The 111559-nt window shown below is 74.4% G+C and carries 103 protein-coding genes, 8 pseudogenes and 1 riboswitch (1 of these 112 cut by a window edge); of the genes and pseudogenes, 51 read left to right on the plus strand and 60 right to left on the minus strand.

The window, feature by feature from the left end; all coding sequences use genetic code 11:
• The first annotated feature begins 180 nt into the window (after nucleotides 1-180).
• Nucleotides 181-1653: a M1 family metallopeptidase gene (locus AB0M03_RS17470; protein WP_363492511.1), complete on the plus strand. Its 1473-nt coding sequence runs from the start codon at nucleotides 181-183 to the stop codon at nucleotides 1651-1653.
• 106 nt (nucleotides 1654-1759) lie between these two features.
• On the opposite strand, the gene AB0M03_RS17475 is transcribed toward AB0M03_RS17470, so the two are convergent.
• Nucleotides 1760-3349 carry a phospholipase D-like domain-containing protein gene (locus tag AB0M03_RS17475; protein ID WP_363492410.1) on the minus strand — a complete coding sequence of 530 codons (1590 nt, stop codon included), beginning with the start codon at nucleotides 3347-3349 and terminating at the stop codon, nucleotides 1760-1762.
• 174 nt (nucleotides 3350-3523) lie between these two features.
• On the minus strand, nucleotides 3524-6625 hold the full coding sequence (locus AB0M03_RS17480) for an EAL domain-containing protein (protein WP_363492411.1): 3102 nt from the start codon (nucleotides 6623-6625) through the stop codon (nucleotides 3524-3526).
• Nucleotides 6626-6834: 209 nt separating this feature from the next.
• Here AB0M03_RS17480 and AB0M03_RS17485 point away from each other — a divergent pair.
• The 3 genes and pseudogenes from AB0M03_RS17485 to AB0M03_RS17495 form a co-directional block, all read left to right on the plus strand.
• A pseudogene (locus tag AB0M03_RS17485) lies at nucleotides 6835-6987 on the plus strand (MbtH family NRPS accessory protein); the annotation flags it as partial.
• Between the two features lie 63 nt (nucleotides 6988-7050).
• A complete protein-coding gene (locus AB0M03_RS17490; protein ID WP_363492512.1) occupies nucleotides 7051-10041 on the plus strand; it encodes an amino acid adenylation domain-containing protein in 2991 nt (996 codons plus the stop codon).
• Complete coding sequence (locus AB0M03_RS17495) at nucleotides 10038-10808, plus strand: leucyl/phenylalanyl-tRNA--protein transferase (RefSeq protein WP_363492412.1); 771 nt, start codon at nucleotides 10038-10040, stop codon at nucleotides 10806-10808. Before AB0M03_RS17490 ends, AB0M03_RS17495 begins: the two co-directional genes overlap by 4 nt.
• Before the next feature lie 83 nt (nucleotides 10809-10891).
• Here AB0M03_RS17495 and AB0M03_RS17500 read toward each other — a convergent pair whose 3' ends face one another.
• Together AB0M03_RS17500 and AB0M03_RS17505 are read right to left on the minus strand one after the other, a co-directional pair.
• Nucleotides 10892-12235 (minus strand): MFS transporter, encoded by a 1344-nt coding sequence (locus AB0M03_RS17500; protein WP_363492413.1) that lies wholly within the window; start codon nucleotides 12233-12235, stop codon nucleotides 10892-10894.
• A 101-nt stretch (nucleotides 12236-12336) separates the two neighbouring features.
• On the minus strand, nucleotides 12337-13596 hold the full coding sequence (locus tag AB0M03_RS17505) for a metallophosphoesterase (protein WP_363492414.1): 1260 nt from the start codon (nucleotides 13594-13596) through the stop codon (nucleotides 12337-12339).
• A gap of 380 nt (nucleotides 13597-13976) precedes the next feature.
• Between AB0M03_RS17505 and AB0M03_RS17510 the strand changes: the two are divergent.
• From AB0M03_RS17510 to AB0M03_RS17525, 4 genes and pseudogenes are all read left to right on the plus strand, one after another.
• Nucleotides 13977-14066 (plus strand): annotated as a pseudogene (locus AB0M03_RS17510) (hypothetical protein); the annotation flags it as partial.
• Between the two features lie 25 nt (nucleotides 14067-14091).
• Nucleotides 14092-14523 (plus strand): annotated as a pseudogene (locus tag AB0M03_RS17515) (pectate lyase); the annotation flags it as partial.
• Nucleotides 14524-15066: 543 nt separating this feature from the next.
• Complete coding sequence (locus AB0M03_RS17520; RefSeq protein WP_363492415.1) at nucleotides 15067-15807, plus strand: lytic transglycosylase domain-containing protein; 741 nt, start codon at nucleotides 15067-15069, stop codon at nucleotides 15805-15807.
• Between the two features lie 274 nt (nucleotides 15808-16081).
• Nucleotides 16082-17071: a glycosyltransferase family 2 protein gene (locus AB0M03_RS17525; protein WP_363492416.1), complete on the plus strand. Its 990-nt coding sequence runs from the start codon at nucleotides 16082-16084 to the stop codon at nucleotides 17069-17071.
• A 63-nt stretch (nucleotides 17072-17134) separates the two neighbouring features.
• Here the strand turns inward: AB0M03_RS17525 and AB0M03_RS17530 are convergent, their stop codons facing one another.
• Nucleotides 17135-17740, minus strand: coding sequence for a hypothetical protein (locus AB0M03_RS17530; protein ID WP_363492417.1), 606 nt, complete (start codon nucleotides 17738-17740; stop codon nucleotides 17135-17137).
• Between the two features lie 92 nt (nucleotides 17741-17832).
• Here AB0M03_RS17530 and AB0M03_RS17535 point away from each other — a divergent pair, with 92 nt between their 5' ends.
• From AB0M03_RS17535 to AB0M03_RS17545, 3 genes are all read left to right on the plus strand, one after another.
• Entirely contained in the window at nucleotides 17833-20727 is a 2895-nt protein-coding gene (locus tag AB0M03_RS17535; protein WP_363492418.1) for an FAD-binding and (Fe-S)-binding domain-containing protein, read from the plus strand.
• A 36-nt stretch (nucleotides 20728-20763) separates the two neighbouring features.
• Entirely contained in the window at nucleotides 20764-21177 is a 414-nt protein-coding gene (locus tag AB0M03_RS17540) for a PaaI family thioesterase (protein WP_363492419.1), read from the plus strand.
• Between the two features lie 89 nt (nucleotides 21178-21266).
• Nucleotides 21267-22160, plus strand: coding sequence for an SGNH/GDSL hydrolase family protein (locus AB0M03_RS17545; RefSeq protein ID WP_363492420.1), 894 nt, complete (start codon nucleotides 21267-21269; stop codon nucleotides 22158-22160).
• A 96-nt stretch (nucleotides 22161-22256) separates the two neighbouring features.
• Here the strand turns inward: AB0M03_RS17545 and AB0M03_RS17550 are convergent, their stop codons facing one another.
• Nucleotides 22257-22679: a CBS domain-containing protein gene (locus tag AB0M03_RS17550; RefSeq protein ID WP_363492422.1), complete on the minus strand. Its 423-nt coding sequence runs from the start codon at nucleotides 22677-22679 to the stop codon at nucleotides 22257-22259.
• A 21-nt stretch (nucleotides 22680-22700) separates the two neighbouring features.
• Nucleotides 22701-23636, minus strand: a complete 936-nt coding sequence (locus AB0M03_RS17555; RefSeq protein WP_363492423.1) for an SPFH domain-containing protein — start codon at nucleotides 23634-23636, stop codon at nucleotides 22701-22703.
• A gap of 68 nt (nucleotides 23637-23704) precedes the next feature.
• Between AB0M03_RS17555 and AB0M03_RS17560 the strand changes: the two genes are divergently transcribed.
• Entirely contained in the window at nucleotides 23705-24481 is a 777-nt protein-coding gene (locus AB0M03_RS17560; protein WP_363492424.1) for a uracil-DNA glycosylase, read from the plus strand.
• 66 nt (nucleotides 24482-24547) lie between these two features.
• Here AB0M03_RS17560 and AB0M03_RS17565 read toward each other — a convergent pair whose 3' ends face one another.
• Nucleotides 24548-25411 (minus strand): CHAD domain-containing protein, encoded by an 864-nt coding sequence (locus tag AB0M03_RS17565; protein WP_363492425.1) that lies wholly within the window; start codon nucleotides 25409-25411, stop codon nucleotides 24548-24550.
• 132 nt (nucleotides 25412-25543) lie between these two features.
• Here AB0M03_RS17565 and AB0M03_RS17570 point away from each other — a divergent pair, with 132 nt between their 5' ends.
• The 3 genes from AB0M03_RS17570 to AB0M03_RS17580 all read left to right on the plus strand — a co-directional run bounded on the left by AB0M03_RS17570 (nucleotide 25544) and on the right by AB0M03_RS17580 (nucleotide 27746).
• On the plus strand, nucleotides 25544-26197 hold the full coding sequence (locus tag AB0M03_RS17570; RefSeq protein WP_363492426.1) for a hypothetical protein: 654 nt from the start codon (nucleotides 25544-25546) through the stop codon (nucleotides 26195-26197).
• 117 nt (nucleotides 26198-26314) lie between these two features.
• Entirely contained in the window at nucleotides 26315-27151 is an 837-nt protein-coding gene (locus AB0M03_RS17575; RefSeq protein WP_363492427.1) for a thioredoxin domain-containing protein, read from the plus strand.
• A 1-nt stretch (nucleotide 27152) separates the two neighbouring features.
• The gene (locus AB0M03_RS17580; RefSeq protein ID WP_363492428.1) at nucleotides 27153-27746 is read left to right on the plus strand and encodes a vitamin K epoxide reductase family protein; all 594 of its coding nucleotides are present in this window, start codon (nucleotides 27153-27155) and stop codon (nucleotides 27744-27746) included.
• Between the two features lie 200 nt (nucleotides 27747-27946).
• Here the strand turns inward: AB0M03_RS17580 and AB0M03_RS17585 are convergent.
• From AB0M03_RS17585 to AB0M03_RS17595, 3 genes and pseudogenes are all read right to left on the minus strand, one after another.
• Nucleotides 27947-28221 (minus strand): annotated as a pseudogene (locus tag AB0M03_RS17585) (GntR family transcriptional regulator); the annotation flags it as partial.
• A 43-nt stretch (nucleotides 28222-28264) separates the two neighbouring features.
• Entirely contained in the window at nucleotides 28265-28936 is a 672-nt protein-coding gene (locus AB0M03_RS17590) for an ABC transporter ATP-binding protein (RefSeq protein ID WP_363492429.1), read from the minus strand.
• A gap of 652 nt (nucleotides 28937-29588) precedes the next feature.
• Nucleotides 29589-30095, minus strand: a complete 507-nt coding sequence (locus AB0M03_RS17595; protein ID WP_363492430.1) for a hypothetical protein — start codon at nucleotides 30093-30095, stop codon at nucleotides 29589-29591.
• A 49-nt stretch (nucleotides 30096-30144) separates the two neighbouring features.
• Between AB0M03_RS17595 and AB0M03_RS17600 the strand changes: the two are divergent.
• Together AB0M03_RS17600 and AB0M03_RS17605 are read left to right on the plus strand one after the other, a co-directional pair.
• Nucleotides 30145-30552: pseudogene (locus AB0M03_RS17600) on the plus strand (RICIN domain-containing protein); the annotation flags it as partial.
• Between the two features lie 247 nt (nucleotides 30553-30799).
• Nucleotides 30800-33523, plus strand: coding sequence for a beta-L-arabinofuranosidase domain-containing protein (locus tag AB0M03_RS17605; protein WP_363492431.1), 2724 nt, complete (start codon nucleotides 30800-30802; stop codon nucleotides 33521-33523).
• A gap of 83 nt (nucleotides 33524-33606) precedes the next feature.
• On the opposite strand, the gene AB0M03_RS17610 is transcribed toward AB0M03_RS17605, so the two are convergent.
• The 6 genes from AB0M03_RS17610 to AB0M03_RS17635 form a co-directional block, all read right to left on the minus strand.
• Nucleotides 33607-33729, minus strand: a complete 123-nt coding sequence (locus AB0M03_RS17610) for a hypothetical protein (RefSeq protein ID WP_363492432.1) — start codon at nucleotides 33727-33729, stop codon at nucleotides 33607-33609.
• 82 nt (nucleotides 33730-33811) lie between these two features.
• Nucleotides 33812-34012, minus strand: coding sequence for a hypothetical protein (locus tag AB0M03_RS17615; RefSeq protein WP_363492433.1), 201 nt, complete (start codon nucleotides 34010-34012; stop codon nucleotides 33812-33814).
• Nucleotides 34013-34586: 574 nt separating this feature from the next.
• On the minus strand, nucleotides 34587-35093 hold the full coding sequence (locus AB0M03_RS17620; RefSeq protein WP_363492434.1) for a S26 family signal peptidase: 507 nt from the start codon (nucleotides 35091-35093) through the stop codon (nucleotides 34587-34589).
• The gene (locus AB0M03_RS17625) at nucleotides 35090-36931 is read right to left on the minus strand and encodes an ABC transporter ATP-binding protein (RefSeq protein WP_363492435.1); all 1842 of its coding nucleotides are present in this window, start codon (nucleotides 36929-36931) and stop codon (nucleotides 35090-35092) included. Before AB0M03_RS17625 ends, AB0M03_RS17620 begins: the two co-directional genes overlap by 4 nt.
• A complete protein-coding gene (locus AB0M03_RS17630) occupies nucleotides 36928-37461 on the minus strand; it encodes a hypothetical protein (RefSeq protein ID WP_363492436.1) in 534 nt (177 codons plus the stop codon). The genes AB0M03_RS17625 and AB0M03_RS17630 overlap by 4 nt, the downstream gene beginning before the upstream one ends.
• 10 nt (nucleotides 37462-37471) lie before the next feature.
• Entirely contained in the window at nucleotides 37472-38002 is a 531-nt protein-coding gene (locus AB0M03_RS17635; protein WP_363492437.1) for a MauE/DoxX family redox-associated membrane protein, read from the minus strand.
• Between the two features lie 153 nt (nucleotides 38003-38155).
• Between AB0M03_RS17635 and AB0M03_RS17640 the strand changes: the two genes are divergently transcribed.
• From AB0M03_RS17640 to AB0M03_RS17660, 5 genes are all read left to right on the plus strand, one after another.
• Nucleotides 38156-38353 (plus strand): hypothetical protein, encoded by a 198-nt coding sequence (locus AB0M03_RS17640; protein WP_363492438.1) that lies wholly within the window; start codon nucleotides 38156-38158, stop codon nucleotides 38351-38353.
• A 141-nt stretch (nucleotides 38354-38494) separates the two neighbouring features.
• Nucleotides 38495-41812, plus strand: a complete 3318-nt coding sequence (locus tag AB0M03_RS17645) for an ABC transporter permease (protein ID WP_363492440.1) — start codon at nucleotides 38495-38497, stop codon at nucleotides 41810-41812.
• On the plus strand, nucleotides 41809-44661 hold the full coding sequence (locus tag AB0M03_RS17650; RefSeq protein ID WP_363492441.1) for an FtsX-like permease family protein: 2853 nt from the start codon (nucleotides 41809-41811) through the stop codon (nucleotides 44659-44661). Before AB0M03_RS17645 ends, AB0M03_RS17650 begins: the two co-directional genes overlap by 4 nt.
• 74 nt (nucleotides 44662-44735) lie before the next feature.
• Complete coding sequence (locus AB0M03_RS17655; protein ID WP_363492513.1) at nucleotides 44736-45593, plus strand: ABC transporter ATP-binding protein; 858 nt, start codon at nucleotides 44736-44738, stop codon at nucleotides 45591-45593.
• Between the two features lie 8 nt (nucleotides 45594-45601).
• Nucleotides 45602-46276 carry an ABC transporter ATP-binding protein gene (locus AB0M03_RS17660; protein ID WP_363492514.1) on the plus strand — a complete coding sequence of 225 codons (675 nt, stop codon included), beginning with the start codon at nucleotides 45602-45604 and terminating at the stop codon, nucleotides 46274-46276.
• 48 nt (nucleotides 46277-46324) lie between these two features.
• On the opposite strand, the gene AB0M03_RS17665 is transcribed toward AB0M03_RS17660, so the two are convergent.
• Nucleotides 46325-47086, minus strand: a complete 762-nt coding sequence (locus AB0M03_RS17665; protein WP_363492442.1) for a BTAD domain-containing putative transcriptional regulator — start codon at nucleotides 47084-47086, stop codon at nucleotides 46325-46327.
• A gap of 226 nt (nucleotides 47087-47312) precedes the next feature.
• Between AB0M03_RS17665 and AB0M03_RS17670 the strand changes: the two genes are divergently transcribed.
• Nucleotides 47313-47771: a DUF3761 domain-containing protein gene (locus tag AB0M03_RS17670; RefSeq protein ID WP_363492443.1), complete on the plus strand. Its 459-nt coding sequence runs from the start codon at nucleotides 47313-47315 to the stop codon at nucleotides 47769-47771.
• A 22-nt stretch (nucleotides 47772-47793) separates the two neighbouring features.
• Here AB0M03_RS17670 and AB0M03_RS17675 read toward each other — a convergent pair whose 3' ends face one another.
• The 3 genes from AB0M03_RS17675 to AB0M03_RS17685 form a co-directional block, all read right to left on the minus strand.
• Complete coding sequence (locus AB0M03_RS17675; RefSeq protein WP_363492444.1) at nucleotides 47794-48603, minus strand: nucleotidyltransferase domain-containing protein; 810 nt, start codon at nucleotides 48601-48603, stop codon at nucleotides 47794-47796.
• Nucleotides 48604-48628: 25 nt separating this feature from the next.
• On the minus strand, nucleotides 48629-49141 hold the full coding sequence (locus tag AB0M03_RS17680; RefSeq protein ID WP_363492445.1) for a GNAT family N-acetyltransferase: 513 nt from the start codon (nucleotides 49139-49141) through the stop codon (nucleotides 48629-48631).
• 72 nt (nucleotides 49142-49213) lie between these two features.
• Nucleotides 49214-49618, minus strand: coding sequence for an ankyrin repeat domain-containing protein (locus AB0M03_RS17685; protein ID WP_363492446.1), 405 nt, complete (start codon nucleotides 49616-49618; stop codon nucleotides 49214-49216).
• A gap of 309 nt (nucleotides 49619-49927) precedes the next feature.
• Here AB0M03_RS17685 and AB0M03_RS17690 point away from each other — a divergent pair, with 309 nt between their 5' ends.
• The 3 genes from AB0M03_RS17690 (at nucleotide 49928) to AB0M03_RS17700 (ending at nucleotide 52463) form a co-directional block, all read left to right on the plus strand.
• Nucleotides 49928-50122 (plus strand): hypothetical protein, encoded by a 195-nt coding sequence (locus AB0M03_RS17690; protein WP_095871811.1) that lies wholly within the window; start codon nucleotides 49928-49930, stop codon nucleotides 50120-50122.
• Between the two features lie 89 nt (nucleotides 50123-50211).
• Entirely contained in the window at nucleotides 50212-51828 is a 1617-nt protein-coding gene (locus AB0M03_RS17695; RefSeq protein WP_363492447.1) for an FtsK/SpoIIIE domain-containing protein, read from the plus strand.
• A 260-nt stretch (nucleotides 51829-52088) separates the two neighbouring features.
• Nucleotides 52089-52463 carry an RNA polymerase-binding protein RbpA gene (locus AB0M03_RS17700; RefSeq protein WP_030276069.1) on the plus strand — a complete coding sequence of 125 codons (375 nt, stop codon included), beginning with the start codon at nucleotides 52089-52091 and terminating at the stop codon, nucleotides 52461-52463.
• 193 nt (nucleotides 52464-52656) lie between these two features.
• Here the strand turns inward: AB0M03_RS17700 and fxsA are convergent, their stop codons facing one another.
• The 6 genes from fxsA to AB0M03_RS17730 form a co-directional block, all read right to left on the minus strand.
• Nucleotides 52657-53223 (minus strand): FxsA family membrane protein, encoded by a 567-nt coding sequence (gene fxsA, locus AB0M03_RS17705; protein WP_363492448.1) that lies wholly within the window; start codon nucleotides 53221-53223, stop codon nucleotides 52657-52659.
• Nucleotides 53224-53279: 56 nt separating this feature from the next.
• Nucleotides 53280-54908 (minus strand): apolipoprotein N-acyltransferase, encoded by a 1629-nt coding sequence (gene lnt, locus AB0M03_RS17710; RefSeq protein ID WP_363492515.1) that lies wholly within the window; start codon nucleotides 54906-54908, stop codon nucleotides 53280-53282.
• 186 nt (nucleotides 54909-55094) lie between these two features.
• Nucleotides 55095-55898 carry a phosphatase PAP2 family protein gene (locus AB0M03_RS17715; protein ID WP_363492449.1) on the minus strand — a complete coding sequence of 268 codons (804 nt, stop codon included), beginning with the start codon at nucleotides 55896-55898 and terminating at the stop codon, nucleotides 55095-55097.
• A 36-nt stretch (nucleotides 55899-55934) separates the two neighbouring features.
• Nucleotides 55935-56528, minus strand: a complete 594-nt coding sequence (locus AB0M03_RS17720) for a TetR/AcrR family transcriptional regulator (protein ID WP_363492450.1) — start codon at nucleotides 56526-56528, stop codon at nucleotides 55935-55937.
• A 181-nt stretch (nucleotides 56529-56709) separates the two neighbouring features.
• Nucleotides 56710-58323, minus strand: coding sequence for an amidohydrolase family protein (locus AB0M03_RS17725; RefSeq protein ID WP_363492451.1), 1614 nt, complete (start codon nucleotides 58321-58323; stop codon nucleotides 56710-56712).
• A 30-nt stretch (nucleotides 58324-58353) separates the two neighbouring features.
• Nucleotides 58354-58794, minus strand: coding sequence for an Lrp/AsnC family transcriptional regulator (locus AB0M03_RS17730; protein ID WP_363492453.1), 441 nt, complete (start codon nucleotides 58792-58794; stop codon nucleotides 58354-58356).
• A gap of 263 nt (nucleotides 58795-59057) precedes the next feature.
• Here AB0M03_RS17730 and AB0M03_RS17735 point away from each other — a divergent pair, with 263 nt between their 5' ends.
• The 4 genes from AB0M03_RS17735 to AB0M03_RS17750 all read left to right on the plus strand — a co-directional run bounded on the left by AB0M03_RS17735 (nucleotide 59058) and on the right by AB0M03_RS17750 (nucleotide 63402).
• The gene (locus tag AB0M03_RS17735; RefSeq protein WP_363492454.1) at nucleotides 59058-59471 is read left to right on the plus strand and encodes a hypothetical protein; all 414 of its coding nucleotides are present in this window, start codon (nucleotides 59058-59060) and stop codon (nucleotides 59469-59471) included.
• 239 nt (nucleotides 59472-59710) lie between these two features.
• Nucleotides 59711-60298, plus strand: a complete 588-nt coding sequence (locus tag AB0M03_RS17740) for a hypothetical protein (RefSeq protein ID WP_363492455.1) — start codon at nucleotides 59711-59713, stop codon at nucleotides 60296-60298.
• A 389-nt stretch (nucleotides 60299-60687) separates the two neighbouring features.
• Nucleotides 60688-62616 carry an AAA family ATPase gene (locus AB0M03_RS17745; RefSeq protein WP_363492516.1) on the plus strand — a complete coding sequence of 643 codons (1929 nt, stop codon included), beginning with the start codon at nucleotides 60688-60690 and terminating at the stop codon, nucleotides 62614-62616.
• 99 nt (nucleotides 62617-62715) lie between these two features.
• Nucleotides 62716-63402: a YoaK family protein gene (locus tag AB0M03_RS17750; RefSeq protein WP_363492456.1), complete on the plus strand. Its 687-nt coding sequence runs from the start codon at nucleotides 62716-62718 to the stop codon at nucleotides 63400-63402.
• A 30-nt stretch (nucleotides 63403-63432) separates the two neighbouring features.
• Here the strand turns inward: AB0M03_RS17750 and AB0M03_RS17755 are convergent, their stop codons facing one another.
• From AB0M03_RS17755 to AB0M03_RS17795, 9 genes are all read right to left on the minus strand, one after another.
• On the minus strand, nucleotides 63433-64485 hold the full coding sequence (locus AB0M03_RS17755; RefSeq protein WP_363492457.1) for a hemolysin family protein: 1053 nt from the start codon (nucleotides 64483-64485) through the stop codon (nucleotides 63433-63435).
• Nucleotides 64482-65834, minus strand: coding sequence for a hemolysin family protein (locus AB0M03_RS17760; RefSeq protein ID WP_363492458.1), 1353 nt, complete (start codon nucleotides 65832-65834; stop codon nucleotides 64482-64484). Before AB0M03_RS17760 ends, AB0M03_RS17755 begins: the two co-directional genes overlap by 4 nt.
• A gap of 186 nt (nucleotides 65835-66020) precedes the next feature.
• Entirely contained in the window at nucleotides 66021-66467 is a 447-nt protein-coding gene (locus tag AB0M03_RS17765; protein WP_363492459.1) for a PH domain-containing protein, read from the minus strand.
• A 58-nt stretch (nucleotides 66468-66525) separates the two neighbouring features.
• Nucleotides 66526-67374 (minus strand): ATP phosphoribosyltransferase, encoded by an 849-nt coding sequence (gene hisG, locus AB0M03_RS17770; RefSeq protein WP_363492460.1) that lies wholly within the window; start codon nucleotides 67372-67374, stop codon nucleotides 66526-66528.
• A 46-nt stretch (nucleotides 67375-67420) separates the two neighbouring features.
• On the minus strand, nucleotides 67421-67693 hold the full coding sequence (locus tag AB0M03_RS17775; protein WP_263102331.1) for a phosphoribosyl-ATP diphosphatase: 273 nt from the start codon (nucleotides 67691-67693) through the stop codon (nucleotides 67421-67423).
• Between the two features lie 82 nt (nucleotides 67694-67775).
• A complete protein-coding gene (gene ribH, locus AB0M03_RS17780; RefSeq protein WP_363492461.1) occupies nucleotides 67776-68261 on the minus strand; it encodes a 6,7-dimethyl-8-ribityllumazine synthase in 486 nt (161 codons plus the stop codon).
• A gap of 62 nt (nucleotides 68262-68323) precedes the next feature.
• Nucleotides 68324-69583, minus strand: a complete 1260-nt coding sequence (locus AB0M03_RS17785) for a bifunctional 3,4-dihydroxy-2-butanone-4-phosphate synthase/GTP cyclohydrolase II (protein WP_363492462.1) — start codon at nucleotides 69581-69583, stop codon at nucleotides 68324-68326.
• Nucleotides 69580-70227 (minus strand): nicotinamide mononucleotide transporter family protein, encoded by a 648-nt coding sequence (locus AB0M03_RS17790; protein WP_363492463.1) that lies wholly within the window; start codon nucleotides 70225-70227, stop codon nucleotides 69580-69582. The genes AB0M03_RS17785 and AB0M03_RS17790 overlap by 4 nt, the downstream gene beginning before the upstream one ends.
• Complete coding sequence (locus AB0M03_RS17795; RefSeq protein ID WP_363492464.1) at nucleotides 70224-70886, minus strand: riboflavin synthase; 663 nt, start codon at nucleotides 70884-70886, stop codon at nucleotides 70224-70226. Before AB0M03_RS17795 ends, AB0M03_RS17790 begins: the two co-directional genes overlap by 4 nt.
• Before the next feature lie 161 nt (nucleotides 70887-71047).
• A riboswitch (FMN riboswitch) is annotated at nucleotides 71048-71175 on the minus strand.
• A gap of 314 nt (nucleotides 71176-71489) precedes the next feature.
• Here AB0M03_RS17795 and AB0M03_RS17800 point away from each other — a divergent pair.
• The 3 genes from AB0M03_RS17800 to AB0M03_RS17810 all read left to right on the plus strand — a co-directional run bounded on the left by AB0M03_RS17800 (nucleotide 71490) and on the right by AB0M03_RS17810 (nucleotide 73618).
• The gene (locus AB0M03_RS17800) at nucleotides 71490-72542 is read left to right on the plus strand and encodes a M4 family metallopeptidase (protein ID WP_363492465.1); all 1053 of its coding nucleotides are present in this window, start codon (nucleotides 71490-71492) and stop codon (nucleotides 72540-72542) included.
• A 79-nt stretch (nucleotides 72543-72621) separates the two neighbouring features.
• Complete coding sequence (gene cutA / locus AB0M03_RS17805; RefSeq protein ID WP_363492466.1) at nucleotides 72622-72945, plus strand: divalent-cation tolerance protein CutA; 324 nt, start codon at nucleotides 72622-72624, stop codon at nucleotides 72943-72945.
• Nucleotides 72946-73048: 103 nt separating this feature from the next.
• Nucleotides 73049-73618: a dihydrofolate reductase family protein gene (locus tag AB0M03_RS17810; protein ID WP_363492467.1), complete on the plus strand. Its 570-nt coding sequence runs from the start codon at nucleotides 73049-73051 to the stop codon at nucleotides 73616-73618.
• Here the strand turns inward: AB0M03_RS17810 and AB0M03_RS17815 are convergent.
• From AB0M03_RS17815 to AB0M03_RS17825, 3 genes are read right to left on the minus strand one after another with little or no spacing between them, the layout of a single operon-like run.
• Nucleotides 73594-74238, minus strand: a complete 645-nt coding sequence (locus AB0M03_RS17815) for an HAD-IA family hydrolase (protein ID WP_363492468.1) — start codon at nucleotides 74236-74238, stop codon at nucleotides 73594-73596. The genes AB0M03_RS17810 and AB0M03_RS17815 overlap by 25 nt on opposite strands.
• Nucleotides 74235-74444 carry a DUF397 domain-containing protein gene (locus tag AB0M03_RS17820; protein ID WP_363492469.1) on the minus strand — a complete coding sequence of 70 codons (210 nt, stop codon included), beginning with the start codon at nucleotides 74442-74444 and terminating at the stop codon, nucleotides 74235-74237. Before AB0M03_RS17820 ends, AB0M03_RS17815 begins: the two co-directional genes overlap by 4 nt.
• Nucleotides 74441-75271: a helix-turn-helix transcriptional regulator gene (locus AB0M03_RS17825; RefSeq protein ID WP_363492470.1), complete on the minus strand. Its 831-nt coding sequence runs from the start codon at nucleotides 75269-75271 to the stop codon at nucleotides 74441-74443. The genes AB0M03_RS17820 and AB0M03_RS17825 overlap by 4 nt, the downstream gene beginning before the upstream one ends.
• Before the next feature lie 126 nt (nucleotides 75272-75397).
• Between AB0M03_RS17825 and AB0M03_RS17830 the strand changes: the two genes are divergently transcribed.
• Together AB0M03_RS17830 and AB0M03_RS17835 are read left to right on the plus strand one after the other, a co-directional pair.
• Complete coding sequence (locus AB0M03_RS17830; RefSeq protein WP_363492471.1) at nucleotides 75398-76051, plus strand: ATP-binding protein; 654 nt, start codon at nucleotides 75398-75400, stop codon at nucleotides 76049-76051.
• A 104-nt stretch (nucleotides 76052-76155) separates the two neighbouring features.
• Nucleotides 76156-76821, plus strand: a complete 666-nt coding sequence (locus tag AB0M03_RS17835) for an MSMEG_1061 family FMN-dependent PPOX-type flavoprotein (RefSeq protein ID WP_363492472.1) — start codon at nucleotides 76156-76158, stop codon at nucleotides 76819-76821.
• A 112-nt stretch (nucleotides 76822-76933) separates the two neighbouring features.
• Here the strand turns inward: AB0M03_RS17835 and AB0M03_RS17840 are convergent, their stop codons facing one another.
• The gene (locus AB0M03_RS17840) at nucleotides 76934-77644 is read right to left on the minus strand and encodes a Type 1 glutamine amidotransferase-like domain-containing protein (protein WP_363492473.1); all 711 of its coding nucleotides are present in this window, start codon (nucleotides 77642-77644) and stop codon (nucleotides 76934-76936) included.
• Nucleotides 77645-77804: 160 nt separating this feature from the next.
• The gene (locus AB0M03_RS17845) at nucleotides 77805-78278 is read right to left on the minus strand and encodes a MarR family winged helix-turn-helix transcriptional regulator (RefSeq protein ID WP_363492474.1); all 474 of its coding nucleotides are present in this window, start codon (nucleotides 78276-78278) and stop codon (nucleotides 77805-77807) included.
• An 89-nt stretch (nucleotides 78279-78367) separates the two neighbouring features.
• On the opposite strand from AB0M03_RS17845, the gene AB0M03_RS17850 reads away from it, so the two are divergent.
• A complete protein-coding gene (locus tag AB0M03_RS17850) occupies nucleotides 78368-79198 on the plus strand; it encodes an alpha/beta hydrolase (RefSeq protein WP_363492476.1) in 831 nt (276 codons plus the stop codon).
• Nucleotides 79199-79293: 95 nt separating this feature from the next.
• On the opposite strand, the gene AB0M03_RS17855 is transcribed toward AB0M03_RS17850, so the two are convergent.
• A complete protein-coding gene (locus AB0M03_RS17855) occupies nucleotides 79294-79467 on the minus strand; it encodes a hypothetical protein (protein WP_363492477.1) in 174 nt (57 codons plus the stop codon).
• Between the two features lie 282 nt (nucleotides 79468-79749).
• On the opposite strand from AB0M03_RS17855, the gene AB0M03_RS17860 reads away from it, so the two are divergent.
• From AB0M03_RS17860 to AB0M03_RS17870, 3 genes and pseudogenes are all read left to right on the plus strand, one after another.
• On the plus strand, nucleotides 79750-80619 hold the full coding sequence (locus AB0M03_RS17860) for a universal stress protein (protein ID WP_363492478.1): 870 nt from the start codon (nucleotides 79750-79752) through the stop codon (nucleotides 80617-80619).
• 115 nt (nucleotides 80620-80734) lie between these two features.
• A pseudogene (locus AB0M03_RS17865) lies at nucleotides 80735-80872 on the plus strand (HPP family protein); the annotation flags it as partial.
• A 13-nt stretch (nucleotides 80873-80885) separates the two neighbouring features.
• A complete protein-coding gene (locus AB0M03_RS17870) occupies nucleotides 80886-81119 on the plus strand; it encodes a hypothetical protein (RefSeq protein WP_363492518.1) in 234 nt (77 codons plus the stop codon).
• A gap of 210 nt (nucleotides 81120-81329) precedes the next feature.
• On the opposite strand, the gene AB0M03_RS17875 is transcribed toward AB0M03_RS17870, so the two are convergent.
• The 3 genes from AB0M03_RS17875 to AB0M03_RS17885 form a co-directional block, all read right to left on the minus strand.
• The gene (locus AB0M03_RS17875) at nucleotides 81330-82484 is read right to left on the minus strand and encodes a hypothetical protein (protein ID WP_363492479.1); all 1155 of its coding nucleotides are present in this window, start codon (nucleotides 82482-82484) and stop codon (nucleotides 81330-81332) included.
• Nucleotides 82485-82804: 320 nt separating this feature from the next.
• The gene (locus tag AB0M03_RS17880; RefSeq protein WP_363492481.1) at nucleotides 82805-83869 is read right to left on the minus strand and encodes an S-adenosylmethionine:tRNA ribosyltransferase-isomerase; all 1065 of its coding nucleotides are present in this window, start codon (nucleotides 83867-83869) and stop codon (nucleotides 82805-82807) included.
• A 1-nt stretch (nucleotide 83870) separates the two neighbouring features.
• Nucleotides 83871-84722, minus strand: coding sequence for an SDR family oxidoreductase (locus tag AB0M03_RS17885; RefSeq protein WP_363492482.1), 852 nt, complete (start codon nucleotides 84720-84722; stop codon nucleotides 83871-83873).
• Between the two features lie 694 nt (nucleotides 84723-85416).
• On the opposite strand from AB0M03_RS17885, the gene AB0M03_RS17890 reads away from it, so the two are divergent.
• A complete protein-coding gene (locus AB0M03_RS17890) occupies nucleotides 85417-86094 on the plus strand; it encodes a DUF5995 family protein (RefSeq protein ID WP_363492483.1) in 678 nt (225 codons plus the stop codon).
• Between the two features lie 242 nt (nucleotides 86095-86336).
• Here AB0M03_RS17890 and AB0M03_RS17895 read toward each other — a convergent pair whose 3' ends face one another.
• Nucleotides 86337-87773 (minus strand): GuaB1 family IMP dehydrogenase-related protein, encoded by a 1437-nt coding sequence (locus AB0M03_RS17895; RefSeq protein ID WP_363492484.1) that lies wholly within the window; start codon nucleotides 87771-87773, stop codon nucleotides 86337-86339.
• Nucleotides 87774-88109: 336 nt separating this feature from the next.
• Here AB0M03_RS17895 and AB0M03_RS17900 point away from each other — a divergent pair, with 336 nt between their 5' ends.
• From AB0M03_RS17900 to AB0M03_RS17920, 5 genes are read left to right on the plus strand one after another with little or no spacing between them, the layout of a single operon-like run.
• Nucleotides 88110-88532 carry a DoxX-like family protein gene (locus tag AB0M03_RS17900; RefSeq protein WP_363492485.1) on the plus strand — a complete coding sequence of 141 codons (423 nt, stop codon included), beginning with the start codon at nucleotides 88110-88112 and terminating at the stop codon, nucleotides 88530-88532.
• Nucleotides 88529-89527, plus strand: coding sequence for a DUF3419 family protein (locus AB0M03_RS17905; protein WP_363492486.1), 999 nt, complete (start codon nucleotides 88529-88531; stop codon nucleotides 89525-89527). Before AB0M03_RS17900 ends, AB0M03_RS17905 begins: the two co-directional genes overlap by 4 nt.
• A complete protein-coding gene (locus AB0M03_RS17910) occupies nucleotides 89524-90306 on the plus strand; it encodes a DUF2071 domain-containing protein (RefSeq protein ID WP_363492487.1) in 783 nt (260 codons plus the stop codon). Before AB0M03_RS17905 ends, AB0M03_RS17910 begins: the two co-directional genes overlap by 4 nt.
• 50 nt (nucleotides 90307-90356) lie before the next feature.
• Nucleotides 90357-91097: a methyltransferase domain-containing protein gene (locus AB0M03_RS17915; protein ID WP_363492488.1), complete on the plus strand. Its 741-nt coding sequence runs from the start codon at nucleotides 90357-90359 to the stop codon at nucleotides 91095-91097.
• Nucleotides 91090-91518 carry a hypothetical protein gene (locus AB0M03_RS17920; protein ID WP_363492489.1) on the plus strand — a complete coding sequence of 143 codons (429 nt, stop codon included), beginning with the start codon at nucleotides 91090-91092 and terminating at the stop codon, nucleotides 91516-91518. The genes AB0M03_RS17915 and AB0M03_RS17920 overlap by 8 nt, the downstream gene beginning before the upstream one ends.
• Nucleotides 91519-91598: 80 nt before the next feature.
• Here AB0M03_RS17920 and AB0M03_RS17925 read toward each other — a convergent pair whose 3' ends face one another.
• Both AB0M03_RS17925 and AB0M03_RS17930 read right to left on the minus strand, forming a co-directional pair.
• Nucleotides 91599-92264, minus strand: a complete 666-nt coding sequence (locus tag AB0M03_RS17925) for a CBS domain-containing protein (RefSeq protein WP_363492490.1) — start codon at nucleotides 92262-92264, stop codon at nucleotides 91599-91601.
• Nucleotides 92265-92389: 125 nt separating this feature from the next.
• Entirely contained in the window at nucleotides 92390-93424 is a 1035-nt protein-coding gene (locus tag AB0M03_RS17930; RefSeq protein WP_363492491.1) for a zinc-dependent alcohol dehydrogenase family protein, read from the minus strand.
• Between the two features lie 250 nt (nucleotides 93425-93674).
• Here AB0M03_RS17930 and AB0M03_RS17935 point away from each other — a divergent pair, with 250 nt between their 5' ends.
• Nucleotides 93675-94328, plus strand: coding sequence for a hypothetical protein (locus AB0M03_RS17935; RefSeq protein WP_363492492.1), 654 nt, complete (start codon nucleotides 93675-93677; stop codon nucleotides 94326-94328).
• A gap of 109 nt (nucleotides 94329-94437) precedes the next feature.
• On the opposite strand, the pseudogene lexA reads toward AB0M03_RS17935, so the two are convergent.
• Nucleotides 94438-95048: pseudogene (lexA, locus tag AB0M03_RS17940) on the minus strand (transcriptional repressor LexA); the annotation flags it as partial.
• Nucleotides 95049-95078: 30 nt separating this feature from the next.
• A complete protein-coding gene (locus tag AB0M03_RS17945) occupies nucleotides 95079-95771 on the minus strand; it encodes a Tat pathway signal sequence domain protein (protein ID WP_363492493.1) in 693 nt (230 codons plus the stop codon).
• Between the two features lie 339 nt (nucleotides 95772-96110).
• Between AB0M03_RS17945 and AB0M03_RS17950 the strand changes: the two genes are divergently transcribed.
• On the plus strand, nucleotides 96111-97622 hold the full coding sequence (locus tag AB0M03_RS17950; protein WP_363492494.1) for a hypothetical protein: 1512 nt from the start codon (nucleotides 96111-96113) through the stop codon (nucleotides 97620-97622).
• Entirely contained in the window at nucleotides 97619-98797 is a 1179-nt protein-coding gene (locus AB0M03_RS17955; RefSeq protein ID WP_363492495.1) for a hypothetical protein, read from the plus strand. Before AB0M03_RS17950 ends, AB0M03_RS17955 begins: the two co-directional genes overlap by 4 nt.
• On the opposite strand, the gene AB0M03_RS17960 is transcribed toward AB0M03_RS17955, so the two are convergent.
• From AB0M03_RS17960 to AB0M03_RS17970, 3 genes are all read right to left on the minus strand, one after another.
• Entirely contained in the window at nucleotides 98761-99384 is a 624-nt protein-coding gene (locus AB0M03_RS17960; RefSeq protein ID WP_363492496.1) for a hypothetical protein, read from the minus strand. The genes AB0M03_RS17955 and AB0M03_RS17960 overlap by 37 nt on opposite strands.
• 121 nt (nucleotides 99385-99505) lie before the next feature.
• Nucleotides 99506-100099 carry a hypothetical protein gene (locus tag AB0M03_RS17965; RefSeq protein WP_363492497.1) on the minus strand — a complete coding sequence of 198 codons (594 nt, stop codon included), beginning with the start codon at nucleotides 100097-100099 and terminating at the stop codon, nucleotides 99506-99508.
• A 72-nt stretch (nucleotides 100100-100171) separates the two neighbouring features.
• The gene (locus AB0M03_RS17970) at nucleotides 100172-102241 is read right to left on the minus strand and encodes an RICIN domain-containing protein (protein WP_363492498.1); all 2070 of its coding nucleotides are present in this window, start codon (nucleotides 102239-102241) and stop codon (nucleotides 100172-100174) included.
• 229 nt (nucleotides 102242-102470) lie between these two features.
• On the opposite strand from AB0M03_RS17970, the gene AB0M03_RS17975 reads away from it, so the two are divergent.
• Nucleotides 102471-103262 carry an arylamine N-acetyltransferase gene (locus AB0M03_RS17975; protein ID WP_363492499.1) on the plus strand — a complete coding sequence of 264 codons (792 nt, stop codon included), beginning with the start codon at nucleotides 102471-102473 and terminating at the stop codon, nucleotides 103260-103262.
• Here AB0M03_RS17975 and AB0M03_RS17980 read toward each other — a convergent pair.
• Nucleotides 103231-103977 carry a class I SAM-dependent methyltransferase gene (locus AB0M03_RS17980; protein ID WP_363492500.1) on the minus strand — a complete coding sequence of 249 codons (747 nt, stop codon included), beginning with the start codon at nucleotides 103975-103977 and terminating at the stop codon, nucleotides 103231-103233. The genes AB0M03_RS17975 and AB0M03_RS17980 overlap by 32 nt on opposite strands.
• A gap of 166 nt (nucleotides 103978-104143) precedes the next feature.
• Here AB0M03_RS17980 and AB0M03_RS17985 point away from each other — a divergent pair, with 166 nt between their 5' ends.
• Both AB0M03_RS17985 and AB0M03_RS17990 read left to right on the plus strand, forming a co-directional pair.
• The gene (locus AB0M03_RS17985) at nucleotides 104144-105661 is read left to right on the plus strand and encodes an SDR family NAD(P)-dependent oxidoreductase (RefSeq protein WP_363492502.1); all 1518 of its coding nucleotides are present in this window, start codon (nucleotides 104144-104146) and stop codon (nucleotides 105659-105661) included.
• On the plus strand, nucleotides 105658-106125 hold the full coding sequence (locus tag AB0M03_RS17990; RefSeq protein WP_363492503.1) for an NUDIX domain-containing protein: 468 nt from the start codon (nucleotides 105658-105660) through the stop codon (nucleotides 106123-106125). Before AB0M03_RS17985 ends, AB0M03_RS17990 begins: the two co-directional genes overlap by 4 nt.
• Nucleotides 106126-106139: 14 nt before the next feature.
• On the opposite strand, the gene AB0M03_RS17995 is transcribed toward AB0M03_RS17990, so the two are convergent.
• The 6 genes and pseudogenes from AB0M03_RS17995 to AB0M03_RS18020 form a co-directional block, all read right to left on the minus strand.
• On the minus strand, nucleotides 106140-106886 hold the full coding sequence (locus AB0M03_RS17995) for a DUF6348 family protein (RefSeq protein ID WP_363492504.1): 747 nt from the start codon (nucleotides 106884-106886) through the stop codon (nucleotides 106140-106142).
• A 146-nt stretch (nucleotides 106887-107032) separates the two neighbouring features.
• Entirely contained in the window at nucleotides 107033-108391 is a 1359-nt protein-coding gene (locus AB0M03_RS18000) for a pectate lyase (RefSeq protein WP_363492505.1), read from the minus strand.
• 204 nt (nucleotides 108392-108595) lie between these two features.
• Complete coding sequence (locus tag AB0M03_RS18005; RefSeq protein ID WP_363492506.1) at nucleotides 108596-109447, minus strand: hypothetical protein; 852 nt, start codon at nucleotides 109445-109447, stop codon at nucleotides 108596-108598.
• Entirely contained in the window at nucleotides 109444-109932 is a 489-nt protein-coding gene (locus AB0M03_RS18010; protein WP_363492507.1) for a sigma factor-like helix-turn-helix DNA-binding protein, read from the minus strand. The genes AB0M03_RS18005 and AB0M03_RS18010 overlap by 4 nt, the downstream gene beginning before the upstream one ends.
• Nucleotides 109933-110067: 135 nt before the next feature.
• The gene (locus tag AB0M03_RS18015; protein ID WP_363492517.1) at nucleotides 110068-111066 is read right to left on the minus strand and encodes a pectinesterase family protein; all 999 of its coding nucleotides are present in this window, start codon (nucleotides 111064-111066) and stop codon (nucleotides 110068-110070) included.
• A 21-nt stretch (nucleotides 111067-111087) separates the two neighbouring features.
• Nucleotides 111088-111559, minus strand: a pseudogene (locus tag AB0M03_RS18020) (polysaccharide lyase family 1 protein) (its annotated part continues 875 nt past the right edge of the window); the annotation flags it as partial.

Below are 111559 nucleotides of genomic sequence, written 5' to 3' on the forward strand. Positions count from 1 at the left end.
GGGCGGGGGTAACCGTGCGGTTCCCCGCGCCCCTCCTGCGTTGCCTCCGGGTGGCCGAAGGTGTCCTTGCATGAACACTTCATAAAGGTGAGACTGAGGCGCGCCTGACGGAGGGTCGACCCGATCTACCGTCAATCGTCCGCACCCCGACCGCACTGGAGGACCCCTGTGCGCACGAGGATGATCGTCTCCCTGGCGGCCGCCGCCGCCCTCTTACTGGCCGACCCGGCCTCGGCCGCCGCGGCCACCGCCGGCTCCCCCGGCATCGGCGACGCCTACTACCCCACCTACGGCAACGGCGGATACGACGTCTCGCACTACGACATCAGGCTGAAGTACCAGCCGGCCACCGACCGGCTGGAGGGCACCACCACCATCCTGGCCACCGCCACCCAGAACCTCTCCCGGTTCGACCTGGACTTCGCACTGGACGTCAGCGAGGTGCTGGTGGACGGCCGTCCGGCGAAGTTCGCCGCCACCGGCGAGCAGGAGCTGGAGGTCACCCCGGCCGCGCCGCTCGCCAAGGGGCAGCGCACCACGGTGGTGGTCCGCTACGCGGGCACGCCGTCCGCGGTCTCCCGCTACGGCTTCACCGCGTGGCTGCGCACCCCCGACGGCGGGGTGGCGGCGGGCGAGCCGGAGGCGGCCTGGTGGTGGTTCCCGAGCAACGACCACCCGTCCGACAAGGCCACCTTCGACGTGTCGGTGCTCGTCCCGGACGGCACCCAGGCCATCAGCAACGGCGACCTGGTCTCGCAGAGCTCGCGGATCGGCTGGACCCGGTACAACTGGCGGCAGAACAAGCCGCAGGCCACCTACCTGGCGACGCTCGCGGTCGGACGCTTCGACATCACCCGCTCCACCAGCCCGGGCGGCATCCCGGTGCTGAACGCCTACAGCCGCGACCTCGGCGACAACGACGGCGCCGCCCGGGCGAGCGTGGAGCGCACCGGCGAACTCGCCGACTGGCTGTCCGGCTACCTGGGCCCGTACGCCTTCGGCTCGGTCGGCGGCTACGTGCCCAACGTGAAGACCGGCTACGCCCTGGAGAACCAGACCCGGGTGTTCTACAGCCCGCGGCAGTTCTCCCGCGGCTCCAACACCTCGGTGGTGGTGCACGAGCTGGCCCACCAGTGGTTCGGCGACACGGTCTCCGTCCGGCGGTGGAGCGAGATCTGGCTGAACGAGGGCTTCGCCACGTACGCGCAGTGGCTGTGGTCGGAGCACGAGAACGAGGGCACCGCGCAGGAGCTCGCGGACTGGGTGTACTCCTCGCACCCGGCGGACGACCCGTTCTGGACGGTGAAGCCCGGCGACCCCGGCGCGGACCACCAGTTCGACGGCGCGGTGTACGACCGCGGGGCGCTGGCCCTGCAGGCGCTGCGCAACGAGGTCGGCGACGAGGCGTTCTTCCGCATCCTGAAGGGCTGGCCGGCCGAGCACCGGTACGGCGACGCGACGATCGCGGAGTTCCGGCAGTACGCCGAGCGGATCTCCGGCAAGCCGCTGGGCGAGCTGCTGCAGACCTGGCTGTACACGGCGTCCAAGCCGGCCCGCGGTGCCGTCCCGCCGGGCGCGCAGGCGGCCCGGCCGTCGGCCGCCCCGCAGCAGCCGCGCTCCTGGGCGAAGATCCACACAGCCCAGGAGCACTGACCCGGAAGCACTGGCCGGAAAATCACCGACCCGTGAGCACCGCCCGGGAGGACTGCCACGGGCCGCGCCCGCCCCTCCGTCCACGAGAGGGGCGGGCGCGGCGGTCTCAGGCGGTGCAGATGCCCCGCTGGTGGTCGACCGTCGCGGTGGCCTGCGAGTACTGCCACTGCGGCGCGAGCACCTCGGCGTCGAGCCGTCCGGCGGCGGCGCGGTCCTCGACGATGTAGCCGAAGTCCTGCAGCCAGGCCGGGTAGAGGTTCTTCGAGCCGGTGTAGAAGGCCTGGCCGTCCACCGACACCACCTTGTGGTGCAGCGCGTACGGGTGGCCGTCGGCCCAGGTGGCGGTGGGTGCGGCGCGGAAGGAGGCGAGCTGCAGGTTGCCGCAGAGCGCGGCCCGGCCCTTGGCCTGGTCGCCGGTCAGCTTCACCAGACGGTCCTTCAGCACGTCGCCGATCTCGGCGAGCGACCTGATCTGCGAGTAGCCGCCGCTGCCGACCGCGCCGCGGTTGGCCGGGTCGCTGACCACGATCCGCACCTTGACGCCCGCGGCCAGCTTGGCGGCCAGCACGTCGTACAGCCGCTGGTCGTAGCGGGGCAGCGGCGGGCAGGTGGCGTTGAGGTCCTGCTGGGAGATCTCGATGCGCTCGGTGGCGCTCGCGACGAGGGCGCGCAGCGCGTTCTCCTCGGGGTTGACCGTCTCGTAGTCGCGGTCGTTGTTGGTGCGGTCGGCCACGCCGATGCCGCAGCGGGTGGCGGCCGCCCCGGGCAGTTGCGGACGGTAGCCGGAGGCGGGGTCGGCGGTGCGGACGCCGATGCCGAGGCCGCCGACGGCGATCACCGGGACACCGCCGGCCGCGGGGGCCGCAGGGGTGTCGAGGGTGCGCAGGCAGCCGGCGCCGGCGGAGGCGGCGAACCAGACGTTCTGGCTGAAGGTGCCGGTGTTGTCGCAGGTCCAGGACCACAGGGTGTCGAGGTAGCGGGCGGCGGAGCCGGCCGCGGGGCCGGTGATCTCGACGTCGGCGTCGGTGACCGGGTGGGCGGTGTCGAGGTAGTCGTCCTTCCACCCGTTGATGCCGCCGACGATCGCGGTGGCGCCGTCCACGACCAGGATCTTGGAGTGGTTCCAGGACAGGCCGGTGCGGGAGGTGGTGGCGGAGGCCACGGTGAGGGTGACGTTCGCGGCGGCCGGGCCGAGGCGGGCGAGCAGCTCGTCGCGGTAGGCGGCGGGCTTCACGTTGAGGTGGTAGACGGGCGCGGCGCCGACCAGGATGCGCACGGTGATGCGGTTGCCGCCGGCGGTGGCCTGCTGGAGGCCGGCGACCAGGGCGTCCTCGAAGCCGCCGTTGGGGAAGGGCGCGAGCGAGGAGACGTCGACGGTGCGGGTGGCGGCGGCGACGGCGGCGGTGGTGCGGGCGAGCAGTTCGTCGCTGCCGGTGCGGGTGCGGCAGGCCGGGTCGCCCCAGCAGCCGGGCGTCTGCAGGACGCCGTCGAAGCGGTTGCCGTCGGTGCGCTGCCAGACCGGGCCCTCCAGGCCCGGCGACACCTCCCGCAGGGTGCGCTCCACGGCGTCGAGGTGCGGGGTGGCGGGCTGCGCGGCGTAGGCCGGTGCGGCGGCGGGGAGCACGCCGAGGACGGCGGCGAGGACGAGCAGGGGGCGGGTGACGCGGCCGGTGCGGCGCGGTCGACGGTCGAGCACGGAGAGGGTCCTTTGGCAGATCACCAACAATCTACCTGATGGTAACTTGACGGCCCGCCAGATGATCAAATCGGAGGGCGGGCCTCCGGGTGCCTGCACCCGGAGGCAGCCGGAGACCGCCCCCGGCCGTCCCGGGCGCACCCGGCCGCCTCGGGCCCGCCCGGCGTGCACGCCTCAGGCGCGCCCGATGTTCAGCCCGGCCGGGCGGGCGTCCTCCTGCACCAGACTGCCCGCCTGGTCCGAGGTCAGCGGCCGGGCGAACAGGTAGCCCTGTCCGAGCGGGCAGCCCATCGCGGCCAGGAGCTCCCGCTGCACCGTGTTCTCGATGCCCTCGGCGATGACCTGCACGCCCAGCGTGTCGGCGATCCGCGCGATGCCCTCGACCAGCGCGTACTGCTGCTGGGAGTGGCCGAGCCCGTCGATGAACGACTTGTCGATCTTCAGGATGGAGATCGGGAACTCGCGCAGGTAGCTCAGCGAGGAGTAGCCGGTGCCGAAGTCGTCGATGGCGATCTGCACGCCGAGGTCGCCGAGCAGCTGCATGTCGGTGCGCAACCGCTCGTCGCGCCGCATCAGCACCGTCTCGGTGAGCTCCAGCACCAGCGTGTGCGGCTCGATGCCGCTCTGGTCGATGGCCCGGCGCACGGTGTCGACGAAGCCCGCGTCGCGGAACTGCCGGCCCGAGACGTTGACGCTCACCCGCAGCGGGCCGCGCCCGTCGGCCGCCCGCTCGGCCCGGGTCAGCCGCTGCCAGCGGGCCGCCTCGGCGACCGCCCGCTCCAGCACCCAGGCGCCCAGCGGCACGATCTGGCCGCTCTCCTCGGCGAGCGAGATGAACTCCTCCGGCAGGACCATGCCGCGCCGCTCGTGCGGCCAGCGCACCAGCGCCTCGAAGCCGACCAGGCTCCCGTCGCCGAGGTCGACGATCGGCTGGTAGTACAGCGCGAAGGCGGACTCGGCGATCGCCTCGTCCAGGCTCTCGTTGAGCTCGTGCCGCTCGACCAGGCCGGCCTGCAGCGCGGGCCGGTAGTGGCACCACTGCCGCTTGCCGGCCGCCTTCGCCGAGTACAGCGCCAGGTCGGCGTGGGTGAGCAGCTCGGCGCCGTCGTCGCTGTCCTCGGTGGTGGCGACGCCGACGCTGGCGGCGACCCGCACGGTGCCGGAGCTCAGCCTGAACGGCTCCTCGAAGACCGCGAGCACCCCGGCGGCGGTGGCGCCGACGTCGGCGGGCGACAGGGCGTCCTCGACCAGCACGGCGAACTCGTCGCCGCCGAGCCGGGCCGCGGTGTCGGAGGTGCGCAGCGCGGTGGAGATCCGCAGCGAGACGGCGACCAGGAGTTCGTCGCCGACGGCGTGGCCCTGGGTGTCGTTGACGACCTTGAAGTCGTCGAGGTCGATGAAGAGCACGCCGGTGACGGTGCCGCGGCGGCCGCTGCGGGAGAGGGCGTGGCCGACGCGGTCCTGGAAGAGGACGCGGTTGGCCAGGCCGGTGAGCGAGTCGTGGAAGGCGCGGTGGGTGAGTTCGCGTTCCATCTGCCGCTGGTCGGTGACGTCGCGCAGGGTGAGCACCAGGCCGCCGACGGTGGGGTCGTCGCGCAGGTCGTTCCAGCGGACCTCGGCCTCGATGACGCTGCGGTCGTTGCGCAGCAGCCGCCAGTGTTCGCGCTGCTCGGCCTGTTCGCGGGTGCGCATGCGCAGCAGGGCCTGGTTGACGGCGCGGCTGTCCTCCGGCGGCACGAGGTCGGTGAGGGCCTGGCCGTCGAGCGAGGGGTGGCCGAGGACGCGGTCCGCCGAGGAGCTGGCGTACCGGATGGTGTCGTCGGCGCGCAGGATGAGGATCACGTCGGAGGCGCTCTGCACCAGCGTGCGGAAGTAGAGCTCGCTGTTGCGGCGGTTGATCTCCTCGTTGAGCATGACCCGTTCGACCGCGAGTGCGGCCTGCCCGGCGAGGATGTCGAGGGTGCCCCATAAAGCCGTGAGCCGGTGTTCGGTGCCGCCGACGACGAGGGCGCCGATCAGCGGGTCGCCCGAGGGGCGCTTCTCCAGGACGAGGGGGCAGATGAGGGCGCTGGGGGCTCCTTCGAGGCGGGCGGCGAGGGCGTGGTCGAGGGTGCCGACGGGGACGAGGCGGCTGTGCCGGGCGGGGTCCGCCCCGGGCGGGCCGTCGCCGTTGGTCTGCAGGGCGCCCTCCTCTCCGACGGAGAGCAGGGCGACGTGGGCGGGCTCGGTGGGGACGAGGGAGGAGGCGGCGGTGCGGACGGCGTCGGCGACCTGCTCGACGGTGACGGCGCCGGCGAGGGAGGCGCCGGCCATCCGCAGGACGCGTTCGCGTTCGACGGCGTGCCGGTGGGCGAGGACGACGCCGGCGAGCCGGGAGAGGACGAGCAGGAAGAGGACGGCGGAGAAGCCGCCGATGACGGCGGCGTTGCCGGCGTTGCCCTGGGTGACCTCCAGGACGAGCATGGTGGGCGCGATCAGCGAGGCGATGGTCAGCAGGGCGATCCGGCCGCGGCTGATGTCCGGGGGCTGGGTGGGGATGGGCCGGGTCAGTTCGACCATGGAGGGGTGCAGTGCGGCCACGCCCCACGCGGTGTAGAGGAGTGCCCAGCCGAGGTCGACGGGGGTGCCGATGCGCCACACGCCGTGGAGCTGGATGAGGCCGTAGAGGACGTCGGAGACGAGCAGGCCGACGGTGCCGAGGGTGAGCAGGACGACGGCGGGGCTCTTGCCGCCGCGCGGGACCAGCAGCCGCATCAGCATGGCGAGCACGAGGATGTCGCCGAGCGGGTAGGCGATGGAGATGACCTTCTGGAACCCGGTGAGTTGGGGGTTCTGCGCGTACGGGACGATCAGGTACATCCAGCTGAGCAGCGCGAGGCCGACGGTGAGGGTCAGCGCGTCGATGAGGCTGCCGCGGTCCTGGTGGGCGGTGCGCCAGCGGATGAATCCCCAGACGCCGGCGGCGTAGAGCACGAACTCGGCGAGGTAGAAGGCGTCCGCGAGCGAGGGGAAGGTGAGCTGGTGCAGGTACTCGGTCTGGATGACCTGGACGACCTCGCCCGCGGTGAAGCTCAGGTTGGCGACTGCGAGGAGGTACCAGGAAGCGGCATGGGCGGGCCTGTTGAGGCGGACACCGATGACGATCGCAGCGAAGCTGCTGAGCCCGATGCCCGTCCACCAGATGATGCGATCGGTGGGAAAACGGTAGTAGATCACCGTCAGCAGGGCCGTCAGACCGATATAACAGATCGTCAGCCGCTGTCGTCGACGTGTCAACCCAGCTACCTCCTTCGGAGGTGATGAGCTGATCCGCTCAGGAATTGGGGCGCTCCCAATCATACATAGCGCGCCCGGGGTGCCTATAGTCGAGATTATCGGGGGCGGTCCGTGGCGGGCGGCGGAGGCCGCGGCCGTGCTGGGCCGGTGTCCACGCACTCCCCGATATTTCCCGGTAATCCATCCGCCGTCTGTCGAGGTCGTTGCCGGTGGATCAGTCGAATCACGTCCAACCCCCCCAATTCGGGCCACATCTCGTTCTGTCGAACGAAGATGGGCAGTATGCAATTTGGACGAACGAACTCCCGGTGCCCGAGGGATGGCGGAGCGTATTCGGACCGGCCGGCCGCGAGGAATGCCGACGCGAGGTCGAAAGCCGCTGGCGCGATCTGAGGCCCACCGGCTCGGGCGCCCCGGGCCGTACGGTGCACGGGCTGTTCCGCGCGCAGGCCGCGACCCGCCCCGGCGCGCTCGCCGTGCTGTGCGACGACGGCCCGCTGACCTACGGGGAACTGGACGGGCGCAGCGACCGGCTGGCCGAGGAGTTGCGGGCGCTGGGCGTGGGGCCGGACGTGGTGGTGCCGGTGTGCCTGGAGCGCAGCGGCGACATGGTGGTGGCGATGCTGGCCGCGCTGAAGGCGGGTGGTGCGTTCCTGCCGCTGGATCCGGCGCATCCGGACCTGCGGTTGGCGAAGCTGGCCACGGACTCCGGCGGCGGGCCGGTGGTGACGTCGCGTGACCATGCCGGGCTGTTCCCGGCCGCGGTGCTGGTGGAGGCGTACCGGACGGCGGGGCCTGCGCCGGTGGTGCCGCCGACGGACCTGTCGGACCCGGACGACCTGGCGTACCTGATCTACACCTCGGGTACGACGGGTGAGCCGAAGGGTGTGCCGGTGAGTCACCGGACGATGGTGTTCACGCTGTCGCGGGTGGCGGAAGCGTACGGACTGTCACCGGCGGACCGGGTGCTGCAGCTGGGTGCGCTGGGTTTCGACACCTCGCTGGAGCAGATATTCACGCCGCTGCTGAACGGGGCGGCGCTGGTGCTGGGCGGCCGGCATCCGTGGGCGCCGATCGAGTTGGCCCACCGGCTGCCCGAACTGGGCATCACGGTGGCGGATCTGACGCCGACGTACTGGCACCGGCTGCTGGCGGTGCTGCCGGCGCAGGGGCCGGCGGCGTCCTCGCTGCGGTTGCTGGTGGTGGGCGGTGACACGGTACCGGCGGAGGACTGCCGGGAGACGCTGCGGCGGCTGCCGGGCACGCGGCTGCTGAATGCGTACGGGCTGACGGAGACCGGGATCACCTCGACGCTGTGCGAGATAGGCCCGGAGCTGCTGGCGCAGCCGGCGCACGCGCCGGTGCCGGTGGGACGGCCGCTGCTGGGCACGTTCGTGCACGTGCTGGACGCGGGTCTGCGGCCGGTGCCGCCGGGTGAGAAGGGCGAAGTGTACATCGGCGGCCCGGGGTTGGCCCGCGGTTACTGGAAGCGCCCGGACCTGACGGCGGAAAGGTTTCTGCCCGAGCCGTACGCGGGCACGCCGGGCGGGCGGATGTACCGCACCGGCGACACCGGCCGGTGGCGGCCGGACGGCAACCTGGAGCTGATCGGCCGGGCCGACGACCAGGTGAAGATCCGCGGTTACCGGGTGGACCCCGGCGAGGTCGAGGCGGTCCTCGGCGAACACCCCTCGGTGGGCGAGGTCCGGGTGGTGGCGGGCGAGGCGGCCGGCGGCGGGCGGGCGCTCACCGCCTACTACACGGCCCGCGGCGGGCGGCCGGAGGACCTGCGGCAGTACATGGCCGCGCGGCTGCCCGACCACCTGGTGCCCAGTGCCTTCGTGCCGGTGGAGCACATGCCGGTCACCCCGAGCGGGAAGATCGACCGGGTCGGGCTGGCCCGCGGCGCCCGGGACCCGGGGCACGCCGTCGTCGGCGTGCCCGGCACCGGCGTGCAGGCGGGCCTGGCCTACCTGTGGGCGCAGATCCTGGGCGTGGAGCACGTCGGCACCGACGACGACTTCTTCGAGCTCGGCGGCAACTCGCTGCTGGCGATGGAGATGCTGGCCCGTGCCCGGATCATGTTCGGGATCGGCGTGGACCGCATCCGCACGCTGACCCGGGCGCTGCTGAAGAACCCCACCCTCGGCGCGTTCACCACCGTGACCCGGGACGCCCGCGGGGTGCTGCCCGCCGAGCACGGGCAGCGGATCGACTTCACCGCCGAGGCCGAGCTGGGCGTGCCGGTGCACCGTGCCCCGGACCGCGCCGCGCCGCGCTGGCACCAGCCGTCCGACATCCTGCTGACCGGCGCCACCGGGTTCTGTGGCACCCACCTGCTGCGCGCGCTGCTGGAGACCACCGACGCCCGGGTGCACTGCCTGGTCCGGGCGCCCGACCCGGACCACGGCCTGGAGCGGCTGCGCGCCGCCCACCAGCGGTACCTGCTGCGCGACCTGCACTCGGACCGGGTGGTGCCGGTGGTCGGCGACCTGTCCGAGCCGCTGCTCGGCCTCGGTCGGCGCCGCTTCGAGGAGCTGGCCGGCACCGTCGACCTGATCCACCACCTCGGCGGGCAGGTCAACTTCCTGTACCCGTACCACCAGCTGCGGGCGGCGAACGTGGCCGGCACCCGCGAGGTGATCCGGCTGGCGGGCCACTCGCGGGCGATCCCGGTGCACTACCTGTCGAGCATGGCCGTGCTCGCCGGGTACGGCCCGGCGGGCGTCCGGCAGATCACCGAGGAGAGCCCGCTCGCGCACGCCGACCGGCTCTCGGTCGGCTACGTGGAGAGCAAGTGGGTCGCCGAGGCGCTGCTGCACCACGCGGCCGGCGCCGGGCTGCCGGTCACCGTGCACCGGGTCAACGACGTCACCGGCGACCTGCGGCACGGGGTGATCAACCCCGGCACCGAGCTGTCCGCGATCATCCGCTACCTGTGGGACAGCGGCACCAGCCCGGACGTCGACCTGCCGCTGGACTTCGTGCCCGCCGACGTCTTCACCCGTGCGCTCGCCCTCATCTCCACCACGGAGCCCGCCGAGGGCCGGGTGCTGCACCTGACCAACCCCGCTCCGGCCGCCCTCGGCGACCTCACCGAACGCATTCGCGCCCGCGGCCGCCCGGTCGAGCACCTGCCGTACCGCGAGTGGGTGCACCGGCTGATCGCCTTCGCCACCGCGAACCCGGCACACCCGATCACCCCGTTCGTGCCGCTGTTCGTGGACCGCGCCGAGGGAAGCGAGCTGACCATCAGCGAGATGTACTTCCGGCCGACGTTCCCGGAGTTCACCCGGGCCGGCGCCGACCGGGCGCTGGAGCGGGCCGGCGTCGAACTGCCGGCCGTCGACGCCGAACTGCTCGACTTCTACCTCGACCGGCTCGAGGCCAGCGGCCAGTTGGAGCACGTCGGGTGAGCGGTACCGCACAGTGGTGGGCCGCGGTCGTCCTCGACCGCGCCCCCTCCGACGCACCCGCCGCGTTCTGCGCCGACCTCGGCCCGGACGCACTGCTCGCCGGCTACCGGGCCGGCGCCTTCCCGATGCCCGCCCCGGACGAGTACGCGCTGTGGATGAACGAGGCCCGCTACGAGGAGCAGGTCGCCGAGGGCATCATCGCCGCACCCCCCGGGGCGGGCGAGGACGCCTTTGGCGTCGCCTGGTGGTGCCCCGACCCGCGGCCGGTCATCCCCGTCACCGGCGCCCGGCTCGGCAGCCGGCTGGCCCGCCGGCTGCGCAACAGCGACCTGTGGACGACCACCGCGGACAAGGCGTTCGGCGAGGTCGTCGAGCGCTGCGCCGCCGGCCGCACCCCGGCCTGGCTGACGGCCGACCTGCGGGCCGCACTCGAGGCCCTGCACGCCCGGGGGCGGGCGCACAGCGTCGAGGTGTGGGAGGAGGGCGAGCTGGTCGGCGGCGCGTTCGGGGTCCGGGTCGGGCCGGTGATCAGCCTGGACTCCATGTTCGGCATTCGGCCGGACGCCGCCAGGGTCGCCGTGGCCGACCTCGCCCAGCGCCTGTCCGAGGCCGGCGGGCTGCTGCTGGACGTCCAGTGGGACAGCCCGCACGTGCGGAGCCTGGGTGCGGTGCCCAGGCCGCGCGCCGAGTACCTGGCGCTGCTCCGCGGCGGCCCGTCCGCCGGCCCCCCGCCGGGCGAGGAACGGCCGGCGTCCCGGCTGGGCTGACGTTGCCCTCGGAGGGCACTCGGGCGGCCGATTCACTCGGGGCGGTCGATCCGCTCGGCGGTCGATTCGCTCGGGCGGTCGATTCAGGGGCGCGGGGAACTGCGCAATCCGGATGCGGGTGCCGCGACGGTGCGGGTCGAGCCGTGATCTGCACGGTGGCCCGCACCCGGATCGCGCGGTTCCCCCTCGGCCTTCGGCCGGGAGGTACGCCCCGTGGGTGCGGGCCCGGCCGGGGTGTCCTCGGCCTCGGTGTCGTCCACGGCGGGGGTCGGTCCGGTGGGGACGACGGCGGCCGCCACCAGCGGGAAGGCGGCGGCCAGGGCGAAGGCGGGGACGAAGCCGCGGGCGGCGATCAGGGCGCCGGTCAGCGGCGGCACCAGGACGATCGCGCTGTGCTGGGCCAGGCCGTGGACGCCCAGCGCCCGGCCCGCCCAGGCCGTCCCGGCGTGCTCGGCGACGGCGGTGTTGTGCAGCCCGTTGGTGGAGACGGTCAGGCCGGTGGCCAGCAGCAGCGCCGCCGTACCCAGCGGGGAGTCCGCCGCGGCCCCGACGGCGAGCAGCAGCACGTCCGCTGCGGTGGCCAGCGCGAGCAGCCGCATCGGCCGGACGCGGCTGCCCACCCGGTCCGACCACCAGCCGGCCGCCAGGCGGACGCCCGCACCCGCCAGGTTGGCGGCCGCGAGCACCGTGCCGGCCGTGGCGGCCGACCAGCCGCGGGCAACGGTGAGGAAGACCAGGGCGAAGCCCGCCACCACGAACTGCGGGACGCACAGCAGCGCCGCCGCACCGTGCAGCCGCCACAGCCGGGCGCCGCGGTACGGGCCCGGCCAGCTGGCCGGTCCGGCGGACGGCGGGCGCGGCGGATCGGCGGCCAGCAGCAGGACGGCGGCACCCGCCACCGCGCACATGACCGCGCAGCAGCCGAGCGCGGCGGGCAGCCCGGCGTGCTCGGCGAGCGGCGGGAGGACGGCGGCGGCCAGGCCCACGCCCAGCGGCTGCGATGCCTGCCGGACGCCCATCGCCACGCCCCGCCGCTGCGGCGGGAACCAGCCGATCACCAGACGGCCGGAGGCCGCGTTCACCGAGGCCCCGAACGCCCCGGCCAGCACCAGCAGCACGGCCAGCGCGGGCACCCCGGGGACGGCGGCCGCGACCGCGAGCACGGCCGCCGCCGGGAGCAGGCCGGCCGCCAGGGCGAACCGCTCGCCGCGGCGGTCCGCGACCGCTCCCCAGCCGACCATGGTCAGGAGGATCCCGGCGATCGGGCCGGAGACCAGGGCGCCCGCCCCGGCGAGCGACAGCCCGAACTCCCGCTGGAAGGCGGGCACCAGCGACGGCATGCCGTAGAGCACCGTGGTCATGGCGGTCTGGCCGCCCGTCCCGATCGCGAGCATCAGCCAACGGCGGTGCGCGGGGTTCCCGGTCATGCCGGGAACCCTACTGACCGGTCACCAGGTGGGACGGAACATTTCGCCAGGCGGGACAGCCGTGGGACGACCGCGGGACGACCGTCCCGGGCCGGCCCGTCTCAGGCCTGCCAGGAGGCCAGGGTGACGATCGTGATGTCGGAGGGGGCGCCCACCCGCACCGGCGGGCCCCAGGCGCCCGCGCCGCGGGTGACGTAGAGCTGGGTGTCGCCGTACCGCTCCAGCCCGGCGACCGTCGGGTTGGCCAGCTCCGCCAGGTAGTTGCCCGGCCACAGCTGCCCGCCGTGGGTGTGGCCGGACAGCTGGAGGTCGACGCCGCGGCGGACGGCCTCGTGCACGGCCACCGGCTGGTGGGCCATCAGGACGGCGGCGCGGCGGGTGTCCCGGTCGCCCAGGGCCCGCTCGTAGTCGGGCCCCTGGCCCTCCGCGGTGCCGGCGATGTCGTTGACGCCCGCGAGGTCGAAGTGGCCGAGCTCGGTGCGGGCGTTCTCCAGCGGGTGCACCCCGAGCTCCCGCACGAAGTCCACCCAGGGCGCGGCACCCGAGAAGTACTCGTGGTTGCCGGTGACGAAGAAGGCGCCGTCGCGGGCCCGCAGCTGCGCCAGCGGCTCGGCGGCGGGGCCGAGCTCCGGCACGCTGCCGTCGACCAGGTCGCCCACGATGGTGATGAGGTCGGGCTGCGCGCGGTTGATGGTGTCGACGATCCGCTGGGTGTGCGCGCGGCCGAGGATCGGGCCGAGGTGGATGTCGCTGACCACGGCGATCCGGTAGCCGTGTGCCTGCCGCGGCAGCTTCGCCAGCGGGACGGTGACCTGCTTGAGGCGCGGCCCGCGCAGCACCCCGTACGCGCCGTTGCCGACCACCGCGGCGGCCGTGGCGCCGGCGGCGACCGCCACTCCGCGGGCCACCAGCAGCCGCCGGGACGGGTCGGCCGGGCCGCCCTGCCCCTTCCGTCCGGCCTGCTCGGCGGGGTCGGCGGGGTCGGCCTGCTCGGCGGGAGCCGGGGCACCGCCCGCGGCCACCGGCACGGCCTGCGGCTGCACGGCGCCACGGCGCCGCCCGACGCGGAGCAGCAGCGGCCGGACGGCCTCGCCGACCAGCAGCGCCAGCACCAGGTAGAGCAGCACCGCCAGCCACAGGTAGCCGGGCCAGGCCAGCCACCGTTCGACGGCGAGCGGCAGGGCCCGGCCGCCGATCAGCGCGCCCAGCGAGAGCAGCGGCAGCAGCACCGCCAGCCCCGTTCCGACCCGGCGCCAGACACTGCCGGGGGCCGACACGTCGCGCACCGTCCGCCGCCAGACGTACCAGTGCACGAGAGCGAGCAGGGTGAGGGCCACCACCAGGACGAGCGCGATCATCATGCCGCCAGTATCCGCGCCCGGGCGGCGGCGCTGTCACGCACCCCCGGGGCGAGTGCCGCCCGAGTGGGCCGCCGTGGGCGGCTGGGCGCGCCGGGTGGTGCGGCCGGGGCCAGACCTCCACCGGCAGGGCATCGGCCGTGCGGTGCTGCCCGCCGGCGACGGCTGGGGGTTCGGCGACGACCGGCACGACCGGCGGTGCGGCCGCGGACGCCGCGCGCGTCCTCGTCGTCCGCAACCGGGCCGAGCCGGTCGCCGTGCTCGGCGGCGACAACGCCGCCAACGGCGCGAACGCCACCCCGAAGATCGTGTACGTGGCGGGGACGGTCGACCTCAACGCGGGCGACTCCGGCCGGCCGCTGTTCTTCGGCCGCCCGTACCAGGTGCACGACGGCCGGCTCGACATCACCAACGGCTCGGACTACGTCACCGCGTCCTGGAACGTCTTCGAGGACCACGACAAGACCAACCTGGTCGGCAGCAGCAAACGGCTCCACCACCGACCCGGGCCACCTGCGGGTCACCTTCCACCACGACATGTGGGCGAACACCGTCCAGCGGGCGCCGCGGGTCCGCTTCGGCCAGGCCGACGTGTACGACAACCACTACGCGGTCGGCGCGGAGGAGTACGAGTACAGCATCGGCGTCGGCGTGGGCTCGCAGATCGTGGCGGAGCACAACTACGTCAGGCCCCCGGCGGGCATGTCCGCCGACCGGTTCCTCCACCACTGGGGCGGCACCGCGCTCACCGCGCGGAACAACCTGGTGAACGGACGCCCGGCCGACCTGATCGCCGCCTTCAACGCCGCGAACCCCGCCACGCCGCCGGGCACCGACGCGGGCTGGACGCCGGTGCTGCGCCGCGAGGTCACCCCGGCCGCGGCGGTGCCGGGCGTGGGCAGCCACCGGGCGGGCGCCGGCCGGCTGTGACCTGCGCCGCAGGCCGTCCCGGGCACCGGTGGGTGACCGCGCGGTGACGGGTCGTCGACCACGGCGGCCGGCGCCTGTGAAGCCCGGCACACGGCCCCGGACGACTACGGCCCCCGATAGTCGTCGCACCGGCCGGCGCCGCTCCCCCGGCCGGGCGCCGGGCGGGGAGCGGGCCGGGGCCCGGGCGCGGCGCCGGGGAAATCTGCTGGTCAGCGGGGTGGCCATGGCCGGCCGGCGCCGAAACGAGGTCTCGGGTAAGGGCCGTTCAAGCGCTGCCCGAGCGCCCGGAGGAGGGCCGGGCGCTCCGCTCCGCCTACGATCGCGCGTAGTTTCCGGGCTCGTTGCCCCCGTCGGGCGGGTCTGCCAAGAATGTCCCGGTCGCAAGGCAGCGAGGCCCTCGCCGCCGTGCATCCCGTCCGCTCCGGTCCACCGGCCGGAGCGCCCCGGCCGTCGTCCACGGCCCGCGGGCCTGTTCACCCCGAACACGCTTCGCGATACCCGCGTGCCCGAACCGGCCCCCGATGGAAGAGGTCGTCCCCCTCCATGCAGCTCCCGCTTCCCAAGAACCTGTCGCTGACCCACCGCCCGCACGCCTTCTTCGCAGGCGTCGGAACGCTGGCCGTGACCGGCACGGCGATCCTGGCGCTGGCACTGCCCCAGGAGACGGCCACCGCCGTTGCCGCCACCCCGGCCGCCGCCACCGCCGTCGCCGACCAGGCGGCCGCGGACCAGGCGAAGGCCCAGGCCGACGCCCAGGCCAAGGCCGACGCGGACGCCAAGGCCGCAGCCGATGCCAAGGCCGCTGCGGATGCGCAGGCCGCTGCCGACGCCAAGGCTGCCGCCGATGCGCAGGCCGCCGCGGACGCCAAGGCTGCCGCGGATGCGCAGGCCGCTGCCGACGCGAAGGCCGCCGCGGACGCCAAGGCGAAGGCGGACGCCAAGGCCAAGGCCGCCTCCCGCTCCCAGCAGCGCAGCGCCCTCAAGGCCGCCGCACCCACCGGCAGCCCGCGGCAGATCGCCGCGCAGATCGTTCCGGCGAACCAGCTGCAGTGCTTCAGCAACATCGTGTCCCACGAGAGCAGCTGGAACATCCACGCGGTCAACAAGTCCTCCGGCGCGTACGGCCTGGTGCAGGCCCTGCCGGCCTCGAAGATGGCCTCGGCCGGCGCCGACTGGCGGGACAACGCCGCCACCCAGATCAAGTGGGGCCTGAACTACATGAACAGCCGCTACGGCAGCCCCTGTGGCGCCTGGGCGTTCTGGCAGGCGCACCACTGGTACTGACCGGACCCGTACCGGCCGGTACGCAGCAGCCGATCCGCCGCGGGCGGGCCGCCCTTCCGGGGGCAGCCCGCCCCCCGGCGTTTCCGGCCGCCGCCGGCGGCACCGCGGTCACCGGACGGGGCACTCCGCACGACCACGGGTGACGACATGTCGACATGTCATGAAGCCGATGTGAATATCTCGCGCACGATCGATCGGGTCTGGCCATATTTGGATGCATTGGTTCCGCTTTCGGGCATTGCGGGAGCGTGTGCGCCTCCTTAGCCTCCCCGCCATGGCTCCCCTCATCTCCGTCGTGCTCCCCGCCCACGATCGGAACGGCCAGCTGAAGGAGTGCCTCGACGCACTGCTCGCCCAGTCGTTCCGCGACTTCGAGGTCGTCCTCGTCGTCGACACGTCGCCGGACTGCCCCGAGCGCACCGCCGACGCGTACGGGATGCGCGACCCGCGGGTCGCCGTACTGCGGCTCAACGCCGCGGTCGGCATCGGCCGTGCCCGCAACGCCGGCGCGGACCGCGCACGCGGCGACTACCTGCTCTTCCTCGACAGCGACCACCTGCTGGACCCCGAGGCCCTCGCTGCCCTCGCGGAACGGCTGGAGGAGACCGGCGAGGTCGACGTGCTGCTCTTCGGACACAACCGGCTCAACCGCGAAAAGCTCTGGCCCGGCGGCGCCGAGCAGGAGCTGGCCGCCGCCGGACCGGAGGTCACCGCCGCCGCCGACCGGCCCGAGCTGTTCGGTACCCCGCCGCTGATCTGGGACCGCCTGCTGCGCCGCGGCACCGTGCCGCCCTTCCCGGACGGCCACTACGACGAGATCCCGGTGGTGCACGCCACCCTGCTGGCCGCCCGGCGGGTCGCCGTGCTCCCCCGCGAGTGCGTGACCATCCGCCGCCGCCACACCCTGCACCCGGTCGGCTCCCCGGGCGCCAGCCACTTCGACCTGTTCGACCAGTACGCCCGCAGCTTCGAGCTGCTCGCCGGCTCGCCGGCCGCCGAGGCGCTGCAGGCGCAGCTGTTCACCCGGATGGTCCGGCACTACCTGTTCGTCTTCGACCTGGCGGGCTGCGTGGACCGCGCGGAGCGCCCGCAGTTCTTCCAGCGGGCGTCCGAGCACTACCGCGGCCTCCTCCCGGACGGCTACCGGAAGCCGGACGGCCGCGAGGGCGTGAAGTTCTCGCTGCTGTCGAGCGGCGCCTACGCGGCCTTCGAGGTCGCGAAGCTCTCCCACATCGCCCGCGGCGCAGTGACCGGCCGCCGGTAGCCGCTGCCCGGCGCACGGGCCGGGCGGGTGGGTGCCAGCCGAGGGGCACGCCCGGGCGCCGTGTCAGACGTGCGCGGTGCCGCCGTCGGCCGCCATCGCCTCGGCGATCCGCCGGCTGCTCCGCTGCCACTCGTCGGCGGGCACCTTCGGCAGCACGTCGTCCCACATCGGCATGCAGCTGCCGCGCAGCTGCATCATCCCGGCGGGCCGGCCGAGCAGCCAGAAGTGCAGGTGGGCGGCGCCGTCGCCCCACTTGTTGTGGTGCACCCGGGCGATCCCGCCGAGCGACATCACGGCACGCTCGACGCGCTGCAGCATCGGGCCGAGCTCGGCGGCCCGCTCCGGCGGCAGGTCGCCGAGGTCGTGGTGCTCGCGCGGCTGGAGCAGCACCACGGCCGGGACGGCCGCCGGCTCGTCCGGCGCGGAGAGCCGCCAGTGCTCGTCCGTCCACAGGAAGTCGTCGTCCGGGCGGGCGCACTGGCTGCAGTCCTCCGGGCCGCCGTCGCCGTCGCGGGGCGGCTCGGGCAGTTCGGGGGCCTTCAGTGCCTTGACCTGGATGTCGCCCTCGAACGGGAAGATGTCCCAGCCCGGCATGCCCTCGGTGGGGAAGGGGACGGCCTCGCCGATCGGCAGGCGGGCCAGGTACGGGGTCATGTGATCATCGGTCATGGGCGTGAGCCTGCCAGATGACGTCCCGTCACCCGTATCCGGGCCGGGCCTGCTGCCGGGTCCGGGTGCCCGCCGTTTGCGATGATCGGCGCATGGCCACCGGACTGGAACGCGCCCTGACCGCCGCCCTGCGCGGCGAGGTGCGCTTCGACACCGCCGAACGGGCCGTCTACGGCCACGACGCCTCCAACTACCGGCACGTGCCGGTGGGGGTGGTGAAGCCGGCCGACCGCGACGACGTCCGGGCCGCGGTCGCGCTGTGCCGGGAGTTCGGGGTGCCGGTGGTGCCGCGCGGCGCGGGCACCAGCATCGGCGGGCAGGCGATCGGCCCGGGCGCCGTCGTGCTCGACTTCCGCCGCCACCTCGGCCGGGTGCTCTCGGTGGACCCGGACACCCGCACCGCCCGGGTCGAGCCCGGCACCGTCCTCGACGACCTGCAGCGGGCCGCCCACCCGTACGGGCTGCGCTTCGGGCCCGACCCGTCCACGCACAGCCGGTGCACCCTCGGCGGCATGATCGGCAACAACGCCTGCGGCTCGCACTCGGCGGCCTGGGGCCGCACCTCCGACCACCTGCACGCCCTGGACGTGCTGCTCGCCGACGGCACCGAGCTCACCGTGGGCGGCAGGACGGACGCCGCCGGACGCGCCCGGCTGCGCGCTCTCCCCGGCCGGGCCGGAGAGCTGCACGGCGCCCTGCAGGACCTGGCCGCCGACCACCTGGCGGTGCTGCGCCGCGCCATGCCGGAGCTGCCCCGCCGCGGCTCCGGCTACGCCCTGGACGCCCTGCTGCCCGAGCACGGCCACGACCTGGCCCGGGCCCTGGCCGGCAGCGAGGGCAGCTGCGCCGTGCTGCTCGGCGCCACCGTCGGGCTGGTGGCCGACCCGCCGGTCCGCGCCCTGGTGGTGGCCGGCTACCCGGACGAGACCGCCGCCGCGGACGCCGTCCCCACCCTGCTGCCGCTGCGGCCGCTGACCGCGGAGGGCATGGCCGCCGACCTGATCGCCGCACTGCTGGCGGCCGGCCCCCGCCCGCCGGCGCTCGACCGGCTCCCCGACGGCGCCTGCTGGCTCTTCCTGGAGACCGGCGGCGACACCCCCGCCGCCGCACTCGACACAGCCCGCGAGCTCGCCGCCGCCGTCCGCAGGGAGCCCCGCGCCACCACCGCCGTGATCACCGACCCGGCCGAACAGCGGCAGCTGTGGGCCGTCCGCGAGGCCGGCGCCGGCATCGTCACCCGGCTCCCCCGCGCCGGGGCCGGCGGAAGCGACGAGGCCTGGCCCGGCTGGGAGGACTCCGCCGTCCCCGTGGAGCGGCTCGGCGACTACCTCCGCGACCTGCGTGCCCTGCTCGCCCGCCACGGGCTGCGCGGCGTCCCGTACGGGCACTTCGGCGAGGGCTGCGTCCACCTGCGGCTGGACTTCCCGCTCACCGAACCGGCGCGCCTGCCCGAGTTCCGGGCGTTCATGACGGAGGCCGCCGACCTGTGCGCCGCCCACGGCGGCTCGCTCTCCGGCGAACACGGCGACGGGCAGGCCCGGGCCGAGCTGCTGCCCCGGATGTACCCGCCCGAGGTCATCGCCCTGTTCCGCCGGTTCAAGCGGATCTGGGACCCGGACGACCTGCTCAACCCCGGTGTCCTGGTCGACCCGCGCCCGCTCGACGCCGACCTGCGCTTCCCCGGCCGCGACCTGCCGCTCGCCCTCCCGTACGAACAGGACGGCGGCAGCCTCCTCAAGGCCGTGCACCGCTGCGTCGGCGTCGCCAAGTGCGTGGACACCTCCACCGGCGTGATGTGCCCCAGCTACATGGCCACCGGAGAGGAACGGCACTCCACCCGCGGCCGGGCCCGGCTGCTCGCCGAGATGCTCCGCGGCGAGCTGGTCACCGACGGCTGGCGCTCCGAGGAGGTCCGCGAGGCGCTCGACCTGTGCCTCGGCTGCAAGGGTTGCGCCGGCGACTGCCCGGTCCATGTCGACATGGCGACTTACAAGGCCGAGTTCCTGCACCAGCACTACCGGCGGCGGCTGCGCCCGGCCTCCCACCTGGCCCTCGGCTGGCTGCCGCTCTGGCTGCGCGGCGCGGCCCTCGCCCCGCGGCTCGCCAACCGCCTGCTGCAGGCCGGGCCGAGCGCCGCCCTGCTCAAGCGGGTCGGCGGCATCGACCCGCGCCGCGAGCTGCCCGAACTGCCCGCGGAGACCTTCTCCGCCTGGTTCCGCCGGTGGCGCGCCGAGCATCCGGTGCCCGCGGGCGCCGAACCGCTGCTGCTGTGGCCCGACAGCATGGCCGAACTGCTCGACCCGGAGCCCGCCCGCGCCGCCGTCGAAGTGCTGGAACACCTCGGCTTCGAAGTACGGCTGCCCACCGGGCCGGTCTGCTGCGGCCTCACCCTGGTCTCCACCGGCCAGCTCGGGCTCGCCCGGCGGGTGATGCGGCGCAGCCTGCGGGCCGTCCCGGACGGGCTGCCGGTGGTGGGTCTGGAACCGAGCTGCACCGCCGCGCTGCGCGAGGAGATGCCCCGGCTGCTCGGCGCGGAGGCGGGCGGACTGCCGGGCCGGGTGCGGACGTTCGCGGAGTTCCTGGACGAGAGCCGAGTGGCGCTGCCGCGGCTGGAGACGGCGGCGGTGACCCAGGTGCACTGCCACCAGCACGCGGTGCTCGGCACCGCGGCCGACCGGCGGGTGGAGCAGCGGATGGGTGTGCGCAACGAGGTGCTGGACTCGGGCTGTTGCGGCCTGGCGGGCAACTTCGGGATGGAGCGCGGGCACTGGGAGGTGTCGGTGGCGGCGGCGGAGCGGGTGCTGCTGCCGGCGGTGCGTGCGGCGGCGCCGGGGACGACGGTGCTGGCCGACGGACTGAGCTGCCGTACCCAGATCGCCCAACTCTCCGGCGGGCGGCGGGCGGTGCACCTGGCGGAGCTGGTACGGCGGGCGATCCACGAGGAGGGTAACGGCGGACGCGCCGGGCGGGCGACCGGTGCACGGTGATGGCGCGGGCGGCGGGCCGCCGCCACAATGGCGGCTGTGACGATCTCCACCGCCGATGCGGACACCATCCTCGCCGACAACTTCGCGCCCTGGGTGCAGGCGCTCAAGCTCTCCGTCACCGAGACCGGTGACCGGCATGCCGTGCTGCGGCTGCCGTGGTCCGACGAACTGGCGCGCGAGGGCGGCGGTCTGAGCGGGCAGGCGCTGATGGCCGCGGCGGACACGGCGACCGTGGTGGCCGTGTCGGCGGCGCGCGGCGGGTTCGGGCCGATGACGACGATCCAGCAGTCGACGACCTTCCAGCGGGCGGTGGTCGGTGCGGACGTGCTGGTCACGGCGCGGGTCACCAAGCTGGGGCGCCGGCTGGCGTTCGTCGACGTCACGATGGCCGCGGAGGGCGAGGAGGAGCCGGCGGCGCACGCCACCACCGTGTACGCGTTCCCGGGCTGATCCCGTCCGACCCCTACTCACCGGGCCTACCGCGCAGTAGCCTCACCGGGCCGCACCCCACATGCGGCCCCCACCACCCTGGAGGCCCGATGCGCACACCCCTGCCCAAAGGCGTCCGACTCGCCGTCGCCGCAGTCCTGTTCACCGCCTCGGCACTCGGCCTGACGGCTGCTCCGGCGGCCGCCGCCCAGTCCGGCTCCCGCCCCGTCCCGGCCGATGTGCCGCGCTGGTACCTGGCGCTCGGCGACTCGCTCGCCGCGGGCTACCAGTCCACCCCGGACGGCGGCCACGTGGTCGGCCGCGGCTACGCGCAGGACATCGCCCGCACCCTCGGCGAGCGGGCCGCGGCCCGCGGGAAGGCCTTCGGCTTCACCGATCTCGGCTGCCCCGGCGAGACCACCGGCACCATGGCGAACGGCGGCTGCCCGTACCCGCACCCCTACGCCGACTCCCAACTCGCCGCCGCCGTGAGGTTCCTGCGCGAGCACCGGAACGACCGGGTGCTGGTGACGCTGGACATCGGCGCCAACGACGTCAACCGCTGCGCGGCGGGCGGCACGATCGACGTACCGTGCGCGCTGTCCGGCATCGCCACGGCGGGCCGCGGCCTGTCGGACATCCTGTCCCAGCTGCGGGCGGCGGCCGGACCGCGCACCCGGATCATCGGCATGAACCTCTACGACCCGTTCCTCGCCGCCTGGTTGACGGGCGAGCAGGGCAGGGCGACGGCCGCGGCCTCGCTGCCGCTCTCGCACGCGCTGAACGCCGTCATCGGCATCGCCGACGCCGCGCACGGCGTGCCGACCGCCGATGTGGCCCGGGCTTTCGACACGGACTCGCTCCGCATGGTGCCGTTCGGCGGCGGCCGGGTGCCGCTGAACGTGGCCCGGATCGTACAGTGGACGAACATGGCACGCGGCGACATCCACGCCAACGACGCCGGCTACCGGGTGATCGCGGACACCTTCCTCGCACGCCTCTGAGGCAGCCCACCGGGGGCGCGGGGAACCGCCCGGTTCCCCGCGCCCCCGATCCGACCCGAGTGCTCTGTTTCGACCCGAGTGCTCTATGAAGAACGCCTACTCGGCGCAGATCGTGGTGACGAACTCGGCGACCCGCTCCTGCGGCATGTGGCGGGCGATGTCCGCCTCGCTGATCATCCCGACCAGTTTGTGGTCCGGGTGGTTGATCACCGGCAGGCGGCGGACGAGGTGCTGTTCCATGACCCGCAGGACCTGCTCGGCGTCCTCGTCCTCCTCGATCACCATCGGTCGCCCGACCGCCAGGTCGACGGCCTTGACCTGGCTCGGGTCGAGGCCCTCGGCGACGCACTTGAGCACGATGTCCCGGTCGGTGAGGATGCCCAGCAGCTTCTGGTTCTCCCCGCAGATGGGCAGCGCGCCCACTCCCCGGTCCTTCATGATCCTCGCCGCGTCGGCCAGGGTCTCGAACTCGCCGACGCACTCGGCGCCCGGGTGCATGATCTCTTTCGCTGTGGTCATCGTCAGGCCTCCCGCCGTGCCTCAGACCCCCGTCCCTCCATCGTGGTCCCCGCCCCGCGGGGACGCCACCTCGGGCCGGGAGCCGTTCGGCACGTCGGTCGGCGGCTCCAGCGGGTCACGGGCCAACACCTCGTCCAGTGCCGGGAGATCGGGCAGTTCGAGCTGCTGCGGGCCGCCCGCGTCGGGTGCGGCGGCAGCCGGCTTCTCGGTGACGCTGTCCAGGAAGCGCAGCAGCTCCACCGGGAAGGGCAGCACCAGCGTGGAGTTCTTCTCCGCCGCCACCTCCACCACCGTCTGCAGCAGTCGCAGTTGGAGGGCGGCCGGGGTGGTGCTCATGATCGCGGCGGCCTCGGAGAGCCGGGCGGAGGCCTGGAACTCGCCGTCCGCGGTGATGATCCGCGCCCGGCGTTCCCGTTCGGCCTCGGCCTGCCGCGACATCGACCTCTTCATCGACTCCGGCAGGGCCACGTCCTTGATCTCCACCCGGTCGATCTCGATGCCCCAGCCGAGCGCCGGGCTGTCCAGCATCAGCTCCAGGCCCTGGTTCAGCGGTTCGCGGTTGGCGAGCAGGTCGTCGAGTTCGCTCTTGCCGATGATCGAACGCAGCGAGGTCTGCGCGACCTGCGAGATCGCGAAGTTGTAGTCCTGCACGTTGACGGTCGCCTTCACCGGGTCGACGACCCGGTAGTAGACCACCGCGTCGACCCGCACGGTGACGTTGTCGCGGGTGATGCCCTCCTGCGCGGGGATGGGCATCGTGACGATCTGCACGTTCACCCGCTTCAGCCGGTCCGCGATCGGGCGGATCACGGCGAGCCCGGGCGGCTTGACGTCCTCCACCACCCGCCCGAAGCGGAACACCACACCGCGCTGGTACTGCTGCACCACGCGGATGCTGAGCCCGGCCCACACGGCCAGGACGACCAGTGCCCCCAGTACCGCATCGAGAATGATCATGTCGTCACCTCGGGCCCACGCAGCGAAGACCCCGCTCTCCACGCTACTCCGCCCCTACCATCGGCAGCATGGAGCCGACCGGCGGCACGGAGCCGCCCCAGCCCACCGACCCCGGCCACCCGGCCGCCGCCGCGGCCGCCACCCGCAGCCTCGGCGAGCTGGACGCACTGGTGACCCACTGCCGGGCCTGCCCGCGGCTGGTCGCCTGGCGCGAGGAGGCCGCCCGCACCAAGCGGCGCGCCTACCTGCAGGACGAGTACTGGGCCCGGCCGATCCCCGGGTTCGGCCCGGCCGACGCGGCGATGGTGATCGTCGGGCTCGCCCCGGCCGCGCACGGCGCCAACCGCACCGGCCGGATCTTCACCGGCGACCCGTCCGGCGACCTGCTGTACGCGGCGCTGCACGAGCTGGGACTGGCCTCGCAGCCGCACGCGACCTGGCGCGACGACGGGATGGAGCTGTACGGGGTGCGGATCACCGACCCGGTGCGGTGCTGCCCGCCGGAGAACCGGCCCACCCGGGAGGAGCGGGACACCTGCCTGCCGTGGATCGCCCGCGAATTCGAGTACCTGCGGCCGACCGTCCGCTCGGTGGTGGCGCTCGGCGGCTTCGCCTGGGAGGCCGTCCTCCCGGCGCTGGCCGCCTCCGGGCGGCTGGTCCCCCGGCCCCGGCCCGCCTTCGGCCACGGCGCCCGGGCCACCCTGCCCGCCGCGGACGGCGGCACCCCGCTGGACCTCTTCGGCTGCTACCACGTGAGCCCCCGCAACACCTACACCGGCCGCCTCACCCCGGGCATGCTCGGCGACCTGCTCGCCACCGCCGCCGGGAGTGCGGGCCTGCTCTGATCCGCGTGCGCGGCGGGCGACCGAGCGCGGGGCGGGCGGCCGAGCGCGGGGCGGGCGGCGCGCCCGTCAGAACACCGGGGGCTCGGCGGCCTTGCGCCAGACCTCGGGGAGGCGGCGGCGGTCGCGGGCGGCGGCGGTCAGCTGGCGGTCGTGGAGGACGCCGTAGGCGAACGCGTGCCGGGGGTCGCCGTCGGCGAGGACGTGCAGGGTGCGGGCGGCGAGCACGGCGTCCTGGTGGGTGCCGAGGAGGTCCTGGAGGGCCTTCATCCGGCCGGTGAAGCGGGCCGCTGCGGGCCCGGCGGGCTCCCCGGCGTAGCGGGCGCGTTTGGCGGCCTTGCGGGCCTCGTGCAGTGCGGTCTCGGTGGGCTCGCCCGGCGGGGCGCTGCGGGCCTCCCGGATGCGGCGGGCGGTACGGCGCTGCTGGCGGCGGGCCGTCCGGGCGAGTTCGCGGGGGGCCGGGCGGTCGGCGCGGGCGGTGAAGCGGGGTTCGGCGACGAGTCCGCGCAGGGCGGCGAGCAGGGCCGGGAAGGCGGGGTCGTCGAGGGCGGCGAGTGCCTGCGGTCTGGCCTCGGCGATGTTCTCGTCGGCCCAGGCGGTGAGGGCGGCGGCGACCTCCTCGGGCCGGCAGTCGGGCGGCAGCCCGCGGGCGTCGGCGGTGAGGCGCTCGGCGAGGACCTCGGTGTCGCGGGCCGCGCCGAGTGCGGAGGCGAGGGACCTGAGGGCGGCGACGAGGGCGGTGGTGTCGGTGCCGATCAGCGGGCGGTAGGCCTGCAGGGTGCTGCGCAGGCGGCGGCAGGTGACCCGCATCCGGTGGACGGCGTCGGGCTCGTCGGCGCGGACGGCGGCCTCCAGGCCGGCCAGCGTCTCGGTCTGCTCCGCGATCCAGGCCCCGAGGACCGCGCCCGCGGTCGGCCCGGCTCCGTGCGGCACCCTGATCACCCTCTTCCCGGGGTTCCCAGGGTATGCCTGCGGGCGGCCCGGGCGGGCGGTTGCTGACGCCGTGTCACGGCCGGGCCGGATCCTTACGCGGCCTTGATCGGCTGCCTGGCATACTCGCTGACCATGACCGGGAGCCGAGTGTCGAGGGTTCTGCGGGCCGCGGTGTTCACCGCGCTCGCGGTGCCGCTCGCTGCCCTGGGCCAGGTCGTGCTGACGGGGCGGCCGCTGCCGTTGACGCTGGTGCTGGCCTGCACCGCCGCGGTCTTCCTGCTGGCCTTCGTACTCGAGGGCGCCCGGCACAGCCTGTGGCGGCTGGCCGCCGTGATGGTGCCGGTCGAGCTGCTGCTGAACACCGCGTTCAACCTGGGGCAGGACGGCTGTGCGACGGTCGCCGCCCGCTCGCACGGGGTGGACCTGCTGGTCTGCGGCGGGGGTTCGGTGGACGGCAGTCCGCTGCTGTCCGGTCTGGCCGGGCAGTCCGCCGGGTCGCTGCGGCTGCTGGTGCTGCTCGCCCATCTGGGGCTGGCGCTGGTGGCGGCGGTGTGGCTGCGGCTGGGTGAGGCCGCGCTGGGCGGCGCCGGGCAGATGCTGCGGGTGCTGGGCTCGACGGCCCGGGCGGTGGCCCGGCGGCTGATGGCCGTGGCGGCTCCGCTGCCGGCCTGCCCCGAGGTGCTGGCGCCGTCGCCGGATGCGCGGGAGGTCCTTCCCCGCCCGGAGTCCGTGGTTCCCTCCCCGGCTCCGCGCCGCGGTCCGCCGGTGGTCGCGCTCGCCTGCTGACGGCTCCGCCGTCGGCCCGGGCGGGCCCCTCTGCGCCACTCCCCTGTCTTTCGGTGTGCCACCGCGCGGCCGCGCGGCCCGGTGGCGTGCCCGTACGCGAGGATTCGACGGATCGTCATGACCGACCAGCCCAAGAAGACCCAGAAGACCCAGAAGTCGCAGCAGTCCGGGAGGCCGGAGCAGTCCCGGACGTCCGCCCGTGAGCGCATGCAGGAGGCGCACCGGCGGGAGAAGAAGGCGGCCGCCGTGCGGCGGCGTGCCGTGATCGCGGTGAGCGTCGTGGCGGCGCTCGCCGTGGTGGGCGGCACGGTGGCGGCGATCGCCACCGCCTCCGACTCCGACCCGGCCGCCTCGGCGCCGCTGAAGGTGCCGGCCAACACCTCGGGCGCGGACGGCACCGTGGTGGTGTACGGGAAGGCCGATGCGCCGCACACGGTGCAGGTGTACGAGGACTTCCGCTGCCCGGTGTGCAAGGAGTTCGAGGCGTCCGCGGGCCGAGCGGTGCAGCAGCTCGCGGACAGCGGCCAGTACAAGATCGAGTACCACCTGGCGGCGTTCCTGGACCAGAACCTCGGCGGCAAGGGCTCGCGGACGGCGCTGGCCGCCGCGGGCGCCGCGCTGGACCAGGGCGTGGACCAGTTCAAGAAGTTCCACGACGTGCTGTACGCCAACCAGCCGGACGAGCGCGAGGACGGCTTCGGCGACGTCAACCGCATCCTCGAACTGGCCGAGAAGGTGCCGGGGCTGAAGACCGAGGCGTTCACCAAGGCGGTCACCGAGGGCACCTACCGGCCGTGGGCGGCCAAGGTCGACAAGGCGTTCTCCGCGAGCGGCGCCCAGGGCACCCCGACGGTGGTGCTGGACGGCAAGGTGCTGAACGTCTTCGGCAAGGACGGCAAGCCGGTGTCCGGCGAGCAGTGGACCGCGCTGGTCCGCCAGGCGACCGGGGCCTGACATGGCCGACGGAGCGACGATCGGGGCCGGGCGCGGCCTGGCCCGGCTGCTGCTGGTCGGCGGCCTGCTCGGGCTGGCCGCCTCGGCGGTGCTGACCTTCGACAAGCTGCGGATGCTGGAGAACCCGGGCTACCGGCCGAGCTGCAGCATCAACCCGGTGATCAGCTGCGGGTCGGTGATGCGCACCGGCCAGGCCGCGGTCTTCGGCTTCCCGAACCCGCTGCTCGGCCTGGCCGCGTTCGCGGTGCTGATCGCCGCCGGGGCGGGCCTGCTGGCGGGCGCCCGGTACCGGCGCTGGTACTGGCTGGGGCTGCAGGCCGGTGCGCTGGCCGGCCTGGGCTTCACGGTCTGGCTGATAACCCAGGCGCTGTACGAGATCGGGGCGCTCTGCCCGTACTGCATGGTGGTGTGGGCGCTGGTGGGACCGCTGGCCTGGTACCTCACGCTCCACAACATGCGGACGGGCGTCCTGCCGGCCCCTCGCTGGTGGCCGTCGGTCGCCCAGTACCACTGGGTGGCCCCGGCGCTCTGGTACCTGGGGATCGCCCTGCTGATCCTCAACCGCTTCTGGTACTTCTGGCAGACGCTTCTGTGAACCGCGCTGACCTGCGCAAACATCGCTGAATCAACCTGGCGGGGCATTTTCGGGGCACATTGACCCCGCCGGGCTTACACAGCCATCAGAACCCCGCCCGGAGCGGGCACATCAGCCGCAAACAGCGCCCTGCTGATCACGGCGTGTGCCCGCTCATCACTCTTGGGCATGTCGCGGGCGGTCAGCGCGTCGAGGATCGCTTCTAGGACCGTGTCGCCCTGGAGCAGGTCGACCCCGCCGCCGAGGCCCTCCAGCAGCAGGCCCGGAACCAGGCTGGTGACATGGGTGCCGTCGCCCCGTCGGATCTCCAGGACCCGGGCGACGACGAGTGCCTGACCGCCTCCCGCATCGGGTTCCGCGAGAGCCCGAGTTCGGCCGCGAGCTGCTGCTCCGGGGGCAGTTTGGTCCCCGGGAGCAGCTCGCCGTCCCGGATCAGCCGGCGGATCCGGGCGATGGCCTTGTCGGTCAGTGACACGGCGACAAACCAACAGGGAATCCGACGGGTCGGCCCCGCCCGCTCAGCCGGTGGTGTACGCGGTCGCCTGGATACCGTAGAGCTCGGCGTAGCGTCCCTGGAGTTCCAGCAGCTCCTGATGGGAGCCGATTTCGGCCAGCCGTCCCCGGTCGAGCACCAGGATCAGGTCGGCGCCGGTGACGGTGGAGAAGCGGTGCGAGACGATCACGGTGATAGCGCCGGTCCGGGCGGCGACGTCGCGCGCCCGGGCCATCTGGCGTTGGAAGATCTCCTGTTCGCTGGGGGCGTCGAGCGAGGCCGTGGGTTCGTCGAGGACGAACAGCAGCGGTTCGCGGCGCATGGTGGCGCGGGCGAGCGCGGTCTTCTGCCACTGCCCCTCGGACAGGTCGACGCCGCCCGGCGAGCGGCCGAGCCGAGTGTCCATGCCCTGCGGCAGGCGGCTGACGAAACCGGTGGCCTCGGCCTCGCGCAGCGCCTCGGCGATCCGCTCGCGGTCGTCCAGGTGCGGGAGGTCGCCGAGGCCCACGGTCTCGGCGAAGACGGTGCGGTAGCGGCCGAAGTCCTGGAAGGCGGCGCCGGTCCGGGCGTGCCAGCCGGCGCTGTCGTAGCGGGCGAGGTCGGTGCCGTCGACGGTGATCCGGCCGGTGTCCGGCCGGTAGAACCGGTTGAGCAGCTTGACCAGGGTGGTCTTGCCGGAGCCGTACTCGCCGACCACGGCGACCACTGTCCCGGCCGGGATGCTGAAGCTGACGTCCTCCAGCGCGTACCGGTCGGTGCCGGGGTAGCGGTAGCCGACCTGCTCGAAGGTGATGCCGGCGGTCAGCCGGTCCGGCGGGGCGGCCGGCGGCGTAGCCGCGCAACCACAGGAAGGGCTCGACCAGGCGCTGGGCGGCGACGGTGTCGGTGGTCCGGCCGACGGCGGCCTGGACCGAGCCGCGCAGCGTGGAGGCGACGGTGATGGCGAGCACCACGTCGCCGGGCGAGCCGTCGCCCCGGGCGGTGCGCTGGATGACCACGGCGAGCCCGGCGACGAACCCGATGGACTCGTGCAGGTCGAGCACGCTGACCTCGTCGACGAGCAGGGCCATGACGTTGCCGCCCAGGTCTGTGAGGACGCCGGTGACGGCGTACGCGACGGCGGCGCCGAGCGCCCCCGCGACCGCAGTGCCGGCGGCTCCGTCGATCGCGCCGTTGATCGCGGCGCGCAGGGTGAGCGCGGTCGCCGCGACGGTTGCCACGGTCAGCGCCTGGGTGACCAGGGCGGCGACGGTCAGCCCCGGCGCGCGCCGGTGGGCCAGGGTGAGCAGTTCACGGGGCCAGCCGCAGGTAGTCGCGTGCGCTCGGCCGGTACTCGGGCTGGTCCACGGTCACCGGAGTTCGCTTTCGTCCGCGCGGTCGTCGTAGCCGAGCTGGAACCGCTCGGCCTGGATGGCGATGAGCTCGGCGTACCTGCCGTCGAGGGCCATCAGTTCGTCGTGGGTGCCGGATTCGGTGATCCGTCCGCCGTCGAGGAGCACGATCCGGTCCGCCTGCCGGACGGTGGACAGCCGGTGCGAGATCAGCACCACGCTCGCCCTGCCGCGGTGTTCGGCGAGCCGGTTGAACACCTCGAACTCGGTCCGCACGTCCAGGTGCGCGGTCGGCTCGTCCAGCACGAGCAGTCCGGCGCCGGTGTGCACGGCGTACAGGGCGCGGGCGAGGACGGCCTGCTGCCACTGGCCGCCGGAGAGGTCGACGCCGCCGGTGCGGGAGCGGGCGAGCGGGGTCCGCCAGTCGTCCGGCAGCCGTTCCAGCACCGCGTCGAAGCCGGAGTCCTTGGCGGCGGCGTCCAGCGCGGCGCGGTCGACCGGGACCGGGCACGAACTGCCGGTCAAGGGCTCCACGATGGCGGCCACCGCGATCCACTTCATGGGCCTGGACGCGGGGTCCTCCGGCGGTGGTACGACCGGCGCGCTGCGTGCGGTGGACGCGGGCAAGTGCCTGACCGATGCCAACACGGCGCTGGGCACGCAGCAGCAGATCTTCGCCTGCAACGGCGGTGCGAACCAGACCTGGACCCGCACCTCGTCGAACCAGCTGACCGCGACCGTGGGCGGCAGCACGCTGTGTCTGGACGCCAACGCGCACGGCACCACCAACGGCACCAAGGCGATCGTCTGGTCCTGCAACGGCCAGGCCAACCAGCAGTGGCAGGTCAACCCGAACGGCACCATCACCGGGGTGCAGTCGGGGCTCTGCCTGGACGTGACCGGCTTGGCCACCGCCGACGGTACGCCCGTCCAGCTGTGGACCTGCAGCGGCGGCAGGAACCAGCAATGGACGCTGGGCTGACACCGGCCACTTGTTAGCGCTAACAGAATATGGCGGCGAGCGGGGGCGCCCGTTCCGTCGCACCCCTGGACGCGACCGAGACGCCGGGGCTATAAACGTGACACTGTCGAACACGGCCGACGGCCTTCGACGCCACCCCCACCGCTCGCCGCCCACCCTTCCGGCACGCCGCTTTCCGCACAGCATTTTGTTAGCGCTAACAGTTCACCCGCCGCTCTCCTCCCCACCCGGAAGGAACAGATCCCGCGTGTCGTCCACCCCCCTGAACCGCCGCAGCCTGCTGAAGACCACCGGCGTGTTAGCCCTCGCACCGGCCGTCGGACTCGGCCTCGCACCGGCCGTCGGACTCGGCCTCGCACCGGCGGCCGCCGAGGCCGCCGGCTCCTCGACGCAGCCGTTCGACCTCGGCCAGGTCCGGCTCACCGCCGGCCGGTTGCGCGACAACCAGGACCGCACCCTGGCGTACCTGCGCTTCGTCGACGTCGACCGCCTGCTGTACAACTTCCGCGCGAACCACCGGCTGTCCACCAACGCCGCTGCCGCGAACGGCGGTTGGGACGGCCCGTCGTTCCCGTTCCGCACCCACGTGCAGGGGCACTTCCTCAGTGCCTGGGCCCAGGCCTACGCGGGAACGGGCGACACCGTCTGCCGCGACAAGGCCGCCTACATGGTGGCCGAGCTGGCCAAGTGCCAGGCCAACAACGCCGTCCCGGGGTTCTCCGCCGGCTACCTCTCAGGCTTCCCGGAGAACGACTTCGCCCAGCTCGAGGCCGGCTCGCTGAAGAACGGCAACGTCCCCTACTACTGCGTCCACAAGACCATGGCCGGACTGCTCGACGTCTGGCGCCTGATGGGCAGCGCCCAGGCCCGGGACGTCCTGCTGGCCATGGCCGGCTGGGTCGACCAGCGCACCGGACGGCTCACCCAGAGCCAGATGCAGGCGCTCCTGGGCACCGAGTTCGGCGGCATGAACGAGGTGCTGGCCGACCTCCACCTGCGGACCGGGGACGCCCGCTGGCTGACGGTCGCCCAACGCTTCGACCACGCCGCCGTGTTCGACCCGCTGGCCGCCGGCCAGGACCGGCTGAACGGCCTGCACGCCAACACCCAGGTGCCCAAGTGGATCGGCGCCGTCCGCGAGTACCGGGCCACCGGGACCGCGCGCTACCACGACATCGCCACCCAGGCCTGGACGATCTGCACCGGCAGGCACACCTACGCCATCGGCGGGAACAGCCAGGCCGAGCACTTCCGCGCTCCGGACGCGATCGCCTCGCAGCTGACCAACGACAACTGCGAACTCTGCAACTCGTACAACATGCTCAAACTCACCCGTGAGCTCTGGCAGCTGGACCCGCACCAGGCCGCGTACTTCGACTTCTACGAGCGCGCCCTGCTCAACCACGTCGTCGGCGCGCAGAACCCGGCCGACCCGCACGGGCACGTCACCTACTTCACCCCACTGAAGCCCGGCGGCCGCCGGGGCGTGGGCCCGGCCTGGGGCGGCGGCACCTGGAGCACCGACTACGACACCTTCTGGTGCTGCCAGGGCACCGGGATGGAGTCCAACACCAAACTGGCGGACTCCGTCTACTTCCGTGACGGCACCACCCTGATCGTCAACCTCTTCGTGCCCACGGTCCTCACCTGGGCCGAGCGCGGCCTGACGATCACCCAGACCACCGCGTACCCGACGGAGGACACCACCACGCTCAAGGTCACCGGCAGCGCCGGCGACACCTGGTCGATGCGCATCCGCATCCCGGCCTGGACGTCCGGTGCCACCGTGAGCGTCAACGGCACGGTGCAGAACATCGCCACCACGCCCGGCAGCTACGCCACCGTCACCCGCTCCTGGGCCTCCGGCGACACGGTGACCGTCAAGCTGCCGATGCGCATCGCGCTGCGGGCCGCCAACGACAACCCGGACGTCGCCGCGGTCACCTACGGCCCGGTCGTGCTGTGCGGCAACTACGGCTCCACCGCGCTCTCCGCGCTTCCGGTCCTCGACCCGGCGTCGATCACCCGGACCGGTAGCACGGGCCTGGCCTTCACCGCGACCGCGGGCGGCTCGTCCGTGGGCCTCGGCCCGTTCCACGACGCGCAGGGCTTCAACTACACCGTCTACTGGAACACCAGGAGCAGCGGATTCCGCCTGCTCAACGCGGGCAGCGGGCTGGTGCTCGGCGTGAAGGACATGTCCACCTCGGACGGTGCGCCCGCCCTCCAGTGGGGCGACAGCGGCACCGCCGACCACGACTGGGCGCCCGTGGTGGACGGCACCGCGCTGCGCCTGCGCAACGCCAACAGCGGCAAGGTCCTGGGCGTGCAGAACATGTCCACCGCCGACGGCGCCGCCGTGCTCCAGTGGTCGGACAACGGCACCGCCGACCACCGGTGGACCGTCGTCGAGGCGGCCGACGGCGCGCACGCCCTGCGGAACGCCAACAGCGGCAAGCTGCTCGGCATCGCCGGCGCCGCCACCGCCCAGGGCGCCTTCGCCGTGCAGGTCCCGGACAGCAGCTCGCCGACCAGCCGGTGGTGGTTCGTCCCGACCGGCACCCGGCGCATCCAGAACGTGGGCAGCGGGCTGCTGCTCGGCGTGCAGACCATGTCGACCGCCGACGGCGCCCTGGCGATCCAGTGGGGCGACAACGGCACCGCGGACCACCTGTGGACCGCGGTGGTCGACACCGGCGGCCACCTGCGGCTCAGGAACTCCAACAGCGGCAAGGTCCTCGCTGTGGAGGGCGGCGGCACGGCCAACGGCTCCCGGATCGTCCAGTGGGCCGACAACGGCGCCGCCGACCACCGCTGGCGCCTGCGGCACGGCGGCGGCGACACCTTCCGCATCCAGTCCGCCGTCAGCGGCCGTGTCCTCGGCGTCTCCGGCGCCTCCACCTCCCAGGGCGCCCAGGTCGTCCTGTGGGACGACAACGGCACGACCGACCACCTCTGGCGCTTCCTCTGACCCCGGCGGTACGAGCCAAAGGCGCCGGTGGCCGCCGCCGTGGCAGCGGCGGCGGCCACCGGCCGGCGGAACCCGGCTGCCGGTCAGCCGCGCGGGCGGGCGAACGGGGCGAAGGCCAACGGCGGGTTGGCGTTGCGCACCGGGGTCATGGCCTGCTCGGACCACCAGGCGCCTGCCGCCGGGTCGACGACGACGGCAACGTCCACGACCCCGAGCGGATCCGCTACGTCGAGGGCCACCTGGGCGCGATCGCCGACGCGATCGAGGCGGCGCCGACGTCCGCGGTTACTACCTGTGGTCGCTGATGGACAACTTGACCCGCCGGATCGTGGCGGTGCTCGGTGCGATGCGCATGCCGAGTGCGCCCGCGACCCGAGCACCGAGGCGGGCCAGAGTGTGCTGCGGAGTGTTCGCGGACCACTTGCCGATGGCCGTGTACGAGCGCCCGCCGGCGATCACCGCCGAGGCGGCGACCAGCAGCACCGCCACGAACGGGCGACTTGATCAGGCAGACGGTGGCGGACCGACGGCACATCGAAGCAGTGATGATGGTGCCGTGGTCCTCCGCCGGGTCTGACCCGCATCGAAGCTGACGCCCTTGGGCTGTCATTCCGGAGATCGCCGGCGGTTCGAGGCGACTTGGAAAGGTCACCCCGTTCAACCGGAGCTTCGTTGCGTTCGTGACGGGTCGGCCTGGACTCCTCACACAGCCGCAGCCTGCAGACTCACATGATCCCCGGGACTTTGAAACGCCCTGCCGGCAGGCGACGTCAGCATCCACCAGCTGCACTACAGCTGGGCCGGCCTTCGATCGTAGGATCCACGTCGGCCGGGCGGGATCGATCACCTGCACGACCACTGGTGCACGGTAGCCGGCCGCCGCCCGCTGACCGATGTGCCGGGCCGTATCGCCTGCCCGGTCCTTCCAGAGGGCACACTCGGGGGCACATTCGATCGGGTCACCCCGGGACCGTCCGGGTCAGAGGCCTGTCCGATTTTCTGCCACCTGGCCATATATGGGCCGACTTGCGCAGGTCGGCGCGGTCCGCGTCCAGTCCCGGTACTACTGGCGCACGCTGATCCGAGCCGCCCCCGCCGGTGGGGTCAGCGGGCGGGCGGCCGGGCCCGGGCGGTGGCGGCGCAGGGCGATGCCGAGGATGCGGTCGGCGGGGACGGGGCCGAGGGTCCGGGAGTCGATGCTGGCGGAGCGGTTGTCTCCGAGCACCACGACGGTGGCCGGCGGGACGACCGGGGTGGCGGCGAAGGCCGTCAGGGCGGCGGGCATCGGGTCGCCGGGCAGGGCCGCGACCCGCTTCACCATCCAGCGGCGCGGCCGGCCGGTGCCGGGTGGGGGCCAGTGTCCGGACGGGTCGGGGCGTTCCAGGATCACCAGCCCGCCGACCCGCAGCGCCCGGAGACCGGTCCGCCGGCCGATCAGCACGTCGCCGGCGCGCAGGGTGGGCTGCATGCTCACCCCCTCGACGGTGATCACCAGGCGGCGCCGTACGGCCGCCAGGCAGCCGGCGGCGAGGAGCAGCAGTGCCGCGAGGGCGAGGAGGGCGGCGGTCATCGTGCACTCCCTGCAGGGGCGGGGGCGGGGTCGGGTGCGGTGGCCTCGCTGTCGGTGTATCCCTCGGCCTGCTGGCGGAAGAGCGTGGCGTACCTGCCGTCGGCGGCGATCAGTTCGGCGTGGGTGCCGTGTTCGGCGACGGTGCCGTTGCGCAGGACGGCGATCAGGTCGGCCTCGCGGGCGGTGCCGAGGCGGTGCGAGATCAGCAGGCCGGTGCGGCCGTGCCGGTGGCGGCGCAGCAGTTGCTGGACCTCGTGCTCGGCGGCGGGGTCGAGGCCGGCGGTGGGCTCGTCGAGGATCAGCAGGTCGGGCTGCCGGCGCATCATGGCGCGGGCGAGGGCGACCCGCTGCCACTGTCCGCCGGACAGTTCGACGCCTTCCTCGGGGTTGTCCGGGTCCTGGAGGAAGGAGCGGCTGAGCATGGTGTCGTAGCCGTGCGGGAGGGCCTGCAGGAGGCGGTCGGCGCCGGCCTCGGCGGCCGCCTGCCGGACGGGGCCGGGGCCGGTGGCGCTGATGTCGCCGAGGGCGATGTTCTCGGCGGCAGTGAGGTCGTAGCGCATGAAGTCCTGGAACACGGCGCTGATCCGGGCGCGCAGTTCGTCCGGGTCGAAGTGGCGGATGTCGGTGCCGTCCCAGAGCACGGTGCCGCGGGTGGGGTCGTAGAACCGCAGGAGGAGTTTGACCAGGGTGCTCTTGCCGGCGCCGTTGTCGCCGACGAGGGCGAGCGAGCGGCCGGCCGGGATGGTCAGGTCGACCCCGCGCAGCACCCAGTCGTGCTGGTCGGAGTAGCGGAACCAGACGTCGCGCAGTTCGATGCCGTGCTGCAGCGGCGGGGCCTGGCGGGCGGGTTCGAGGGTGGGCAGGTCGACGGGGTCGGCGAGGACGTCCAAGTACCGTCCGAAGAGCGCGAGTTTCTGCTGGGCGAGGGCGGCCAGGGCGGCGGCGGTGCCGATGCCGCCCTGGACGGCGGCGACCGCCGCGACGAACACCGAGACGTCGCCGACGGAGAGTTCGCCGCGGGCCGCGGCGCGGACGGCCCAGACCAGTCCGGCGGCGGCCACCGCGGCGGACACCAGTGCGGGCGCGCCCTGCAGGAGGGCGGCGCGCTGTTCCATGCGGCGGTTGGCGGTGTCGACCACGGCGCGGTCGGCGCGCATCCTGGTGCGGAAGTGGGTGCCGAGGCCGAACAGCCGCAGTTCCTTGGCGGCCTGCACGTCGCCGAGCAGCTGCCCGTAGAACATCTCCCGCCGCTCGTACGGGGTGATGCGCAGGGCGGTGCCGACCCAGGCGCGGGAGAGCCGGAACTCGGTGGCGAGCGCGGGTGCGGAGGCGAGCAGGACGAGCAGGGCGAGCGGCGGGGAGATCGCGGCGAGGGAGGCGATGAACCCGGCGGTGGTGAGGGCCGTCCGGAGCACGCCGACCGCGCCCATCACGATCTGCGGCGGTGCCTCCTGGCCGCACTGCTGGGCGAGGCGGAGCCGGTCGAGCAGCGCCGGGTCCTCGAAACGGCCGAGCCCCACCGAGGAGTTGACGGCCGCGTAGAGGCGGTCCTGGGCCTCGACGGCGATCCGCCGGGAGAGTTCGCCGCGCATCAGCTGTTCGACGTGCGGCAGGACGGCGGCGGCGGTGCCGGCGACGGTGAGGCCGGCGACCGGCAGCAGGAGACTGGTGGGATGTGGGGCGGCGAGGCCGTCCAGCACGGTCTTCATCAGCCAGGCGACCGCGACGGGCAGGGCGGCGACTGCCGCGGCGGTCAGCAGGCAGCCGAGCAGCGCCGCGGGTGCGGTCCGTACGGCGAGACGGAGGACGGCGCCGAGTGCGGCGAGGTGCCGCCTCACGCCGGCACCGGCCGGGCCATCTCCCGCAGGTCGCGGTGGAGCACGTGGAGCGTCCCGTCGGTGTCGAGCCGGGCGACGACCGGGAAGCCGCTGACGCCGAGGGCGGCCACCACCTGCTGGGCGTGGTCACCGGTGACGACGGTGGCGACCCCGGCGAGGGCGTCGATGTACTCCTGCTGACCGGCACCCGGGGTGACCACGGCCAGCACGTCGCCGGTCGGCGGTCCGGCCTCGGCGAGCCGGCCGGTGAACTCGGGCAGCAGCTCGGCACAGGGCGGGCAGCCGGGCGCGAAGAAGCCGACCAGGGCAGGCGTGGCGAGGGTGTCCCGGGAGACGGTCGAGCCGTCGACGGCGGTGACCGAGAAGGGGCCGGCGACCGCGCCGATGCTGGCCGCGTCCGAGAGCCCGTCGTGGGCGGGCGGCTGCGATGCGCCCTGGGCGTTGAGCCGCCGGACGATCCCGAAGGAGAGCACGAGGTTGAACAGGCCGAGTGCGCCAAGCAGGACGACGGCCGAGATCAGCACGGGCATGGCGGAGCTCCTAGCGGGAGGGGGCGAAGAGGGCGGCGAGGTCGTCGAGCGTGGCGGCCGCGGTGGCGGCCAGGGCGCCGGCGCCGACCGCGAGGAGCAGGGCCGCGGCCTGTGCGCCACCGTCCGGGGGTGGCCGGTGGGCGGCGGCCAGGGCGGTCAGCGCGGCGGCCGCCAGCAGGGTGTTGCGCACCAGGTGGCGGATGCCGAGCGGTGCGGCGGCGGCCCCGAAGCAGGGGCAGGGGACGACGGCGCCCCGGCGCAGGGTGACCGCGATCGACGCGGTGAAGCCGGCGAGCAGCGCGGTGGCCAGCAGCAGTCCGGCCGTCACGGTCGCGGGCACGGCCAGCAGCACGGGCAGTGCGGCCTCCGCCGCGACGACGAGCCGGGCGGTGCGGCGGAGGTGTCCGGACGGCACCAGCCGCATGGCGCGCAGCGCGGCCTCGAACGCGGAGAAGGCGCTGCGGCTGCGCGCCTTGGAGACGGCTGAGGCCGCGAACACCAGGGCGAGCAGGACGCGGCAGGCGACCGCTGCGTAGTACATCGGAAGTCCTCTCCACGGGCGGCGAAGTCGCAGCGTAGGAAAGGGAGATACACGGTGCGTACTGTGCGGGCGGGAGGTGCGCTGTATGCGGGGCGGTTAGCGTCCACGGCTGTCCGGCTGCACTCGGCAGTCGGTGGGAGTGAGGAGTACGTGATGAGCAAGCTCCAGCAGTTCGCGGATGCCGTGGCCGCCCGTTTCGCGCCGAAGATCGCGGCGGACGCCACCTGGTGGTACCAGACCCGCTGCGTCAGCTCGTCCGGCTGCGGTGTCCGCAACCTGCGCCTCCAGCAGAACAAGTGCTGGGACAACAGCTTCTGCACCGGCTGGGAGAACACCGGCAGCTGCTGCTGAGACCAACCGGCACATGGGGCGCGGCGCCCGGGTGCGCGGACGGTGGTGGCCTGCGGGCCGCCGCCGTCCGCGCGGGCGCTTCGCCCGGCAGGTCGTTTTCACGTTGGCATCGGCAGGCGCAGTGGCGCGAGGAGGACGTCCGTGCAGGACCGATCGGGGCTGCGGGCCCACCGTGCGGTGGCCCGCGGGATCGGCCACCATGCGCTGCCGCTGGTCTCGGCGGCGCTCGCGGTGCTGGTGGCCGCGGCGGCGGTGACGGTGATGGCCGCGCTGTCCGGCCGTGCCGTGACCGACGGTGTGCGGCGCCAGTTGGCGGGCGACCGGCGGCTGTCGGTGGCCGTGCAGAGCGAGCTGGGTACGGCCGGCGCGCAGGCGGCGGCCGACCGCTCGGTGCGGGCGGCGTTCCGGCGGGTGCTGGCGGGTGTCCCGTACCGGGTGGAGACCGCCGCGCGGACGGGCGCGCCGCTGACCACGGCCCGGCCTGCCGGGCAGCCGGCCCTGCCCGCCGGTTCGGTGCTGCTGCCGGTGGGTGTCGCGGACCCGGGCCGCCATGCGCAGCTGACCGCGGGTGCCTGGCCGGCCGGCGGGAGCGGCGGGGAGGTGGCGGCGGCGCTGCCGGACGAGCTGGCGCAGCGGTTGGGCGTCCGTCCGGGCGATGCGCTGGTGCTGACCAGCTCCCGGAACCACACCGTGACGCTGCGGATCACCGGCCGGTACCGGATGCTGCCGCAGGGCGGCGCGTTCTGGCAGGGCCTGGCCGAGCCGGGCCGGGACGTGGAGCGGGTCGCCGCCCTGGTCCCCCCGGCGGCGTTCGGCTCGGAGCCGGCGCTGGCGGACGGTGCTCTCGCCGAGTGGGTGGCGGTGCCCGATGCCTCCGGGCTGCGGGTGTCCGGGCTGGCGGGGCTGCGGGCCCGGTCGGCCGCTTTCGGCACGGGCGACCCGGTGCGGTCCGTGTACCGGGACGCCCCGCCGCCGGTCGGCGGGACGACCGTCCGCACGGCGCTGCCGGAGTTGCTGGCGGACACCGCGCTGCCGATGCTCGCGGCCCGTTCCTCGCTGTACGTTCCGGTCACCCTGCTGACCGTGCTCGCCGCCCTGACCCTCGCCCTGACGGCTCGTCAGCTGAGTGACAGCAGGGCGTCCGAGACGGTGCTCCGGCTGGCCCGGGGCGCGGGCGGCGGGCGGCTGCTGCTCACGGCGGCGGCCGAGTGGTCGGCGGTCGCGCTGCCGGCCGCGTTCGCCGGGGCCGTGCTGGTGGCGCCGCTGGTGATGGCCGGCGCGGGCGTCTCCGCCGGTTCGGTGGCCGCGGTCGGCGTGATGCTGCTGGTGCACGGCGCCGCCGTGCTGCTGCCGGTGGCCCGGCTCGCCCTGTCCGGTGCGCAAGGCGGTGCGGTGCGCCGCCGTTCGGCCCGCCGGACGGCCGCCCAGCAGGCCGGGGTGGACCTGGCGCTGCTGCTGGCGGCCGTGCTCGGCTACCTCCAACTGCGGCACTACGGCGGGCCGGTGGCCGATCCGGACCGGGTCGGGTTCGGTACCTGGGCCGACCCGGTGCTGGTCCTCACCCCGGCCGCCGTGCTCGCCGCCGGCGCCCTGCTGCTGCTCCGACTGCTGCCGCCGCTGATGCGGCTGGCCGAGCGGCTGGCGGCCCGCAGCACCGGTCTGGTGCTGCCGCTCGGCAGCTGGCGGATCAGCCGCCGGCCGGGCGGCCCGGCGGCCTCGATGCTGCTCTCGGTGCTGGCGCTGGCCGTCTGTTCGTTCTCCGCCACGGCCCTCGCCTCGCTGGGGCCGAGCTACCGCGACCGGGCCGCCGTGGTCGTCGGCGCCGACCTCGCCGTCGGCGGCGGGGACCTCCCGTCGGACCGGCGCTTCGCCGCCCTGGCGGCGCTGCCCGGCGTCCGCGCGGTGACGCCGGTGGTCGAGGCCCGCACCGACATCGGCAACCTGCCGGTGCAGACGGTGGCGGTCAACACCGGCACCGCGCAGCAGACCCTCTCGCCGGCGGGCGCGGCGCTGCCCGCCCTGCGGGCGGACCTCGCCGACCGGCCGCTCGCCGCACTGCTGCCGCTGCTGCGGGGCGGCACGCCCGAGTACGGCCTGCCCGTTCCCGAGGGGACGACCGGGCTGGAGCTGTCGGTGAGCCTGGCCGCGGACGGTCCGCTGCCCGCCGACGCGGTGCGGCTCGCCCTGCTGGTCGAGGACGCGGACGGGCTCGCCCGCACGCTCACCGCCGTGCTGCCCGCCGACGGCACCCGGCGGACCCTGCAGCTCGGCCTCTCCGCCGCGGTCACCGCGGACCGGCCGGTGCGGGTCGCCCGCATCGCCGTGCAGCCCGCGGTGGAACTGCCCGGGCGGCGCAGCCTCACGCTGGACGTGGCACGGCTCACCGCCGTCGGTGCAGCCGCCCGGCACGACCTCGCGGTGCCCGCCGGCAGCAGTTGGACGGCCACCGCTCCCGGCGCGGGCCGCCCGGAGAACATCGGCTGCCCCGGGCACCCCGCGAGCAACACCGCGGCCCGCATCCCCGACACCAGTGACGACCTGGCCGGCCCGTGCACCGTCGCGGAGCGGCCCGGCGCGCTGCTGCAGGCCGTGCTGCGCACCCAGCAGCCGAACGGGATGAGCGACGGCCGTGCCCCCGAGGTGGCGTACACGGTCACCGCCGGCCCCGACGCACCGCCGCTGCCGGTGCTGGCGAACGACGCGCTGCTCGCCACCGGGCTGCGGGAGGGCTCCGCGCTGCTGCTCGCCTCCGGCACCGACCCGGTGGTGCGTGCCGTGGTCGTCGGACGGATCGCGGCCGTCCCCGGCCTTCCGCGGGAGCGGCCGGCGGTGCTGGCCGACTCCCGGGCGTTCGCCGCCCAGCGGATGCTCGGCGGGGCGCAGCCCGCGCCGGAGGCCCGCTGGTGGCTAGCGGCCGGGCCGGACGGCGGGCAGGCAGCGCAGGCGGCGCTGCGCGGGCGGCCGGACCTGGGCACCGTCCGGAGTCTGCGGGACGAGGCCGGGGCGCTGGCCGCCGATCCCTACCAGGCCGGGCTGCGCCGTGCGCTGTGGCTGTGCCTGCTGCTGGCGCCGGTGTTCGCGCTCGCCGGTGCGACCGTGCAGGGGGCGGCCGAAGCCCGTTCGCGCAGCCTGGAGTTCGCGGTGCTGCGGGCGATCGGTGTCGCGCCGGGGCGGCTGGCCGCGGTGCTGCGCCTGGAGACGCTCGCCCTGACGGGTCTGTCGGTGCTGCTCGGCTCGGTGCTGGGTGTGGCGGCGGCGGCCGTGCTGCTGCCGCTGGTCGTGGTGGACGGCGCCGCCGGGGCGGTGTTCCCGGCGCTGCGGACGAGCCCGGGATGGGCGGCGACCGCGGCCGCCGCACTGGCCACGGGCGTGCTGGTGGGTGTCGGCTCGTCGGTGCTGGCACTGCGGTTCGCCCGCGTCGACCTGGCGCGGGCGCTGAGGGCAGGGGAGGACGGATGATCGCCGGTCGGTGGCCGCGGGCCGTATCGCGCCGACTGCCGCTGTACGCGCTGCAGTTCGTGCTGGTGGCGGTGCTGGCGGCGTTCGCGGCGGCCTGGGAGCCGTCGTACGACCGCCTGGCGACGCGGGCGCTCGCCCAGGAGGTGGAGCAGGCCGGGTCGGACGGGCCGCTGGTCGCGGTCAGGTCCGGGCTGCGGCCGCCGGCGGCCGACGACGGGTCGTCGGTGGCGCCGAAGTTCGGCAGCCTGGAGCAGGACCTCGGCCGGCTGGCCGAGGGGATGGCGCGCGGGGCGGGCCCGCGGCTCGTGGCGGTGCTCGGCGCGCCGGTCGCGCGGATCGAGACCGGGCCCGTTCCCGTCGGCGGTCCCGCCGTCCGGCAGCCGTCCGGCACCGTGCCGACCGGCCAGCTCGTCTACGCGCAGGACGCCGGCCGGGAGGTGCGCTGGACGGCCGGGCGGGCACCGGGCACCCCGGCGGGCGATCCGGCGCCGAGCCCCGTCGAGGTCGCCCTGTCCGGGCCCAACGCGGACGCCCTCGGGCTGGCCCCCGGCCGGCGCGTCACGCTCCGCGGGCCCGGGCTGGACACCGAGGCGGTGGTCGTGGGCGTCTTCGAGCCGGTCGCGGAGACCGCCGACCTGTGGCAGCAGTTCCCCTCGCTGGCCCGGCCGTTGGTGAGCGACACCACCCAGGGGCGGCGCACCGCCGTCGAGTTCCTGGTCGGCGCGGCCGGCATCGAGGCGATCGAGGCTCGCGGCACGGCCGGCCCGTCGGGGCTGGCCCTGACCCTCGGCTACCGCGTCCGGGTGGACGGCGACGGCGATGCGGGAGCGGCCGGCCGGGCGGGCGAACTCGGGCGCGAGGCGACCGCGTTCGTCCAGGGTGCGGCCGTCGGCGTGTGCGGCGACCGGACGCTGGCCACCCTGCCGTGCAAGCTCGACCTGCGCCGGGTGTCGCCGCCGCAGGTGACCGAGCGGCTGTCCGCCGTGGTGTCGGCCTTCGAACGGCGCAGCGCGCGGACGCAGGCCCTGCGTTCGTTCGCCCTGGCGGGGCTGATGACCGTCGCGGTGATCGGCGCCCTCGCGGGCGCCCGGCTCGCCGTGCGCCGCGAGGCGGACGAGCTCGAACTGCGGCGCGCCCGCGGGGCGGGCCTGGCCGGGCTGGCCGGCCGGCGGCTGCTGGCCTGCGCCCCGGCGGTGCTCGCCGGGGCCGTCGCCGGCTGGTGCACGGCTGCCGCGGCGGTCGGCGGGGCCGGCCCGACCGGGGCGCCGGGCCGGGCCGTCCTGGCGGCGGCCGGGGCGGCGGTGCTGCTGGTGTGGTGTGCGCCGCCGGGCACGGTCTGGGCCCGGTACCGCGAGCCGAGGCGGGGTGCGTCCGGCCGCGGGCCGCGCACGCCGTCGGCGCGGCGCCTGGTCCGGGACGCGACGGTCCTGCTGGTGGCCGCGGCCGGGGTGCTGTCGCTGCGGCTGCGCGGGAACTCCGTCGATGCCTCCGACCCCCAGCTGTTCCTGCTCCCGGGCATGCTGGGGGCGGCCGCGGTGACGGTGCTGCTGTGGGTGTACCCGGTGCCGGTGCGGCTGCTCGGCCGGTGGGCGCGGCGGCGGACCGGGGCGGTACCGCTGGTGGCGTTCGCCCGGGCCGGGCGGGAGGCGCCCGCGGCCGGGGCGGCGGTGCTGGTCCTGGTGCTGGCGCTGTCCGGGGCCGTGCTGGGCGGGCTGGTCTCCGACTCGGTACGAAGCGGCCGGGAGCGGGCCGCGGCCTGGCGCACCGGCGCGGACGCGGTGGTGCTCGGGCCCGCCGGCCTGGACTCCGCGGCGAAGGACCTGGCGCAGCTGCCGGGGGTCGCGGGCACGGTCGCGGTGACCGGGGCGGCCCGGGACCTGCTGGCCTCCGACGGCGAACTGCTGCACTCCGCGGCGGTCGTCCGGGTCGACCCGGCGGGGCTGCTCGCCGCCGTGCCGGGTTCGCGGCTCGGCCGTGCGATGCGGTCGGCGGGGCTCGGGTCCTCCGGGGACGCGGATGCCGTGCCGACCGTCGGGGTGCTGGCGGACCGCGAAGTCCCGGACGGCGAACTGGAGGTCGTCGAGGCGGGCCGCACCGTGCTCCGGCTGCGGATCGCGGGCATCCTGCCGCCCGCCGCCCGGCAGGACCCGGTGCTCGGGCCGGTGCTGGGCGAACTCCCCTCCGGCGGGCCGCTGCTGGTGGCCGCCGCAGGCCCGCGGCCGGACGGCCCCACTGTGCGCACCGCAGTCCTGCTCCGCACCGGCCGGGCCGCGGCGCTGCCGGACGCCGAGCGGCTCCGCCGGACCGCGGGCGACGCGTACCGGGCCTCGGCGGCCGCGGGTGCGCCCGGCGAGGTGCTGCGCCTGCAGGTCCGCAGCCGGGCGGCGGAGTCGGTGCGGCTGGGCGGCGACGGCCTGGTGCGCGCCCTGGACGGCGCCTCGCTGGTCTGCGGCGTCGCCGCCCTGCTCGTCGCGCTGCTGGTGGTGGCCGTGGACCTGCTGATGAGCGCGCGGGAACGGGCCCGGACGGTGGCCTGCCTGCGTACCCTCGGCATGGGCAGCCGGGCCGCGGCCGGGCTCCAACTGCTGGAGCTGCTGCCGCTGGTGGTCGCGGCCGGCGTCGGCGGGACGGCGCTCGGGCTGCTGCTTCCGGCGGCGCTGGGCCCCGCCCTGGACCTGGCGGACCTGACCGGCGCGCCCGGCGGGTCCGGGCCGTCCGTCGACTGGGCGCTCACCGCCGCGCTCGGATCGGGGCTCGTTGTGATGGTGCTGGCGGTCGCGGTGCTGGAGACCGTGGTCGGCCGGCGGCGCCGGCCGGCGGCCGTGTTGAGACTGGGGGAGGCCCGGTGAGTGCGATGTCGGAGGCACCTTCGCTGGAGCGGCTGCGCGCGGCGGCCGCCCGGCGCCCCGAACGGGAGGAGGGGATGGTGGTGTGCGAGAACCTGGTGCGGATCTTCCGCAGCGAGGGCGTCGAGGTGCAGGCGCTCCAGGGCCTCGATCTCACCGTGGCGGACGGCGAGTTGCTGGCGCTGGTCGGCGCCTCCGGCTCCGGCAAGTCGACGCTGCTGTCCATCCTCGCCGGGCTGGACGTGCCGACCGCGGGCAGCGCCTCCGTGGCGGGCCGGGACCTGCTGTCGATGCGGCGGCGCGAACGCCTCGAGTACCGGCGCCGCACCGTCGGGTTCGTCTGGCAGCAGACCGCGCGCAACCTCCTGCCCTATCTGACGGCGGTCGAGAACGTCGTGCTGCCGATGCGCTACGCGGGCCTGCCGCGTGCGCAACGGCAGGCCCGTGCCGAGGAGTTGCTCGGTCTGCTGGGGCTCGGCGGCAAGCTCGGCCGGCGGCCCGGGGAGCTCTCCGGCGGCGAGCAGCAGCGGGTGGCGATCGCGGTCGCCAACGCCAATGCGCCGTCGCTGTTGCTGGCGGACGAGCCGACCGGCGAGCTGGACAGCGCCACCGGCGAGGAGGTTTTCGCCGCCCTGCGGTCCGCCAACGAGGAGTTGGGGGTCACCGTGGTGATCGTCACCCACGACGCGATGGTGGCGGAGCAGGTGTCCCGTACGGTGCGCATCCGCAACGGCCGCACCTCCACCGAGGTGCTGCGCCGGCAGGAGGGCCGCCCGGGTGTGGAGTACGCCGTGCTCGACCGGGCCGGGCGGCTCCAGCTGCCCGCGGAGTTCACCCGGGCGCTGCGGCTCTCCCGCCGGGTGCGTCTGGAGTTGGAGGAGGACCACATCGGCGTCTGGCCGGTGGCGGACGGACCGGAGGAGGAGTCGCGGTGACGGATGTGATGGTCTCGGCCGAGGACGTCCGGCGGAGCTTCGGCAGCGGCCCGCAGGCCGTGCACGCGCTGCGCGGGGTCTCCTTCGAGGTCCGCCGCGGCGAACTCACGGCGCTCAAGGGCAGATCCGGGTCGGGCAAGACCACCCTGTTGAACCTGCTCGGCGGGCTGGACGCGCCCACCGCCGGCCGGATCACCCTGGACGGCACCGACCTGGCCGGGCTGGACGAGGAGGGCCGGCTGGCGCTGCGCCGCGACCGGATCGGGTTCGTCTTCCAGTCCTTCGGCCTGATCCCGGTGCTGACCGCGGCCGAGAACGTCGGTGTGCCGATGCGGTTGCGCCGGATGCCGGCGAAGGAGCGGGACGAGCGGGTCCGCCTGCTGCTGGCACTGGTCGGGCTGGCGGACCACGCGGACCAGCGGCCGGCCGAGCTCTCCGGCGGACAGCAGCAACGCGTCGCGATCGCACGGGCGTTGGCGAACGAGCCGGCCCTGGTGATCGCGGACGAGCCGACCGGCCGGCTGGATTCGGAGACCGGCCGCTCCATCATGGAGCTGCTGCGCGCGGTGGTCCGCAGCGAGGGCGTCACCGTCCTGGTCGCCACCCATGACCCGGCGCTGATGGGACTCGCCGACCGGGTGGTGGAACTCGCCGACGGCCGTGTGGTGGAGCACTGCCTTTGATGGTCGGGGCAACCGCTCAGGGGCGCGCCCCCCGTCCGGGGCGTGCGGTCAGCCCACCGGGACGGGGACGCTGGTGACCAGCCGGTGGTAGAGCGCGTCGAGCCGTACGCCGGGGCCGGTGCCCAGCTCGCGGCGGTGGACGGCCTCGGCGGCCCGGTACGCCGCGGTGAGGCCGTCGAACTCGCCGAGCCGATGGTGGGCCCGCATCCGCAGCTCCCACGCCCGGCTGCGCAGCGGGGCGGCGGCGAGCAGGCCGGCGAGGTCGCGGAGGGCGGAGCGCGGTTCCGCGAGCTGCAGTTGGGCGTCGGCGAAGTCCTCGACGGCGCGCATCCGCTCCTCGTCGAGGTGGCCGAGCCAGGCTTCGAGGGGCCCGTTGCGCGGGACGCCGACGGCGGCCTCGTCGCCCTGCCACAGGGCGAGGGCGGCGGCGAGGCAGGCGGCGGCGCGGTCCGGGTCCCCGGCTTCCAGGGCGGCCCGCCCGGCACCGGCCCGGTCGAGGAAGCGCAGGTGGTCGCACCGGTCGGCGTCCGCGTGGAGCTCGTACCCGCCCTCGGTGCCGAGCAGCGGGGTCTGCGGGTCGAGCGACTGCCTCAGCCGGCTGGCGTGGGTGCGGATGTTGGCGACGGCGGAGCGGGGCGGTTCCTGGTCCCAGAGGGCTTCGGCCAGCCGGTCGAGGGTGACGGTGGTGCCGGCCCGCAGCAGCAGGGTCACCAGCAGGGCGCGTGCCTTGGCCCCCTTGACGTCGAGGTGCGCACCCGGCCCGTGGTCGGGCTGCAGGCGGACTCTGCCGAGAATCTGGAACGTCGTCACCGGCTCGTCGTGCTCACTTCCTGGCGTGGGTCCGCCCCCCGCTGGCCGGCCCCGGCGGGGTAGAGCCTGCCTGCGAACGGATTCCATTTCAAGAGTGTTGCAGCAAGTTTCGGCAAGATGTTGCATTGTGGACGCGCTCATGGGGCATACACCCCCATAGCCATTCCGGTCGGAACATCGGAAAATCCGTCCGCCGTGGGAGCGGTCCGGCGTAGCTTGGCCGGCCGTGACACTCTCCTTCGGCGGCCGAAGACTGCTGCCCGCAGCCGGCCTCCTCGCCCTCGCCCTGTTCAGCGCCGCATGCGACCCGGCGGCCACCGCCGCTCCCCCGCCGGCCCGGGCGGCCTCCACCGCGGCCGCCACCTCCCCGACACCCACGGCCACCGCCTCCGCGGAGCCGGCACCCACGCCGTCGGCCGTACAGAGCAGCACCGAAGCCCCCTCCCCCGCGCCGGCCCGCACCACGGCCGCTCCCGCCAGGACCACGAGTCGGCCCGCGGCCGCACCCACCACCGCGGCCGGCCACTGCGCCCGCCACACGACCGGGGCCTGCGGCTGGGACGCCGGGCTGAGGCCGATCTCCTCCTCGCAGATGGCCGAGTGCAAGGACGGCACGCCCTCCTACTCGGCGAACTTCTCCGGGACCTGCTCGGGCCACGGCGGCGTCCGCTACTGGTTCAAATAGTCGGCGTCCGCGCGGCAGGGAGTCAGCCGGTCCCGAGCGCTTCGCCGGTCAGCTCCGCCGCCAGGGCCAGGGCGGCCCGGGCGTCCGTACGGAACAGGCCGTGCGCCCGTTCTGCGAAGCGCTCGGGCGCCCCGGGCAGCCGCCCGGCCGCGTCGACCGCGCCCTTCTCGTTGATCAGCCAGCACCCGGCCCGGCCGTGCAGCGCCTGGGCGAGCAGCCCGACCACCCGGAACAGGCAGCCGTGCACGTAGGTGGTGTCGTGCGGAGCCTTCGCCGCGTTGGCGAGGGTGAACGGCGCTTCCCAGCGGGCGGCCGCCACCAGCGCCTCGCCGAGCGCCGGCGGGTAGGCGGCGGTCTCGGCCCGGAGCCGGGACAGTTCGCCGGTGGGGTCGGCCAGCACCCGTCCGAGCGCCAGCTCACCGGGGTAGGCGTGGGAGGCGAAGCCCAGCGGGTGCCCCGCCTGGATGCCGGTCTCGTACCGCCCGGCCCGCGCCTCGTCCCAGCAACGGCGCACCCGGTCGACGTCCCGGTAGATCCAGTCGACCCGGGCGCCGCCGACGGTCAGCCAGGCCCCGCCGTCCACCCACGGCCCCCAGCCGCCGGGCTCGGTGACCTCGACCGGTCGGTCGGCCACTTCGGCCGCCAGGGTGCGCAGTGCACCGGTGTCCAGCGGGCCGCGGTAGTAGAGGCCCAGGTCGTGGTCGGAGTCCGGCCGGTGGGTGCCGCGGGCGCGGCTGCCGCCGAGGCAGACGCCCACGACACCGTCCACGGCGGCGAGTTCGGCAGCCAGGCCGGTGACGGCTGCGGTCGACAGGTCGGTGATCCGGTCCATCCGCCGATGATCCGTCAGCGCCGGGTCAGCCGTCGAGCGGCTTTCCCATGCAGACGCTCTGCTCGGAGTCCTTGTAGTAGCCGAACTTGGTGATCGGCAGGTAGCCCTCCGAGCGGTAGAGGGCGATCGCCTCCGGCTGCTCGGTGCCGGTCTCCAGGACGAACCGGGTACGGCCCGCCTCCCGGGCCGTGCCCTCCAGGTGGCGCAGCAGGACGCGGGCGAGGCCGCGCCCGCGGGCCCGCTCGACGACGTACATCCGCTTGAGTTCGGCGTCGCCTTCGAGCAGCCCGTCGCCGTTGCCCTCCTTGGCGCGCCAGCCGCCGCAGGCGACCGGGTCGCCGTCCAGGTAGCCGACGACGAAGAGGCCGTACGGCGGGTCGAAGTGGTCCTCGTGCATGGACGTCTGGTCGATGTCCCCGTAGCGGCGGACGTACTCCTGCTGGACCTCGGCGGCGAGCTTGGCGGCGTCCGGGTGGCCGTAGCCGGTGGTGCGGATCTCCAGGACCGAGGCGGCCGGGGCGTTCGACGTGTTCGACATGGGCACCAAGCCTAGGGCTTGCCCGACCGTGCCCGTCGCGCGCGCGACGCCGGACAAGCCCGGGGCTTGCGATCAGCGGCCCTCGAACCGGGCGACCAGTGCGTCCTTGCCGAACATGCGGGCGGTGTCGAGGGCGGAGGGGGTGCCGGCGGCCGGGTCGGCACCGCCGTCGAGGAGGGCGGCGACCACCTCGTCGTAGCCCTTGAAGACGGCACCGGCGAGCGGCGTCTGGCCGCGGTCGTTGGCGCGGTCGGCCTCCGCGCCGTGCTGCAGCAGGGTCTGCACGACGGCGGTGTGGCCGTGGTAGGCGGCGAGCATCAGCAGGCTGTCGCCGCGCTCGTTGGAGAGGTCGGCGGGTGCTCCGGCGTCGAGGTAGGCGGCGAGCATGGCGGCGTCGCCCGCGCGGGCGGCGTCGAAGAGCCGGCCGGCGAGCTCGACGACCTCGGCGTCGGGGGTCTGCGGGGTGTCGTCGGTCATGAGCGGCCCTTTCCGATGTCGCTTCCGGGCGCACCTCGGGTGCGCGGATTCCGGTACGCACCGTAGCGGACGACGCCGGCGCCCAAAGGTCACGCATCCGTTCGGGCGAATTTCCCGGTTCAGCCGAGGGCGATCACGCCGCGGGGGGACGCCTTGGAGCGCACGGCCGGGGCTCGGTGCGCATACCTCCGAACGCTCCGGACACGAGCAGGACCACCCGTTCGCCGCACTCCACCAGCTATTACCTTTTGTCACGATTAAGACACTTTTGGTAACACTGTCCCCGCCCCCTCACGAGGAGCTGACCACGTGATCCTCTCCATTTCCGGCATCGTCCTCTTCGGCACCATCGCCTTCCTCTTCTTCCGCCGGGACGGACTCAAGGTCTCGCACGCCCTGGTCTGCGCACTGTTCGGCTTCTACGTCGCGGGCTCCTCCATCGCCCCCAGCATCACGGCGGGCGGGGCGACACTCGCCAGCCTCATCGGCGGCATCAAGTTCTGATCCCACGGCACGACTGCGGCCCGGGAGCGGACCCCACCGCCCCGGGCCTTCCTCCTTCCGCCCCTGTCCCACCGCTCGGGGAGCCCGCCATGTCCCTCACCCGCCATCTCAACCGCGGCCGCGACCTCGCCCGCACCGCAGGCGACCACGCCGCCGACATGTTCGCGCCGCTCACGCTCATCGGCCGCGGGCTGCGCCACCACCTCGAGTGGACCAGGAGCCGCTGGGCGGCCACCCCGAAGGAGCGGCGCGGTCCCACGCTGTTCCTGACGGCGGCCCTGGCGCTGGGCGTCTTCCTGCTCCCGCACGGCCTGCTGTTCACCCTGGCCGCACTGATGGCGAGCGCCGCCTGGGCCGGCCGCCGCCCCAGGGCCGCCGCCGCCCCCGAGCCCGACGCCGGCGACCTCAAGCTCGCCGCCCTGTACACCGCCCTCACCCCGTACCTCGCCGGGCCGGACGACATGAGCCCGCTCTACAGCCTCGACGGGCAGTACAAGAACGCCTTCGGCGGCTGGGAGTTCGACGGCGACGGCCGGCTCGCCGCCCTCGAGATCGCCTACCCGGCCTACTTCACCGACACCGAGCCCGCGGCCCGGGCCCGGATCGAGCAGGTCGTCCAGGGCAAGGCGGGCCGGGCCCGCGAGTACCGCTTCGACTGGGACGAGGAGTCCAACCGGCTGCGGGTGACCGCGCTCGCCCCACTGGCCACCGACATCACCGCGCAGCGCTTCGTCACCGCCCCCGGCGAGATCGTGCTCGGCTTCACCGACACCGCCGGCAGCAGCCGCACCATCCCGGTCACCCAGGGCGGCACCGTCGCCCAGCAGCCGCCGGTGGTCTGGCGGGTCGGCCCGCGCAGCCCCGAACCGCACCTGCTGGCGCTCGGCTCCACCGGCTCCGGCACCTCCACCCTGCTGCGCTCGGTCGCCCTGCAGGCCCTGCCGCACGGCGACCTGGTGGTGATCGACGGCGCCGGCACCGGCGAGCACGCCTGCCTGGTCAACCGGCCCGGGGTGCACACCGTGGAGACCAGCCTGCACGGCGCGGTGGCCGCACTGGAGTGGGCCGCCAAGGAGACCGAGCGGCGGCTCGGCCTGCTGAACGCCGCCCGGCACAGCGGCATCGCCGCACCCGAGGACGCCACCCGGCCGCTGTGGCTGCTGCTCGACCACCCCACCGAGCTCAGCGAGCTGGCCCAGGCCGAGGAGCAGCCCGACCCGCAGGACCTGCTGGAGATCCCGCTGCGGCACGGCCGCGCCGCCCGGGTCACCGTGGTGATCGCCGAGGACGTCGAGGCCTACAACCGGCTGCGCCCGACCGTACGGGCCGCCACCCGCACCAAGGTGGTGCTCGGCCCGGTCACCCCCGACCTCGGGCGGGCCGTGCTCGGCGCCGCGCTCGACATCACCCCCGCCGCGCACACCCCGGCCGGCCGCGGCTACGCCCGGGTCGGCGCCGCCGCACCCGTCCGGCTGCAGGTGCCCGCCACCGTCGACCCGCTCGACGAGGACGCCCCGGCGCAGCTGCGGGACGCGGTGATCGCGCTGCTGCCGCACCGCGACACCCGGACGGAGGCGCCGGCACCGTCCGCGGTCACCGACCGGGCCGAGAAGCTGGTCGCGGAGCTCGACGCCGACCTCGGTGCGGAGATCGGTGCGGAACTCGGGAAGGACACCGGGACGGTCCGGCCGCGTCCGGTCTGGTGAACCGGCCTGGGCTACCGTGTCGGCCGTTCGTGGAGCCCGAGTGGGTCGTCCGGGTGATCGCTGTGCGCACCAGGAGTGGTACGCAGGGTGACATCCCCGATCAGATGTGACAAATCGGGCGCCGATGGGTACAAACGTGGGCGGCACGACAGGCGACGCATGTCCCCGGACGGGAATCTTCGTCGACGGCCGAGCGTTGACCGAACGACGAAGACAGCGACCACTAGTCCTGTGGGCCATAAGCCCGGGAGGCACGATTCATGAGCGAGCGAGCTCTCCGCGGCACGCGACTCGGGGCCACTAGCTACGAGACCGACCGTGGTATCGATCTGGCTCCCCGCCAGACCGTCGAGTACGCATGTCAGAACGGACACCGCTTCGAGGTCCCGTTCTCCGTTGAGGCGGAGATCCCCTCGGTGTGGGAGTGCCGTTTCTGCGGCCAGGAGGCCGTACTTCTCGACGGCGAGGAGCCGGAAGAGAAGAAGACCAAGCCGACGCGCACCCATTGGGACATGCTGATGGAGCGTCGGACACGCGAGGAGCTGGAGGAGGTGCTGGCCGAGCGGCTGGCCGTGCTCCGCTCCGGTGGCATGAACCTCGCGGTACACCCGCGCGACAGCCGCAAGAGCGCGTGACACCGTCCCCGGCCCGGCCGGGGGTGGCACCGAGAAGGGCCCGGGCAATCTCGCCCGGGCCCTTCGGCGTTCCCGGCAGCCTTCGGCCTTCGGCGTTCCCCAGCCCTTCGGCATCGGGAAAGCCCTTCGGCGATCGGAAACGGCCGGGGCTTCCCGCCCGCAGCGGGAAGCCCCGGATGTCGTGCCCGCAGGCTCAGCCGGTGATCGGCGGACGGTACTCGGTGTCCGGGCGCGGGCCCGTGCCCGGCTCGACGACCTCGCCCTGGATGACCGTGCTGCCCGGGCGGTGGATGCGCAGCTGCTCCTGCAGCCGCATCGCATCGGCGAAGCGGTCGTCACCGACCGGGGCGGTGGAGCGCAGGGCGCCCTCCGCCGCGCGGCGGGCGCCGGCCCGCCACAGCGCCCTGGTGGGCGGGAAGAGCAGGGTCAGCGCCAGCGCGTCCGACAGGAAGCCCGGCAGGATCAGCAGCACGCCCGCGAGCACCGTCATGGTGGTCGGCGTCTGCGCCTGCCTGGGTTTGGGGTCGCGGCTCTGCTCGACGGCCGCGCTGAAGGCGCGCATCCCGGCGCGCTTGATCAGCCAGCCGCCGAGGAACACGCCGCCGAGCAGCAGCAACAGCACGGTGAACCAGCCGGCAGCCGATGCGACGACCGTCAGCAGCCAGATCTCCAGGACCAGCCAGGCGGCGATCAGCAGGGGCAGCACCCGGCGCAGGGTGCTGCGCCGGGCGGGGCGGGCCGGGGTGGCTTGCTGGGTCACGGTAGGAATCCACTCCATCGGGGTGCTCTCCCACCGGCCGGCTGCTCCGGCCGCGACTACGGCACCACCGGGTTCAACGGTTCCGCGTCCTCGGGTGTTCCGCCCGAGCGGCGCCGGCGGACGGCGCCCGCCGCGACGGCGCCGCAGGCCAGCAGCCCGGCGACGGCCAGCGCCCACTCCGGCGCGGCGCCGACCCGGTCCGCCACCGTGCGGGAGTCGCGCAGCGGCACGGTCGCGTTCAGGACGGCCGGGGTGAGCTCCTGGGTGCGGGAGACCACCGAGCCGTCCGGGGCGATCACGGCGCTGATGCCGCTGGTGGCTGCGATCAGGACGGCGCGGCCGTGCTCGACGGCGCGCAGCCGGCTCATCGCGAGCTGCTGCTCGGTCTGGCCCTTGCGGTTGTAGGTGGCGTTGTTGGTCTGGACGACGATCACGCGGCCGCCGTCGTTGACGGTGTCGCGGACGATCTCGTCGTAGGCGATCTCGAAGCAGATCACGTCGCCGATGCGGGCCGGGCCGAGCTGCATGACGCCGTTGTGGTCGCCGGGGTAGAAGTCGCGGGCGACCCGCTGGAGGCGCTCGATCACCTTGGAGAGCTCGGCGCGGAACGGCACGTACTCGCCGAACGGCACCGGGTGCTGCTTGGTGTAGGAGGCGCCGGGGCCGGTGGCGGGGCTCCAGACGATGCCCTCGTTCTGGACGTGCTGCGCGTCCGGGCCGTCGACCAGGGCGCCGACCAGGGTCGGCACGCCGATCGCCCGGACGGCCCGGTCGATCCGCTGGTAGGCGGCGGGCTCGGAGAGCGGGTCCAGGTCGGAGGCGTTCTCCGGCCAGATGACGACGTCCGGCTTGGGGGCGCGGCCGGCCGCGACGTCGGCGGCGAGCTTCTCTGTCCCGGTCGCGTGGTTGTCGAGGACCTGCATCGGACGGCCGAGGAAGTCCATGCCGGGGCGCGGCACGTTGCCCTGGACCAGGGCCACCTTCACCGTGTCGTCGCCCTTGGTCGGGACGGGGACGACCAGCCCGGCCAGCAGGGCGGCGACGGCGCCCAGCCCGGCGAGGGCCGCGGCCTTCGGCGAGCGGCGCGGGCCGCGGCGCAGGCGGAGGACCGCCCAGGCGAGCAGAGTGCCGCAGAGCGCCACCGCGAAGGTCACCAGCGGGGCGCCGCCGAGGGCCGCGAGCGGGGTGAAGGGGCTGTCGGTGTTGGCGAAGGCGAGCCGGCCCCACGGGAAGCCGCCGAGCGGCAGCCGGTCGCGGGCCCACTCCTGGGTCACCCACAGGCAGGCCCCCCACAGCGGCCAGGCGCGCAGCCGGGAGGTGGCGGCGAGGCCCGCGCCGAGCGCGGCGAGGAACAGCGCCTCGATCACCGACAGGCCGACGGTCGCGTCCCAGCCGACCACGCGCAGCCAGGCGAGCAGCCCGAGGAAGAACGGCAGGCCGAAGGCGAAGCCCGTCCAGGCGCCCTGGCGGAGCGTGCGGCCGCGGGTCAGCAGCGACAGCGCCGCGACACCGGCGATCGACAGCGGCCAGAGGTCGTACGGGGGGAAGGCCGCGACGAGGAGCAGCCCGGCGAGGACCGCCAGCGCCGTCCTGGGCAGGCCCGCGCGGATGCGGGCGAGCCGGCCGGGCCGCTGGGCCTCCTCGGGTCGCGGCGGCCGCGCGGCGGTGTCCGCCTCGTTCGCCACCGTGCGCTCCTGTTCCACCGGCACTGCCACCTGCGCACCGTCTCTCTGGCTGTACCGCCTGGGTCGTCGGTCCGCCCCCGGTGGCGTCCCGTCCGAAGACGGTACCCCGGATCAGTGTGCATCCGGAGGACGGGGGTACGGCCCGGGAAGCGGTCCGGTCGGGTCCCGGCCGCGGCGACGGCGGGGTCAGGTCGTGGCGGGAGCGGCTTCCGCTGGGGCGGGGCGGCGGCGCTGGCCGGGCAGGCGCAGCGGCGGCAGCGGCGGTGCGGCCGTCGGCGGGCGGAGCAGCAGCAGGGCGGCGCCGGTCAGGGCGGCGGCCACGATGCCGTCCAGCCAGTAGTGGTTGGCGGTGCCGACGACGACCAGGAGCGTGACGGCCGGGTGCAGCAGCCACAACCAGCGCCGGCGGGAGCGGGTGGCGGCGATCAGGCCGACGGCCACCGTGAGGGCCCAGCCGACGTGCAGCGAGGGCATCGCGGCGAACTGGTTGGAGAGGCTGTCGGTCGCCGGGTCGCCGTAGACCGCCGGGCCGTAGACGCGGGCGGTGTCCACCAGGCCGGTGGCCTCCAGCATCCGCGGCGGGGCGAGCGGCACCAGCAGGTGCAGGGCCAGGCCGGCGCCGGTGAGGACGGTCAGGACGCGGCGTATCCACACGTAGTGGCCGGGGCGGCGCCAGTACGTCCAGAGCAGGAAGAGCACGGTCGCCGGGAAGTGCACGGTGGCGTAGAAGGCGTTGGCGGCGTGCACCAGCAGGTCGCTGTGGAGCAGGACCCGCTGGACGTCGCCCTCACCGGGCAGGTGCAGGGTGCGCTCCAGGCTCCAGACGTCGGCGGCGTTGCCGAACGCCCGGGGGACGTGGCCCTCCGCGGCGATCCGGCCGAGCCGGTAGACGGTGTAGAGCGCGGCTACGAGGAGGAGTTCGCGCAGCGGGTGGGGGCGGAGCCGGCGCCCGGTGGGCGGCACCGGCTCGGTGGGTGTGTCGGGTGGCATGTCCGTCCTGTGGGAGGTGCGGTCCGGGAGGCGGGGTCAGAGGCCGAGGGCGGGCAGGACCACGGCGTCGACGTAGTGGGCGAGGTACTCCGGGTCGGCCTCGACGCCCTCCAGCAGGGGGCGGGCGGAGAGTGCGCCGAGCACCATGTGCGGGACGAAGGGCGCGGCCGGGCAGTCCGGGGCGAGTTCGCCGCGGCGGACGCCGCGGTCGAGCATGGCGCCGAGGGCGGCGGTCTCGGGCTCGACCACGAGGCTGCGGAAGGCGCGGAGCAGTTCCGGGTCCTTGTGCATCGCCTGGCCCAGGGCGCGCATCAGGGCGGCGTCGCGGAGCGAGGTCGCGCAGCGCAGGCGGAGGAGTTCGCGGAGGTCACCGCGGAGGGTGCCGGTGTCGATGTCGGCGGCGGTGATGGGGCGGCCGCTGCGGAGGGCTGCCGCGACCAGCTCGGGCTTGCCGTTCCACTGGCGGTAGAGGGTGGCTTTGCTGGCGCGGGTGCGGGCGGCGATGGCGTCCATGGTCAGCGCGTCGTACCCGACCTCGCGGAGCATCTCGATCACGGCCTCGTACAGCTCGTGCTCGCGCTCCTCGGTGAGGCGGCTGCGGCGCGCTCGCGGCTCGGCGTCCGATGTCACGGCGACCTCCCGGCGAACGAGAGGGAACGAAACGGTTTCGTACCCGTTCACACCCTACGCCTGCGAACGGCCCCGGCCCCGCCGGGGCAGGCCCAACGCACACGGGTGAGCGCAACAGGGGCGCGTGGGGGCACCTCCCGGCCCCCACGCGCCTCTGCTCCGGCCGGCCCTTCTGCGCCTGTCAGGCCTGGTGGACGGTGCGGCCGCGGACGACGGTGCGGAGGCAGGTGGGGAGGGGGTGGCCGGGGGTGAGGTCGGGGAGGCCGGGAGTGCCGGAGCGGGGGTCGGTGGACCAGCCGGCGACGCGGGAGTCGGGGGCCTGGACGACCAGTTCGTCGGTGTCCCAGACGGCGTAGCTGGCGACGGCGCCGGGCACCAGGACGCCGTCCGCGTCGCGGCCGAGGGCCCGCCAGCCGCCGCGGGTGTGGGCGGTGAAGGCGGCGCGGACGGAGATCCGGTGCTCCGGGGTGCGGTGGAAGGCGGCGGCGCGGACGGTGCCCCACGGGTCGAGCGGGGTGACGGGGGCGTCGGAGCCGAAGGCCAGCGGGACGCCGGCGCGGAGCATCGCCGCGAAGGGGTTGAGGGCGGCGGCCCGCTCCGCGCCGAGCCGCTGGACGTACATGCCGTCCGGTCCGCCCCAGGCGGCGTCGAAGGCGGGCTGGACGGAGGCGGTGAGGCCGAGTTCGGCGAAGGCGGCGATGGACTTGTCGTCGAGGTGCTCGGCGTGTTCGACCCGGTGCCGCAGGGCCCGGACGCGGTCGATGCCGACCCGGTCGGCGGCTGCGCGGACGCCCGCCACGACGGCGTCGACCGCGGCGTCGCCGATGGCGTGGAAACCGGCCTGCAGGCCGGCCTCGGTGCAGGCGGCGACGTGGTCGGCGATCTGGTCGGCCGTCAGGTAGGCGGTGCCGTGGACGGGGGCCTCGGCGGTGCCGGCGTCCCGGTAGGGGGCGTGCAGGCAGGCGGTGCGGGAGCCGAGCGCGCCGTCGACGAACAGGTCGCCGCCGGCGCCGACCGCGCCGAGGCGGCGGGCGGTGTCGACGGCGCCGAGCTCGCCCCAGTAGCCGAAGACCTCGGGGCCGTTGCCCTCGGCGGCGAGGGCGAGGAGTTCGGCGAGGTCGTCCTCGGAGGAGATGTCGGGGCCGGCGCACTCGTGCAGCGCGCCGATGCCGAGGGCGGCGGCGCGGGCGAGGGCGGCCTGCTGGGCGGCGCGGCGCTGAGCGGCGGTCAGGTGGGCGAGGGCGGTGCGGCGGACGGCGTGGTGGGCGTCGCGGCTGAGCGGGCCGTCGGCGTCGAAGCCGGGGAGGTCGGCGAGTCCGGCGGCGAGGGCGCGCAGGGCGGTGGAGGCGAGCGCCGAGTGCACGTCGGTGCGGGAGAGGTAGGCGGGGGTGCCGGCGGTGGCGTCGTCGAGTTCGGCGAGCGTCGGCGGGCGGCCCTCGTCCCAGCCGCTCTCGTCCCAGCCGTGGCCGATGAGGACGCCGTCGGTGGCGCGGGCGGCCGCGGCGATGCGCTCCAGGGCCTCGGCGAGGGTGGGGCAGCCGGTGAGGTCGAGGCCGGTCAGCGCGAGGCCGGTGGAGGTGGCGTGCACGTGGGCGTCGACGAAGGCGGGGGTGACCAGGGCACCGTCGAGCTCGACCACCTCGTCGGCGGTGCCGGCGTACGCCTCGGCGGCTCCGTCGCTGCCGACCCAGGCGATGTGTTCGCCCTCGACCAGCATGGCGGTCGCGAAGGGGTCGGCGGGGCTGTAGACGTTGCCGCCGCGCAGCAGGACGGTCCGGAGGGTGCGTTCGGTCATGGGGCCAGTCTGCACCCCGGGGGCGCCCGGTCAGAGCTTCGGGGGTCGCGCCTCGTACGGGGTGGACAGGACGACGGTGGTGCGGGTGGAGACGCCGGCGGCGGAGCGGATGCGGGCGAGGAGGTCCTCGAGGTCGCCGGGGGCGCCGACGCGGACCTTGAGGATGTAGTTCTCGTCGCCGGCGACGCTGTGGCAGGCCTCGATCTCGGGGAGGCCGACGAGGCGCTCGGGGGTGTCGTCGGGGGCGCTGGGGTCGAAGGGCTTGACCGAGATGAAGGCGGTGAGCGCCAGGTCGACGGCCTCCGGGTTGATGATCGCGGTGTAACCGCGGATCACCCCGCGCTGCTCGAGGCGGCGCACCCGCTGGTGCACCGCCGAGGTGGACAGGCCGGTGGCCTTGCCCAGGTCGGTGTAGCTCATCCGGCCGTCCTGGAGCAGCAGCTGGACGATGCGCTGGTCGAGATCCTCCACAACGCGCAAACCTACTCGATGGTGCGAGCACGCGTCGCCACCGCATCGGGGGCGCTTCCGGGCGCGGGTGCGCCCGGGACGTGCAGCGGGCGGGTCAAGGGCGCACGGAGGCGGCTTGGCGGGCACATGCCGCCGGAATGTGGCGAAGGCCACAGGCCGTGCATCACCGTGCGCCGCTCTGCAGGGTTATGACCCCCTGTCGGCGGGAAGTGCTGCTGGTGGCCGGGGCCGACGTAGGCCCGGCCCGATCCGAGGGGGATCACATGCCTGTTACTGACCACCGTCCGCGCAGCGAGGACGAGGAACGCACCGAGTTCGAGTACACCCTGGGCGCGGACCCGGGCGAGGCCGACACCTGGGAGATCGTCCGGGTGCACTGCCCGTCCTGCGACCGCCCGATCGCCCTGATCGGCGACGAGGAGCGGCTGCCGCAGCACGCCGTGCTGCCGACCGCCTGGCACCCCTTCTCCGCGGCGCTCTGCCCGGGCAGCGGCGTGCCGACCGACGAGCTCGCCGAGTGCGACGAGCCGGCCGACGACGCCGACGCCGGCCTCGCGGCCCTGCTCACCCTGCCCGCCGAACTCGACTGGCGCACCCAGCCGTTCTCGCACGCCGGGGCTCCCGGCGACGGCCCCGCGCGGATTCCCGCGCAGCGCTCGCGTTCCCACCGGCGCTGACCGCCCGGCGAACGCTTCCCCGGCGCCGGGCTCCGCGCCCGGCGCGCATCCTCCCGCGCCCCGGTGGTGCACCTGTCGCTCGACCGCAGCTGCACGCGCGGGTGATCCGCTCCCCGGGCCGGTTGACGCTTCGGGCAGGCCCGCAGGTCGGGCGGGTCGCCGACCACGGCCCGGGCGGCAGTGCGGGTGCCCGGCCGAGGTGTTCCGTCGCGGGTGGTGCGCCGCCGTACGCTGGCGGCATGACGGAACTCGGTGATCTCGCGACCCGGCTGGCGGCACTGCCGCCGTCCCTGGGGCCGGTCCGGCTGGTCGCGGTGGACGGGCACGCGGGCTCGGGCAAGACCACCTTCGCCGATCGGCTGGCGGCCGAGCTCGGCGGCGCGCCGGTGGTGCACCTGGACGACCTGGCCACCCACGAGGAACCCTTCGGCTGGGCCGGCCGGCTGCACGACCAGGTCCTCGCCCCGCTCGCGCGCGGCGAGGACGGCGCGTACGAGGTGTACGACTGGACGCTGCGCCGCTTCGGCGAGGTGCGCGCGGTGCCGGCCGCGCCGGTGGTGCTGGTGGAGGGGGTGGGCGCGGGGCGGCGCGCGGTGCGCCCGGTCCTCGCCCAGCTGCTGTGGATGGACCTTGACCCGGCATCGGCCAACGCCCGCGGGCTGCTGCGGGACGGGCCGGAGCTGGCCGCGTTCTGGCAGAGCTGGATCAGGGCCGAGCGGGCGCACTTCGCGGCCGATCCGAGCCGGCCGCACGCCGATCTGGCGGTCGACGGGATCACCGGGAGGATCGTCCGCTGCACCCACGGTGAGCATCCATCCCCCTCTTGACCTGGGGTGTTGCCAGGTCTTAAGTTCAAGGCGTCGCGAGATTAGTTGATCTCGCAACCTTCAGACACGGCATCTCCGGCTTGTTCCCCCGTGAGCCGGAGATGCCGTTCTGCGTTCGCGGCAGTGCCGCCCTCCCCCAACGCCCGCGCTGCCACGGATATTTGACCTGGCGCGGCACCCTTCCGGATCAGCCCCGCCCCGGTACGATTCCAGGCAGGCGCGCATGCGCCCCGGGGGCTGCGCGAACTGACGGAAGGTCCGTCCGGCGATCCGTCGGCCGACCGGGCCTCGATGCACACTGCGGGGGGCGTGGGGTGACGGTGGACAGCGGCAACGGTTCCGGCGGCACAGGACCGCACAGGCAGGCCGACCGCGCATGGCTGCGCGCGATGGACGCCTACGCGGCGGGCTCCTACGCCCGCGCCGAGGAGGAGTTCCGTACGGCGGTCCGGCTGGACCCGGGCATGGCCGACGCCTGGCTCGGCCTGCACGCCCTGCGCTGCGACACCTCCGGCGCCCTGCTGGCCATGCACCGCCACCGCGACCGGTTCGGCGAGCAGCGGCTGCGCCACCGGCGCCCGCTCAGCTCCTGGTACTGGCTGGGCTGGTGGGTGCAGCCCGTACTGGAGGACGCCCGCGACCTGGCCCTCGCCCACGCCTCGCACTGGCTGGACGGCCGCCACCTCGCCGAGCTCGACCGGGCGCTCGCCGACTGCCCGCCCGCCGACCAGGACCCGTCGGTGCGCTTCCTGCACGCCTGCCGCTCCTACCTGGTCAAGGACTGGGAGCAGCTGATCCGGGACACCGACCGGCTGCTGGACGACCCTCTGCTCGGCATCGAGGCCGGGCTGTTCGGCGGCATGGCCAGAGTCAGACTCGACATGTGCGCGCAGGCCCAGACGCCGCTGGCCGCCTCGCTGGCCCGCTGCCGCTCCGAGCAGCCGCAGCGCAAGGAGCTGCGCTACTGGCTGGCGCGCGCCTACGAGGGCGCCGGGCGCAGCGCCGCCGCGCTCCCCCTGTACCGGGCGGTGCACCGGGCGGACCCGGCGTTCATGGACACCGCGGCCCGGCTCGCCGCGATCACCGCCGAGGACGGGGTGCTGGACGGCCTGCTGGACGGGGCGGAGCCGGTGGACGGCCCGGACGCCCTGGACCCGCTGGACGTGCTGGAGACCGCCCCGGAGGTGCTGCCGCCGGCCCTGCCGTCCGGGTTCGGGGAGCTGTCCGACGGCCCCGACCTGCCCGGTTTCGTGGACCTGGGTGATCTGTCGGACTTCGCCGAGCCGGCGGGCCGGCCGGCGCCGGCCGGGCTGTCCGGGGCGTCCGCTCCGCCGGCCGAGCCGGTGGCGGAGCGCTCGGGCGGCGGCGAGGGCCTGTCCGGCGCTCCCCCGCGCACGCCCGGCGAGGCCGAGGCCGCCCCCGGGCAGGCGCCGGCCGTCTCCGCGGCCGGGCTGAGCCTGCAGCAGGAGCTGGACGCGGCGCTGTCCGAGCTGGAGCGGATGGTCGGCCTGGAGCCGGTGAAGCGGCAGGTGCGGGCGCTGTCGGCGCAGCTGCGGATGTCCCGGCTGCGGGCGGAGCGGGGGCTGCCGGTGCAGCCGCCGAAACGGCACTTCGTGTTCTCCGGGCCGTCCGGCACCGGCAAGACGACCGTCGCCCGGATCCTCGGCCAGGTCTTCCACGCGCTGGGCCTGCTCTCCGGCGACCACCTGGTCGAGGCCCAGCGGGCGGACCTGGTCGGCGAGTTCCTCGGCCAGACGGCGGTGAAGGCGAACGAGCTGATCGACTCGGCGCTGGACGGGGTGCTGTTCATCGACGAGGCGTACAGCCTGTCCAACTCGGGGTACAGCAAGGGCGACGCTTACGGCGACGAGGCGCTGCAGGTGCTGCTGAAGCGGGCCGAGGACAACCGGGACCGGCTGGTGGTGATCCTGGCCGGCTACCCGGAGGGCATGAACCGGCTGCTGGCGGCCAACCCCGGGCTCAACTCCCGCTTCACCACCCGGGTGGACTTCCCCAGTTACCGTCCGGGCGAGCTGACCGAGATCGGCCGCACCCTGGCGCTGGCGGGCGGCGACGGCTGGGACGAGGACGCCGCCGAGGAGCTCGCCTCGATCTGCGGGCACGTGGTCACCGAGGGCTGGATAGACGAGCTCGGCAACGGCCGGTTCATCCGCACCCTGTACGAGAAGTCCTGCGCGTACCGCGACCTGCGGCTCAGCGCCCACCGCGACCTCCCCAGCCGGGAGGACCTGGCGACGCTCCGCCTGCCGGACCTGCTGCAGGCGTACGGCGAGCTCATCGACGGCCGCACCGGCTGAGCCCCTCCCCCGCAGCGCCGGCTGAGCCGTTCCGGTGAGCCGCCCCGAGCGGGCGGCCCGTCGCCGGTGTTGCGCGCGGCCCGCCTGGTACCAACAAGGGTGCTCGCGACGACCCGGCGCCCCGCCCCGCAGACCGTGGCGCTGCTGCTGCTGACCGCGGTCACCGGCATGGTCGAGGCCACGAGCTTCCTGGGCCTCGGACACGTGTACACCGCGGTGATGACCGGCAACATCCTCTTCCTGGGCTTCGGGCTGGGCGGCGCGCACGTGTCGGTGGCCGGCGCCGGGCTCGGCCTGGCCGCGTTCTCCCTGGGCGCGCTGCTCGGGCACGTGGTCAACGACGGGCTGGTGCGGCGGCGCGGGGAGCTGTGGACGCCGGTCGCGGTGGCCGGGGTCGGGATGCTGCTGGCGCTCGGTGCGGTGGCCGCCATCGGTGTGGAGAAGCAGCAGGACCTGCCCTCGGGCCGGGCGCTGGCGGTGCTGGGCGTGCTGGCCCTGGCGATGGGCTGGCGGAACGCCGTCGCGCTGCGGATCGCCGCCCCGGACCTGCCGACCACCGTGCTCACCCGGGGGCTGACCGGCCTGCTGCGGGTGCACGCCGAGATGGACTCGCGCGAGCGGGAGGCCGCCGCGGTGGTCGTGATGTGCGGCGGGGCGGCGCTCGGCGCCCTGCTGCTGCGGGCCGGTCCGGCGGTGCCGCTGGCCGCCGCCGCGGCCGTGGAGCTCGCCTCCGCCGCCGTGTTCGCCGTGTACGGCAGCCGGAAGGCCGCCGGCCCCGCACGGTGAGCGCGGGGCCGGCGGGGCGGAGTGCGGACGCTAGGGCTTGTCCGACAGCGCGGCGCTGCGGTGGTCCGGGTCGTGGACCTCGCCGACGAGCTCCTCGAGGACGTCTTCCAGGGCGACCAGGCCGAGCTGGCGCCCGTCGGCGTCGACCACGGCGGCCAGGTGGGCGGCGGCCCGGCGCATCGCGCCGAGGGCGTCGTCCAGCGGCAGCCCGGCCCGCACGACGGTGATCGGGCGGCGCAGCCGCTCGGGCATCGGCGCGTCCGGGTCGTCCGCGTCGAGCACGTCCTTGACGTGCAGGTAGCCGAGGACGGTGCCGTCGGCGTCGACCACCGGGAAGCGCGAGAAGCCGGTGCGGACGGCGAGCCGCTCGATCTCGCGCGGGGTGGCGCCGAGCGGCACGGTGACCAGCTGGTCGGGCTGCAGCAGGACCTCGGTGACCGGCCGCTCGCCGAGCTCCAGGGCGTCCTCCAGGCGCTCCTGGCGGCGCTCGTCGAGGAGGCCGGCGTCGGCCGAGTCGGCGAGCAGGTGCAGCAGTTGCTCGCTGTTGAAGACGGACTCGACCTCGTCCTTGGCGTCGACCTTGAACAGCCGCAGGACGCCGTTGGCGAAGGCGTTCAGGAAGGCGATGAAGGGGCGCAGGATCCGGGCCAGGCGGTCGAGCGGCGGGCCGAGCCAGAGCGCGGCCTTCTCGGGGCCGGCGAGGGCGATGTTCTTGGGCACCATCTCGCCGACCACCATGTGCAGGAAGACCACGACGGCGAGCGAGACGGCGTAGCTGAGCGGGTGCATCAGCGACTCGGGCACGCCGACCGCGTGGAAGGGGTCGTGCAGCAGGTGGGCGATGGTCGGCTCGGCGAGGGCACCGAGGCCCAGCGAGCAGACGGTGATGCCGAGCTGGGCTGCGGCGAGCATCGCGGAGACGTTGGACAGCGCGTGCATCACGGTGCGGGCGCGCCGGTTGCCGGCGTCGGCGAGCGGTTCGATCTGGCTGCGGCGCACCGAGATGACGGCGAACTCGGCGCCGACGAAGAAGGCGTTGCCGAGCAGCAGGAGGATGGCTGCGGCCAGTTGGAGCGCGGTCATCGGCCCTTCCTCCCGTCCGTGTCGGTGTCGTCGCCGGCGAGGTCGCGGTCGATCCGCTGGATGCGGACCCGGCCGGTGCGGTGGCGGTCGACGGCGAGGACGGTGAAGCGCCAGCCGGGCAGTTCGGCGGTGTCGCCGACGGCGGGCAGCTTGCCGAGCAGGTCGGCGAGCAGGCCGCCGAGGGTCTCGTAGGGGCCTTCGGGGGCCTGCAGGCCGATGGCCTCGAGCTGGCCGGTCCGGGTGAGGCCGTCGGCCTCCCAGACGGGCAGGCCGTACTCGGGCGGCATGGGCCGCAGGTCGGGCAGGTCGGCGGGGTCGTGCTCGTCCTGCACCTCGCCGACGATCTCCTCGACGATGTCCTCGACGGTGACCACGCCGGCGGTGCCGCCGTACTCGTCGACGACGATGGCCATCGGCTGCTGGCGGCGGAGACGCTCGAGGAGCTGTTCGGCGGGCAGGGTCTCGGGGACGAGCAGCGGCGCGGAGGCGAGGTGTGCGACGCGGGTGTGCCCGCGGCGGTCCTCGGGCACGCCGAGCGCGTCCTTGAGGGTGACGGTGCCGGTGACCTCGTCCAGGCTTTGCACGTACACCGGGAAGCGGGAAAGGCCGGTGGCGCGGACGAGGTTGACGACGTCGGCGGCGGTGGCGTCGTGCTGCAGGGCGACGACGTCGACGCGCGGCGTCATGACGCTCTCCGCGGTGAGCCGGCCGAGGCCGAAGGTGCGGACGAACAGTGCCGCGGACTGCTGGTCTATGGCGCCCTCGCGGGCGGAGTGCCGGGCCAGGGCGACGAGTTCGGCCGGGGTGCGGGCGTGGCCGAGCTCCTCCTGCGGTTCGATGCCGAGGGCGCGGACCATCCGGTCGGCGGAGCCGTTCAGGAAGCTGATCAGCGGGCGGCAGGCGGCGGAGAAGGTGCGCTGCGGGCCGACGACGGCGTACGCGACCTGGAGCGGCCGGGAGATCGCCCAGTTCTTGGGGACGAGCTCGCCGATGACCATCTGCAGCACGGTGGCGCCGATCATACCGATCACCACGGCGGCGCCGCGGGCGGCCGCGTCGGACAGACCGACGGAGGTGAACACCGGGGAGAGGATCACGGAGAGCGCCGGCTCGGCGAGCATACCGACCACCAGCGAGGTGATGGTGATGCCGAGCTGGGCCCCGGAGAGCTGGAACGAGAGGTGCCGCAGGGCCTTGGAGAGGTGCTGTGCGCGGCGGTCGCCGGCCTTGGCGGCGCGTTCGACGCTGCCGCGCTCGACGGTCACGAAGGCGAACTCGGCGGCCACGAAGAGGCCGTTCGCGAGGATGAGCAGGAAGGCCGCGAACAGCAGCAGCCACGCGGTGATCATCGGGCCGCCTGCTTTCCGGAGGTCGGATGCCAGGCGGCGCAGGTACTACCGGACGGATCGTCCATGGACGGGGAGTGTCACTCCTCAGGTCGTTCGGGGGGCGGCGGGCACTTTTGCCCCGGCTTTACCAGCCGTCACCAGCCTAGACGATACCGAACGAGTGCAGGGATCTTGCCCCGGCGGGCCTCAGCGACGCGCCGTTCCGCGTGCGTCGACGAGGTCGCGCAGGGTCCGGGCGGCGGTGATCGCCTGCTCGCGGCCGCCGGCGGGCTGGATGCCGACCGCGGCGAGCGAGGTGCCGTCGGCGAGGTCGAGGACGACCCAGGGGTCGCCGGCGCGCAGGTTGACCCGGACGATCTCGGCCCAGGCGAGGCGGCGGCTGCGGACGAAGTTGACCACCGTGACGCCGTTCTCGTCCGCGCTGACCCGGGGCCGGGCGAGCATCAGGCCGACCCCGGCGAAGAGCAGCCCGCTGACCACCATCATGGCGCGGTCGTTGGCGTGCCAGTTCGCCGGGAGGATGAAGGCGAGGACGGTGAAGACGATCACCAGCACGGCGCAGAGCGGCAGCAGCACGAGGCGGTTGCGGCGCGGCGCCCAGGTCACCGGCAGGGCGGCGGCGGGGGTGGACAACGGGTGGCTCCAGTGCGCGGGGCGGGGGCCGGCCGGCCCCCGCCCTGGGGTGGTTCGGTCAGAGGCGGCAGGCGTGGATGTTGGTGACCAGGATGGCGCGGGCGCCGATCCCCCAGAGGTCGTCCATGATCCGCTGGGCCTCCTTGCGGAGGACCATGGCGCGGACGGCGACCCAGCCCTCGGTGTGCAGCGGGGAGACGGTCGGCGACTCCAGGCCGGGGGTGAGGGCGACGGCGTCGCCGACCCGCTCGGCGCGGATGTCGTAGTCCATCAGCACGTACCGGCGGGCCACCAGGACGCCCTGGAGGCGGCGCAGGAACTGCTCGACGGCCGGGTCCTCGCCGGAGCCCTTGGGGCGGATCACCACCGAGTCGGACACCAGGATCGGGTCGCCGAAGACCTCCAGGCCGGCGTTGCGCAGGCTGGTGCCGGTCTCGACGACGTCCGCGATGACGTCGGCCACACCGAGCTGGACGGCCGTCTCGACCGCGCCGTCCAGCTTGGTGACCGTCGCCTTGACGCCGCGCTCGGCCAGGTGCTGCTCGACCAGGCCGGTGTAGGAGGTGGCGATCCGCATGCCCTCCAGGCCCTGCACGTCCTCGACCTCGACGCCGAGCGGGCGGGCGAAGCGGAAGGTGGAGCCGCCGAAGCCGAGGGCGAGCACCTCCTCGGCGTCCGCGCCGGAGTCGAGCAGCAGGTCGCGGCCGGTGATGCCGATGTCGAGCCGGCCGGAGCCGACGTAGACGGCGATGTCCCGCGGCCGCAGGAAGAAGAACTCGACCTGGTTCTCCGGGTCGACCAGCACGAGTTCCTTCGGGTCCTTGCGCTGGCGGTAGCCGGCCTCATGCAGCATCTCCGCCGCGGGACCCGAGAGAGAACCCTTGTTGGGAACGGCGATGCGGAGCATGGGGAATGGGTCCTTCGCTGTGGGAGGGGTGGCTGACACGGTGCGGTCAGAGGTGGGCGTACACGTCGTCGAGCGTCAGCCCGCGGGCGATCATCATCACCTGAAGGTGGTAGAGGAGCTGGGAGATCTCCTCGGCCGTCTGCTCGTCCGACTGGAACTCGGCGGCCATCCACACCTCGGCGGCCTCCTCGACGACCTTCTTGCCGATCGCATGGACGCCCTGCTGGACGAGCTGCGCGGTGCGGGAGGACGAGGGGTCGCCGTCGGCGGCCTTCTGCTGGAGCTCGGCGAAGAGCTCCTCGAATGTCTTCGAAGCCATGATGAGCTCACCATACGGGGTGCGGGCTGACCGACGGTAAACGGTTCCGGACCGTGGACAGTCCGGTGGGACAATCCCCCGCCTACCGTCGGGGCTCGTCGGCACCGCGCAGCGCCACCGCGGTGGCGACGGCGGCGGTGACCGCCTCGTGGCCCTTGTCCTCGGCCGAGTCCGGCAGGCCGGCGCGGTCCAGCGCCTGCTGCTCGTTGTCGCAGGTCAGCACGCCGAAGCCGACCGGGACGCCGGTGTCCACGGCGACCTGGGTCAGGCCCAGGGTGGCGGCCTGGCAGACGTAGTCGAAGTGCGGGGTGCCGCCGCGGATGACCACGCCGAGGGCGACGACGGCGTCGTAGCCCCGGCCGGCGAGCTGCTTGGCGGCGACCGGCAGCTCGAAGGTGCCGGGCACCCGCAGCACGGTCGGCTCCTCGATGCCGAGCTCCTTGAGGGCGCGGTGGGCGCCGTCCAGCAGGCCGTTCATCACCTGGTCGTGCCACTGCGCGGCGATCACCGCGACCCGCAGGTCGGCGCAGTTCTTGATGGTCAGCTCGGGGGCTCCGTGGCCGCTCACGTCGTACTTCCTCTGTCTCGAAGGCTGTGGTGGTGTGCGAAGGCTGTGGTGGTGCGGGGTGGTCAGGAGTCGGTGTCGAGCCACGGCAGGTCGTGGCCCATCCGGTCGCGCTTGGTGCGCAGGTAGCGCTCGTTGTGCTCGCCGACCCGGACCTCGACGGGCACCCGGCCCTTGACCTTGAGGCCGTGCTCGGTGAGCGCGTTCTGCTTGTGCGGGTTGTTGGTCAGCAGGGTCAGCGAGCGCACGCCGAGGTCGGAGAGCATCTGGGCGCCGATCGAGTAGTCACGGGCGTCCGCCGGCAGGCCGAGGTCGAGGTTGGCGTCGACGGTGTCGCGGCCCTGCTCCTGCAGCTCGTAGGCGCGCAGCTTGTGGGTGAGGCCGATGCCGCGGCCCTCGTGCCCGCGCAGGTAGAGGACGACACCGCGGCCGGCCTCGGCGACCTGGCGCAGCGAGGCCTGCAGCTGGGGGCCGCAGTCGCAGCGCAGCGAGCCGAGGACGTCGCCGGTGAGGCACTCGGAGTGCAGCCGGACGAGGACGTCCTCGCCCTCGGGGAGGCGGCCGTCGGCGTCGAGGCCGCCGGCGACCAGCGCGAGGTGCTCGACGCCGTCGATGGTGCCCTTGTAGCCGACGGCGGTGAAGTCGCCGTACTCGGTGGGCAGGGCGGTGACGGCGGCCCGGTCGACGTGCAGCTCGGTGCGGCGGCGGTAGGCGATCAGGTCCTCGATGGAGATGATCGCGAGGCCGTGCTCGCGGGCGAAGGCGACGAGTTCGGGCAGCCGGGCCATGGTGCCGTCGTCGTTGACGACCTCGGCGATGGCGCCGGCCGGGGTGAGGCCGGCGAGCCGGGCCAGGTCGACGGCGGCCTCGGTGTGGCCGGGCCGGACCAGCACGCCGCCGTCGACGGCGCGCAGCGGGAAAACGTGGCCGGGGCGGGTGAGGTCGGCGGCCTCGGTGCCGGCCGAGGACAGCAGCCGGATGGTGCGGGCGCGGTCGGCGGCGGAGATGCCGGTGTCCACGCCGTCCCGGGCGTCGACGGAGATGCTGTAGGCGGTGCCCTTGCGGTCCTCGTTGACGGCGGTCATCGGGGGCAGCTTGAGCCGGTCGAGCTCCTCGCCGGTCATCGGGGCGCAGATGACGCCGGAGCTGTAGCGGATGGTGAAGGCGAGGAGTTCGGGGGTCGCGGCGGAGGCGGCGAAGACGATGTCGCCCTCGTTCTCGCGGTCCTCGTCGTCGACCACGATCACGGCGCGGCCGAGGGCGATGTCGGCGATGGCGCGCTCGACCGGGTCGAGGGCGAGCTCGTCGGGGTGCTGGATGGTCATGCCGTGACTCCCTGCGGGACGTTGGCGGTCGAGGGACGGGCCGTACGGGTGCTCAGCCACCAGGCGCGCAGGCCGAGCAGAACCAGCACGAAGTAGATGCTGTAGGTGAGGCCGGAGAAGGCGTAGCCGCTGTTGAAGGCGAGGGGGACGCCGACGACGTCGACGGCGATCCAGGCGAACCAGAACTCGATCCAGCCACGGGCCTGGGCGTACATCGCGGCGAGCGTGCCGACGAAGATGTAGGCGTCCGACCAGGGGCTCCAGGAGAGGTCGGGGTAGGCCCGGAAGAGCAGGGCGAGGCCGACGGTGCCGGCGGCGGTGGCGGCCGCGAGGGCGGCACGCTCGGCCCAGGAGGCGAAGCGGACGGCGATCTCGCCGGTGTCGCGGCGCCCGCGCTGCCACTGGGTCCAGCCCCAGGCGGCGGTGACGATCACGATGAGCTGCTTGCCGATCAGACCGGGCACGTGGCCGCCGAGGTAGGCGGCGACGAGCACGGCGCCGGAGAGCAGCTGGACGGGCCAGCTGAGCACCGAGCGGCGCCAGCCGAGGGCGAGGGCGGTCAGGCCGAGCAGGTTGCCGATCATGTCGGCCCACTTCACCTGCTCGCCGAACGCGGTGAAGGCGACTCCGGTCAGCGCGGTCACGAGGCGTCCTCGGCGAGGTGTTCGGGCAGGGTGCGGGTGTCGAGCAGCCGCTCGACGTACTTGGCGAGGACGTCCACCTCGAGGTTGACCGGGTCGCCGACGGCCTTGGTGCCGAGGGTGGTCAGTTCGAGGGTGGCGGGGATCAGCGAGACGCTGAAGGAGTCGAGGGCGGCGTCGACGACGGTCAGGCTGACGCCGTCGACGGTGATCGAGCCCTTCTCGACCAGGTACCGGGTGATGGACTGCGGCAGCGAGAAGCGCAGCACCTCCCAGCGGGGGTTGCCGTCGGCGTCGAGGTCGCCGGGGGCACGGGAGAGCAGTTCGCCGGTGGCGTCGACGTGGCCCTGGACGAGGTGTCCGCCGAGCCGGGCGCCGAGGGCCATGGCCCGCTCCAGGTTGACCCTCGAGCCGGGCTCCAGGGCGCCGAGGCTGGAGCGGTGCAGCGTCTCGGCCATCACGTCGGCGCTGAACTCGCCGGTCTCGGCGGCCAGTTCCTCGGGGCTGTCGACCACGGTCAGGCAGACGCCGTTCACCGCGATGGAGTCGCCGTGCTTCGCACCGGAACAGACCACCGGGCCGCGCAGGCGGATACGCGAGGAGTCGCCGATCTCCTCGATGGAGACGACCTCGCCGAGCTCTTCGATGATGCCGGTGAACACCCGGGTTCTCCTCGCGCTTAGGGGCGCGGACTCCGGGGCGGCATGGGAGATGACGCGGACAGCACGGCGAGGAGGTAACCCGCCTCCGGCGCCGTCGCCGAAGAGAGCTCTCCTGCACACTCACCACGACCCGTCGCCGGGACGTGGACCTGCTCGTCCGCCGCGCACGCCTCCCATCCGGACTTTAACCGTCGGTCCAGGAATTTCACCTGGTCAACCGGCCGCTGGCTGCGGACGGGTCGCGGACTGTAACCGCCGGTTCGGATTTTCACCGACCCCGGAGTGCGCTGAACGTCACTACTTCTGCCGTCATTCTGCCATGATCGGCCGCGTCGCAGCAGGGGGTGGGGCTGTGGTCTGTTTCACTCGGCGACCACCCGGTCACGGGAATAGACCGCCCGGCCGGCCGGGCCCGCTCCTCGCGCGGCTGTCGGGCCGTCAGGAGGCCCCGGCCGCCGGGTGGCGGAGGGAATGCGGCCGGTTTGCCCCACGACCGCAAGGTTTGCGGCCGGGTGCCGGGAAGTCCGGACGTTCTCGCCTCTGGCCATCGGTGCGGCCGTACGGAATGATCCCGCCACAACCCTCACCAGTTCTGGAGGAACCGTGCCCCGTTCCGCCCGCACACCCCGACTCGCGGTGGCCACCGCCGCCGCGATCGCCACCGCCGCCGGCCTCGGCGCCGTACCCGCGGCCGCGAAGACCGCTCCGGCCGCCGGTCCGGTGGGCCAGGTCTTCATGGTCAACCCGGTGCAGTCCACCGGCGACGAGAGCCTGACCGACGGCAAGGACGCCGCCACGGCCGTCCCGGCCTCGGCCTACGCCACGGTGGCGCTGCGGAACCTGGACGGCAGCGGCCACCTGTCCGGCCGCTGGGCGGTCGTCCGCTCGGAGACCGGCACGCCCGCCTCCTCCGCCACCGGCGACTTCCGCTACACCCGGGACGCCGACCAGTTCGAGCAGGTGATGGCGTACTTCTGGGTCAACGAGGCGCAGGAGTACCTGCAGGGCCTGGGCTTCGGCAGCGAACTGCCCGGCGCCAACGACCGGGCGCAGCCGGTGCGGATCAACCAGTGGGGTGCGGACAACTCCTTCTTCACCGACAAGAAGGACGAGATCCGCTTCGGCAAGGGCGGCGTGGACGACGCCGAGGACGCCGAGGTGATCGTCCACGAGTACGGGCACGCCGTGCACGAGGCCCAGGTGCCCGGCTTCGGCACCTCCCCGGAGGCGGGGGCGATCGGCGAGGCGTTCGGCGACTACCTGGCGGTGGCGGTGGGAGCCGCCGCCGACGCCAAGTACGGCTGGGCCTCGCTCGCCCCGGAGGCGTGCGTGGCGGACTGGGACTCCACCGGCTACAGCGCCGGCCCGGTGCACTGCCTGCGACGCCTGGACACCGGCAAGGTGTACGGCGACAAGGTCGGCGAGGTGCACGCCGACGGCGAGATCTGGTCGCAGGCGCTGTACGACATCCGCAAGGCGCTCGGCGCCCGCACCGCCGACCGGATCATCGTGAACGCCCAGTTCTCCTTCGCCCCCGACACCTCCTTCTCCGCGGCCGCCCTGGCGACCGTGGACACCGCCCGCCGGATGTACGGCGCGGGGGCTGCGGACACGGTGCGGCAGGCCTTCGCGGCCCGGCAGATCCCCGGCCTCTGACCGGTAGGGCCCCCGGGCGTTCCGGACGGGGCCCTCGGGCGTTCCCGACGGGGCGCCCGGGGGCCCTAGGCTCGTCGGCATGACGAGCGGTGACGTCCTGGTGGTGACGACGACCCACGATGCCGAGGAGAAGGCCCGGGAGCTGGCCGGGCTGGTGGTGCGGGAGCGGTTGGCCGCCTGTGCGCAGGTGTACCCGGTGGCTTCGGTGTACTGGTGGGACGGCGAGGTGCAGTCGGGGCCCGAGTGGCGGATCGACTTCAAGACCCGGGCGGATCTCGCCGACCGGCTGACGGCCTTCGTCCGCGAGCACCACGGCTACGAGACGCCCGAGGTGGTCGCCGTGCCCGTGGTGGCCGGCTCGGACGCGTACCTGGCATGGGTGGCCGCGGAGACCGCCCGCTGAGGCCGGCCGTCCGCGCCCTGACACGCCGTCGGCTCCTTCGGCCGGGGCCGGCCGGCGCTGTGCCAGCATGGGGGCGACGGGCGTCCGGAGCCGGGAGTGCACCATGCGGAAGATCGTCCTGATGATGTCGGTGTCCCTCGACGGGTACATCGAGGGGCCCGGCCGGCGGATCGACTGGCACCGGGTCGACGACGAACTCCACCAGCACATGAACGACGTGCTCAGGGAGATGGGCGGCTTCCTCCACGGCCGCGTCGTGTACGAGCTGATGGCCGACGCCTGGCCCACCGCGGACGCCGACCCCGACAACGCCGGCCCGGTGGCCGAGTTCGCGGGCATCTGGCGGGACAAACCGAAGATCGTCTACTCGCGGACCCTCGCAAAGGCCGACTGGAACACCACGATCGTGCGGGACGTCGTGCCGGCGGAGGTCGAGGCGCTCAAGGCCGCACCGGGCGGGGACCTCGCGCTCGGCGGCGCGGACCTCGCCGCCTCCTTCCTGAAGCACGACCTGGTCGACGAGTACCGGGTCTACGTCCACCCCGTCCTGATCGGCGAGGGCAAGTCGCTCTTCCCGCCCGCCGCGGCGGACCGCCCGCTGCACCTCATCGGGACCCGCACCTTCGGCAACGGCGTCGTCCTGCTGCACTACGGGCGTCCCGCGGCCTCCTGAGCCAGGCCGGAAGGTCGGCCGACAACCTCCAGGACGGCCCGCAGGTCGGCCGGGGTGCGGTAGTGCAGGCCGGTCATGCCGAGGGCGGTCGCGGCATCGACGTTCGCCGCACTGTCGTCGACGAAGAGGCAGCGCTCGGGCGGCACTCCGGCCCGCGCGGCGGCGGCCTCGTAGATCCGGCGGTCCGGCTTGGCGGCACCGACCTCGGAGCTGTTCACCACGGCGTCGGCGAGGCCGGTGAGGCCCTGCCGGGCGAGGTCCTCGTCCAGCCAGACGGTGGCATTGGTGACGATCAGGACCGGGCCGCTGCTGCGCGCGGCACGGAGCAGGCCGACGACCTCGGCGTCCACCGAGACCGGTGAGTCGGAGAACGCTGTGGCCAGGGCGCGGGCCTCCTCCGGCGGGACCCGGTCGGCGAGTCCGGCCGCGATGGCGTCCCGCCACTGCGGGCGGGTGAGCCGGCCGAGGACGAGCGGCGCGAGCACGCCGGGGGCGAAGGCGGTACCGGCGGTGCTGCCCACGGGAAGCCCTGCGGCGCGTTCCAGGCGGGCGACCTCGGCGTGGTCGAAGAAGCGGACCACCCCGTCCAGGTCGCACAGGACGGCGTCGAAGGACGTCACTCGAAGTCCCCCGATCTGACCCCGTCGAGGAACGCCCGCCAGGCCTCGGTGCTGAACACCAGCGCGGGCCCGGACGGGTCCTTGCTGTCCCGGACGGGGACGACGCCGTCGAGACCGCCGGCGACCTCGACGCAGTCGCCGCCCGTACCGCCGCTGAAGCTCGACTTCCGCCAGATCGCGGCCGACAGATCGGGTGTGTTGCTCACGCCTCGTACCCCTTCTCGATCGCCGCTTCGATCACGGCCAGTGACGCGCTCGGCGGCAGGGCGTCGGCCTGGAGGTGATCGTACGCCAAGACACAGAGCGCCAGATCGCTCGAATTCTCGATGACCTGGCCGAAGTTCGGGCCTTCGACATAGGCGACGTCGGGCCCCTCGGCGAACGACAGCAGGGTCAGCGGGCCCTCCACCGAGGTGTGCTCGCCGCTCGCGAAGGGCAGCACCTGGACGACCACCCGCGGGTGCTGCGCACACTCCAGCAACCGGACCATCTGTTGCCTCATCACCTCCGGCCCGCCCACCGGCCGGCGCAGGACCGCCTCGTCCAGGACCACCCACAGGTACGGGCGGTCCGGGCCGTCGAGGATGGCCTGCCGGCCGAGCCGCGCGGCGACCCCCGCCTCGACCCGTTCCTCGCTCTCGCCGACCAGCCCCTTGCGCAGCAGCGCCCGCGCGTAGTCCTCGGTCTGCAGCAGGCCGGGCACGGTCTGGGCCTGGTACTTGCGGATGGAGGTGGCCGTCGCCTCCAGCTCGACGAACCCGCGGAACCACGGCGGGAACACGGCACGGTTCAGCAGCGGCCAGATCCGCGCCAGGGCGCCGTCCGTACCGAGGGCGGCGTCGCAGCGCTCGGTGAACTCGAGGGACGGCTTGCGCCTGGCCGTCTCGATCAGGCCCACCAGGGAGCCCGTGTAGTTGATGACCTCGCCGAGCCGGTCCTGCGTCAGCCCGGAGGCCTCGCGCAAGCGGCGGAGCTCCGACCCGAAGAAGCCGAGCACGGACGACGAAGGGTCCAGGTCACGTGTCGAAGCCAACTGCGTCTCCCCCGGCCTACAGCGCCCACTGTTGAGCGCCGAGCACTACCGAGCGTATCCCCGGTCGTTGATTCTTGTGACGGACTGCGCAGATCGCGCCGGTCCGTGACCTGATGGAGCCCTTGCATGCACGACGTCCCGGCCCGTCCGCCGGCCGACCGGCCGCCGCCGGCCACCGGCAGTACGCCCGACGCCCGCTGCGCCGACGGCCCGGGCGACCCGGACGGCCCGGATGGTTGGGACGGCTTCGGCGGGCGGTACGACTTCTGGATTCCCGCGCAGCGGGCGTCGGTGCGCGAGGCGCGGCGGCGGCTGCGCGACCTGATGACCGTCTGGGAGCCCTGGGACGCGGACACCGCCGCGCACTTCACCGACAGCGGCTGCCTGGTGCTGTCCGAACTCGTCACCAACGCCGTCGTGCACGCCCACGGCCGCGCCGGCGGACGGGTGCACATCCGCGTCCGGTACGGGCCGCCGGGGCTGCAGGTGGAGGTCTCCGACCCGGGCGGCGGGGCCGTACCGGGCGGCGGGCGCGGACAGGACGGCGGGAGGGCGCAGGACGGCGGGAGGGGCGGCTGGCGCGGGCCGGGCGGTGAGCACGGGCAGGACGGTCGGCGCGGGCCGGGCGGTGCGTCCCGGATCTCCGAGGAGTTCCCGGAGGGCGGGCGGGGTCTGGAGATCGTCAACGCCCTTGCCGTGTCCTGGGGGTGGCGTCCCCGGGTGGGCCGACCGGGCAGAACCGTGTGGGCGCTGGTCGCCCCGCTCGGCATCGCCGGCTGACCGTCCGGCCTGCGGGACGGGCCTCGGCCCATCACGCCCGTGCGGCGGGCGTGGGCGGAAATTGCCGTTCCCCGGCGGCCGGTGCTCGGCTAGATTTCCACCATGTGATCACACAACCCGCGGCGTCCGGCCGCATCTTCGACGCCCTGCAGTCCGCCGCCCTCCGGGAGGTGTCCGAGCTGCGCGAGGTGTACGAGCAGCCCGGCGACCACGCCCGCCGCAAGCAGGTGGACCGGATTCACGACGTGGCACGGCAGTTGATCGGCTGCTCGTCGCTGGTGATGGTGGCGAGCACGGGCGCCGACGGCCGGTGCGACGTATCGCCGCGCGGCGGCCCGGCCGGGTTCGTGGCGGTGCTGGACGAGCGGACGCTCGCCGTCCCGGACGCCACCGGCAACAAGCGCCTGGACAGCCTGCAGAACATCATCGAGACCGGCCGGGTCGGCCTGCTGTTCGTGGTGCCCGGCCGGGACACCACCCTGCGGGTCAACGGCCGCGCCTGCATCTCCACCGACCAGCGGCTGCTCGCGCAGCTGACGGCGGTGGGCAAGCCGCCGCGGAGCGCGATCGTGGTCGAGGTGGAGGAGGTGTACGGGCACTGCCCCAAGGCCTTCCTGCGCGGCTTCGCCTGGAAGCCGGAACAGTGGCTCGCCAGGGACGCCCAGCCGACCTCCGCCCAGGTCACCCTCTCCCACCTGCAGGACCCGGAGCTGACGATCGAGCAGATCGAGCAGGCGGAGCGGGAGGCACTGCTCCACCGCTACGAGTGAGCCGGCCGGCCCCCGGCGGCGGTGTGCTGCCGGGGGCTCGCACGGTGGCGTGCGGCGGGGCCCGCTGCGGTGTGCCGCCGGGTGCGCCGGTGCGGTCACAGCGGCGGTGCGGTCACAGCGGCAGTTCGGCCCCGGCCCGGTGGGAGCGCACCTCGACGCCGCCGTCCGCGGCCGGGCGGACGACATGGACTCGGCCGGCGCCGCGCACCCGTGCCGTCGTGCCGTCCACGGCGAGGGCGGTGTTCTCGTCGATCGCCAGGCCGTGCGACACCGAGCCGCGGGCGACCGCCTCGACCAGTCGGCCGAGGGTGCCCCACTGGGCGGCGTGGATGTCGACCGCCGGCACCAGCAGCCCGAGCCCGTCGCGGACCTCGATCTCCTCCAGGTCCTCCGCGGTCTCCTCCGGGCACACCGGCACCCCGTCGGACAGCCAGCCGCCGACCACTGCACGCTGCGCCGCGATCGCGGCACCGGCCGAGAAGCCCGCATAGGGCAGCGGCCGTTCGGCGAGCCGGCGGCCGAGCGGTCCGGCCAGGGCCGCCGCGTACCCGGGCGTGAGCCCGCCACCGACGAACACGGCGTCCGCGCCGTCCAGCGCGGCCGACTCGAAGACAGCGCCGGGCGGCACGGGCACGGCGCGCGGCCGGCAGGGCGCGGCCGCACCGAGCGCGGCCGACCAGCGCTCGAACTGCTCCGGCACGTCCCCCTCGTCGAGCAGCAGGCAGGCCACCTCCGGGTTCGGCCCGGCCTCGGCCAGGAACGGCCCGTACAGCTCGGCGTACCACTTCTCGTCCCGGCCGCCACCGACCAGATGGATCGTCATCGCTCCCCCTCTTCGTTGTGCATCCGGGGCACGCTAGAGCGCCCGGCGCACCGGCAGCCAGCAGTTTTCCGTGCTGGGTGTCGGGGTGCGGTGCTGGGTGGCGGGGGACGGCGCCCGGCGGGGCCGGGTGGCGGGGTGGGGGTGCGGTGCGGTGCGACGGTCAGTTGACGTCGACGTCGTCGAAGAGTTCGAGCATCCGGGCGAGCACCTTGACGCAGGTCGCCACGTCCGCATCGGTGAGGTCGCCGCCGATCTGGCGCAGCAGGGCGTGCTCGCGGTCGGTGACCGCGGTGATGGCGGCGGTGCCCTCGCCGGTCAGCCGGATCAGCGAGGAACGCTGGTGCGCCGGGTTGGGGATGGTCTCGACGAGGTGTCGGGCTGCGGCGTCGTTGACCATGCGCTGGACGAACTGGCGGCTGAGTGCCTGGGCGCGGCCCATCTGCGGGACGGTCATCGGGCCGTGCTCGCGGAGCAGTTCGAGGACGGCGCGCACGCCGACGGAGAGTCCCTGGAGGGGCGCGTCCTGTTCGACCTTGCGCTGCACCCTCCGGTAGAGCGGGCCCACCAGGGCGAAGACCTCCATGAGTCGGGGGCCGAGGTCGTCGGGCGGCAGTGGGGCTTCGGTTTCGGTCACGCGGCCATGATGACACCTCGGGTGCCATCTCACAGCGAAAGATGACAACCCAGTTGTCACATCTTGAAGAATATGGCACCTTGGTTGTCATGACTGACGCCTCGGGTATCACCACCTTTGCTTCTGCCGACGGTCTCCTCGCCTACCGCGAGACCGGCACCGGCCGACCGGTCGTCCTGCTGCACGCCGGCTTGACCGACCACACGATGTTCGACGAGCTGGTGCCCGCCCTCGCCCGCCACCACCGCGTGATCACGCCGGACGCCCGCGGCCACGGCTGGTCCGCCAATGCGAGCAAGCCCTTCCGGCAGACCGACGACCTCGCCGACCTGCTCCGCCACCTCGGCACCGGACCGGCCGTCCTGGTCGGCGTGTCGATGGGGGCGAACATCGCGGTCGACACCGCCCTGGAGCACCCCGACCTGGTGAGCGCCGTGGTGGTCAGCGGCGGCGGCACCGGACTGCCCGAGTTCCACGACCCCTGGCTGCTGGAGCTGGAGGCGGCGAAGGCCGCGTCGATGGCTGCCGGCGACATCCCCGGCTGGGTGGACTGCTTCGCGCTCATCGCGGCCGGGCCGCACCGCGCCATCGAGGACGTCGACCCGGACGTCGTGCGCCGGGTGAAGGCGATGGCCTGGCGCACCCTCTCCAAGCACACCCCGGACGAGCAGGACCACACCGTGGCCGTGCCCGACACGGCGGCGCGCGCCAAGGAGATCCCCGTCCCGGTGCTGGCCCTGAACGGCGCCCTGGATTCGCCCGACCTCATCGCCGTCGCGGAGAACCTGGCCCGCGCCGTCCCCGACGGCCGGATCACGGCCCTCGAGAACGCCGCCCACTTCCCGAACATGGATCAGCCGGGGGCATTCCTCCGGGCCGTCGAGGAGTTCCTGCAGGAGCTCGGGGCCGACGAGCAGTAACCGGGCGGGCCGGGGGCCGGCCTGCCCGGGTGTGTGCTCGGGCAAGGGTCTGCGGCGCAGGTCGGGTGCCGTCCTGTTCGCGCAGGGCGGCTGCCCTATTCGTTCAGGTCGGCGCCGCAGCGCGGGCACCGCTCAGGTCGCCGAGCCTCCAGCACCGCGTCGCAGGACGGGCAGAGCATCGCCAGCAGGCAGGCCGGCTCCCCGCCCTGCTCCTCCGCGGCGCGGCTGGCCTCGGCGGGGTTGCCCCGGCCCATCGGCTCCTCGTCCATGCCGACAGGCTAGCCGCTGCCCGTTCGCCGGTGACAGGGCGTGGCCGATCGGCGGTGACAGGGCGTGGCGGCGTGCGCAATCCCTGAGGTGGTGGTGTCCTGGAAGGGACGGGAAGGGCCCCAGGAAGACGCGGGGTAGCGGCCAAAACCGTGCACCGCGCAATCAGGATCCGCGAGAAGCGGGTAGCCCCTTCCCGTCGCCGCATGTCGGCACGCCGCACGGCGGGGCCAGGCGCCGGGCCGCCCGCCGAAGTTCCTGCTCGGGGCGCCCCTGGAGGAGCCATGACGTCACCCGTCGGAAGCCGCCCGATCGTGGTCGGCGTCGACGCGGACGCCCCCGCCTCACCGGCGCTCGCCTGGGCCGCCGACGAGGCCGTCCGCCGGGGCCTGCCGCTGCGGCTGGTGCACGCGGTCCCGCCGACCGGTCGGAACGTGCGCGGCTTCGACGAGGGCCAGTACCGGGTGGCCCTCCACGAGGCCGGCGAGGCTGCACTCGGCGAGGCCCGGCTGGCGATCGAGGAGCGGTACTCGGGGCTCGACGTCAGCGTCGTCCTCGCCGACGGCCAGCCCGGACAGGTGCTGTGCCGCCGTGCCGCCAACGCCGAGATGATCGTGCTGGGCTCGCGCGGGCTCTCCCGGCTCGAGGAGATTCTGAGCACCTACTCGGTCACCGTGCCGGTCACCGCCCAGGCCACCTGTCCGGTCGTGGTCGTCCGCGAAACGGAGCACACCGCCCAGGACCCGCTCTTCCTGGTGGTCGGCGTCGACGGCAGCGGCGGCTCCGCGGCCGCCATCGACCACGCCTTCGACTCCGCCGAGCGGCGCGGCGCCGAACTGCACGCCGTCTGGGTGTGGCACGCGCCCACCATCCTGCCGATCGACAAGGAGACCGCCCTGCAGGAGATCCGGCGGCAGCTCCACGCGGCCACTGCCGGGCGCACCGCCCTTCACCCGGACGTCCGGGTCACCCACCACGTGGTCACCGGGCACCCCGTGGAGGAGCTCGCCAAGGCCTCCGAGCACGCGCTGGCACTGATCGTCGGCCGGCGCGGCCACGGCGGCTTCACCGGGCTGCGTCTCGGCTCCGTCCCGCACGGGCTGCTGCGCCGTGCCATCTGCCCGCTCGTCACGGTGCCTGCCGAATCCGAGTGAACCGGATCAAGCGGCTGCAGGACCGCTTCGCCCTCCCCCAGCTCATCGAGACCCACGACCCAGCCTCGTCAAAGCCTGCTACTCGGCGGTCAACTCCTTCCTGTCCGTCGCCGTCATGGCCCTTGTCGCCCACTTCACCCACGAACCCTTCCTGTTCCCCTCCCTCGGGCCGACCGCGTTCCTGCTCTTCTACACACCGCTCGCGCCGACCGCCTCGCCGCGCAACACGGTGTACGGGCACCTCATCGGCGCCCTGTCCGGGCTTCGTGGCGCTCGCCGCCACCGGGCTGCTGGACGTGCTGCCGGACCTCACCGACATCACCTGGGCACGACTGGCCGCCGCCGCGATCGCCCTGGGTCTGGCCTGCGGGCTGATGCCGCTGCTCGGCACCGCCCGCCCGCCGGCCGCAGCCACCACCCTCATCGTCGCCATGGGCCTGCTGCGCACCCCCGCCCAACTGGCGGTGGTGATGCTCGCCGTGGTGCTCCTCGTCCTCTAGGGCCTGGCGGTCAACCGCCTCGCCGGCCTCCCGTACCCGTTGTGGCGGGCCAGGAGCTGACGCACGCAGGGGCGGGAGCTTCGGCCCTGGGGCTCGGCGCCGGGAGGCGGAACGCGGCGGCGCAGGGAAGCAGGACACGGCCGTGGTGCGGCAGGGCAGTGCCTCAGCAGGGGCGGCGGCTCAGTGGGGGCAATGGGTAGGGGCGATGGCTCAGCAGTCGTGCATCGCCTCACTTCCGGTCAGTGCTTCGGCCTGCTTCAGAGTCCGTGCCGCTGCGTCGGTGTCGCCCGCACGCCGCTGGTGGGCCGCCAGGTCGGTCAGTGCGGCAGCCCGTTGCCCGGGATCGTCCTGGAGCGAGGCGAAGAGCCACCGCGCCCGGGCGGCCTGCGGATGATCGCCGAGTGCCGCGAACTCAACCACGAGTCCGTCCAGCAGCGATGCGTCGCGCGGACCTGCGTCGTCGAGCAGGCGGATCAGCGCGGCACGGGCGAGCTCGGTGCGGCCCTGACGTCGGGCCAGTGCGGCCCAGGTCAACGGAGGCTCGGCGGACGGCTCCCGGCCGTCCTGGGCAGCCTCGTACACGGGCTCGTACTCAGGCTCGCACCCGGGCTCGTGCTCGTGCTCGGGCCGGGGGCTCTCCCCCAGCAGTGCGCGCAGCATCGACGTGTCGTCCGGGTTCAGGTCGTACCGGGCGGCCCACAGGACGCCTTCTCGCCTTGCAGGATCAGCGGCAACCGTGGCAATCAGTGTCCGATCGGCGCGCAGCGCCGCGAGGTCGGCCTGGCCCGGGGCGAGGACGGTCTGCCACAGCGGCGGACGCGGCAGGCCGTCCAGCAGCCCGTGGGCCAGGCCTTCCTGCGAGTTCAGCAGCAGGAAGTCGGGCTCGGTGCGCAGCAGGGCGCGGTGCAGGCGGCGGACGAGAACGGGCGCCGGCAGCTCGCGCAGACCGAGGGCGGCGAGGAGCCGGCTGCGGTCCGCATCGAGTTCGGGGCCGTAGAACTCGGAGAGCTCCTCCTCGGCCTCGGTGACGGCTGCGGTGAGCGTGTCGTCGTCGGCGTCCGGCGGGATGTGGTGCAGCAGGTCGTGCCAGCAGGGCAGGCCGATCAGCGTTTCGAGCGCCTCGTCGATGCTGTCGCCGATCAGCCCTGCCGAGCCGTCGGAGGAGGCGTAGAGCACCTGACCGCCTTCGCAGTGGAAGTACGTACCGCCGGTGTCGTCGCCGGCCCACGCCTCGGTCGGGACGCCGGAGGCCAGGTGGACGGCCTCCAGGTGGTCGGCCCGGTCGAGGTCGACGTTGAAGGGGTACGCGGCGAGTTCGGCCAGGTCGGGGCTGGTGCGGAGCGTCTCGAGGGCGTGGCTGTTCATGTCCGGGGCTCGCAATCTGCTCGATCCGGTGGCGGTCGAGCGACACCGTAGTGGCCCGGTACGACCACGACGGCTGCCTGTGGACAACTCAGGAGGGGCGCGAGGTTTTCCACAGGCCGACGCCGGGTTGCGCCCGGCACCCGGGTGCGGGTCTACCGTCCGCAGGGAGGTCGCCGGTGCCCACCTGGCCGTGACGACGCACACCGGACGGCGACCGTGAGGAGGTCGGGCCGATGACCCGGGTACTGGAGGAATGCACGCTGCCGTCGGGGCCGTGCCGAAGGCCGGCGTCGCCCGGGGCTGTTCGCCGGGCGTCCGGGTCACCGGGCCAGCAGCAGGTTGACGTCGCCGAACTCGTGCCACAGGTAGCGGTGTTCGAGGGCTTCGGCGTAGCACCGGGCCAGCAGGGGGCGGCCTGCGACGGCTTCCAGCATGAGCAGGTGGGACGCGAGGGGTTCGTGCAGGCCGGTGAGCAGGCCGTCGACGGTGCGGACGCCGCGCTCCGGGGTGATGACCAGGTCGGTCCAGCCGTCGGCGGCACGGACGCGCCCGTCCGGGCCGGTGGCGGATTCGAGTGCGCGGACGGCCGTGGTGCCGACGGCGATCACCCGGCCGCCGTCCGAGCGGACGTGCTCGACCAGGCGGGCGGTGGCTTCCGGGATGCTGAACCGCTCGGCGTACGGGGCCTCGTGCGCCTCCGGGGAGGCAACCCCGGTGTGCAGGGTGATCGGGGCGATCAGGATGCCGCGGGAGACCAGGCGGGCCACCGTGTCGGTGGTGAACGGGCGTGCCGCGCTGGGCATTTCGCTGCTGCCGGGCACCGCCGCGAAGACCGTCTGGTAGGCCTCGATCGGCCAGTCCCGGTCGACGTAGCTGTACCGGATGGCGCGCCCGTAGCGGGCGAGGTAGCCGGTGAGTTCGCCGGGCAGGGTGAGTTCGGCGTGCCAGAGGCGCGGGGTGAAGGGCTCGGTGAGTTCGGCAATTGCGCCGCCGGGGAGAGCGATCCGCAGTCCGGGGCCGGCGGGCGAGGTGCCGGGCGCCCAAGGGGCGGTGGCGCCCTCGGTGGGCCGACGCAGTTCGACGAGGTGGTGGCCTCGCGGGTCGGGCTGTGCGGAGGACAGGTGCAGGACGACGGACGTGCCGTCGCGGAGGGTGCCGTTGAGTGCAGCGGGCAGGGTGGCGGAGTTGTTGACGACCAGCAGGTCGCCGGGGTTCAGGAGGTCGGGCAGGTCGGTGAAGCGGTGGTGGGAGGCGGTGGTGCCCTGCCGTCGGCCGACCAGGAGGCGGACGCCGTCGCGGCCCAGTCCGCGCGCCTCGGCGGGGGCGCGGGCGGAGAGTTCGGGCGGGACGGTGAAGTCGTAGCCGGTGTCCACGGCGGTCGTCATCTCACTCACCGGCCGGGTCCGGGGCGGCGTCGGCCGAAACCGTGGTGGCGTCTGCGGGCGTCTCCGCCCGGTCGCCGGGTGCGGCGGCGGACGGCTCTGCCGGCAGGTCTGCGGCCCGGTAGCGACCGCCGGCCGGCCTGTCGCGGAGCAGGCCGAGCAGTGCCGGGACGACGGTGGCGGGCAGCGGCCGGTCGGAGATGTCCTCGCCGGGGAAAGCCTCCTGATGCATCCGGGTGCGCATGTCGCCGGGGTCGACAGCCCAGACGGCGATGTCGGGTTCCTCTGCCCCGAGCACTGCCGAGGCGTGGTCCAGGGCGGCCTTGGACGCGCCGTATCCGCCCCAGCCGGCGTAGGCCTCGACGGCGGCGTCGGAGCTGATGTTGAGCACGGCGCCGTGGTGGGCACGCAGCTGCGGCAGGAGCAGTTGTGTGAGCGCGATCGGGCCGAGGACGTTGACCTCGAAGGTCTCCAGCAGCCCGGGGAGCGGGAAGTCCGCGAGGGTCGGCAGCGGGGCGCCCGCCAGGTCGTAACCGGTGAGAGTGGAGGCGTTGTTGACCAGGAGCGAGGCGCCGCCGAGCGCGGCTGCAGCCTCGGCGAGGAGCTCGCGGTGGTCGTCGTCCACGACGGAGCCGGCCGGGGCGGCGACCTTGGTGACGGCGGCGAGTTCGGACTCGGCGGCGGCGAGCTCGGCGGCGTTGCGGGCGGTGATCACCAGCTGCCAACCGTCCCGGGCGAGCGCACGGGCGAGTTCCAGGCCGAGGCCACGAGAGGCTCCGGTGACGACGGCGACGGGCTGGGCGGGCTGGGTCTGCGGGGTGCCGGTGGTGGCTGTCGGCGCAGCGGCGGTGTCCATGGCTTCACTCTCGCCCCGCACCAGGCCCGGCCGGATCGGCCGCCGGCCCGGGTGCCCCGGGGTCCTTGGGCCTACGGCCACGGTCGTAGGGCGGTGAATGTTGGGCGGTGAAGCTTGGACGGTGGCATGCGGCGATGGGCGTTCGGCATCGGGGTTGCGGAACGTTCGGCCGCCGTGGCCTGTCCCGGGTGCTCCTCCGAGCGTGAGCTTCGAGCGTGGGCTGCGGGCGAGGGCTCCGGGCACGGCGGGCCGGACACCGACGCTGCGGGCTGGCGACAGGTACGCGAGCAGCAGCGATACGCAGCGGCAAGGCTGCCGACGCGGAGGCCCGAGAAAATGCTTCGCCTGGCACCCTGTCCGGCCGCTGCGCCGGACCTGGACCTCAGCCGCGTCCGTCGGGAGACACCCGGCAGGTGCTGCGGTGTGCTTCGCCCGCACCGAGTACGACCGTCGCCTCGGCGCACCACAGGCGGCCCTGCGGCTGTGCGGGTCGGGCGGCATCGCCGTTCCCCGGCGCCTGCCCGACCTCGCCGTCCTCGGCACGCCGCACCCCCGGACCAGGCGCGTGACCCCGGGACCCAGCGCGCAGGACGCGCCGAGCGCGGCTTCTGGGCATACGTCGCACACTGACCTAACATCAGACGATCCGCCCAGATGATCCTCCCGGTCCGATGCGGAAGGCTGCGCACACACCATGACGATCAGCGAGGCCCTGACGGTCGACCAGGTGATCGACCGGATGGAGCGGTTGCAGACGACGCTCCCCGACGGGGACGGCGTCGAGGTCTTCAACAGCATGTACCTGCGGGTGACCCGGCTGGTCGCCGAGCGACTCGCCGACACCTACTTCGCCGATCCGGCGGGGATGGCCGAACTGGATGCGGTCTTCGCCGCCCGCTACCTGGAAGCGGTGGAGGCAGCCGCGAGCGGCCGGCGACCGCCGCACTGCTGGCGGCCGCTGTTCGAACTGCGCGGCCGGACGGGCATCCACCCGCTCCAGTTCGCGCTGGCGGGGATGAACGCCCACATCGAGCACGACCTGCCGCTGTCGGTGCTGGACACGTGCCGGCTGCTCGGTCACGAGCCGGAGGACGTCCGCGCCGACTACCACCGGATCAACGACGTGCTGGCACAGGTGGAGGCCGAGGTACGGGAGGAACTGCTGCCCTGCCCCGACACGGTGCACGCCGCCGACCGGCTGCTGCACGTGGTCGGGGTGTGGAGCATCGACCGGGCCCGGGACGCGGCCTGGGCCAGCGTGCTCGCGCTGTGGGAACTGCGGCACGCACCGGTGGTGGAGGACGGGGTCGCCTGCGCCCTCTCCCGTTCGGTCGGGATGGTCAGCCGGGCCCTGCTCACCCCGGTGGACTGACCGGCGACCGGACGCTGGCGCGCAACGACCGACCCCGCCGCCCGATCAGTTGCACACGGCCCTTGAGAACGCCACGTCCGGCCGCACCCTCGGTGCGGCCGGACGCAGGATCGTCACACCGAGCTGCCATCACGACCGGCTGTCGCAAGCCCAGCCGCCATCACGACCGGCTGTCGCCATCACCACCGGGCGGCGCCGGCCCGGCTGGCGTCACGCCCGGCTTGCGGTAACCACGGCCACCGTTACCAGCTGGAGTGCAGCGGCTTGCCCTCGGCGTAGCCGGCCGCGCTCTGAACGCCGATGATCGCCTTCTCGTGGAACTCCTCCAGCGTGGAGGCGCCGGCGTAGGTGCAGGAGCTGCGGACGCCCGCCACGATCGAGTCGATGAGGTCCTCGACGCCCGGGCGGGCCGGGTCGAGGAACATCCGCGAGGTGGAGATGCCCTCCTCGAACAGGGCCTTGCGGGCGCGGTCGTAGGCGGACTCGTCGGCCGTCCGGTTGCGGACGGCGCGCGCCGAGGCCATGCCGAAGCTCTCCTTGTACTGGCGGCCGTCGGCGGTGGTCTGGAGGTCGCCGGGCGACTCGTAGGTGCCGGCGAACCACGAGCCGATCATCACGTTGGAGGCACCGGCGGCGAGCGCCATGGCGACGTCGCGCGGGTGCCGGACACCGCCGTCCGCCCAGACGTGCTTGCCGAGGCGGCGCGCCTCCTCGGCGCACTCGAGGACGGCCGAGAACTGCGGGCGGCCCACACCGGTCATCATGCGGGTGGTGCACATCGCGCCGGGGCCGACACCGACCTTGAGGATGTCCGCGCCGGCCTCGACCAGGTCGCGCACACCGGCGGCGGAGACCACGTTGCCCGCCACGATCGGCACCTGCGGGTCCAGGCCGCGGACGGCCTGCAGAGCGCTGATCATCGACTCCTGGTGGCCGTGCGCGGTGTCGACGACGAGCACGTCGGCGCCGGCCTCCAGCAGGGCCTTGGCACGGCCGGCCACATCGCCGTTGATGCCGACGGTGGCGGCGATCCGCAGCTTGCCGTTCGTGTCGACGGCCGGGGTGTAGAGGGTTGCGCGCAGCGCGTTGCGGCGGGTGAGGATGCCGACCAGGGTGCCGTCGGCGGCGACCACGGGGGCGAGCTTGCGGTGCCCCTCGTTGAGCTTCTCGAAGGCGGCGCGCGGGTCGATGCCCTCGTCGAGCAGCAGCAGTTCGCGGGACATCACGTCGGCGAGGCTGGTGAAGCGGTCGACGCCGTGGCAGTCGCCCTCGGTGACGACGCCGACCGGTCGGCCGTCCTCGACCACGACGAGGGCACCGTGCGCGCGCTTGGGCAGCAGCGACAGCGCGTCGGCGACGGTGTCGCCGGGGCTGAGGGTGAGGGCGGTGTCGTGCACCAGGTGGCGGCGCTTGACCCAGCCGATCACCTCGGAGACGACCTCGATCGGGATGTCCTGCGGGATGGCGACGAGGCCGCCGCGGCGGGCCACGGTCTCGGCCATCCGGCGTCCGGCAATGGCCGTCATGTTGGCGACGACCAGCGGGATGGTGGTGCCGGTGCCGTCGTGGGAGGAGAGGTCGACACCCTGCCGGGAGCCCACCGCGGAGCGGCTGGGGACCATGAAGACATCGTCGTACGTGAGGTCGTACGCGGGCTTGAGGTCATTCAGGAAACGCATGGAAGGGCTCTCTGGCTGGGCGGAAGGTACACCTCGGGCGCGGTTGCGGCTCGGCCGCGGGGCCTCTCGGGCGCCCCGCACCCAACCGTCAATGTTCATCGATACCCCGGGGGCAAAGCCAGCTCACCCGGAAACCTTGAAGATCCACACAAGCCACCGCGACCGGCCGCCGACCACAGTTGGAGGAACCTCCAGCCGACCGGCCGGGCCAGGCCTCACAGCCACAGTTGAACGCGTTCAAATTCTCCGCCATGATGCTGTCACAAGGTCCGGGAGCATCCGGGGCCGGGCGCCGCCGTGCTCCTGCACGCCCGGCGCCGGACGAGAGGGGGGCACGTGTCCGACACGTGGAGCAGGCGTCTCGCGGCCGCCGCGGTCGCGCTGATGTGGTGGTACGAGGGCTTCTGGTGCAAGGTCTTCCCCGGCCGGGCGGACCAGCGCGCCATCGTCGAGGGCGTTCCGCTGCTGCCCGCCGGCGCGGTCACCCCGCTGCTGGCCGCCATCGGCCTCGCCGAGGTCGCGCTCGGCGTCTGGGTGCTCACCCGGCGCCGCCCGTACGCCGCCGCCGCGGTGCAGACCGCCCTGGTCGCGGGCTTCAACACGGGCGGGCTGCTGTTCGGGGCCGAGCACATCCCCGAGCCCGGGCGGCTGGTCGTGCAGGACGTCGCCTTCCTCGCCCTGATCTGGCTGGTCGCCGGCCGGAGCGCCGGAGCACGCCCGGCGCCGGCCGCCGCACGGGAGGCGGTGGCGACCGCATGAGGCTCCTGCACGCAGCCGACACGCGCACCACCGACCCGGGGGACGCCGCCCGCCCCACCGCGACCCCCCGCACCGGCACCCCCTGGAGCGCAGGCCGTCTGCTCGCCGGGCCGGCCGGGCAGCCCCGCATCCTGTTCGGGCGGATGTACGAGGACCCGGCCGTGGAGCTCGTCGCCTTCCCGCCCGGGGCCCGGGTGCTGTGCATCGCCTCCGCCGGCGACACCGCCGCCGCCCTCGCCGCGGCCGGCCACGAGGTCACCGCACTCGACCTCAACCCCGTCCAGCTCGCCTACGCCCGCGCCCGGCTGGAGGGCGGCGCACCCGCCCTGACCGGAACGGCCGAGCGCCTCACGGCCGTCGGCCGCCGCACCGCGGGCGCCCTGCTGCCCGCCTGGCGGCCGGACGCCCTGGAACGCTTCCTGCGCCTCGACGACCCCGCCGAGCAGCGCCGCCACTGGGACTCCGTGCTCGACGGCCCCGGCCTGCGCCTGCTCGCCGGCGCCGGGCTGCGCCCCGCCGGGGCCCTCGCCACCGTGCTGCGCCCGGGCTTCCGCTGCGCCGTCCCGCGCAGCTTCGACACCGTGCTGCTGCACCGGCTCGCACGGACGGTGTCCCGCCACCCGAACGCCGCGAACGACTGGGCCTGGCGGCTGCTGCTCGGCCGCGAACGCCCCGGTTCCGCAGCGGTGTTGGACACCGGCGGCAACACCGTCCGGCTGGTGCTCGGCGAGGTCCTGGAACACCTGGAGCGCTCCGCGGCGGGCTCGTACGACGCGGTGACGCTCTCCAACGTCCTGGACGGACCCGGGCCGGCCTTCGCCCGCCGGCTGCGTGCCGCGGTGGAACGCGCGGTGCGGCCCGGCGGCACCGCGGTGCTGCGCAGCCTCCGCGAGCCGGGCCCGGCCGGCCCGGGGCAGGCCGCCGAGGACCGCTCGATGATCTGGGGCACCGTGCGGGTGGTCCGCACCGGGACGGCCGACGGGAGCACCCGATGAGGCATCTGCTGCAGCGCCACCCCTTCCCCATGCGGACCCGCTTCGCCCACTCGCTGGTGCTGACGTACGCGCTGCCGCCGGACCTGCTCCGGCCGCTGCTGCCGCCCGGGCTGGCCCTCGACACGTACACCGACCCGTCGGGCACCGAGCACGCCTTCGTGGCGGCCGCCCTGGTCGACACCCGTGACCTGCGGCCCGCCCTGCTGCCGGCCGGGCTCGGCGTCGACCGCATGCTCACCGGGTACCGGATCTTCACCCGCTTCCCCACCCCGGGCGGGCGGACCATGCGGGGGCTGAAGATCCTGCGCAGCGACACCGACAGCCGGGTGATGGCGCTCGGCGGCAATGTGTTCTCCCGCTACCACTACCGGCTCGCCCGGATCGGCAGCCGGGTGGTCGGCGACGCCCTCGAGTTCAAGGTCGTCAGCCGGGACGGCCGTGCCGACCTGCACGTCCGCGCGGACCTGTCCGGGGTGCCGGCCGCCCTCCCCGCGGGCAGCCCGTTCGCCACGGCGCGGGACGCCCGGAGGTTCGCCGGCCCGCTGCCCTACACCTTCGAGTACGAGCCGCAGACCCGGTCGATGATCGTCGTCAAGGCCGTCCGGACCCGGTGGGAGCCCACCCCCGTCGCGGTGGAGCTGGTGCAGCGGCCGACCTTCTTCGAGCACGGCCCGTTCGCCGGCGCCGAGCCGGTGCTCGCCAACGCCTTCCACGTCGCCGGCCTCGAGTACGGCTGGGAGGCCGGTCAGCGGCGCGGCGAGGACGGGGCGCAGCTGTGAGGCGGGCCGGGACGCCGACCACGGCGCGGCGCCCGCCGCGGCCCTCCGGTGTGCGGGACGTTCTCCGCTACAACTGGCCGATGTACGCGGCGGGTTGCCTGGCCGCCGGGGCGGGTTGGGTGCTCGCCCGGCGACTTCCGGGCCCGGTCGCGGTCGCGGCGCGGGCGGGCGCTTCGGCCGCGGCGGCGCTGCTGGTGAGCAGCACCGCCGCGAGCTGGTGGGTCTACGACCGCTCCGGCCTGCACTCCTTCGACTGGCTGGACGACCTGCTGCCCGACGGTCCCGGCGACCATGTCGTGGTCTCCTCCGGGCTGGACGAGGCGAGCCGTCCGCTGGCGGCCCGGCGGCCGGACGCGGCCCGGCGCGTGGTGGACCTGTACGACCCGGTGCTGATGACGGAGGGGTCGATCCGGCGGGCGCGGCGGCGTGTGCCGCCGGTCGCGGGCACGGTGGCGGGGCGGCCGGACCGGCTGCCGGCGGCGTCCGGGTCCGCGGACACGGTCTTCGCGGTGTTCGCCGCGCACGAGCTGCGGCGGGCCGCCGACCGGGAGGCGCTCTTCGCGGAGTGCGTCCGGGTGCTGCGGCCGGGCGGTCGGCTGGTCCTGGTGGAGCACCTGCGGGACGCGGCCAACACGGCGGTGTACGGCCCCGGTGCCTGGCACTTCCTCCCGCGGCGGGAGTGGCTGCGGCTGGCGGCCGGGGCCGGTCTGCGGAGCGTCGGCGAGCGGCGGATCGGCGGCCTGGTGACGGCGTTCGCCCTCGCCCGCCCGGAGGTGGCGGACGGTGGGTGAACTTCTCGGCATGGAGGGCCAGTTGCGGCTGGTGGGTCTCGCACTGGTCGCCATGGGTGCGGTGCACCTGGTGCTGCCGCGGCTGATCGGCTGGCCGACGGACCTGGCCGGCACCAGCCTGCTGACCCGCCAGGTCGCCGGTGCGCACCTGTTCTTCGTCGGGCTGACCTGTGTGCTGCTCGGTCTGTTGCCGATGTTCCTGGCGCCCGAGCTGCTGGCCGGCGGGCGGCTCGGCACCGCGCTGCTCGCCGGCCAGACGCTGTTCTGGGGCATCCGGTGGGTGTTCGAGTTCGCGGTGTTCTCGCCGAAGCTGTGGCGGGGCGACCGGTTGCGCACCACCGCGCACGTCGGGCTGTCGGTGCTGTGGACGTGGGTCACGGTGGTGTTCGCGACGGCACTGGTGTCGGTGCTCGCCGGGTGACTCCCGGGCACGGGGCCGGGTGGCACCGGGCAGTGCGCGAGCCGGTTCAGGACCTGGGCCGGTTCAGGCCGCGGACCGGTTCAGGACGCGGGTACGGCGGCCTCCGTGCGGTCGGTCACCGACACCACGCCGTCGACCGAGCGGCAGAGCCGCACCACCAGCGGCGCCAGCAGGGGCGGTTCGATGACACCGCTGAGGACGACCCGTCCCTGCACGACCTCCACGCCCACCCGGGCCGGACTCACCCCGTCGACCCGGCCGAGCACCTCCTCGACGATCTCCCGGTGGATCAGCCGGTCCTCGCGCAGGAACACCCGCAGCAGGTCGCCGCGGCTGACCATGCCCACCAGGCGGCCGTCCTCGTCCACCACCGGCAGCCGCTTCACCCGGTGCCCGGTCATCAGCCGGGCCGCCGCCACCACGCTCGCCCCCGGGGTGGTGCACACCACCGGGCCGGACATCAGCTCCCCGGCGGTGACCGCGGCACCGTCCGCCCCGGCGGGGCCCTCGGCGGACCAGGCCTCCGCCGTGCCGGACGCGGGCGGGTCGTCGTCGTCCTGGGCGGCCAGGGTGCGCAGCAGGTCCGCCTCGGACACGATGCCCACCGGCCGGTCGGCGGAGTCCACCACCGGCACGGCCGTGATGTCGAACTCGGCCAGCACCGCCACGATCTCCCGGAACCCGGTCTCCGGCGCGACCCGGACGACATGCCGCGTCATCACCGACTCCACCGCACGGTGTCCCATGACCGCCTCCCTGCTGTCTGTGCCCCGATCCTTGCCCGACCCCGCCCCCGCGCGGTAGGGGCCAAGGACCTGTTTGGATGCGGACGATTCCGTTCCGGCACCGGACGGGACGGCTCCCGCGGGCGTCAGTCGGGCAGCAGGACGGCGACGCCCGTGATGCGGTCGGCGGCCAGGTCGGCGAGGGCTTCGGGGGCACGGCTCATCGGGTAGCGGCGGACGTGCACGGTGGGCGGGCGCGCGGCGGTCTCGGCGAGGTAGGCGCGGCCGTCGGCGCGGGTGTTGGCGGTGACGCTGCGCAGCGTGCGCTCCTGGAAGAGGTACTGGCGGTAGTCGAGGCGGGGGATGTCGGTGAGGTGGATGCCCGCGATCGCCAGGGTGCCGCCGCGGTCGAGGGCGGCGAGGGCGACCGGGACGAGGTCGCCGACCGGGGCGAACAGGATGGCGGAGTCGAGCGGCTCGGGCGGGCTGTCGTACGCGCCGCGGGCGGAGGCGGCACCGAGGTCCTGGGCGAGCCGGCGGGCCTCGTCGGAGCGGGTCAGGACGTGGACGCGGGCGCCGCGGGCCAGGGCGAGCTGGGCGGTCAGGTGCGCGGACGCCCCGAAGCCGTACAGGCCGAGGCGGCCGCCGGGCGGGAGTTCGGCCCGCTCCAGGGCGCGGTACCCGATGATGCCCGCGCACAGCAGCGGGGCGAGTTCCTCGTCGGGCGGGCCCTCGGGGAGGCGGTAGGCGTAGTCGGCGTCGACGACGGCGTGGCCGGCGTAGCCGCCGGGGACGTCCCAGCCGGTGTAGCGGGAGTCCGGGCAGAGGTTCTCGCGGCCGGCCAGGCAGTACCGGCAGACCCCGCAGGTGCCGGCCAGCCAGGCGGCGCCGACCCGGTCACCCTCGGTGAACCCGGCGGCCTGCGGGCCGGCGCGCAGCACCCGTCCGACGATCTCGTGGCCGGGCGGGCAGCCGGGCAGGCGCGGCGGGAGGTCGCCCTCGGCGAGGTGCAGGTCGGTGCGGCAGACGCCGCAGGCCCGGACCTCGAGCAGCAGGCCCCGCGGGCCGAGCGGTTCCAGCGGCCGTTCCACCCGGCGCAGCGGGCGTTCGGCGGCCGGGGCGGGGTGGTCGACGACCCAGGCGGTGGTGGTCCCGGTGGTCGTCCCTGGTGCGGCAGCCATCGGCTGTGGCCTCCCGTCGGCACGGCCTCCCGGCGGATCGGCCGGGCGGCGGACACGGTGCGGCTTCCGTCTCCAGCATGCACCGCGGCCGGTCCGGGCAGGTACCGCAGCCGCCGTGCCGAAACGGGTCCGGGACGGGACGGGTGCGCCGTCCGGGGCGGCGAGGGCGGCCACCGAGCGTGGCGGGGTGCCGGTGGGGCCGGTTGGAGAGACGCTTGAGTCCGAAGCCGGCGGCAGGAGGAGGCGTACCATGCGCACCCACTTCCCCGGCCGCCGCGGGCGTTCCCGGTGGCGGCGACTGGTGGTGCATCTGCGGCTTGCGGTAGGCGCGGACGCCGGACCACTGTGGCGGCCGGTGGACCGGTCCCGGAGCCGGGCCCTGCTGGCGGCGTGGCTCGCCATGGTCGTGACGGCGGTCGGCGCGGGCGCGGCGGCACTGCTGCTGTACTGGTCGGCGCAGGGTGACGCGGCCCGGGCGGCCGCCAAGCTGCACCGGGTACCGGCGGTGGTGCGGACCGAGCCGCAGCAGGCGGACCTGACCGCCTCGGGTGCCCCGGCGGGCGGGTACCGGGCGCAGGCGACCTGGACGTACCCGGCCGGACACACGGTGACCGACGAGACGGCGGTGCCGAGTACCGCCTCGCCGGGATCGAAGGTGCTGGTGTGGGTGGACGATGCGGGCCGGGCGGCGGCAGGACCGCGGTCCACCTCGGACATCGTGGCGACCACCGGGTTCATCGTGCTGGGCGGCTGGGCGGGTGTGGCGCTGGCCTGCTCGGTGGCGTACAGCGTGCGGCGCAGCCGGCTCCAGCGGCGGGCCGAGGAGGAGTGGCAGACCGACTGGGCGGTGGTCGAGCCGACCTGGACGGGCCGCGCGGGCGGCCGCAACGGCTCCGCGGACTGAAATGCGGGGGCCGTCCGTCAGGGCCGACCCGGACCTGGCCGGTCGGCCGCTCCCCCGTTGCGCAGTTCCCCGCGCCCCTGAGGGGTTGACCTGTACTGGTGGGTCGGGATTACAGGCGGCGGAGGACGGCGACGACGCGGCCGAGGATGGTGGCGTTCTCGGCGGGGATGGGGTCGTAGGCGGGGTGGTGGGCGATCAGCCAGGTGCGGGGGCCGTCGGACTTGAGGCGTTTGACGGTGGCCTCGCCGTCGATCATGGCGGCGACGGGCCGGCGGCGGACCGCGACCAGGTCGCCGTCGCGGATGGCTGCGCCGGTCATCGAGTCGCCCCGGACGGCGAGGGCGAACACCTCGCCGTTGCCGACGAGTTGCCGGGGCAGCGGCAGCACGTCCTCGATGTCCTGGTCGGCGGGGATGGGTACGCCGGCGGTGATCCGGCCGACGAGCGGGACGTCGAGGGTGCCGGTCGGCCTGGTCCGGGGTTCGGCCGCGCTGTCCTGGCGGACGCGGTAGGCACGGGGCGCCGCGGGTCCTGGTAGAGGACTCCCTTGGCCTCGGGTCGGCGGATCCGGTGCGCGACCGAGGAGGTGCTGCTCGGTCCGACGGCCTCGCCGAGTTCCCGCATCGACGGCGGGTAGCCGCGGCGGGCCACGGTGTCCCGGATCGCCGCGACGACTGCGCGCTGCCGGCCGGAGCGCTCGGCGACCCCGGGCGGGTGGCCGCGGGGTCGCCGTTCCGCCCGGGGGCGGGGTCAGTTGATGTGCACGGGCGGGTTGCCCGTCCGGCTGGTGTCGGTGACGGGTCCGTAGGCGGCGGAGAAGTAGCCGTCGGCGGGACACAGGCTCGAACCGCTGCTCTTGGCGAAGTGTTCGTTGCGGAAGGAGAGGCTGTGGGCGGTGTTGTCGGCGCTTCCGGTGAAGTCGCCGCTGAGCCGGTAGGTGCAGGTCAGGGTGCCGAACCAGGTGCTCAGCACGGCGGTGGCCTCGATCGGTCCGGTCGGGCCGGCGGTGAGGGCGACGGGGAGTCCGGCGGAGTCGGCGACCGAGACGGTGTAGGGGAGGTTCCCGACGGTGAGGCTCTTCACTGCGGTGACGCCGGTGACGTTGCTGGTGCAGGAGCTGAAGGCCATTCCGGTCAGGGACTCGGTGGCGGTGCCGGGTGCGTCGGGGTTGGTGAGCACGGTGGCGGTGAACTGCGAGGCTCCGCAGGTGACTCCGGTGGTGCTGGTCGCGGTCGAGTAGAAGGTGGCGCGGGTGCCCGCGGTGAGCGGTGCCGCGAGCACGTCGCCCGCGGCGACCGCGGCGCCGTCAGGTCCGCCGGCGGTCAGGACGGGCACGGCGGCAGTCGGCGAGCCGGGCACGGCGGGTGCGGCGGAGGCGGGGAGGGCGCCGACGGCGATGGCGGCGGCGGCGGTGATCAGGGCCAGGCAGCTGGACGGACGCATGGGAGGGCCTCTTCCACGGTGAGGGGTTCGAGAAGACGCACGTTCACTGCTCCGGACCGGTCGGGGGCACCGGGAGGGGAGCTCCCTTCGTTGTAGATCCGTGGCTGTACACCGTCAATACTGCTCGCACGACGTGTTGACGATCCGTCAGCAAGAGCCCGGCACCGCGGGCGCGGAGCACCGGCGGAAATGCCGCTGAGCAGCGGCGGATGCTCTGGTAGCGTCGTCCGGCCGGCCGCGGGACTCCGGTGCGACTTCCGGAAGGCGCCTCTACAGCGATGATTCGCAGTTCGTGCCCCCATTCCCCGGCCGGCATCCACACCGATGGGGGGGCGAGCCATGGAGACCCTGGGCGATCTGGTCGCCGCCGAGGACGTGCTGCTGTTCGTGAACGCGGCCGTGACGGCGACCGGCCAGCGCGAGTTCCACGCGGACGCGGCCGAGCAGCGCCTCTCGCTGGACTTCCTGCACGCGTACATGCTGGGCAACTACCGCGAGCTGTACGCCGCGGTACTGGCCCTGGACATCAACGACCACAATGCCGCGCTGATCGTGCGCCGACTGCTGGAGAGCTCGCGGGAGGCCACCGGGGAGCAGCGCCGCACCGAGGGCCGGCTGATCGCGCGGCGGCTGGCGCTGCTGCCGCCGCAGCGGGTGTACCGGCTGTTCGGCGAGCTGCGCCGGGCGAGGGTGAACAACCGGCGGACGCGGGCGCTGATCCGCGACTGGATGGCGGCGCGGCCCGATCCGGTGCTGGACGCGGTGAAGTACCGGGGCGGTTTCCGTACCGCGCTGCGCCATGCGCACCTGGTGCCGGCCGTACCGGAACTGGGTGACTTCGCGTTCGGCGGCGGCGGGCACCGCGGGCGCTCGTTCGAGGAGCCGCTGCTGGACACCTGGCGGCGGGCCCACTACGAGAAGTCGGCGGTGTACGAGCTGCCGTACACGGTCGCCGAGGGTTTCGCGGCGAAGCACGGCATTCCGCGGGCGGCCTTCCTGGAGCGGATCGCGCCGCGGATGACCCGGCTGGAGCTGCTGCGGCTGCAGGAGACCGCGCGGGAGGCGGGGGCGTCGGCCGTACGGGCCGACCTGGGCCGGATGCCGCTGACCAGACTGGCCTCCTACGTGCTGGGGCTGCCGCTCGCCGAGCGGGCCGAGCGGCGCGCCGAGCTGACGGCGGCCCTGGAGGCGGCTGCCCGGCGCACCGCCGGTGCGGAGCGGGGCACCTGGGGCCGGGTCGCAGCGGTGCTCGACGACAGCTTCTCCTCGTACGGCTCCGGGCAGAAGCGGCGCCGTCCGCTGGCGGTGGCGCTGGCCTGCCACCACCTGCTGGCCGCGCTGGCCGGCGAGTACACGGCGCTGTGGACCTCGGGCCGCCGGGACGCGCTGATGGTCCGGCCGTCCGGGCCGACGCCGCTGGGGCGGCGGATCGTGGACGCGCTGGAGACCGCGCCGGAGCGGCTGGTGATCGTGTCGGACGGCTGGGACAACGCGCCGCCCGGTCTGGCCGCCGAGGTGCTGCGGGTGTGGCGCACCCGACTGGACCCGGCGGGCGCGACCCGGATCGTGCACCTCAATCCGGTGTACGACGCGGACGGCTTCGACGTGCGCCGGCTCGCGCCGGGTGTCCCGACCGCGGGCATCCGGGACGCCGAGGACCTGGCGCCGCTGGTCGGGATCGCCCGCTTCGCCGAGGGCCGGACGGGCCTGGCCGAGCTGACCGCGCACCTGGCCGCCCGGACGGAGGCGTTCCTGGCCGGCGACGACCGGAGCACGGGCGACCACCGGAGCACGGGCGGCGACCGGGCCGCGAACGGCACGCTGCCGCGACAGGAAGGGGAGCTGCGATGACCGCGTCGGACCCGACCGTGCTGGACCCGGCCGGACTGGCCACCCGGCCGGCCCAGGTGTGGGGCGGCGTGCGACTGGTGCCGCTGGTGCGCGAGGAACCGATCACCGACCTGCGGCTGCACCGCCGGTTGTACGGCGACACGCACGCCTCGGTGAACCTGGGGCAGGGCGAGCGGTACACGGCGTACGTGCCGCACGGCTTCGTCGCGGACTGGACGTCCGACGGTTCGGCGGCCGCGTACGGCACCTCGCTGGGCGAGCAGGTGCCGCCGAGGGTGCCGGTGCGGTCGCACAGCCGGCTGGCCCTGAAGGAGTCCTCGACCCGGCTGCGGTTCCTGCCGCTGCACCTGGCGCTGGAGGGCTACCTGGCGCTGCACTTCGGCGGGCCGACGGTGGTGTGGGAGGAGTGGTCGCAGCGGGCGGTGCGGGCCGGGCTGTCGCCCCGGGCGGAGGAGGCGTACCGGGGTGCGCACGTCCGCGGGCTGGCGGAGGCGCTGCAGGTGTTCGAGATCCACCCGGGCCAGTGCGGGGTGGTGCTGTACGTGGCGGACGCGCTCGCCGCGGCGTTCGCGGTGCCGCACCCGGAGGACTACCGGGCGCTGCATCCGACGCTGGTGCTCGACCTGTTCGGCGAGCTGATCCACCACTACGCGCTGCTGTCGGCGCCGGTGCCGGACTTCCGGGCGGAGATCCCGGGCCCGGGCATCCGTTCGCTGGCCGACCTGCGGGCGGCGGCCCGGGAGCAGGAGCGGGCGTGGGCGGAGTTCCACGACTCGACGATGGCCGGGGCCGTGTTCGGCGCCGAGGTGCGGATGCGGAAGGTGCACCGGATGGGCCGGTTCACGCTGGGCCGGTTCCTGCCCGAGTTCCGTCCGGGTCGGGATAACCACATCGGTGAGACGATCACCGACGAGTCCGGCCGGCTCGCCTATCTGAAGACCTTCCGGCTCTCGGAGGCGCAGGTCCGCCGCGGGTACCTGCTGGACACGCTGGCCGCGCACGACTGGCACCTGGCCTCGGCGGCAACTGCGCTGGGCATCGCCGAGGCGCAGCTGGGGCTGCGGCTGGAGGCGGCCGGGTTCGGGGCGCTGCTGCGGCAGGACGTGCTGGACCGCTACCGCCGGCAGGTCCGGACGGGTCAGGCTTCGGCGAGCCGGCGGCCTTCCCCGAGGTAGCGGGTGAGGGCGTCGGCGCCGCCGAGTTCGCGGACGGTGCGGGCGGCGCCGAACGGGGCGTTCCAGAACGGGCCGCTGCGCGGGGTGTGCGGGCCGACGTAGGCGTAGGGCTCGGGCTGGTAGTCGTCTCCGGCGGAGACGCCGTAGTTGACCTCGTCCAGGGTGATGCCGATGTCGAAGTGCTCGGGCCAGAGCACCGGCTCCGCGCCGGGGGCGAGGCGGCGCAGGGCGGTGTCGCCGGCGCCCAGGCAGTGGGCGATCCACTGGGCGGCCTGCGGGTCGGCGTCGACGGGGTCGTCGGGGGCGGCGCCGGAGCCGTCGCGGTAGAGGCCCTCGGGTGGTCCCGGCTCGACGCCGACGGCGGCCGCGAGGGCGGCGCAGGTGGTGCGCTGCAGGGCGAGCCGGTGTCCGGGTGCCATCAGTTCGCCGCCGATGACCTGGAGGAACGGCTCGGCGCTGGTGGCGAAGCCGCCGGGGTAGGCCCGCAGCCTGATGGTGCCGCTGGCCCGGTACTGCGGCCCGGCGAGCACCGTCTCGGCGACGGCGTGCAGGGCACGTCGGGTGCGGACGACCGTGTCGATGTCCATGCCTTCATGGTGGCCTGCGGTGGCCGGGGCGGCACAACCCGTCGTCCGTGGCCAGGTGTCGACAGATCGACGAGGCGATATGTCGCCGGGACGCCGTGTGCAACGGCGTCCCGGCGGCGGTTCAGCGTGCCGCGCGGCGGCGGCGCAGCAGCAGGATCGCGGCGGCCGCGGCCGCCGCGACGACGGCTGCGGCGGCGAGCACTCCCGTCCAGGCGCTGTCGGTGCCGGCAGCAGCGACCTCGACCGTCTCGGTGGCCTGCTTGCCGGAGGCGGCGGGTGCGGGCGTGCCGGTGGCGGTGGAGGACGGGACGGGTGCGACCGGTCCGCTGCTGGGGGCGGTGCCGGGGACGGCGGTGACGTCGAGCTCGGCCTCGCCGCGGCCGAGCGCGGGGAAGCCGGATTCGACGGTCACCTTCCAGTGTCCGGGCGGAAGTTGGAGGGCGGTGGTGTAGGTGCCGGTCTTGCCGGCGACGGCGACGAGCGGCCAGGGGCCGACGGCGCGGCCGTCGGCGGCGACGGCGTTGAGCGTGCCGGCGATCTTCTCGTCGACCGGGTCGTGGTCGTTCTCCCAGGTGGCGACGGCGGTGATGTGGCCGTCGACCAGGCCGGAGACGGCGAAGGCGATGGTGTCGCCGTGCGCGCCGGCGGGCTGGGCCGTGCCGAGCACGGTCAGGCCGGTGAGGGCGGTGGCGGCGGCGAGGGTGCGCAGGCGCATGGCGGTGGCTCCTGGTCGGGCCGGCGGGGCGGGAGGGTCGGTTCCCGCCCCGCCGGGTCCTGGGGCGCCTCGTCAGGAGGCGGGCTGGATGGTCCAGTTCTGGTAGGACTGGCCGTTGGGCTGCTGCAGTTCCAGCAGCCAGCCGCCGTAGTACCAGCGCTTGCTCGTGCCGAGGACCAGCGAGGAGCCCTTGGCGGTGAGCGCGTAGCCGCTGCCGGCGGAGTCGACCTTCCACTTCTGGCTGTCGACGGAGGAGCAGGGCTGCTGCATCACGTACTGGCCGGCGACGGCCTGGCCGCCGATCTGCAGGCACTTGTCGGAGCGGGCGGAGCGGATCTGCAGGTAACCGTCACCGGCGTCCTCGAACAGCCACTGCTGGTTGGAGTAGCCGTGGCGCTGGTAGCCGATGAGCACGGCGCCGTCGCGGGTGGAGCCGCCCCACATGTCGGCGGCCTGGCCGGTGAGGCTGTTGAGCATCAGGTACCGGGTGCCGGGCTTGGTGGGGCCGGGGCCGGCCGCCTTGGCGGTGCGGAAGGCGGTGGTGCGGCCCGGCTTGGCGGTCTTGCCGGACGCGTCCTTGACCGCGACGGCGATCTTGTACTCGGTGTCGGGCTTCAGGTTGACCAGGCGGACGACGGTGGAGGTGACGGTCGCGATGGTGCGGCCGTTCAGCTGCAGCTCGTAGCCGGCGGCGCCGGTGGCGGCGGCCCAGCTGAGCACCGCCGAGTTCGGGGTGATCTGGCCGACGGTCACCTTGGGGCCGGTGGTCGTGGTCGGGCTGGGGCTGGGCGTCGGGTTCGAGCCGGTCGGGCTGGGGCTCGGGCTGGGCGACTTGGTCGGGTTCGGCGTCGTCGGGCTCGGGCTGGGCGACTTGGTCGGGTTGGGGTTGGGGTTGGTGCCGCCGTTCGCGAACAGGAACTGGTTGTTGGCGATGTTCCAGTGCGTGGTCAGGTAGCTGCCCGGCTGCGGGTTGGTGTTGAAGTAGTCGTCGTGGTTGCAGTCGAGCCGCTCGTCCTCGGCGCGGTTCGGGCAGAGGGTCTGCATCTTGGGGTAGTACGGCGAGTCGGAGTAGCACATGATGTCCCACTCGTCGACGCAGTGCGCGCCCTTGCTGGTGTGCGGGGCGCTGTTGTTGACGGCGCCGAGGTTGTGGCCGAGCTCGTGGGCCGCGGTGGAGCCGCCCCAGCAGCCGTTGTCGGTGCGGCCGTACGAGGGGCCGAAGTTGGACAGGTTGTCCTGGCCGGGGCGCTCGTCGCCGTTGAAGGTGCCGATGCCGCAGTAGACCTTCGCGTCGGCGAAGATCATGTACTTGCGGTCCTTGCGGTTGAAGCCCTGTGCGGCGAGCGCCTTGTTGCTGGCGCCGAACTCCTGGAGGGAGGAGGCGGACAGCTCGACGTTCAGCACGGACGCGGTGCAGTCGGACTCGGTGACGAAGCGGATGTGCCGGACGCCGCCGGTCTCCTGGGCGCTCGCGTTGTAGATGGTGTCGGTGTCCGCGGCCCACTTCTTGAAGGAGGCGAGGTACTCGGCGAACCGGTCGTTGCCCGGGGCGTGGACGTACAGCACCTGGACGCGGTTGCCGGTCGAGCCGTCGCCGTCGCAGACCACCTTGGAGCCTTCGGCCGCGGCCCCCGCTCCGGCCGAGGGGGTGCCGGCGGCGGGCGTGGCGGAGCCGCCGAGGGCCTTGCCGGTCTGCACGTCCAGGACCGGCGGCGTGTCGCTCAGCAGCTCGGCGGAGGACGGCGGCGCGGCGGCCGCGGCCGGCGCCAGGTCGGCGGGCTTGGCGGTGGTCGCGACCGCGGGCGCGGTGTCCTTGTGGACGTCGATGCCCTTCGGCGGAGCGTCCGGGCCGTGGCTGCACAGGCCTTCGTCGTTGACCTTGTAGCTGCCGACGCAGCGCTCACCGCTGGCCGCGGGCACGAGGCCGCCGTAGACGAGACCGCGGGCCGGGTCGTCCTTGGGTATGGAGGTGACCGGGGTCGGCTCGTTCTGGTACAGCGGGGCGGCGGCGGGCGAGGGCTCCAGCTCCTGGGCGATCGCCGCGTCCGCCGAGGTGCGGAGCGGCTTGTTGCCCTCCATCACGGAGCCGATGGTGAAGGCTCCCGCGATCAGTCCCGCGGTGACGGCGGTTGCGGTGAACATCAGCCCACGGCGATTGCGGCGACGGTGCGACGCTTTCCTGTGTGACATGTGTCTCTCCTCGTCGGCCGGTGGGGTGTGGTGCTTGCCGACACATGGGAGATCCGTGGGACGCCAGGGGATAACAGGAATCCCAAACGTTTTTTCGGAGTTTTCTTTCGACGGACCGTCAGGAGTGCGACGATCGGCCTCGTTGACGGACCGTCCGAGTACGGAGGAAGAGGAGATCCGAGTGGACGAGCGACAGGTGGCGGCGTACCTGGACCGGATCGGCGTGCGGCGCCCCGAGCGGGCGGACGCCGCGGCGCTGCGCGAGCTGCAGCGGGCGCACCTGGCCGCGGTGCCGTTCGAGAACCTGAGCGTGGTGCTGGGCGAGCCGATCGTCCTGGAGCCGGACGCGCTGTGGGCGAAGATCGTGGAGCGGCGGCGCGGCGGCTTCTGCTACGAGCTCAACGGCGCCTTCGCCGCGCTGCTGGAGGCGCTCGGCTTCCGGGTGGAGCTGCTGTCGGCCCGGGTGTTCGGGAAGGAGGGCCGGGTCGGGCCGCCCTTCGACCACATGGCGCTGCGGGTCGAGCTGGACGGGCCGTGGCTGGCGGACGTGGGCTTCGGCCGGCTCAGCCACGATCCGCTGCGGCTCGACCGCACCGGCCCGCAGGCCGACCCGGCCGGGGAGTTCACCCTGGCCGGGCACGGCGACGGCGGGCTGGACGTCGTGATGAACGGTGATCCGCAGTACCGGCTGGACCTGCGCCCGTACGCGCTGGCGGACTTCTCCCCCACCTGCTGGTGGCAGGCGACCTCGCCGGACTCGTACTTCACCCGGTCGACGACCTGCTCGCGGCTGGCGCCCGAGGGGCGGATCACGCTCGCCGGCACGCGGCTGATCCGCACCGGCCCGGACGGCTCCCGCCGCGAGGAGCAGCTGTCCGAGGCGCAGGCGCTCGCCGCGTACCGCGAGCACTTCGGGATCGCGCTGGAGGAGCTGCCGGTGGTCAGCGCACCGCCGCAACCAGTGCGTCGCTGACCGACCGCCAGGCGGGGCCGGCCTCCCGGAAGCCGGCCTCGATCAGGCGGGCGGCGTGCCACTCGGCGGGGTGGCTGTCGCCGTCGGCGTGGCTGCCGTGGATCGCGAACCGGGCGGCCACGGCGTCGGCCAGGGCCGGCTCGTCGGCCGCGGCCTTCCACCAGCCCTCCCAGTCCAGGACGCCTTCGGCGCGCTCCCGCTCCTGCCGGGTGCGCTCGAAGGCGGCGTGGGCGGCGTTGAGCAGCGGGGTGCCGGTCTGCGGCATGTGGTCGGCGTTGAGGAAGAGGCCGCCGGGGCGGATCAGCGGCACCAGGTCGCGGTAGAGGCGCAGCAGCCGGTCGGTGGACAGCCAGTGCAGTGCGGTGGCGGTGAGCACCGCGTCGTAGGGGTCGCCGTCGGGCAGCTGCTGCGCCCAGTCGGGGTCGTTGAGGTCGGCGGTGACCAGGGTGAGGCGCGGCTCGTCGGCGAAGTGGCCGCGGGCGATGGCGAGCAGCGCCGGGTCGACGTCGACTCCGGTGGAGACGGCCGCGGGGAAGCGCGCCAGCAGCCGTTCGCTGATCGAGCCGGTGCCGCAGGCGAGGTCGAGTACACGGGGTGCGGGGCCGGCGGTGGCCTCCACGAGGTCGAGCATCACCCGGAACCGCTCCTCGCGGTCGGGCAGGTACCACTCCTGCTGGCGGTCCCAGCTGTGCTGCCAGTCGTCCCAGGTCTGCACGGTCCACCCCTGCCTGTAATTAGCCGATTGCCATTGCAGGTATTACGTTAGCTTCGGCCGAGTAACTCCTGCAATGCTGATGCAGGTATTACTTTTCGCCCCACGTCCGGCCGCTCCCGTAGCATTCGCCGGTACAGGCGGCGCAACGAGGGAAGCAGCAGCAGGCATGACGGCGGGCCCGGACACCCAGACCCAGATCAGGACCGAGCAGGACCAGGCGGCCGAGGAGGACATCGACCACGGCCCGGGCATCGACCCGGAGCGGCTGGCCCTGTGCCTGGACGTGCTCGCCGAGCTCGACGACCTGCACGTGGACCACCCGGACGCAATCACCGTCCGCAAGGCGGTCGGCGGCATCTTCCGCACGCTCAAGCAGCGCCGCCGCCAGGAGACCCGCGCCCGCAAGACCGCCAACGACCGGCTGGTCACCTCGCGCACCGCGACCGGCGCACCCGGCCGGATCGACGACGAGACCGCCGGCGCCTTCGGCCTGACCACCGAGACCACCACCGAGATCGCCGGGATACTCGAGCGCCCCCGCTCCTGCTACACCTGCAAGCAGCGGTACGTCGAGGTCGACGCCTTCTACCACCAGCTGTGCCGCAGCTGCGCCGCGCTCAACCACGCCCGCCGCAGCGCCCGCGCCGACCTCACCGGCCGGCGCGCCCTGCTCACCGGCGGCCGCGCCAAGATCGGCATGTACATCGCGCTCTGCCTGCTGCGCGACGGCGCCCACACCACCATCACCACGCGCTTCCCCAACGACGCCATCCGCCGTTTCAAGGCGATGCCGGACAGCGACCGGTGGATCCACCGCCTGAAGATCATCGGCATCGACCTGCGCGACCCGGCCCAGGTCATGGCGCTGGCCGACGAGGTCGCCGCGGACGGCCCGCTGGACATCCTGATCAACAACGCGGCGCAGACCGTCCGCCGGCCGCCCGAGTCCTACCGGGAGCTCGTCGCCGCGGAGTCGGCCCCGCTGCCCGCGGGCGAACTGCCCTCCTCCACCGTCATCGGCCGCTTCGGCAGCGGCAGCGTCGACGTCCCGGCGCTGCCCGGCCAGGCCACCGGCAACAGCGACCGGATCAGCGCCGAGGACGTCACCTCCCTCGCCCTGGTCACCGGCTCCGCCTCGCCCGCCCGGATCGAGGCCGGCACCGCCATCGACGCCGGCGGACTCGTCCCCGACCTCTCCCCCACCAACAGCTGGGTGCAGACCGTCGAGGAGGTCGGCCCGATGGAGCTGCTGGAGGTGCAGCTCTGCAACTCCACGGCGCCGTTCATCCTGATCAGCCGGCTGCGGTCGGCACTGGCCGCCTCCGCCGCCCGGCGCAAGTACATCGTCAACGTCTCCGCCATGGAGGGCGTCTTCAGCCGCGGCTACAAGGGCGCGGGTCACCCGCACACCAACATGGCCAAGGCCGCGCTGAACATGCTCACCCGCACCAGCGCCGAGGAGATGTACCGGACCGACGGCATCCTGATGACCGCCGTCGACACCGGCTGGATCACCGACGAGCGGCCGCACCCCGACAAGATGCGCCTGCACGACGAGGGCTTCCACGCCCCGCTCGACCTCGTCGACGGCGCCGCCCGGGTCTACGACCCGATCGTCCGCGGCGAGCTCGGCGAGGACCTGTACGGCTGCTTCCTCAAGGACTACTCCAAGGCGGCCTGGTGACCGCAGGCCCGGGCGCCGGTGGCCCGATCATCGGTGCGGGGGTGATCGTGCCCACCACCGACGGCCGGGTCCTGGTCGGCCGCCGCACCACCGCCGGGGAGCCGCCCACCTGGAGCCTCCCCGGCGGCAAGGTCGACGGCACCGGCGAGTCCTTCGAGGAGGCCGCCGCCCGCGAACTCGCCGAGGAGACCGGCATCGTGCTCCCCGCCGACGCGATGCGGGTGCTCGCCGTCCTGCTCGACCACGAGCTCGGCCGGCCCCGGCTGACCGCCGCCGTACTGGCCCCGCCCAGCGACGCCCCGGCGTACGTCACCGAGCCGCACAGCTGCGCCGGGTGGGAACGGTTCGCCGTGGACGAGCTGCCCGAACCGATGTTCCACCCCTCGGGGCTGGTGCTCGCCCGCTGGCTGCCCGACTACCCGGGGCCGGCCGGCGCACACGCCTACCCGCTGGCCGCGCGCTGAACTCCCCGCCCCGCTCAGGGACGCTGCCGACGGACCAGCAGCACGAAGGTCCGCGCGTAGGCGGTACCCGCCTCCGGCCGCGGCCAGTCCAGGGCCAGCAGCGCCTTGGACGCCTGCTCGTGCAGTTCGCCGTCGACCCGGACCTCGGCGGTCTCCTCGCCGGCCCCGCCGCCGAACAGCAGCGAGACACCGACCAGCCGGTCCCGGGCGAAGCCGTCCGCGAAGGCCCCGGCGAGCCGCGGCAGGACGGGGCGGTTCAGCATCCAGTCCTGGACGGCGTTGTGGCGCTCGCCCGAGCCCCAGGCCACGATGCCGCCGTGCACGGCGTGCCAGCCGGGCAGCCCGTCCGCGTCGTCCGGGTGCAGGTGGCCGGCGAACCGGCCGTTGTGGGCGAGGAGTTCGAGGACGGTGACACCCGCGGTCGCGGCCCACACCTCCACCGCGCGGCGCGCGGCAGGCTCCGAGGACGCCGCGAACCCGGCGACGCAGTCGGTCACCGCGCCGGCCTCCGGACGGGACGCGTCCAGGAGGACGGTGAGGTCGAGGTGGACAGGGCCGTCGCCGTGCAGTGCGGCGGGCACCACGGCGATCGTGCCGGGCCCGGCGGCCGCATCCGGCCCGGCCGTCCAGCGGTCGCCGCTGATCTCCGCCAACTGCTCGGCCACCAGGGCGAGTACCGCCTCCTCGGTGGGCGGAGCAGTGTCGCTGTGCCGATTGCGGGAGGCTGCGGAGGAACCGCGCCACCAAGATCCCAACCCCATGGCGCCCACCGTAGCGGCGCCGCCGCCCCGCTCGCCACAGGAACGGCGATCACGGTTCCGGCGGCGGCACGGGGCGTGTTGTCGAAGGGACAGGGCACCCCATGGGGGCGCGTGGAGGCACCCACACGCCCCGCGGGGTGCCGGGGTCAGGGCTTGTAGGTCACATCGGCCGCGGCGTAGAGGCAGTTGGTGCCGTCCGGTCCGCTGCCGGCCTCCTTGGGCTCACCCGAGGTGACGCCGGTGAAGCGCTGGCAGACCGTGATCTTCTTGCTGCTGTCGCCGACGACGGTCAGGCGGGTGATCTTCGCGGTGTCGCCCAGGTTGGAGTTGATGCCGACGATCTTCTTGCCGGGGGCGGTGGCGATCACGTTGTCGATGACGACGTGCCGCGGGTACTGCGTCTTGCAGTTGCCGCAGGATCGGTAGAGCTTGCCGAAGTCCTCGACCCGGAAGTTCTTGATGACGAAGGTGCCGGGGCCGTTGTGCTGGAAGACCTTGTCCGCCGCGCCGCGCGCACCGCCGCCGTCGACCGTCATCACCTGGGCGGCCGAGGTGCCCTTGAAGGTGGCGGCGTCCTCGCCGACGTTCTCCCACCACACGTTCCGCAGGGTGCAACTGCCCTTGCAGTGAACGCCGTCGGCGGCCGGGTCGCCGAGGATCACGTTCTGGAGCACGGCACCGTCGGCGAGTTCGAACATCGCGGGCTGGCTCTCCGACTGACCGCCGGTGCCCAGGGCGCCCTTGCCGACGAAGCGCTTGCCGCCGCCGTCGAAGAGCTTGGCGACCTGCTGGGTCGAAGTCAGCGGCACGTCGGCGCCCTGCGGGGTCGGCCAGGCCGGCACGGCACCGGTCCCGGTCCCACCGGTGGCGGTGGGCTTGGTGGTGGCCGTCGCCGTGGGCTTCGCCGTCGCGCTCGCGCTGGGCTTGGCGGTGGCGGTCGCCGTGGGGGTCGGCGCGGTGCCGGCCGCCTTGAACGCCCAGCGCTTGGCCGCCGCCGAGTCGCAGGAGTTCTGCTGCACCGGGGCGCCGGCGGCGGTGGAACCGTCCTTGACCGCAAGGCACTTGCCGCTGCCGGCGTTCACCACGCGGAAGCCGCCCTCGACGGCCGTCACCGTCCAGCGCTGCGAGGCCGCCGCGTCGTCGCACGCCTCCTGCTGCACGGCCGCACCCGCACCGGTCTTCGCGTCCCGGACGCCCGCGCAGGCACCGCTGTGCGCGGCCACCAGCCGGAAGCCGCTGCCGGAGGCGGTCAGCGTCCAGGTCTGCGTCTGGCCGCCGCAGCCCGCCTGGGTGAGCTGCACACCGTCCGCGCCGGCCGGTGGCGCCTGCAGGCACAGCCCGCTCGCGGCGTTCACCAGGGTGTAGGCAGCGCCGGGGGCCGGCGCCGGTGCGGCCGCGTCCGCGCCGGCCCACAGGCCGCCCGCGATGCCGGCGGTCATCAGGGCGGCCACGCCGCCCAGGGCCGCGATCCTGCCGCGCTTGGGACGTATCGCTCGCTTGCTCACGTCTCACGAATCCTTGGCAACTGTCGGTACGGGGGAAGACATGCATCCCGGAACTCCGGGGCCGCTCGACACCGGAACGCCGTGCCCGACGGCCCGACGGACCGGTGTCCGCTCCCTGGTTGCCGCCCGTCGGCGGAAGGTTGCCGAAGGAGGGGAGGTTCTTTGACGAGCCGTCCGGAAGCCGGTCGGCCGGGGCCGTACCGCTCAGCCGGTACGGGCGAAGTCGCCCCAGACCGCGGCGGGGCCGCCGGGGGCGGTGGCGTCGGCGCGGTAGGCGTCGTCCTTGGCGTCGCGGCCGCCGTCGGCGTGGTTGAACTGGCCGGCGAAGACGTGCTCCCCGGCGGGCACGCTCCGGCCCGGCCTGAGGGTCCACCGGTAGACCAGGAAGCCGGACTCCTCGCGCACGGTGACGGTGAAGTCGTCGGCGGGGCGGGTCTGCCAGTGGCCGGTGTCCTTGACGCCGGCGGTCAGGGCGATGCGCAGCTCCACGGTGAGGGCGCTGAGCGGCTGCCGGGTCTTGAGGGTGACGTTGCTCTGCGTCCAGAAGGGGAGGCTGTGCGGGTCGACGGAGCCGTCGGCCCAGAGCGGTCCGTCCTCGGTGCGGCTGCCGGCCGCGGGGGGTGCCGGGGAGCGGTCGGGGGTGGCGGAGGCTCCGGCGGAGCGGGTCGGGGTCCTGCTGGGCCCCGGTGCGGTCGGTGAGTCGTGGGAGGGCCCGGTGGACGGGGTGGGGTCGGCGGGAGCCGCGCTGCCGGTCGCCGGCCCGGTGGCCGAAGCCGTCGGGGCGGCGGCCGCGGTGGGCGAGGGCCGGGGGGCCGGGGGCTGCACGATCGCGGCGACGGCGAGTCCGCCGGCCGCCATCACGCCGGCCGTGGCGAGGGAGGCGAGCAGCACCTTGGGCCAGGAGAGAGCGGTGCTGCTGCGGCGGGTGCCACCCCGCGCGGGGCCGGCCGTGGCGCGTTCGATCCTGGCCAGCATCCGGGCCCGGTCGGGGCGGTGGGCCTCGGCGGCCTCCCGCAGCAGGCCGCGCAGTTCGTCGTTCGTCGGTCCGTCCGTCATCGGTTCCTCCTTCCCATCAGTCCGTCGGCGGCCCGGGTGCCGAGCTGCCGTTGCAGTTCCGCCGCGCCCTTCGCGGTGCGGCGCTCCACCGTACCGACCGCCGTGCCCAGAGCCTGCGCGGCCTCCGCCGCCGGGAGGTCGAAGGCGTACCGGAGCACCACGCAGGCGCGCCGACGGAAGGGCAGTCGCCGCAGTGCGGCCAGGACGTCCCCGCTGCCCGCCGCCGGTACGGTGCGCCGCGGCCTCAGGGCTGCGGCACGGTCGCGGGCCCGGGCCAGGCGGACGACCTCGCCGCGGGCCCGGGCGAGCATGGAGCCGGTGCGCAGCACCTGCTCCCAGTGGCGCCCGAGCCCGGCCAGGGCGTCGGCGGCGAGGTCGTCGGCAGCCTCCGCCCCGCCCGTCAGCAGGTGGGCCAGGCGGGCGAGTTCGGCGTGGTGACGGTCGAAGAAGGCGTGGAGGTCCGCGGTCGCCTCGTCGGGGATCATGCCTGTGGTACGCCCTCTCGATGGGCTGTGAGCGTTCCCAGGAAGGGAGGAGGCGGCAGCGTAACAGCCCGACAGCACGTCCTTTCGACAGGTCCAGACCCCTACTACCGGCGAGTAGAGGCGGGGCGGAGCGGGTCAGCCGACCGGGTTCCAGCCGTCGGTGCCGGCCAGGTAGGCGCGGGCGGTGTACGCGGCGGCCTGGGCCGCGGTGAGCTGCGGCCGGGAGGCGTTGACGGCCGCGCCGGGGCCGGTGTTGGCGTACTCTGCGAAGCGTGCGGACTTCCAGGAGAAGCCGCCCATGTCCGTCCACGGGGCGGCGGTCTTCACCGCGGCGGGCAGCACGGTGTTGCGGATCAGGAGCTGCCCGACGGCGGTCGGGCCGGTCCGCCAGGGGCGGCCCAGGTGGAAGGTGTTCGCCTTGGCGCTGCTGCTGATCGTGCTGTCGGTGACGAGGATGCCGTACTTCCTGGCCGCGTCGGTGTTGGGCGCGGCGAGGTAGCCGTTGTTGCCGCCGGCGGCGGCGCCGCGGTCGCGCAGGGTGATGTTGACCCGGTCGTAGACGGCGGTGGCGTTGCCGAAGACGAAGTCGACGTCGCCCGCGACGAAGGAGTTGCGGAAGTACTGGCGGTACTGGCCGGTGGCGCTGGGCGCCCAGTTCAGCACGGTGTCCTGGTGGCCGATGAAGCGGGAGTTGAGGTACTGCTGCCGGTCGCCGCGGGCGGCGAGGGCGACCGCCTGGGTCGCGGTGATCTCCGGGTGGGCGGAGCGCTCGAAGGTGTTCTGCACGGTGAGGCCGGTGACGGTGGTGTCGTTCGCCGACACGGTGAGGGTGGCACTGCCCTCGGTGCCGTAGGTGCCGCCGCCGGGCCTGGCCGTGCCGGCCGCGTTGTCGTAGCTGAGGACCACGTCCTCGGCGTTGCCGGTGGCGCCCTTGAGGGTCAGGCCCTTCTTGGCGGCCGGGACGTTGACCGTCCCGCGGTAGGTGCCGCGCGCGATCAGCACGGTGTCGCCCGCGGCGGCAGCGTCCACGGCGGCCTGCACGGTGCGGTACGCGGCGGAGCCGTCGGCGGCGACGGTCAGGGTCCGGCCGGCCGTCACCGGGGCGGTGGCCGCGCCGCCGCTCTCGGTGAGCACGCCGGCGCCGGCCTTCTTCGGCAGTTCGGCGGGCAGCGCGGCGGCGGGCTCCAGGCCGGCGGCGAGGGTGGGCCGCCAGTCGGCGGTCGCCCTGATCTTCTTGGAGTTGGCGGCGTTGTACGCGGCGACCAGGTCCACCGTGCTGCCGTTGACGAGGTTGCCGCTGCCGGCGAACGCGCCGGTGCCGTCGCCGCTGAGCAGTTGGGCGGCCTTGCGGTCCGACGACAGCCGCCAGTGGTTGTTCTGCGCCACGATCTGCGCGCCGGCCCGGGAGTCGACGCTGTAACCGTGCGCGTAGCCGTTGGTCTTGGTGGTGTCGTAGTAGTTGTCGTACAGGTGGATCTGCCCGACGCGGGCGAGCGGGGCGCGCTGGACGATGCCCTCGAAGACGTTGTGGTGCAGGGTGACGCGCAGCTTGGTGTCCTTGTCGCTGCTGCCGATCAGCATCGTCTTGTCGTGGTTGCTGAACCGGTTGTACGAGGCGGTGACCAGG

This window comes from Kitasatospora sp. NPDC051914 (assembly GCF_040680995.1).
In the GTDB taxonomy this organism is placed as follows: Bacteria; Actinomycetota; Actinomycetes; order Streptomycetales; family Streptomycetaceae; genus Kitasatospora.

Bases quoted from the DNA above. Each gene is read 5' to 3' on its own strand.
- AB0M03_RS17470 (WP_363492511.1), top strand. From the start codon at position 181: ATGATCGTCTCCCTGGCGGCCGCCGCCGCCCTCTTACTGGCCGACCCG.
- AB0M03_RS17500 (WP_363492413.1), bottom strand. From the start codon at position 12,235: ATGACCGGGAACCCCGCGCACCGCCGTTGGCTGATGCTCGCGATCGGG.
- AB0M03_RS17505 (WP_363492414.1), bottom strand. From the start codon at position 13,596: ATGATGATCGCGCTCGTCCTGGTGGTGGCCCTCACCCTGCTCGCTCTC.
- AB0M03_RS17520 (WP_363492415.1), top strand. From the start codon at position 15,067: ATGCAGCTCCCGCTTCCCAAGAACCTGTCGCTGACCCACCGCCCGCAC.
- AB0M03_RS17525 (WP_363492416.1), top strand. From the start codon at position 16,082: ATGGCTCCCCTCATCTCCGTCGTGCTCCCCGCCCACGATCGGAACGGC.
- AB0M03_RS17530 (WP_363492417.1), bottom strand. From the start codon at position 17,740: ATGACCGATGATCACATGACCCCGTACCTGGCCCGCCTGCCGATCGGC.
- AB0M03_RS17535 (WP_363492418.1), top strand. From the start codon at position 17,833: ATGGCCACCGGACTGGAACGCGCCCTGACCGCCGCCCTGCGCGGCGAG.
- AB0M03_RS17545 (WP_363492420.1), top strand. From the start codon at position 21,267: ATGCGCACACCCCTGCCCAAAGGCGTCCGACTCGCCGTCGCCGCAGTC.
- AB0M03_RS17550 (WP_363492422.1), bottom strand. From the start codon at position 22,679: ATGACCACAGCGAAAGAGATCATGCACCCGGGCGCCGAGTGCGTCGGC.
- AB0M03_RS17555 (WP_363492423.1), bottom strand. From the start codon at position 23,636: ATGATCATTCTCGATGCGGTACTGGGGGCACTGGTCGTCCTGGCCGTG.
- AB0M03_RS17560 (WP_363492424.1), top strand. From the start codon at position 23,705: ATGGAGCCGACCGGCGGCACGGAGCCGCCCCAGCCCACCGACCCCGGC.
- AB0M03_RS17570 (WP_363492426.1), top strand. From the start codon at position 25,544: ATGACCGGGAGCCGAGTGTCGAGGGTTCTGCGGGCCGCGGTGTTCACC.
- AB0M03_RS17575 (WP_363492427.1), top strand. From the start codon at position 26,315: ATGACCGACCAGCCCAAGAAGACCCAGAAGACCCAGAAGTCGCAGCAG.
- AB0M03_RS17580 (WP_363492428.1), top strand. From the start codon at position 27,153: ATGGCCGACGGAGCGACGATCGGGGCCGGGCGCGGCCTGGCCCGGCTG.
- AB0M03_RS17620 (WP_363492434.1), bottom strand. From the start codon at position 35,093: ATGACCGCCGCCCTCCTCGCCCTCGCGGCACTGCTGCTCCTCGCCGCC.
- AB0M03_RS17630 (WP_363492436.1), bottom strand. From the start codon at position 37,461: ATGCCCGTGCTGATCTCGGCCGTCGTCCTGCTTGGCGCACTCGGCCTG.
- AB0M03_RS17635 (WP_363492437.1), bottom strand. From the start codon at position 38,002: ATGTACTACGCAGCGGTCGCCTGCCGCGTCCTGCTCGCCCTGGTGTTC.
- AB0M03_RS17640 (WP_363492438.1), top strand. From the start codon at position 38,156: ATGAGCAAGCTCCAGCAGTTCGCGGATGCCGTGGCCGCCCGTTTCGCG.
- AB0M03_RS17650 (WP_363492441.1), top strand. From the start codon at position 41,809: ATGATCGCCGGTCGGTGGCCGCGGGCCGTATCGCGCCGACTGCCGCTG.
- AB0M03_RS17655 (WP_363492513.1), top strand. From the start codon at position 44,736: ATGGTGGTGTGCGAGAACCTGGTGCGGATCTTCCGCAGCGAGGGCGTC.
- AB0M03_RS17660 (WP_363492514.1), top strand. From the start codon at position 45,602: ATGGTCTCGGCCGAGGACGTCCGGCGGAGCTTCGGCAGCGGCCCGCAG.
- AB0M03_RS17675 (WP_363492444.1), bottom strand. From the start codon at position 48,603: ATGGACCGGATCACCGACCTGTCGACCGCAGCCGTCACCGGCCTGGCT.
- AB0M03_RS17680 (WP_363492445.1), bottom strand. From the start codon at position 49,141: ATGTCGAACACGTCGAACGCCCCGGCCGCCTCGGTCCTGGAGATCCGC.
- AB0M03_RS17685 (WP_363492446.1), bottom strand. From the start codon at position 49,618: ATGACCGACGACACCCCGCAGACCCCCGACGCCGAGGTCGTCGAGCTC.
- AB0M03_RS17695 (WP_363492447.1), top strand. From the start codon at position 50,212: ATGTCCCTCACCCGCCATCTCAACCGCGGCCGCGACCTCGCCCGCACC.
- AB0M03_RS17700 (WP_030276069.1), top strand. From the start codon at position 52,089: ATGAGCGAGCGAGCTCTCCGCGGCACGCGACTCGGGGCCACTAGCTAC.
- AB0M03_RS17715 (WP_363492449.1), bottom strand. From the start codon at position 55,898: ATGCCACCCGACACACCCACCGAGCCGGTGCCGCCCACCGGGCGCCGG.
- AB0M03_RS17725 (WP_363492451.1), bottom strand. From the start codon at position 58,323: ATGACCGAACGCACCCTCCGGACCGTCCTGCTGCGCGGCGGCAACGTC.
- AB0M03_RS17735 (WP_363492454.1), top strand. From the start codon at position 59,058: ATGCCTGTTACTGACCACCGTCCGCGCAGCGAGGACGAGGAACGCACC.
- AB0M03_RS17740 (WP_363492455.1), top strand. From the start codon at position 59,711: ATGACGGAACTCGGTGATCTCGCGACCCGGCTGGCGGCACTGCCGCCG.
- AB0M03_RS17745 (WP_363492516.1), top strand. From the start codon at position 60,688: ATGGACGCCTACGCGGCGGGCTCCTACGCCCGCGCCGAGGAGGAGTTC.
- AB0M03_RS17755 (WP_363492457.1), bottom strand. From the start codon at position 64,485: ATGACCGCGCTCCAACTGGCCGCAGCCATCCTCCTGCTGCTCGGCAAC.
- AB0M03_RS17760 (WP_363492458.1), bottom strand. From the start codon at position 65,834: ATGATCACCGCGTGGCTGCTGCTGTTCGCGGCCTTCCTGCTCATCCTC.
- hisG (WP_363492460.1), bottom strand. From the start codon at position 67,374: ATGCTCCGCATCGCCGTTCCCAACAAGGGTTCTCTCTCGGGTCCCGCG.
- AB0M03_RS17775 (WP_263102331.1), bottom strand. From the start codon at position 67,693: ATGGCTTCGAAGACATTCGAGGAGCTCTTCGCCGAGCTCCAGCAGAAG.
- AB0M03_RS17785 (WP_363492462.1), bottom strand. From the start codon at position 69,583: ATGACCATCCAGCACCCCGACGAGCTCGCCCTCGACCCGGTCGAGCGC.
- cutA (WP_363492466.1), top strand. From the start codon at position 72,622: ATGACGAGCGGTGACGTCCTGGTGGTGACGACGACCCACGATGCCGAG.
- AB0M03_RS17810 (WP_363492467.1), top strand. From the start codon at position 73,049: ATGCGGAAGATCGTCCTGATGATGTCGGTGTCCCTCGACGGGTACATC.
- AB0M03_RS17830 (WP_363492471.1), top strand. From the start codon at position 75,398: ATGCACGACGTCCCGGCCCGTCCGCCGGCCGACCGGCCGCCGCCGGCC.
- AB0M03_RS17840 (WP_363492473.1), bottom strand. From the start codon at position 77,644: ATGACGATCCATCTGGTCGGTGGCGGCCGGGACGAGAAGTGGTACGCC.
- AB0M03_RS17850 (WP_363492476.1), top strand. From the start codon at position 78,368: ATGACTGACGCCTCGGGTATCACCACCTTTGCTTCTGCCGACGGTCTC.
- AB0M03_RS17855 (WP_363492477.1), bottom strand. From the start codon at position 79,467: ATGGACGAGGAGCCGATGGGCCGGGGCAACCCCGCCGAGGCCAGCCGC.
- AB0M03_RS17860 (WP_363492478.1), top strand. From the start codon at position 79,750: ATGACGTCACCCGTCGGAAGCCGCCCGATCGTGGTCGGCGTCGACGCG.
- AB0M03_RS17875 (WP_363492479.1), bottom strand. From the start codon at position 82,484: ATGAACAGCCACGCCCTCGAGACGCTCCGCACCAGCCCCGACCTGGCC.
- AB0M03_RS17880 (WP_363492481.1), bottom strand. From the start codon at position 83,869: ATGACGACCGCCGTGGACACCGGCTACGACTTCACCGTCCCGCCCGAA.
- AB0M03_RS17885 (WP_363492482.1), bottom strand. From the start codon at position 84,722: ATGGACACCGCCGCTGCGCCGACAGCCACCACCGGCACCCCGCAGACC.
- AB0M03_RS17890 (WP_363492483.1), top strand. From the start codon at position 85,417: ATGACGATCAGCGAGGCCCTGACGGTCGACCAGGTGATCGACCGGATG.
- AB0M03_RS17895 (WP_363492484.1), bottom strand. From the start codon at position 87,773: ATGCGTTTCCTGAATGACCTCAAGCCCGCGTACGACCTCACGTACGAC.
- AB0M03_RS17905 (WP_363492486.1), top strand. From the start codon at position 88,529: ATGAGGCTCCTGCACGCAGCCGACACGCGCACCACCGACCCGGGGGAC.
- AB0M03_RS17910 (WP_363492487.1), top strand. From the start codon at position 89,524: ATGAGGCATCTGCTGCAGCGCCACCCCTTCCCCATGCGGACCCGCTTC.
- AB0M03_RS17925 (WP_363492490.1), bottom strand. From the start codon at position 92,264: ATGGGACACCGTGCGGTGGAGTCGGTGATGACGCGGCATGTCGTCCGG.
- AB0M03_RS17930 (WP_363492491.1), bottom strand. From the start codon at position 93,424: ATGGCTGCCGCACCAGGGACGACCACCGGGACCACCACCGCCTGGGTC.
- AB0M03_RS17935 (WP_363492492.1), top strand. From the start codon at position 93,675: ATGCGCACCCACTTCCCCGGCCGCCGCGGGCGTTCCCGGTGGCGGCGA.
- AB0M03_RS17945 (WP_363492493.1), bottom strand. From the start codon at position 95,771: ATGCGTCCGTCCAGCTGCCTGGCCCTGATCACCGCCGCCGCCGCCATC.
- AB0M03_RS17950 (WP_363492494.1), top strand. From the start codon at position 96,111: ATGGAGACCCTGGGCGATCTGGTCGCCGCCGAGGACGTGCTGCTGTTC.
- AB0M03_RS17955 (WP_363492495.1), top strand. From the start codon at position 97,619: ATGACCGCGTCGGACCCGACCGTGCTGGACCCGGCCGGACTGGCCACC.
- AB0M03_RS17960 (WP_363492496.1), bottom strand. From the start codon at position 99,384: ATGGACATCGACACGGTCGTCCGCACCCGACGTGCCCTGCACGCCGTC.
- AB0M03_RS17965 (WP_363492497.1), bottom strand. From the start codon at position 100,099: ATGCGCCTGCGCACCCTCGCCGCCGCCACCGCCCTCACCGGCCTGACC.
- AB0M03_RS17970 (WP_363492498.1), bottom strand. From the start codon at position 102,241: ATGTTCACCGCAACCGCCGTCACCGCGGGACTGATCGCGGGAGCCTTC.
- AB0M03_RS17985 (WP_363492502.1), top strand. From the start codon at position 104,144: ATGACGGCGGGCCCGGACACCCAGACCCAGATCAGGACCGAGCAGGAC.
- AB0M03_RS17995 (WP_363492504.1), bottom strand. From the start codon at position 106,886: ATGGGGTTGGGATCTTGGTGGCGCGGTTCCTCCGCAGCCTCCCGCAAT.
- AB0M03_RS18005 (WP_363492506.1), bottom strand. From the start codon at position 109,447: ATGACGGACGGACCGACGAACGACGAACTGCGCGGCCTGCTGCGGGAG.
- AB0M03_RS18010 (WP_363492507.1), bottom strand. From the start codon at position 109,932: ATGATCCCCGACGAGGCGACCGCGGACCTCCACGCCTTCTTCGACCGT.